We start from the raw sequence: 112,122 nt of genomic DNA, 5'->3' as shown, positions 1-112,122 counted from the left end.
CGAGCGTGTCGAGCGCCGCGTTCGCACCGTTGACGTAGCCCTGGTGGTGTTTGTCGTGGTGCAGTTCCATGATGCGCGCATCGATACTCGGTTCGAGCGCGTCGTAGCTATACGGTAGTTCCGGTAGTTCGTACGTTGCCATTGGTAACCCCCGGACAGTGGTCAACGGTCGTGATGTTAAGTGTTGAGGCGACGGTCCGAGGTCGCTCAGAAAATAGGCTTCAAAGTCCCGGTCGCGTCGATGACCGAGGTTTAGTCGTCCTGGTTCTGCCAGTTGCTGTTCTGGGCGTTCGACCAGGCGAACTGCGAGTTGTCGTTGCTCTGGGCGCTCGCTTGGACCGCGACGGCGTTGCCGGACGACGCACCACTCTCTCCGTCATCCAGGCCCACGTTGAGCGCACCCGAGACCGCGTAGTTGTCCTCCTGCGAGTTGTAGTTACCCTGTGCGACGGCCTGGCCTTGGTCCACGTTAGACGATGCGGCTTGACCGCTGACCTGTACTTGGTTATCGTTCGCGACGGCGGCAGCGTTGCCTGCGAAGCCGATTGCGAACACACTGCCGACCATAGCTGCGACGAGTAGTATCTTGATCGTTTTCTTCATGGTTGCCTCTTGGGCGCGAGTCCCACCTCCTTCCTCCGTGAGATGGGTGCGACCCTGTCGTCGCTCGTCGGGAGAGTCGTATTTCAATCCCGACCACTGTTGACCGTCGTATGCCGCCCGCTAACTCACGTTTTCGTGGTTAAATCGACCGTAGTATCGGTTACCGATCCGCTCCAAGAGCGAGTCACTCGACGGTCAACACGGCTTACTGTCAAACAACATCTAGTTACCCGAACGAGAGACGACGCTTCATCACCGTTCGATCCTTTGGGGTTCGTGAACGGTACCACCACGATTCTCGATTCCCCGACTACCCCCTCGCGTTTTCGAACATCGTGATGGCCATCTCCCGGCGCTCCCCGTGGTCCACGATTGGGCCGGGGTAGTCGGGCGCGAGCGCCTCCCGTTCGTCGGGGTCGAGTTCGTTCCATTCGTGAATCTTCTTCGGAGGAACGTCCTCCAATTCGGGGACGAACCGCTTGATGTACGTCGCGTCGGAATCGAAGCGCTCGCCCTGCGTCATCGGGTTGAAGATGCGGAAGTAAGGCTGTGCGTCGGTACCGGTCGAGGCGGCCCACTGCCACCCGCCGTTGTCGTTCGCGGTGTCGTGATCCACGAGTTTCTGGCGATACCAGTCGTAGCCCTCGCGCCAATCCACCAGCAGGTCCTTCGTCAAGAACGAAGCGACGATCATGCGAACGCGGTTGTGCACCCACGCCTCCTCGCGCAGTTGGCGCATTCCGGCGTCCACGATGGGATAGCCCGTCTTCCCGTTCTTCCACGCCCGCACGCCGTCGGGGTCGTCGCGCCACGCGATGTCGTACTGGTAGTCCTTGAAGTTCTCCACGACCACGTCCGGGTTGTCGTCCAACACGTGCATGTAGAACTCCCGCCACGCGAGTTGGCCCTGAAACTCCTCGACGGAGTCGGCATCGTTCGCGCTCTCGGCGTCGTTTTTCGCCTCCACCGTCGTCTCCCACAGTTCTCGAACTCCGATGGTCCCGAACTTGAGATGCGGTGAGAGACGCGAAGTCGATTCGCGGGCGGGGTAGTCACGGGCGTCGTCGTACCGATACACGTCCCGCTCGCAGAATTTGGCCGCGAGGTCGCGGGCCGCCTCTGTTCCGGCGGGAGGGATGTTCCCCTCGGGGTCCTCGAATCCGAGGTCGGCGAGGGACGGAATCGCGCCGTCGACCTCGCCAACCACTTCCTCCGGCGAGACGATTTCGTCGGGGGCGTCGAACGGCGCGTCCTTGTCCCGGTCGCGCCACTTCTTCCAGAAGTAGGTGTAGACGGAGTAGTACTCGCCCTCGTTCGTCGTAATGGAACCCGGCGTGTGCAAGAGCGCGTCGTGAAACGCTCGATGGTCGATTTCCGCGACATCCAGCGCGTCCCGAACGTCGGCGTCGCGTGCCTTCGCCAATCCGGAGTAATCCCGGTTCCAGACGACGGCGTCGGCGTCACACGCCTCGGCGATTCGCGGCAGTTCCTCGCGCGGGTCGCCGCGAACGATCAGCAGGTCGCCGCCGCGTTCGCGGTAGGACTCACGCAGCGATTCGAGCGCCGAGCACATGAACGACACCCGAGGTGGGGCCGCGTGGGCGAGAACCTCGTCGTCGAAGACGAACACCGGGAGGACGGTGTCACCCATCGAAAGCGCCCGGTTATCCTCGACCCGGAGGTCGCGCCGATGCCAGTGAAGGTGCATGGGCGAGGGAACGAGGACGATCCTCTTAACGAGCGAACCCACTTTGTAGGGTTCCCCCTGGAGCACCACAGCAGATCAACCATTCGACACGAATTTACAATGATGTTTTATGAGGGTGCCCTTCTTACAGTTGTTCATGGTGAATCTTACCACGTCGGTGAGGGACACGGTTTCCGAACAGCCGGACGATTTGGCCATCGTCACCGACGATAGGGAGTTGACGTACGAAGATCTCTGGGCGCAGATCGGCGGGTTCGCCGCGGGACTGGCGGAACGGGACGTCGGGGTGGACGACCGGGTCGCCGTCTACCTCCCGAACACGCCCGAGTTCGTGGTCACGTTCCACGGGACGCTCGCGGCGGGCGGCGTCGTGGTGCCGATGAACCCGCAGTATCGAACGCGGGAGATCAGCCACCTGCTCGCCGACAGCGGCGCGAAAGTCGTCGTGACGCTTCCGGACCTCGTCCCGTTCGTGGAGGAGGTCCGGGACGAAACCGACGTGGAACACATCGTTTCGCTCGGTCAGGGGGACGCGACCTTCTTCGGTGACTTCCTCGCCGAGGGGGACGGCGAAGTCGAACCACGCGAGGACGACGACCTCGCCGTTCAGCCCTACACCAGCGGAACGACGGGCACGCCGAAAGGGGTGGAACTCACCCATCGAAACCTCACCTCGAACGCGCACGGGGCGGCGGCCCTCGCGCCGGGCGGCGTCGGGCCGGACGACTCGCTGTTGGGCGTCCTCCCGCTGTTCCACATCTACGGTATGACGGTCTGCATGAACGCGACGCTGTTCAGTGGCGGGATTTTCTACCCGCTGCCGACGTGGGACGCCCAGCAGGCGCTTTCGCTCATTCAGGACGCAGAACTGACGATGATGCACGGCGTTCCCGCGATGTACAACGACATCATCAACCAACCGAACGCCGCCGAGTTCGACCTCTCGTCCATCCGGATGGCCGGTGTCGGCGGCGGTGGCATCCCCATCGAAGTACTTCGGCGATTCGAGGAACTGTACGACGCGAAGATTTACGAGGGGTACGGGCTGACCGAGACGAGTCCCGTCACGCACTTCAACACGCCCGACAAGGGCCGTCGCGTGGGCAGTATCGGTCGAACCATCGACGGCGTCAGCGCTCGCATCGTGACCGACGACTTCGAGGAACGGCCGCCCGTCGAGAAAGGGCCGCTCGCCGAGGACGACGCGGAACTGGACGACGTGACCGGCGAGATCGTGATCGCGGGTCCGAACGTGATGCGGGGCTACGCTGGCCTGCCGGACGCGACAGCGGATGCGTTCACCGAAGCGGACGGAAAGCGGTGGTTCCACACTGGCGATATCGGTTACTGGGACGAGGACGGCTTCTTCTACGTCGTGGATCGGAAGAAGCACATGATCAATACGGCGGGCTACAACGTCTACCCGCGCGAAGTCGAGGAACTCCTCTTCGAACACCCCGCCGTGGCCGACGTCGCCGTCGTCGGTATCCCGGACGAACGAAGAAACGAGACCGTGAAAGCGTTCGTCGTCCTCACGCCGGATGCGGACGTGACCGAGGACGAAATCCAGCAGTACTGCCTCGACAACCTCGCGGCGTACAAACACCCCCGCGAAGTCGTCTTCGTGGACGAACTGCCGCGCACGACGACCGGGAAGGTACAGAAGTTCGAACTGCAACAACAGTAACGACTGGAGAAGATCGACGACCGGAGAAGATCGATTTTTCGTCCGCGAGCGGGAAAGAGCTATGCCACAAACTGATAAATATTCAACCGATGATCGCGTCCCGAACCCTCCGAGATTTGCGCGACGACCGGTTCCGAACCGCCGTCCTCCTCGGCGTCGCTTCCATCCCGTTTACCGTCGGTTACAACTGGCTACTGACTCCGGACCCCGTTTCGGCGACACCGCTGGCCGTCGCCTGTGTACTCTCGGGCTATCGCTACGGCACGCGGTCGATACGCGGAACTCGTGTGGGGGCCGTGACCGGCATCGTCGGTGGGGTTCCCATCGCCGTTTGGAACGCCGGAACCGGGTTGGTCGAGTGGTGGGGTGATCCGGTCCTCGTCGATGCCGTCGGGAACTCGTGGCTGATGGCCGTGATCTCGGTTGCGGCGGCGGTCGTTACTTTGCTCGTCATGCCTATCGTCCTGCTCTTCGTCGGGATGGCCTGCGGGTTCGTCGGTGGCTGGTTGCACGACCGTCTCGATACGACGCGGCAACGTCGGTCGGGTGCCTGACTGGAAATCCTCGGTACTCAAACCCATCCCAATCGCATCTGGTCCTCGTCTCACAGCCATCCCAATCGTATCTGGTCCTCGTCTCACAGCCATCCCAATCGCATCTGGTCCTCGTAATACTCGCGTGCCCGCCGAATCTTTCGGAACAGGTAGGACGCGACGAGTCCCGAGAAGACGAGCACGTAGACGAGCAACCAGGCCAACGCGTCACCGCCGAATATCGACGACAGTAGGTTCGTCACGAATCCGGCGGTCGAGTTGTAAAACCCGTGGAGGAACGCGGGGATGGCGATTCCCTTGATGATTATCGGCCCACGGTTCGAGGAGACTATCTTCGCCAACCCGAGGTAGTAGCCCGAGATGGCCGCCCAGAGCACGTGGTTCGGGCCGACGATGGCGCGCGTCACTGCGACACCCGAGACGGTGACGGCGGTACCGCCGTTGGTTCCGACCGTCCCGACGACGTAGGTCAGGTTTTCGATGGTCGCAAAGCCAAGTCCGGCCATCGCCCCGTAGACGGCACCGTCGACGGCGGTCTGAAAGTGTGGCGTGCGGTAGGCGTGGAACCGAACGGCGAGCCACTTCACCGTCTCCTCGACCGGCCCGACGACGAGGAAGAAAAAGGGGACGATGGCGAGCGTCTCGATACCCACATCGTTCAGGACGCCCATCCCGAAGGTGTTGATGACCGCGGCGAACGCGGCGAACACCACGCCGAGGAGGAAGGTGGCGACGAGCGTGGGGATCGGTTCCCGTTCCGTCGGATCGACGCGCCAGATATAGAGTGCGAGGAGGAGCGCCGGGACGATTGAGACGAACGAAAGCAAGCCGAGAATCGGGCGTTTTTCGAGCGTCGTCGCTACCAACCCGAGTTCGATGAACACGAACGTCAGCGCGAGCACGAGCGTGGCGCCGCGGACCGCCTCGGCGAGGAAGCCGTACAACCGCAACGAGAACCGATCCATCAGGGTCCGTGGCTCCCACGATTCGATGTCGTACGAGTCCTCTCCCCGCATCACGTTCCGTGTTCCCCCATAGCCCGTTCCGATACGGGAGCGACCCCCAAAGTGTTTCCTCGCCCGGAACCCGTCACCGCTCGATTTCGCGCAGGGCCGAACGGGACAGTTCGTCGAACGAGGTGTGTCCGGACAGCGCCAGCGTCAGATCGAGGTCCGCGAGGAAATTTCGCAGGACTTCCCGCACGCCGTCTTGGCCCGCGATTCCGAGTCCGTAGATGTACGGTCGGCCGAGCAGAACCGCGTCCGCGCCGAGCGCGATGGCGCGGACGGCGTCCGCACCGCGACGGATGCCGCTGTCGAAGAGGACGGGAACCTCGTCACCGACTTCGTCCACGATGGCCGGGAGCGCATCGAGCGCGCCGATAGCGCCGTCCACCTGCCGCCCGCCGTGGTTCGAGACGACTACCCCGTCCACGCCCCGATCGATCGCTTTCCGTGCGTCGTCCGGATGGAGGATCCCCTTCAACACGATTGGAAGGTCGGTGCGTTCGCGGAGGAACGCGAGGTCGTCCCACGACAGCGACGGGTCGCCGAATATCTCGGTAAACCGCCAGAGGGCGGCACTCGCGTCCTCCTCGGGTGGCGAGTCGAGCGATGCACGAAACGCGGGGTCGCTGAGGTAGTTCGCAACACCCTCGCCGTCGAGGAACGGGAGATAGGCGTGGTCCACGTCGCGCTCGCGCCAGCCCATCATCGGCGTGTCGAGCGTGACGACGATGGCCTCGTAGCCCGCGTCCTCGGCCCGCGAGAGGAAACTCGCGGCGACGTCCCTGTCGGCGCTCCAGTAGAGTTGGAACCAGCCGAGCGTATCGCCCAGTTCCTCGGAAACGTCCTCCATCGTCTCGGACGAGGCGGAGCTCAACACGAGCGGAACGTCGAGTTCGGCGGCGGCCCGCGCGGTGGCGAGTTCGCCCTCGTCGTGGATGATGGATTGAACGCCGACCGGTGCGAGCATGACGGGGACGGGGAGCCTCTGGCCGAGGATTTCGACCGAGAGGTCGCGTTCGGACACGTCGCGGAGCATCCGGGGGACGATACGCCAGCGGTCGAAGGCGCGGCGGTTCTCGTCCTTCGTGCTTTCGGACCCGGCGGACCCGGCGACGTAGGCGTGGGCCTCCGGGGAGAGGTTCTCGCGTGCGAGTTCGGCGAGCGCTTCGGGGGAAGTCGGCAAATCGGGCGTTTGATCGGCGAGCATGCCGCCAGCGTACACCTCGTTCTGTCGGTTCGGGCCGAACGGTTCCGAGGAATCGTCCATACCGGATTGAAAGACTGTGTAGAATTATACTTTGTTCCGAACGGTTCAGGAACCGAGTCAGAACGAACCGGGAGTCAGATGGACGTGAAACAACTTCTCGCAGTCCTGCTCGCCGCAGATGGGGCACGCACCGTCGTCATCGCGTGCACCACCCTCGCTCGATGCCGTCGGATTCGCGGCCGTGATGACTCGCGTTCCGGCGTGGCCCAACTCGTACCCGGACTCCGTCTGTCGGACGAAGTACTCACAGAGCTTCGTCAGATGGTAGTTGAACTTCCCGGTGTCACGAATGCCGACACGCTCGCGGAGTTCGGTAAAGGAAAGCGACTCCTCGGCGTCGGCGAGTTCCCGGAGGATGGACATGCGAATCTCGTTGCCCAGCACGGCGAGCGCGTCCATCGGGGGGTCCGTCCCGTACGTCATAGCGGTGCTTTCGACGGCGCTCGCCATCAATCCCCCGAAAAACAATAAGAATTCTTACAGAACTGGCGTTCGCCGAAGCTTGATTGTTCACTCGGCTCGACAGTGCGTATGGCTGACATCGACTCGTCGGCGAAATCGGCGGGATGGCGTGGACGGTTCATGTCATCGAAGACGGGAACCCTCCTCTCGAACACGGGATTTCGGCGGCTGTATCTCGCTCGCATCGTCAACCGCGTCGGCGACAAACTGTACTCCATCGCGTCGATGTGGTTGGTGTATCAGCTGACCGGTTCGACGTTCTATACCGGACTCGCCGGATTCCTGTCCCGGCTTCCGATAGTGTTCGGGTTTCTGTTCGGTCCCATCGTCGACCGCTCACGCCTCTCCCGACTCCTCGTTCTCGTCGGGGCGGCACAGGCCATCGTCGTCGTTTCGGTTCCCGTAGTCGCCCGCGTTCACACGGTGAGCGTCTCCCTCGTTCTCGCAGTCGTCGGACTGCTCGCGCTTCTCGGACGACTCAACGCTCCGGCCGAGAAAGCCGCCCTTCCTCGACTCGTGGACGAGGAACTTCTCCCCCGAGCGAACTCGCTCGAATCGGCGACGCATCAGACCATCGGTGCGGTGGCAGAAGCCCTGTCGGGGGCGCTCATCGCCGTGTTCAGTGCCGTCGCGCTGTTCGCCTTCGACGCGGCGACGTTCGTCGTGAGTGCCACCTTTTTCGCCCTGCTGAGCGTTCCCACGACCGAGAAGACCGGAACGTCACCGAGCGCTACGGAGTACCTCGCCGACATCCGCGAGGGGTTCGAGTTGATTCGGAACTCGGTCGTCGGGCACATGGTCGTCGCGGCGAGCTTCGTGAGCGCGTTCACTGCCGGTTCGACGGCAGTGCTCCCGGCGTTCGCCGATTCGCTCGGCGGCGCGGAGACGTACGGACTGTTCATCGCGGCCATGACCGTCGGTCTCCTCGTGGGGTCGCTCGTCGCGTCGCGGTTCGAGACGATTCGATTCGGCCGCTTCGTAATCGTCGGCTTTCTGATCACCGCGGTCGGCCAACTCGGTATCGTCACGGTCGGTTGGCTCCCGGCGGTGCTCCTCTGTTACGGAATCGCCACCATCCCCATCGGGATTTACAACGTCCTCGTCAGCGCGACGATTCAGACCGGCGTTCCGAACGACTTGCTCGCGCGTGTGAGTTCCACGACCGGAAGTCTCGTCGCGGCCGTCGGTCCGGTCGGGTATCTCATCGGTGGGTCGCTCGGAGACAGATACGGAAGCGCGACGGTCATCGGGTTCTCCGCGATAGGGTACTGTTTGCTCGTCGGCTATTGGCTGGTCGTGCCCGCACTCCGCGAGTTCCCGCCGGTCACGAGCGTCGAACCGAACTCCTTCGGGACGTGAACACTGTCTCCCGTCGGTCGAGCGCTACCCTCGAACTCTATTCCCCGATACTTGTGGGTACCCTTCGGCGAACAACTCCCGGAAACCCGTAAATCGTGAATACCGACACCGATAGGTAACTACACGAACGATTCATAGGAAATGGCTGCAACGAGGACGGTTCATCTCCCGGTCGCGGCACAACCGAGCGTCGAGACGCTCGTCGAACTGACACAGCAGGCTGAGAAACTGGGCTACGAACACGCGTGGCTTCCCGAGACGTGGGGACGCGACGCGGTGACGAGCCTGACCGCGATGGCGCTCGGCACGGAAAAAATCGGTCTCGGGCCGTCCATCGTCAACGTCTACTCGCGGTCGCCCGCGCTCATCGGGCAGACCGCCGCGACGCTACAGGAAGTGTCGGACGGACGATTTCGGCTCGGTATCGGCCCGAGCGGACCGGCCGTCATTCAGGGATGGCACGGCGAGGCGTTCGACCGCCCGCTGCGGCGCACCCGCGAAACCATCGACATCGTCCGAAAAGTGCTGTCGGGCGAGACGGTGAACTACGACGGCGACTGCTTCACGCTGGGTGGCTTCCGACTGCGGTGTGAGCCACCGGAAACGCCGCCGCCGATCGACGCTGCCGGGATGGGGCCGAAGTCGGTGGAGTTGGCGGGACGGTTCGCCGACGGGTGGCACGCGACCCTCTTCACGCCCGACGGGATGGCCGACCGACTCGACGACTTACGGCGCGGTGTGGACCTCGGAAACCGCGATGCGGACGACGTGGAAGTGACGCTCTCGTTGACCTGCTGTGCGCTTTCGGACGGCGAGCGCGCCCGAAACCTCGCGCGACAACACGCCGCCTTCTACATCGGTGGGATGGGAACCTACTACCGCGATTCGTTGGCCCGGCAGGGGTACGAGGACGTCGCCTACGACATCTCGGAAGCGTGGGCGAACGGCGACAAGGAGCGGGCGACCGAACTGGTGGCCGACGACCTGCTGGACGACCTCGCCGCCGCGGGCACGCCCGAACGTGCCCGCGAGATGTTCGAGAAGTTCGCCGATATCGACGGCGTCGATTCGGTCGCCGTGGGGTTCCCCCGCGGTGCCACGGTCGAGGACGCACGGGAGACGATGGCCGCGTTGGCCCCGTGAATCGGTGCCCGACCAAACGTGTTAGGAACCGCCGATTTATATCTAGATCGATAATGATACATCGGGGCTTTCATAGCTGCCCCGTGCCTTAGAACAGTGCAACCTTGAAGGGTAGCCTTCCGGGGCTACCCCCTGTATTGCCTTTTAGTACGCTGGCCAGTGATAGCTCCGAGCCCAGCTATTTCCGCCGTCATCGTCCCCGTTTTGCGAAAGGAGCAAACCCCCGTGTGATCTATTCACATACTGTGGGGGGACGGTGAACGGAAACCATGACGCAAGCAATCGAGACGATCATCACGGAAGTATCGGAATGGGACGGCGTGGAGGTGGGTGAACACCGGTTCGGTGGCACGGAGTTCTCCCTCGGGCCACGGGAAATCGGCCATGTCCATCAGTGGGGTATCCTCGATATCGCGTTTCCGCGTCGGGTCCGCGACGAGCTCGTCACGGAAGGGCGAACGGAGCCACATCACATCTATCCGAGATCCGGGTGGACTACGTTCCACGTCGAGGGTTCGGACGACGTGGAGCGTGCGCTCTGGTTGTTGCGACTCTCATACCTCTTTCACGCCAGCACGATGGTGAACACGACGGGCGGGGAGGACACGCTTTCGAACCTCGACGTGGATTCGGAACTCGCTTCCCTCGGACCGAGCGACGAACTGCGGGCGCTCCTCTGAGTACCCGTTTCTAACTTCCCGCCCACTCCGTCGCTTTCTCGACGGCATCCGCTCGTGAATCGGTCTCGGCGATAGTCTCCCACTCGTCGTCCTCCACGTCGTAGACGTAAACCGCGTAGCCCTCGTCTCGGTAGGTCAGATTTTCGACGTACAACTCCTTGGTATCGTCGTCGCGCAACCAGATCCGGATCTGTTTGCCACCTTCCAGATCCTCCCTCCGTCGCCAACCCTCGATCGGCACTATGGCGACCTCCTGATGGTGCTGTTGTCTCGCTCGTACTCGGGACGAATCATCGTAGAATTCGCCACGACGGGTTCGCACTTGTACGTTCGGGCGAGAAAGAGCGAATCCGATTTTATTTTCCTGTGATTGGGACCACTGCGACGATGGTTTTGAGAACCCCTTCCGTGCTCACTACGAACGGTCCTGTTTGGTTTTTCAGAGACGACCGCCGAGCCCCAACATACCGCAACCGCGCCGCCCTACTACCCGCGATAATAGACGTTTCCGGAGACGACGACGGTTTCCGAGCCTCCCTGGGGAACGCGTCGGGACGGCCGCTGGGCGGCGACGACGCCGCGTTTGAGCGTCGCCCACTTCAGCAGGACGAACCCGGCGACGATGACGAGGAAGCCCGAAACCGTCGCGTCGGTGATGGGTTCGCCGAGGAGTGCCCACCCGAACAGGGTGGCGGCCACTGGAACGGCGTAGTTCACGAGATTGACCTCGTTCGCGCCGACTCGCTCCAGCAGGTCGAAGTAAATGACGTACCCGCCGATGCTGGCGACGAACGCGAGGTACACGAGCGAAACGAGCGCCGGGCGGGTGAACGAGACGGACGGCCACCCGCGGATTGCGGCGCTCGTCGCGTGGAGGACGAGCGCGCCGACGACCATCATCCACGCCTGCTGGGTCAACGCCGGGAGCGTCGTCCGCAATCGCTGGGTCACCACCGACGCGAACGCGAAGACGAGCGCCGCGACGAGCAGCAGCGCGATGCCGACCGTCGAACCGCCGAGCGATGTGGGGTCGGCGACGACGACAACGCCGACCAGCGCGAGCAGGACGCCGACGACTTCGAGTGCGTTGAACCGTTCGTTCGGCAGGAGCGCCAATGCGAACAGCGGCGTGACGACGGGTTTCAGGCTCAGGATGACCGCACCCACGCCGCTCGTGACGTACTGCTGGCCGGTGAAGAGGAGCGCGAGATAGGCACCGAACATGAAGGTCCCGCCGACTCCGACGAGCGTCCAGTCGGTTCGTGTCGTCGGTCGCCACTGGAAGTCGTCGTTTCGCAGGCCGAGGCCGACGACGACGGTCAGCAGGGCCGCGCCAGCGACGTCGTACCGGAACGCCGCGAAGAGGACGGGTGGGAACGCGTGCAAGCCGGCCTTGATGGCGACGAACGACGAACCCCAGATCACCGCGAGCAGAGCGAACAGCATCGAATTTCGATATCGTGACGGAATCATGAGAGAGTGGACACCTGTGTTCAGTTGGTGACGCTGGTAGTGTGCGGGTATACTTGAAAATTCTCGAAGACACGATACCACGGTACACGCCCCCACGGATCAGTTTCGGACCGTTATGTTCCCCCGGAAATCCTTTGGGGGTTCACGACCAGTCATCGGCATGGCAGACACACGCACGGGCGCGGCGTTGTTCACTGACGCGCTCGAAGCCTACGGCGTTCGACACGTGTTCGGGAACCCCGGAACGACCGAACTCCCGGTCATGGAAGCGCTGGGAGAGAGCGAACTGGAGTACGTCCTCGCGCCACACGAGGACATCGCGGTGGGGATGGCCGCGGGCTATGCGAGCACGAGGAACTATCGAGGTACCGAAGACGGTAGTCCGGTCGGCGTCGTCAACCTACACGTCGCGCCGGGCGTCGCTCACGGACTGGGCAACCTCTACGGCGCGTCGGTGACGGGCGCGCCGCTCGTCGTCACGGCCGGAGCACACAGCCTCGATTTCCGCCACGAGGAACCGATCCTCTCGGGAGACGTGCTCGCCATGACCGACCAGTTCACGAAGTGGAGCGCGGAGGTAACGGACGTGGAAGCCCTCCCGACCATGCTCCGGCGGGCGTTCCGCGTGGCCCAGACGCCGCCGACGGGTCCGGTCTTCCTCTCGCTCCCGCTCGACGTGATGATGGCCGAGACCGACGCCGAACCCGAACGATTGGGCCGGATTCAGAACCCCGGTTCCGGCGACCCGGCCGCAATCGCACGAGCCGCGAGGTTGCTCGAAGACGCCGAGGACCCCGTCATCGTCGTCGGCGACCACATCCCTCGACACAACGCGTACTCCGAGGTCGACTCGCTCGACGCGGCGGTCCGGTTGGCGGAAGCGACCGGCGCGCGAGTTCACGCCGAAATATTGGCCTGTGAAGTGGACTTCCCCGGCACGCACGACCAGTGGGTGTCCCACATCCCGCCGGACGAGGGTATCGCCGCCGCGACGATGAACGCCGACACAGTCGTGTTCGCGGGGTGTTCGACCAATACTACCTTGACGCGCCACGACCGTGACCTCGTCCCCGAGGACGCGACCATCATCGACCTGAACGACGAACCGTGGCAGGTCGGCAAGAACACGCCCGCCGACGTCGCCGTGACGGGTGATCTGGGACACGTGATGGACGAACTCGCCGAGGAAGTCGAAATAGGGGACGACGAACTCACGGGACGGTTGGAACGCGTCGCGCAGTTCAAGGAGTTCGCGAAAGGGCAGATGGCGTCGATGGGCGAGGGCGACGATACCGACGACCCGCGTGCCTCGAAAGCCGAACTCGTCGATACCCTTCGGGAAACCCTTTCTTCCCCGTACATCGTGGACGAGGGCATCACGTCGAAGTACGTCATGCTCCTTCGCTGGGCGTTCGAGCGGGAAGCCTACATCTCGAACAAGGGTGGCGGTCTCGGCTACGGCCTCCCCGCCGCAATCGGGGCCGGGATGGCGGAAGCCGAGCGGGACGACCCGCGGCAGGTCGTTGGCTTCGTCGGCGACGGATCGTATCTGTACTACCCACATTCGCTCTACTCGGCGGCGCGATACGACGTGGACGTGACCGTCGTCGTCTCCGACAACCGCAACTACCGCATCCTGAAGGACAACACGCTGAAACTGCTCGGCGGCGAGGACGCCGACCACGAGTACGTCGGCATGGATTTCGAACCGCCGGTCGATATCCCGAAGAACGCGGAGAGCCACGGTGCGAGCGGTTATCTCGTCGAGTCACCCAGTGCGATAGCGGAGACGTTGGAAACGGCGTTGGCCGAGGACGGACCGAGCGTCGTGGACGTGTTGGTTCACGACTGAATGGCCGCGTCGTCCCCGCCGTCGAGGTGGAATTCCCGAAACACGTCCCGATCGGTCTGTTCGGAAAAAATCTCGGTGAATCCTCGGTCGGTGAACACCCGATTCCAGTTCCTGAAGTAGAGCGGGAACTCGTCGTGGACGTAGTTCACGGGGGTTTCAGACGACCCGTCGTCTCCTTCCCCCAGGTTCTCATCGGCTCTTCGTTCGTTTTCCACGGTGATGAGACGGTTGGCGGTGATTCGTTCCAGTTCCTCGAATACGCCCCCGTCGGGGTGGACGTGCTGGAGAGTCTCGACGGAGAACACGACGTCGAACTGATCGTCGTCGAACTCGGTGATGGTGTCCTCGATGGCGTCGATGTAGAACGTTCCGTCCGCGGCGAGTTCGGGATAGTTTTCCTCCATCACCGAAAGTGCCTCGCCGTTTATTTCGATGCCGTGAAGGTCCTCGTATCCCCCGTCGTGAAGGTGCGCGAGGTGCCGTCCCGAACTGCACCCGAGTTCGAGGATGGCCGCGTCCGATTCGATAGCAGAGTCGAGGCGAGCGCGGATCAACTCGCTCGTCTCGTTCGGCCCGTAGTAGGCGTAGTAGTCCGGCGAGTACTCTCCCGACCGTTCTTCCCACTGTTGGCGGACGCTGTTGGGATCCATTCACGGTTCTACGAACCCCATACGTAAAACGTCGGTTATACCTAAAACGCCAGTTGCCTGTCTCCCGACGATATTAATTTTCCGTGATAGTCCGATGTCGATATCGTTTTATCACCTTATATCGTTCCCATTGGCATGGATTTGCGTGGGGAATGGCAGAACGGCACACGTGCGTCCGAAGCGAACCGCCCTCCGACCGGTCCCCGTGGCACCCCGATTAGCTGGCAGCTAGGCGACCACCTTTCGAACTCCGACGACGTTTCGCGGGTGACCGAAACCACCGACGCGGGACGACGGAAGACGGTGTACGACCTCACCGAGGAGACGTACCTCGTGCGGACGCGAACGCCCGTCGGGCGTGAACGCTATCGAGAAGTGCCGAAACGCGACTTCGCCGACGATTTCTGACTCAGTTTCCGACCCGACCACCATCGACCGTCTCGGGGAACATCTTGCCCGGATTGAGCGTGTCGTTCGGATCGAGTGCGCGCTTTATCCGACGCATGGCGTCGATGCTCGCCGCACCGTGTTCGAGTTCGAGGTATTCGCGTTTTCCCCGTCCGATGCCGTGTTCGCCGGTGCAGGTTCCACCCCACTCGATGGCCGTGTGGACGATTTCGGTTTGGGCCTCCTTCGCGCGTTCGACGTGCTCGTCGTCCGATTCGTCCACCAGCACGGTGTAATGGAGGTTGCCGTCCCCGGCGTGGCCGAAGCAGGGAATCAGCAGGTCATGCTCGTCGGCGAGTTGCCGAACGAGCCGAACCATGTCGGGGTATCTGCTGATCGGGACGGTCACGTCGCCCAGATGGAGCGGCGAGAGGTCGAGGTCGTAGGATTCGACCGCGAAGGCCATCTCCCGCCGGATCTGCCAGAGCTCGTTCATCTCTTCCCCCTCGGCGATCTCGAACTGGGAGACGTCGTGTGCCTCGAACACCGACCGACAGAACTCGATCTCGTCCTCGATGCCGTGGTTCGCGTGGAACTCCACGAACACCATCGGCACGTCGGGGAGCGACGACCCGGTGTAGGCGTTCGCCATCGTCGCGCTCGTCTCGTCCACGAGTTCGATCTTCGCCACGTCCACGCCCGACCGAACCGCGTCGGAAATCGCGTCCACGGCGTCCGAGAGCGAATCGAAGACGGCACGTCCCCCGCGAATCTGCTGTGGTCGTCCCGCGAGTTCGAGGGTCGCACGGGTGACGACGGCCAACGTCCCCTCACAGCCGACGATGAGGTCCTTGAGGTTGTAACCGCTGGACGTTTTGACCGCCTTGCTCCCCGCGGTGATGACGGATCCGTCCGCGAGGACGGCTTCGAGTTCGAGCACCCAGTCGTGGACCTCGCCGTACTTCACCGTCTTCATCCCGCTCGCGTCGTTGGCGATCATCCCGCCGATCGTCGAGATGTCGCCCGACGACGGCAACGGTGGGAAGAACAGCCCATCTCCAGCAACGGTTTCATCCACCTCCTTCCCGAAAATCCCCGGTTCGACGTCGACCTGGAAGTCGTCCGGACGAACGTCGAGCACCGAATCCATCCGCGTCATGTCGAGGCTGATCCCGCCACGGGTCGGTGTCGCGTTCCCTTCCAGTCCGGTTCCGGCGGCGAAGGGCGTCACCGGAACGCCCCGCTCGTCCGCCGCCGCGAGCACCGTCGATACCTCCTCGGTCGATTCCGGCCAGACGACCGCGTCCGGTTCTACCTCCTCGGCTTCCAAGGTTCCGAAATCCCCCGCGTGCCCGGCGCGATGCGAGTCGCCGAAGGAAAATCGGTCGTCGGGAAGCGGCAGGTCGCGGAGGAACGAACAATCGTGCGCCATACGATAGCACTCGGCGTGCGATGAAATAAAGCTGTTCGGACGGCTTCCTTACCCGTCCATTTCACCATCACCATCCAGTTCCTTGACGACCGTCGCCGGGTTGCCGCCCACCACGACGGCGTCCGGAACGTCGGCGGTGACAACCGCTCCGGAGGCGATGACGGCGTCGTCGCCGATTTCGACGCCCGGGTTGATGACCGCCCTCCCGCCGACCCAGACGTTGTCCCCCATCGTCACCGGTTTTCCGTACTCCGGTCCCTCGACACGGGTTTCCGCGTCGAGGGGGTGCGTCGCCGTGTAGATGTGGACGCCCGGTCCGAGCCAACAGTCGTCCCCCATCTCGACCCGACAGACGTCCAGAATCACGCAGTCGAAGTTCGCGTAGAAGCCGTCGCCGACGTGGATGTTCGAGCCGTAATCACACCGAAACGGCGGCTCGACGTGTGGGGAATCACCGAGTGAGCCGAACAGTTCCCGGAGCAGCGACTCCCGTTCGTTCGCCTCCGTTACCTCCGTCGTGTTGACCCGTCTCGTGAGTCGTCTCGCCCGCTGTCGCCCCTCGACGAGTTCGGAATCCGATGGGTCGTATAGCTCGCCCGCCAGCATCCTTTCCTTCTCGGTGACCATCGTGTGGCGGTTTACGTCCCCGATTCAAATAGGTCGGTGTCGAAATCGATTTCCGTCCGTCGGCCATCCAAAATCGAAAACCGCTCGTCGCGCCGCCGTTCCAACCAGTACAGCAACCGCTCGGCCCAGTCGAGCTTCTTCCGTTTCATCGGGTTCACGGTAGCGTCGTCGAAATCCCAGCCGAGGAAGACGAGTTCGGCCGCGCCGAACTCGTCGGCGAGGAACGCCGCCCTGTCGCCGTCAGTGAACCCGCCGAAGTTCTCGACCGGTCCGTTCGGTTCCGCCTGCGTCGTGGCGAGGACGTTCTCCGCGTCGAACGTCGGGACGTACTCGCGTATCGCGGGAATGTTGTCTCCGTGTGCGTGCGCCGCGACCGGAATCCGCGATTCGCTCAACTCCCGCGCCGTCTCCGGATTTTTGTCGAGGTCTGTCACCATGCAGTCCACGTCGATGCCCGCATCGAGGAGCACGTCGGCGGCCGTCGAGGCCGCGACGACGCACTCCGCTCCTCGTGCCGTGTCGAGTTCGTCGGCCAGCGAGGGGGCCGCTCCCGCGATTGCGACGGTGCTCCCGGTGATCCGGTCGAGTTTCTCGCGGTCGAACGGAACCGCGAGTTCGGCGAGGACGTCGCGGGCGCGTTCGTCGTCCGTTCGGGGGAAGCCGAAATCCGCGAGGATTGCGCGGTAGACGGGGTCCCACTCGTCGAACCTCATTGCCGTTCGCGGCCGAACGCGTGGCCGATGACGGCCGCGTCACGGGTTTCGGCCACGTCGTGCGTTCGGATCACGTCGGCCCCGCGTTCGACGGCCAGCGAGGTCGCCGCGAGGCTGGCCGGGAGTCGATCCTCGGTGTCCCTGCCCACCACGTCACCCAAGAAGTTCTTCCGGTTGATGGAGACCAGGATTGGCCGCCCCAGTTCTCGTAACTCGCCGAGTCGGTGGAACGTCTCGCGGTCGTCAGCGAGCGTCTTCTCCTCGCTCCATCCGCCGAATGCGGGATCGAGGATGGTCTTGTCCGTCAGCGGTTCGGCGGCGAGCGCGTCGTAAATGTCGTCCACGCGCTCGATCGCGCCGGGACGGGTCAGGTCCGGCGGACTCGCCATCTTCACGACGGCGGCGTCGTGGCGTTCACAGACCGTCGCCATCTCCGGGTCCGCGAAGCCACAGATGTCGTTGACCATGTCGAAGCCACCCGACAGCGCCGCATCCGCCACGTCCGCATACCGGGTTTCGATGGAGAAGACGGGGTTCCCTTCCACCTGTTCGATGGCTTCCAGCGCGGTATCGAGTCGGTCGAGTTCCTCCTCCGCGGAGAGCACGTCGAACCGTTTGTTCGCCGATTCGAGACCGACGTCCACGATGTCCGCGCCTTCCGCGACGAGTTCCGCGTCCACGTACGCCGCGGCGTCGGCAGGGTCGTCGTACACGCTCGGGTCGTACGGGGATTCCTCGCTGACGTTCAACACGCCCATGATTCGCGGCGGATGTTCCGGCCCGATTCCGAGTCCCGCGGCGGAAACGTTCTGCATATCCGAAAACGAGGGCGAGCACGGTTAAAAATCGGCCCTTTCAGTGCAGGTCCGCCGCGGTGATGTCGTCGCTCCAGTACAGGTCACCGTCGTATTCGACCGGGGAGGACTCCTGTTTGAGAAGTTCGTCGAGTTCGGCGGCGGTCATCTCCTTCCGCACGGTTTCGGGAAATAAGTAGAACCGTTCGTCGTCTTCCTGTACGAGATTGTAAAACGAACCGATTTTGTGCCCTCGTAACATGTGGATCTCCAGATCTGCAGTATATACACCGTCCGTGTACGAATCGATGTGAACGCTACTGTTCGACGAATTGAAGGCTCGGCAAACAGTCGCCGAGGAATCGCCGAGGGCGACGTATTGATTCCCGCTCAACGTCGTTCTTCGTACTATAGAGAGCGCATCACAAAGAGCGAACCCCCGGCCAAGCAAACGAGCAAGCCACGAGCCGACCTCGGTCGCAGGTCCGTTCGAGACGTCCGAAAGCGTGGCGATACCGCCCCGACATCCTTTCTCCACTAGCGCCATGCTTTGGTCGTACGATCGACAGGCGTTGAGCAAGAACAACTCGACGTTCACCGCGTCCAACGTCCGCGTGTCGAGCACGCCGTCGGTGCACTCGATACCCTCGTCGTTAACGTGCCCGATGTAGTGAAGGAAGTCGATGTCGGCGGCGAACACCGAGGCGAGTTCCTCGACGGTAAGATCGTATTCGATATCGATCTCGTGATCGGTGATCTCCCGAAACATATAGAGATCCGTCACTTTTCCTTCCGCTTTCATCTGCGGGTCGTTACAGACGATTTTGACCGAGATGGTCGACGTTTTCGGCTCCATGTTCTCCGTTCGACGACGATACGAATCGAGGGTGACCTTGTTGCCGCCGATAGGAACCCCCTCACCGAGCCACTCGTCGTGGACGGCCGCCGTCTCCGGGATGCTCACGACCGTCGTTTCCGTCACCGCTCCCGAAGCCGTCGTTTGGCTTCGGCAGAAGTCAGTGACCGTTTGTGGTGGCTCGGTCCGCGACATCCGAGCGGTGGGAGACGGACACCGAACGAACGCGAGATTGGACGAAACGTACGGAAGTGCTTCGACGTTTCGTGCCGTCAGTTCGAGTGCTACCGCATCAGTCCAATTCGGAAAGTGCGAATCGACCCGGTTGAGCGGTACGTCCAAGTATGCGTCGAGTTGTTCGGATAGTGAACGGTCGTAGAGACTTTCGAAGTCGAAGGGGACCAACGGTTCGATCTCCGATCTGATACGAAGCGGTGCCGGGTAGAACCCCTCTTCACGAGTCAGACAGTCGAAAAAGAAGACGTGGCGTAGCAGTCCGTTGATCTCTCGTTCGAACGAAGTGGTGTCACCGAACACGTATTCCGAATCGGGGGTTTCGAGCCGTGGATGGTTCCCCGGAACCACCTCCGCACCCAGATAGTACGCCAACGAGACTACCGGGTAGACGTACTCACGCTCGGGAGGAACGATCAATCGAACCCCGGTATCCGGACGTTCGAGATCTGGTGGAGACGAAAATTCGTCACCACGTTCGATGAGCGGTGGATGCCCACGGAGGGTCGGGAACGAACGTTCAGGCGAGAGCGTTCCCAGTGCCGACCCGAACAGCGAGACCGCACGCATCACGTCCTCGGGGTCGTCGGTAACGGTAATCGTTCCCTCGGGGGTGCAATGCGCCGACCCGACCCCAACGGTGATACGTCGTTCTTCCCCGAATTCGATCGTCGAGGAACTGTCTCCGGATCGAACCGTTGGGAAGCAATCGACGGCGATATAGAACCGCATCGGAGTGACTTTCAGTTCGAGATAGCCGACGCGGAACGATGGTTCCCACACTCCACCGCCCATGAAAATGGTGTCCCGTATCGCGTTGGAAGTGTCCCATGCGTTGTACGACATACCTGCGGGGATATCGATCCGATCCGTCCGAAACTCGACGGCCGTCTCGACCGAGAACGGGAACCCCTCCGTCGAACCCTGCTGTGGATCGATTCGTGACGGGGTCCGTAACACGACACCGGCTTTTTCGATGGGATCCCAGATTCGAATTCCACATCCGTCCGAAACGCGTTCGACCTGTATTTCAGCCCCTTTCGGTCGATTATCGTCCCCCGTCATGATTCACTTAATCCGGACCCGGTAACGGCCCCGCCAACCAGTCCGGATTGCAACCAAACGCGTCTCCGAATCGTGGTGGAACGAACAATCATACGGCAACGATGGTACTCATCGATAAAAACCGAATCGATCACCGCAAATCCTTCGTCGTGATGTCGTCGCTCCAGTAGAGGTCGCCGTCGTACTTGACCGGCATCGGGTCTGTGTTCAGCAGTTCGTCGAGTTCGTCGGCGGTCATCTCCTTCCGCACGGTTTCGGGGGACAGATAATGGCGCTCACTTTCTTCCTCTCCGGGGTAGTAAGTCGTCCCGGCATTTTTCCTGTCGAGGTGTAATTCTTCGGTTACCGAATACACTCCGCTCTCCTTTAACGCGACCTCGACACTGAAATTCGACACGGTAAACGACCGGCAGACTGCCGTCGTCGGATCACCGAGGACGATGTACTGGTCCCCGCTCAGTGTCGTCGTTCGTGCGATAGAGAGCGCATCACGGATCGAGAAGCCCTGTCCGAGTAGGCGAGCGAGCCACGACCCGACTTCGGTCGCAGGTGTATTCGATACCTCCGAAAGCGTGGCGATACCGCCACGGCAGCCGTTTTCGATCAATGCCATACTCTGGTGGTATGATCGACAAGCGTTGAGCAGAAACGATTCCACCCCGACTTCCCCCAGTTCGTGTGTGTCGAGTGCGCCGTCAGTACATTCGATACCCTCGTCGGTGACGTGCCCGATGTAGTGAAGGAAGTCGATGTCGGTGGTGAACATCGTCGCGAGGTCGTCGACGGTTAGGTCGTATTCGATATCGATGTCGTAGTCGGTCACCTCCCGGAAATCATACATCTCAGCGACCCTTTCTTCGGATTTCATCCGCTGGTCGTTACAGACGATTTTGACGGTAATCGTCGATGTCTTCGGTTCTACCTCGGCGACCCGACGGCGATACGAATCAATCGAGAGTTTGTTCGCTCCGACCGGAACTCCCGCAGCGAGCCATTCGTCGTGGACGGTTTCCGTTTCCGGAGGGGTCACGACCATCGGTTCCGTCGTCTGTCCCGAAGCCGTTTGACTCCGACAGAAGTCGGTGACCGTTCTTGGTGGCTCTGTTCGTGGCGTGCAGGCGGTAGGGGACGGACACCGAACGAACGCGAGGTCGGATGAAACGTACGGGAGCGCTTCGACGTTTCGTGTCGTCGGTTCCAGCGCTACCGTGACGTACCAATCCGGAAAATGCGGCCCGACCCGGTCGAGCGGTACGTCCAAGTATGCGTCGAGTTGTTCGGATAGCGAGCGGTCATAGAGGCTTTCGAAGTCGAAGTTCACCAACGATTCGATCTCGGGACGTATGTGGAGTGGTGCCGAGTAGAACCACTCTTCACGAGTCACACAATCCATGAAGAAAACGTGGCGTAGTAGTTCGTTGACGTCCCGCTCAAACGATGAGGAGTCACTGAATACGTACTCCGAATCGGGGGTTTCGAGGCGCGGATGGTTCCCCGGAACCACCTCCGCACCTAGATAGTACGCCAACGAGACTATCGGATAGACGTACTCCCGATCGGGGGGAACGACTAACCGAACTCCGGTATCCGGACGTTCGAGACCCGAAGGGGTCGAAAACTCGTCACCGCGTTCGATGAGCGGCGGGTGACCCCGAAGTGTGGGAAACGAGCGCTCGGGTGAGAGGGTATCCAGCGCCGATCCGAACAGCGAGACCGCACGCATCACGTCCTCGGGGTCGTCGGTGACAGTTATCGTTCCCTCGGGGAATCGGTATTTCGACCCGACACCGACCGTGATTCGTTGATTCCCCTCAAGATCGATCCTCGAAGAATTATTCTTGGTCTCGATGGTGGTGGAACTGTCGACGCCAATGTAAAATCTCATCGGGGCGTTCGATAGCTCTAGATACTTGACGTGGAACGCTGGTTCCCACGTTCCCCTGCCTCGCTGGATGGTGCCCCGTAGCACGTCAGAACTATCCCAAGCACCGAACGACATACCTGCGGGGATATCGATTCGATCCGTCCGGAATTCGACCGCCGTCTCGACGGGAAACGGAAATCCGTCCGTCGAACCTCGTTGAACGTCGATTCGGGACGGCGTCCGTAACACGACGGTGACTTTTTCGATAGGATCCCAGATTCTAATTCCACACCCATCCGAAACGCGTTCGACCTGTATTCCAGTCCCTTTCGGCCGATCTTCGCCCCGCGTCATGATTCTCCGGTGTTCGTTCCGGAGACTGTCCGCTCGAATCGTCCGAATCGCACCGAAACGTCGGTCAGAATCGTGGTGGAACGAACAATCATATCGCAACGATGGTACTCACGGATGAAAACCGAATCGATTACTGCAAATCCTTCGTCGTGATGTCGTCGCTCCAGTACAGGTCGCCGTCGTATTTGATCGGCATCGACTCCTCTCGAAACACCTCGTCGAGCGTCTCCGCCTCCAAGTGGAAGTCGCCGATCCAGTCCGACTGGAGGTACTGTGTCATGTCGTCGTCCCACACCGATCCGAACATCGAACCGGCGCTGTCACGGGGGGGATAGAACGGTTTGATCCGAATCGTGTACCCTCCATCATCGTCCGTCTCGATGAACAGCATCGGTTTGATCCTCGAAAACGGTTGGCAGAGGGTGAGACTCCCGTCCCCGATGACTACGTACTGGTCGCCTGACAGCGTCTCCGACTGGGCGATGGAGAGCGCGCTCCAGAACGAAAGGCCCGCACCGAGCCCGCGGGCGAGCAGACACCCGATCTTCGTGGCCGGGTCGTTGGACACGTCCGACAGGGTTGCGACACCGACCCGGCACCCCTTTTCGACCAAGGTGGCGCTCTGTTCGTACGAGCGACAGGCGTTGAGCAGGAACGACTCGACGTTCACCGCGTCCAACGTCCGGGTATCGAGCACGCCGTCGGCACACTCGATACCGCTGTGATTGACGTGGCCGATGTAGTGCAGATAATCGATGTCGGCGGCGAATACGGTTCGTAGTTCCTCGACGGTCAAGTTGTAGGCGATATCGACCTCGTGACGACTCGTATCCCGGAAGCTGTACTGCTCACACACCTTCCCCTCGTCATTCATGTTCGTGTCGTTGCAGACGATCTGGACCCGAATCGTCGAGCGTTCCGACGAATCGTGATCGATGCGGCGACGATAGGAGTCCACCGTCGCCTTGTTGCCGCCGACGGGAACGCCTTCCCCGATCCAAACGTGTTCCTTCGACGTCGTCGGTTGCGGACTGACAGCAGGCGTACTCCCCTCCGATTCGGCTGGGGTCTGAGTGCTTCGACAGAAATCAGCTATTTCAGGGGCCTCTGCCGCCGGTTGCACGTGGGTGGTGGGTGTGGGGCACCGAATTAACGAGAGTTCGTCCGCGATGAACGGGAGCGCCCCGACGTTCGCTTCCGATGGCACCAGATCGGTCGTCAGGCACCATTTGGGAAGATGGGGTTCAGTAACGTCGAACGGAACGTCGAGATACGTGTCCACCTGTTCCGCCAACGACCGTTCGTAGAGGCTTGAACAGTCGAAGTCCAAGAGCGGTTCGACCGCTTCGCGTTCCTGCACGGGGATGTCGTACGAGCCTTCGTTCCGGATGATACAGTCGAGGAAGAAGAGGTGTTGAAAGACGCGGGATACTTCCGCTTCGAACCCGTCGAACCCTCCCGTTCCATCCAACGGATACCGACGAGTTGGGGTTTCAAGCCGTGGGGCATCGCCGGGAACCACGTTCGCGCCCAGATAGTACGCGAGTGACGTCGCGGCGTAGACGTACCGTCGCTCCGGTGGCAGTACCAGTCGTACTTCCGTTTCGGGACGAACGACGTTCGAGGGGACCGAAAACTCGTCACCTCGCTCGATGAGCGGTGGGTGGCCACGAAGCGTGGGAAACGAACGTTCGGGATCGAGGGTTTCAGCGAGGACCCGAGCAGCGAGACCGCACGCATCAGGTCCTCGATGTCGTCGGTGACGGTGATCGTCCCGACGGGCAATTCGCTGTGTGATCGACTGCCGATGAAGATCGTTCGTTCTTTGCCCAGATCGATGTGAACGCTCCCGTGCCGTTCCCGAATGGAGAGCGGACAGTCGACGTGGACGTATAGTTTCATCGGGGACGTCGGTATTTCGAGGTAGGCCACCTGTTCGGAGTGCCAGTCACCGTCACACGGGTTTACGAGGTCGGAAACCGATCCGTCCGAATCCCAGACGTTGAAATCGACCCGTTCCGGGACGTCGAGACGATTCGTCCGCAACCTGACCGCCGAGTCTATCGGGACGGGAAACGTGTCGGTATCGGCCCGTTCGAGGGAGACGGGAACGGGCGTATGAAACACGAAACTGCCCTTGTCGATGGGGTCCCAGATCCGAATCCCCGACGTATCCGGGTTCGATTCGAACACCGGTGAGTTCGGGTTCGTTCGTTCGTCGTGACTCATAGTTGAACCCAGTTGGTCGTTTGTTCGTACTCCGGAATGTGCCAGCGCTGTTCCGGAACGAGGCCGTTCGACTGGCGGAGTTCGACACGCGCATCGAACAACGGCGTCAACTCCTGAACGACCGGGTTGGACGTCGGAACCGGAAGATGATAATGGGCCATTCCGGAAACGCCACGGATGAGGGCCATGATGGTCCGGAGGAACCGTTCGACCGCTTCCTGCTCACACCGTTCGAGCGGTTTGATGAGCGAGTCGAACGAGAGTCGGAGTTCCGACGGCGTCAACCCGTCCGCCCACTCGTCGAAGAAGCTGACGGCGGTGACGATGTCGCTCCGTAGTTCGCGAATCGAGTCCTCGGGGGAAGTCGTCAGTTGCGGCGTCTCTGGTACGGGCATCGATCCCGATACCGACCGCTCGTCGTCACCCCAGTCGATGACCCAGACGTCCGGGTCGTCCGCGTTCGTCCCGCCGGGGAGTTTCGAGTTCGCGTACTGTGCCGTCGTATCGGTCAGGACGAGAACCCGCTTTCGTTCCTCGGTTGACGCCCCGAGAAGTTGCATCGTCGTCCGGTTCGTCGTCGTTTCAGAGACCCGCCCCGTGACGAGAATGTTACAGCCTCGTTGCTTGAAATCGGCGAGTACGTCGTGGAACTCCGGTGACCCACTACCCCCCCGGAACGAAATCCCTGAAGACGGCATTGTTAGATGTGTAATTTGATTGTACGATAATAAAAATTCGGATAGGAACAGGGGGAAATCAGTCGTCCATCCCGTTCGTCTTAGACATCGATTCACGAATCAGGGTCCTCCGCTCCTCGACAACACGCTCTTTTTGTCGGTCCGGTTGCTACGGGGGCGTAATGAGTACCGTGAACGTCGGTCTTCGCGGGTGGCGATTCGACGCGAGAGGGGAGTATCGTACATGAAACCTGCAGTCGCTATCGTCGAACCGAAGACGCCCGGAAACATCGGAACCATAGCACGCGCGATGAAAAACTTCGGCTTGGACGACCTGAAACTCGTGAACCCGCCGGAGTTCGGACGTGACAGCGAGGCCTACGGCTTTGCCGGACAGGCCCGCGAGGACGTCCTTCCGAACTACGACGACGTCACGTTCGACGAACTGGTCGAAAACTACCACACCGTCGGACTGACGGCGACGACGAACGAGGACGCGAGCCACCACGTTCGATTTCCGTTCACGACACCGCGGGAACTCGCCGAGAACCTCGAAACGGTGGAGACGGACACCGTCCTCATCTTCGGACGGGAAGCGAACGGGTTGACGAACGAGGAACTCGCACGCATCGACGAGGTGTGCTCGATTCCTGCCAGCGCGGCGTATCCCGCGTTGAACCTCGGGCAAGCCGCGACCGTCACCCTCTACGAACTCAGGACGCTGACCGTGGACGAATACCAGTTACCGGACGTGGAACGCGAGCGCGCCGACGAGGGCGAAATAGAGGGCTTCTATGGGGCCTTTGCCGACCTGCTCGACACCGTCGGCCAACCCGCCGAAAAGCACGACAAAAACATGCGAATGATCCGCAGGCTGTTCGGTCGAGCACATCCGACTGGCCGGGAAATCGCAACACTGCGCGGCATCGTCCGGCGAGCAAACGAGCGAGCGTCGTCATCGGACTCACACCGACCGAGGCGAAACGATACATAACTTCTTTATAATCTGTCGCTAGAGTAGGGTGTAGCCATGCTTCCCCCCCTCCAATTTCATTCTCTCCCACTGGGGACTCAGTTTACGCTTCTCGTCTCTGTCCCGAGTGTATTAGTCATGCTCGTGGGTAAGCAGTTGTTCTTGCCCGACGAGCGGATCAGAACCCTCTTCGTCGATTTCCTCAAAACGGACTGGAAATACCTCGGTGTCGCGTGGATCGTTACCCAAGTTGTGAACTCGGTCGCGTTGCACTTCCACGCCGGGCGGACGTTCACGGGATTCGTTTACGCCATCGAAGGGGCGTCCGTCGCGACGTTCCAGATTGTCGCGTCCAAGCCCCTCACGCTGGCGTTTACCGGCGTGTATCTCGTCGGCCTCCCGTTCGCCGTGCTGTTCACGTACTTCAAACTGAAGGCACACGACGAGGAAGAGGCACACCGCTATGCGCTGGCGTACGTCATCCTCGTCGTCCTCTCCGTTCCGTTCTTCGTCTTCTTCCCGGTGAAGGTGTCGTCGCTGTATCTGACCTCCGTCCAACCGCTGATGTACCAACTCAGTCCGGCGATTCAGTACGGCATCTTCTCCACCGACACGCTGGTGAAGTCCTTCCCCAGCCTCCACACCGGTTTGTCGGTACTCGCCGCGCTCTACGCCCGGAAGGCGGATACCACGTACGCCTACACCATCGCGCTCCTCGCGGCGGCAATCGTCATCTCGACGCTCTATCTCGGCGTCCACTGGCTGACCGACGCGGCCTTCGCGCTCGTCCTCGTCGCCTGCGCCTACACTCTCTCGCGCCAGTTCAGTGAGCCGCGTTGGTCGGTCGTCTCACGGGAGGCCCTCGCGGCGGTCCGGCGAACGACCGGACGATAAGACCGGACGCGCTGCGGTCGAAACGTCTCCGTATTCGAACGTCGAACGGTAACTACCCGAAGTCAGTGAAAAGCTGGCAGACCGTTGAAAAGCGAGCAACAGCCACAGTCGTTTGGGGAGCAGTTCACATCGCCGGGGGCGACGCGAAATCGTAACCGAGCGGGCGAACGTGGTCGAGTGGGCGAACGTAGTTCAGGCCCGCTTCTGGATTTCCTCGCGCAGGAGTTGGCTGACGAGGTCACCGTCCGCCTTTCCGCGGAGGCTTCCCATGCACTCGCCCATCAGGCCGGAGAACGCGCCCATTCCCTCTTCCTCGACCTGCTCGTCGTTCCGTTCGACCACTTCGACGACCGCTTCGCGGACTTCCTCGTCGCCCACGCCGGAGAGACCGGCTTCCTCGACCGCTTCCTCCGCCGTCAGTTCGGGGTTCTCCGCGAGGAGCGTCATCACGTCGTTGACACCCTCCTTCGCCAACTCGCCGTCGGTGACGAGCGAGATTACGGCGAGGAAGTGGTCGTCGGTGAGGTTCTCGACGGGAACATCGTCACGCCGAAGTTCCGTCACGGTGCTCTCGACCAATCCGGCGACGAACGTCGGGTCCGCTCCGGTTTCGACCGCCCGCTCGAACAGCGGCATTCGGCGGCCGTAGGCGACCTGTTCGGCGAGTCCCGCGCCGAGCGAGAACTCCGACTGGTAGCGCTCGACCTTTTCCGTCAGCAGTTCGGGCGTCTCGACCTCCTCGGGGTCGAGATCGACCGGCGGCACGTCGGTTTCGGGGTACATCCGCGCCGCGCCGGGGAGCGGGCGGAGATACTGCGAGGTACCGTCCTCGTTCGCGCCACGGGTCTCCTCCGGGACTTCCTCGATGGCGACTTCCGCACGCTTTGCGGCGGCTTCGATCGCGCCGTCGGCCACCTCCGGACTGGCGGCGACGATGGCGACCGCGTCCTCGTCACCCGCATCGACGGCGTCCCGAAGCGCTTCGACTTCGTCCTCGGTAACGCCGTACGCGGGCAGTTCGTCGGTGTGGAAGATGCCGCCCGCGCCGTGGCGCTTCGCGTGGTCGGAGAACTCGGTGCCGAGGCGACGGTCCGGCTGGATTTCCCGGCCGACGAGGCCGTCGAACCCGAACAGGGGAACGGCGGTGACCTTGCCACCGCTGTCGAGTGCGCCCTCGATGACGCCGCTTTCGGTCCCCTCGAACACGTCGGTCACGTCCTGAACTTCGCCGACCGCCGCGTCGCGCGACTGAAGTTCGTCGCGGATGGCGAGGAGTTCGACCTGCCGACCGACTTCGAACCGGACGAGGTCGTCGATGTCGTCCAGACTCTGGACGCCTTTCATCTCCACGCGTGCGCCGTCCGCGATGGAGACGTTCACGTCCTGCCGGATGGTGCCGAGACCGCGTTTGACGTGGCCGGTCGAACGGAGGAGCATTCCGATCCGTTCGGCCGCCTCGCGGGCCTGCTGGGGCGAACTGATGTCCGGGCTGGTGCCGATTTCGACCAGCGGAATGCCGAGTCGGTCGAGGCTGAAGGTGACGCCGTCCTCGCGCTCCTCGACGCGCTGGGCGCTTTCCTCTTCCAACATCAGGTCTTCGACGCCGACCGGCCCGTCGCTCGTCTCGATTTGCCCGCCGGTGGCGACGAGCGTCGAGCGCTGGAATCCCGAGGTGTTCGACCCGTCCACGACGATTTTCCGCATGACGTTGGCCTGGTCGATGACGGTCATGTCGAGCAGTTGCGCGATTTCGAGGACGACCTGTTGTGCTTCCGCGTCCAAGCGGTGTGGCGGTTCGTCGTCGGCTTCCACGAGACAGGTCGTGTCGTAGCCCAGATACTCGAACTCGCGGTCGATTTGGCTCTCTTCGAGCGCGGCTTCGTCGATTTCCCCGAGTTCGCTCCGGGTCGGATGGAGATACCGGGTGAACGTTCGGGACGACTCCTCGGGGTCGCGGAGTTCGGTCGGACAGCCACAGAACAACTTCTCCTCGGTGTCGAGTTGCTGGTGAATCTCCAGCCCCGCCACGAGACCGAGGTCCTCGTAGTCGTACTTACTCATTGATCGGACATGAGAGATGGAGGGGTAAAAAACCGACCAGTTCGGGCGAGTTCCGCCACGGAGCGCGACCGTTCGTGGTCGTCGGTCGGAACGGTGTCTCGGTGCAGGGAAACCGGATCGATAGTGCTTGGTTCCGTGAGGTTGCGAGAGACGCAAAACCGGCCTTTTCCGAACAAAAGAACGAATGAATAAAAGCACGAAGAAATGTTCCGATATGGATGATGTTGTACGGGGATTTTACGAATATATAATTGTTTGTTCGCTGGTGATTCAATACCTATAAATCCGAAGTCCAGAGTGATTCGTGTATGACCGAGTTCCTCGCGTCGAGGAATCCAACGGATCCGATACGAGTCCTCCACGTCGACGATGACCCTGCGCGATTGCGCCTTTCTCAAGCCCTCCTGTCGGAGTACATACCGAACATCGTCGTTCGTACGGAGACGAAACCGTCGAACGCTATCGAGCGACTCGACGAGTTCACGGTCGATTGTATCGTCAGCGATTTCGACATGGGATCGATGGACGGATTGGAGTTTCTGGAGGCCGTCCGGGTCCACTTGCCGGAACTACCCTTCATCCTCTTTACCGGCAAAGGGAGCGAGGAAATCGCAAGCGAGGCCATCTCCGCGGGGGTCACCGAATACCTCCAGAAAGGCGGTCCGGACAGATACGCCGTGTTGGCAAACCGTATCGAAAACGTGGTCGATCGATATCGCGCACAGCGGGAAGCACAAGCATACCAGCGACGGATGGCCGCCGTCTACGACCGGGTGACGGACGCGTTCTTCGCGCTGAACACGGACTGGCGGTTCACGTTCGTCAACGAGCGCGGCGAGGAGTTGCTGAACCGGCCGGAATCGGCACTGCTCGGTAACTCCGTCTGGGACGAGTTCCCCGAATCGCTCGATTCGATGTTCGAAGACGAGTATCGAGCAGCGATGGAAACACAGGAGCCGACGACGTTCGAAGCCTACTTCGACCCGTTGAAAACGTTGTTCGAGGTGCACGCCTACCCTTCGACGGAGGGGTTGTCGGTTTACTTCCGTGACATCACCGACGAGACGCGGATTCGAAAGGAACACCGCCGGGAGCGCGAACTGCTCGAACGGGTGTTCGAGACGAGTCCCGTCGGTATCATGATCCTCGGAACGGACGGGGAGATTCAGCGGGTCAACGAACGGTCGGTCGAGATGCTGGGTTTGTCGGAGGAAGCGATCACGGATCGCAACTACAACTCCCGCGAGTGGGAGGTCACGGACGAGAACGGCACCCCGCTTTCGGAGGAGGACCATCCGATGAGAAGCGTCTTCGAGGACGAAACGACCGTTCGGGGTGCTACGATTCGGTATCGACGTCCCGACGGGGAGTGGCGTCAATTCTCGGTCAACGGGGCACCGGTGTACTCCGAGGAAGGGGACGTCGAACGTATGGTCTCCATCATCGAGGATACGACCGAATCCGACGGGGAATGATTTCTCACGGGTCGTTTGCCGACATCGATTCCGCCCGTTTTCGCTTCCGGCGTCGTTCCCGTCGATTTCGTTTTACCTGCCGCCCGAGACGACGGGCGACGAGTTCGCGTAGTTCGTTCGCATCGGACGTCTCGATGTCCGCCGCGTGTGGATCCCTCGTTCGAAAACCGATGGAACCGGCGGTGTCGATGATCACTGTGGCAACCGCCCATCGACGCTGGAATATCGTCTCCCGTTGAACGACCGTCTGTACCCGGTAGTAGGGAACGACGTGCGTCGTCCGCCGCCAGAACCCGTCGCGCGTCACGACGTGGGCGTCCCCGGCGTGATACCCGCGATGTTTCCATCGATAGTGACCGGCGAGGGGTGTCACCACGAGAAGCACGAGCGGCACGTACCAGAACCCGAGGAGTCCCGTGACACGGTCGAAGCCGTACGTGACGCCGGTGAGCACGACGACCATGATGGCATAGCGAAGGACGTATCGCCGCCGGACTCGACGCGGTGGCCGCTCGAACGTCGGGTCCTCGAACGATTCGAGCGAGTGTGCGAGGACGAGAACGCGCTCACGGACGGCGAGTGGGATCGCCGCCTCGGAACCGCCGGACGACCCGTTTCCGGGACTGTATCCAGCCGTTTCGACCGACAGCGTGGCGTATCCCAATCGGCGCATGATCGGGTTTTCCTGCAGCGTGAGCGTCTGGATCTTGTCGAGCGGAATGCTTCCGTCGTAGCGCTGGAGCAGGCCGCGTTCGTACCGGAGTTCGTCGCCGACGCGTGTCAGCCGAAAGTCGTAGTAACGCGCGAAGGTGATCGCCCCGCTACTCACCCACAGGACGAGCGCGGAGAACACGATCTGTACGAAGCCGAACAGGAACACCACGCTCCCGAACGAATCCATCGTGTCCATCACGAACGGAATGACGAGGAAGACGAGACCGATGGCCCGCGGTTCGATCGAGACGGCCGAAAGCAACAGCAGTTCCTCGGCGCTGATCTCGTACAGGACGTCCTCCGGGTGCCGCGTCTCCGACTCGTTCGGAGACGCCGCCTCCGTATCGCCGTTCTTCCGGCGTTGAATCTCCCGCTGGAGCCGTCTCGCTTCCTCGTAGGCGATGTATTCGAGGCTCGCCTCGGTATCACCGCCACCCGCAGTCTCCAATCCGACCGACGCGATTCCGGCGACCCGTTGAATCACGTTTCGGTGGATGTCTACGTTCTGGATCCTGCGGAGGGGAATCTCCCGGCGACGGCGCGAGATGACCCCCGAATCGATGTCGAGCGAGTCGTTCGTGAGTTCGTATTCGAACCGCCGGTGATAGGCGAACTCCCACCCGAGTATGCCGAGCAAAACGACGACGACGATGAGCGCGAACAGTCCGAGTGTCAGCGCCTTCACTGCGCCGACGGCGGCGAGTCCGGCGAACAGTACGGTCGAGAGAATCTGCACACCGCGCGTGACGATTCGATAGGGGAGCGAGAGCGGGTGGAGTTTCATACCGCATCCTCGTACTCGCTCTCGACCGCGAGGTTCCGAAGACGTCCCTGTAGTTCGCTCGCCCGCTCCGGGGTGAGGCCGGGAATCGTCACGTCGGCCCCGCGCGACCCGGCGGTGTAGATGACGACGCTTCCGAGGCCGAGCAGGCGTTCGACGGGACCTCGCTGGGTATCGACGTGTTGGACCCTGACGAAGGGGACGACGGTGGTGACACGGGTGAAAACGCCGTGTTCGAGATAGAGGTCATCATCGCGGATCTCGAAGCGCCACGCCCGATAGTTGAGTACGACGTAGACGATTCCGAGAACGGCGACGACGAGAATCCCGGCGACGACGAGGGAGAGCGAGAACGCGACGACGAACCGCCGCACCCCGACGAGGAGTCCCCCAACGAGTGCTGCAGCGACGAGGACGCCCGCAAGCCAACCGAGACGAACACGGGGGTTGAGTGTCTCCATACGCACATGACCGAACGGAGACTGTATATAAGTAGGTGTGGCGTACGCGCCGGATTCGCCGAAAACCGCTTCCAAGAACCGACCTTCTATCCTGATAGAGAATGTCTTCCCTATCGTCCCGGCATAGCACCCCTACCGGTAAAGAATGGTCCTCCTACCGTTTCGTTCGGTTGGCACTGATTTCAGTCAGTCGGCGTGGAACAAAGATGCCGGGAAATCGTACCCTTCGTGGACAGCATGACCGAGAACTCGCCCACTATCAACCGCCGCCGATTCGTTCAGGCGACAGTCGCCTCGACCGCCATACTCGGTGGCATCTCGTCGGCAGATGCGCAACAGTCCGGGAATACCCCGCAGTACTCCCTCGAACAGGACGGTAAGTGTATCCCTATCACACCCCTCTCGATGCAGGGGCTGCCGATCAAGGAATTTTACGACTACCGCACGCCCGATACGGACCCGTCGTCGTACAAGTACGCCTCCTTCGGGACCCAGAACCTCCAACGAGAAGACACCAGCATCCTCTTCCTCTACAAGGGTCCACAAGGACTCAGCCTCGTCGCAATCCACGACAAGATAGATGCCGGGAAAGGGGGTGCGGTGACGTTCCGCATCACGAACCTTCCCGTGAACGGGAAGTTCGTGGTCGAGGACGACTCCTACGACGCCCAGACGAACCTCGACACGTTCGACTACTCGAAACATCGCGACTGGAACGGTAAGGAAACCGCGAGCGCGAACGTCAGTTGGACCTGGCAGGAAGGTCGCGCGGACGGGATGGCCTATCGCGGCATCGGAAACGATTTCAACATCACCATCAACCCACAGTTCAACGAGAAAGCCGTTCTCGCGGGAGAGTCGGAACAGAACGGCGTGTACCAAGGGAAAATCAAGAAGTGGGAGGTGTTGTCGGGAGACGTGAACAACCCCACCCGCACGAAGCTGAACATGAACAAGCCGGTAACCATCAGCTCGCAGTCGTGTAAGGCCGAAACGACGACCCAGACGACGACCCAGAAAACCACGGAGAAGACCACCACCGGTGGCTCGACCACGTCCTCGACGACGACCACTCCACCGTCCAGCGGAAGCAAAGGGTTCTTCGGGAAACTCTGGAGCGGATTCGCCTCGTTGATAGAATCGGTGGTGTCGTTCTTCACCAGCCTGTTCTAGGCCGCGTTTCGAGCCGATACCACGCTTTCGACTGGCTACTCGAAAAGAAGATCCGACTTATTCTTCCCGTCCGAGGATACCGGTGTGAGTCATCGCTTCGGGGTCGATGATTTCGTCCGCCTCCTCCTCGCTCAGGTAGCCCTTCTCGACGACGACCTGCCGGACGGTCTTTCCTTCCTTGAGCGCTTCCTTCGCCGCTTTCGAGGCTTTGTCGTAGCCGATGTGCGGGTTGAGCGCGGTGGCGAGGGCCATGCTTTGTTCGACTTTCTCCTCGCAGTGCTCGGCGTCGACCTCCAGCTTGTCGACGAACTTGTCCGCGAACGTTTGGCTGGCGTTGGAGACGAGTTCGGCCGATTCGAGGAAGTTGTGGGCGAGGACGGGTTTGTAGAGGTTGAGGTCGATCTGTCCCTCCGCCGCGCCGTACTCGACCGTGGTGTCGTTGCCGACGACCTGCTTGTGAACCTGATTGACCGCCTCGGCGACGACGGGGTTGATCTTGCCGGGCATGATGGAACTGCCGGGCTGGTTCTCCGGCTGATCGATCTCCCCGAGCCCGTTGCGCGGGCCGGACGCCAGCAGTCGAAGGTCGTTTGCGATCTTGTTGAGCGAGCCAGCGACGGTGCGGAGTGCGCCGTGTGCTTCGGCCATCGCGTCGTGGGCGGCCTGGGCTTCGAAGTGATTGTCCGCCTCGCGGAACTCGATGCCGGTCTCCTCGCTGATGTACTCGGCGGCGAGGCCGGGGAACTCGGGGTGGGTGTTCAACCCGGTCCCGACCGCCGTTCCGCCGAGCGCGAGTTCGCTGAGATGGTCCCGGACGTAGTCAACGCGCGAGAGTCCCTTTTCGATCTGCGAGCGGTAGCCGCCGAATTCCTGTCCGACGCGCACGGGCGTCGCGTCCTGCAGGTGCGTGCGGCCGGTCTTCACCACTCCGTCGTACTCCTCTTCCTTCTCGGCGAGGGCTTCGCGGAGGGTGTCGAGTGCCGGAAGAACGTCCTTCTCGACGGCTTCGAGCGCCGAAACGTGCATCGCTGTCGGAATCACATCGTTGCTCGACTGGCCGAAGTTGACGTGGTCGTTCGGGTGGATCACGCGGTCCCCGATTTCCGCCCCGTAGATCTCGGCGGCGCGGTTGGCGATGACCTCGTTCGCGTTCATGTTCGAGGACGTGCCGGACCCGGTCTGGAACACGTCCACCGGGAACTGGTCGTCGAGTTCGCCCGCGATGACCTCGTCCGCGGCCTCGATAATGGCTTCCGCTTCGTCGTCCTCGATCATCCCGAGGTCGCGGTTCGCCTGCGCGGCCGCCTTCTTGACGATGCCAAGCGCGCGGATGAACCGTCGCCCGAACGTGATCCCCGAAATAGGGAAGTTCTCGACCGCACGCTGGGTCTGTGCACCCCAGTAGGCGTCGGCCGGTACCTGCATCTCCCCGAGGCTGTCCTCTTCGATTCGATAATCCTCGTCGCTCATGCGTTTGGAGGGTCGATGTGGGCGGGCGTAAAACCCACCGAAACGGGACTGATTTGGTTTCGGAAGGATAAGGTGGAATTGATTCCACGAGAATTGTCACAGAAAAATTCACTCGGTGACGAAGTAATCCAAAAATGATTAAGTACCCCGTGACAAATGGTAAAGGTAGACGTGGATGATGCGCAGATATGACAGGTAAAAAATCCAACAACCTATCGCGGCGTAGCTATATGAAAGCAACCGGATTAGCCGGAACTGCCGGTCTGGCTGGTCTCTCCGGCTGTTCGAGCTTCATGGGTGGTGGCGGCAACAAGCAGCTGCTTCTCATGCACGGCTGGAGTCCCGGGGACGGACTCAGTGCTATCAAGAACATGTACCAGGGGTTCGAGAAGGAGTACCCCGATGTCGATTCGAAACTCAAGGGCATCAGCGGCGGCGGAAACACGACCCTGAACACCGTCATCAACAACCGACTGAAGAAACAGAACCCGCCGGGAAGCTGGGCCGATTGGCCGGGCAAGAACCTGCTCCAGTTCCAGTCGAAGGACGGTAACATCCTCGGAGACATCGGTGACTCCGTCTGGAGCAAGAACAACATGAAGAAGGCCTACGCGAAAGGGCCGCGTAACGCCGGAAAGCCGGACGGGACGTACATCTGTGTTCCGACGAACATTCACCGGATGAACAACGTCTTCTACAACAAGAAGGTCCTCAAGCAGGCGGGTGTCAGTCCGGGAGACCTCAAGAGTCCGAAGGACCTGACCGACGCGATGAAGAAGGTCGACAAGAACACGGACGCCGTCGGGATGGCTCAATCGACCAAGAGCCCGTGGACGACGCTTCAACTCTGGGGCGCGGTGTTCCTCGGCCAGCAGGGCTGGGACGGCTACCAGAAGTTCATGGACGGCTCCATCGGCAAGGAACCCATCGCCAACGCGTTCAAGACGCTCGCTGACTACAGCAAGTACTTCTCGGACGACGCGGGCACCATCGGCTTCAAAGAAGGCAACAAGAAAGTGATGAACGGAAACGCGGCGTTCATCCAGCAGGGTGACTGGGTGGCTGGCATGTACGCCGCCGACGACAGTTTCGAGTACAAGAAGGACTGGGACTACGTCGCATTCCCCGGTACCGAGGGCTACTACGCGATGAACATGGACTCGTGGGTGTACCCGAAGAACACGCCCGCACCTGATGCCGCCAAGAAGTGGCTCCGATACGCCGGAACCAAGGACGCACAGGTCCGGTTCAACTCGAAGAAAGGCTCGATTCCGCCACGAACCGACGTGTCGATGAAGAAGTTCCCCGAGTTCCAGTCCGACCAATACGCGGCCTTCAAGAAATCGAAGGCACAGCCGCCGTCGGTCGCACACGGCCTCGCGGTCATCCCGACCGTTCAGGCGAAGCTCGAAAGCGCCGTCTCACAGAACTTCTCGTCGTACAAGGCTTCGTCGGCGGACAAAGTCGCGCAGCAGTGGAAGGACGCGATTTCGTCCTCGTCGAACTGAACGACAGCTTTCCACATCTTACGTTGTTATTATGATAGAACAATTGAGAGACACATACCGAAAACTGACCGGGAATACCGACGACCTCCGGACGGACGGCGGAACCGCGACGGAGCGCACGTCCAGTCGGTTCGACATGGGTCCGGATTTCCTCAGGTCGCTCCCGTTTTGGCTACCGCCGTTTCTGGTGATGGGCTTTTTCGTTTACGGAGCGATCGCCTGGAATTTCCTCGTCTCGTTGACCGACTACAACAGTTTCGTCCCGCCGACCTACTCGCATCTCGACTTCGAGATGTACACGCGTGCGTTCAGCGACCCAACGTTCCTCGCAGCCACGAAGAACACGTTCGTGTTACTCGTCGTGTTCACCGTCTTCTGCCTGCTCGTCGGGCTCGGGCTGGCGATACTCATCGACCAGAAGATACGGTTCGAGAACACGTTCCGAACCATCTATCTGCTCCCGATGAGCCTCTCGTTCGTCGTCACCGCACAGTTCTGGCTCTGGATGTACAACTACAGCGACGGACCGATCAACGTCATCATACGCGGGATCGGAATCCAGAACCCACCGCACTGGATCAGCGATCCGAGCATCGTCCTCGGTTCGGTGGTTTTGGCGCTCGTCTGGCAGTTCAGCGGCTACGCGATGGTCGTCTACCTCGCCGGACTGCGCGCGATTCCGAACGACCACTTCGAGGCCGCACGGGTCGACGGCGCGTCGACGTATCGGCTGTATCGACGGGTCGTGATCCCACAACTGAAAGGCGCAACGATCAGCGCCTCGGTCGTTCTGATGGTGTTCGGGCTGAAGGCGTTCGACTTCCTCTACTCGCTGACCGGGTCGTACTACCCGCCGAAGGGGTCGGACATTCTGGCGACGATGATGGTGCGACAAGCGTTCGGTTCGCCGAACAACACGGCGTACGCGGCGGCTATCGGCATCATGCTGTTCCTGCTCGCACTCGTCGTCATCGCGCCGTATCTCACGTACCAGTACAAACGAGGTGAGCTATAACCATGGCAACTGATTCGAGCGACACGTCCGTATTCGATGTAAGCAATCTATCGAGGATGGGATACTCCCGTATCCTCCTCTACGCGACAGTGGTCGCGCTGGTGTTACTGTATCTCCTCCCGATAGAGACGGGCCTCATGACGTCGCTCAAATCCGACGCTCTCGGTTCGCTCCCGTACTTCCCGCCGGGACCGTCGGGATTCACGTTCGTTCACTGGAGCGACGCGTTCTCCCAACTCGCCTCCGGACTCATCAACAGCTTCATCCTCGCGATTCCCGCGACGGTGCTATCGGCGTTCATCGGAAGCATCACGGCATACGGGTTGACGAACCTCACGTGGCGGTACAAAGCGGCGTTTCTGACGCTGTTCATCGCCGGGATTTTCATCCCGTATCAGGCGGTGTTGATTCCGCTCTCGCAGTTCTGGGCGATCTACTTCCCGATTCACAACCTGTTCGGGACGTACGGTCAACTGATCGAACTGATAATCTCACACGTCGCCTACGGGATACCCATCACACTGCTCCTGTTCCGGACGTACTACAAGGACATCCCGACGGAAATGTTGGAGGCGGCGGAACTCGACGGTGCGAGCGCGTTCGGCATCTATCGTCGAATCATCCTGCCGCTGTCCGGCCCGATGTTCGCGGTGACGCTCATCTACCAGTTCACGCAGGTCTGGAACGACCTCCTGTTCGCGCTGGTGATAATGGGTCCGGGACCGGCATCCCCGGTGACGATTCCGCTGGCACAGCTCGGCGCGAGCCTCACGAACGTCGGGTTCGGTATCCGAATGGCTGGCGCGTTCATCGCCGCCTTCCCGACGTTGCTGGTGTACATCATGTTCGGCGACCAGTTCGCGGAGGGGGTCGCAACATGAACGTACTTGTGAAGCGAGTACTGAACGTTCGAGTAACAGATAGCAGTTCGCACAACAGGGTGATTACACAATGACGAATCTCGAAATGGACGGTGTGACGAAGGTGTTCCGTGAGGGCGGTGGCGGCGAAATCGTCGCGGTCTCCGATTTCACGGTGGATATCGACGACGGCGAGTTTCTCGTACTCGTCGGCCCATCCGGCTGTGGGAAATCGACCACGCTCCGCATGGTTGCGGGCCTGGAGACGATAACCAGCGGCGAGATGCGCCTCGGTGGCGAGCGAATGAACGAGAAGAAGCCGGGCGAACGGGACATCGCGATGGTGTTCCAGTCCTACGCGCTGTACCCGCACATGACTGTGCGGGAGAACATGCGGTTCGGACTCGAAGAGTCCACCGACATGGGGAAAGCCGAGATGAACTCGCTCGTCGAGGAGACGGCCGAAATGCTCGGCATGCCGGAGTTGCTCGACCGGAAACCGGGCGAACTCTCCGGCGGGCAACAACAGCGCGTCGCACTCGGCCGCGCCATCGTCCGTGACCCGGAAGTGTTCCTGATGGACGAGCCGTTGTCGAATCTGGACGCCAAACTCCGCTCGCAGATGCGGACCGAACTCCAGCGGCTTCAGGAGGACCTCGGCGTGACGACGGTGTACGTCACCCACGACCAGACGGAAGCGATGACGATGGGCGACCGGATCGCCATCCTGAACGACGGGAAACTCCAACAGGTCGCCACGCCCATCGAGGCGTACCACCAACCGGCGAACCTCTTCGTCGCGGGATTCATCGGCGAGCCGTCGATGAATTTCTTCGAGATGGAGCGGAACGGGTCGAAACTCGTCGGCGAGCAGTTCGATTACGCGCTGTCGGCCGAGACGGCGAACGAACTCGGCGATTCGACGAACGTGACGCTCGGCGTTCGACCGGAAGACGTGGAACTCGTCTCCAACGGCAGCGACGAACACGATTTCGAAACGGTCGTGGACGTCGTGGAACCGATGGGGAACGAGAACAACGTCTACCTCCGATTTGCCGATGCCGACGAATCGAAAACGATGGAGGAACGCCAGACGTTCGTCGCCACGCTAAGCGGCATGCGAAGCATCGAGGAGGGTCAGGAAGTCGTGGCCCGAATCCCGGAGGACGCGATACACCTGTTCGACACCGAAACCGGTACGGCGCTTCGTAACCGCCGCCTCGATCAAGAAGCGACGCTCCCGAACCGCTAACACCGTTTTTCGTTTCTGTTGTTTCAGTCGATTCTTTCCCTTCGAGCGTCGAGAATCGAGAACGACTCCCCGGGAAACCGCTTTCATCGTTTCGCGTTCGAACAGCGGCGAGGACGGTCGCTACTCGTCCGATCCGTTAGTTGCGTCGTTCGAACGCCGCGACCGGTCGAGGGTACCGATTCACTCGTCGTACTCTTCGGGCGTGTACGTCTTCAGTTCGAGCGCGTGGATGTCCGTCGTCATGTGCTCCCCGAGCGTGTCGTACACCATCTGGTGCTGTTCGACCAGCGTTTTCCCGTCGAATGCCGGCGAGATAACCGTCGCAGCGAGGTGATCCTCGTCGTGCACACCGCGTGGATGGGTGACCGTGACGTCCGCATCTTCCAGTCCTGCTTCGATGAGTTCCGCGACATCGTCTGCGTTCATGGGGTCTCCTTTTCGGCCGACCACCAAAAGACGACGGGTTCGGTACGAATCGCCCCGCCTCCCCAACGGTTTTCCCGGCGTAGGTTGACGACCTTCCAATGCCAGTCCAACCCGATTACGTCAAAAAAGTAGCGACCGTTCTCCTGGAACGATACCCCGAGGCGTTCACGGACGACTTCGACCGGAACAAGGAGAGCGTGACGGCGCTGACGAACGTGGACTCGAAGAGCGTTCGAAACAAGATCGCGGGGTACATCACGAGGCGGGAGGGGAAGCCACCGCGCACCGTCGAGTGAACTACGACGAACTGGGCGTTTCGGCATCGCTCTCGACGGGTGACTCCTAGAGATAGATCGACGTGAGTCCGACGAGGACGACGCCGACGGCCGCGACCCGCGCAACATCGTGTCCGAATTCGAGTACGAAAGGGTGTGGATAAAGGGTTTCCTGAAGCAGAATCAAGTAGGATCACATACTATTTAGGGGTAGATTCAGGCGGTTCGGACCCGTCGTTCAAGTATGCGACTATATGCCGCGATGCGAAACGGACTGTTCGTCACGGACGGGACCGAAACGTCGGCGGTGCGGTTGACTGACCACGACCTGGAGTGCGTCGTCGCGACCGGAGAGCGGGTCTTCTGTGGCACGTTCGACGCCGGTCTCTTCCGGAGCGAGGACGGCGGCGAGTCGTTCCACTCGGTCGGCGACGGGACGATCCGTGAGTCGGTGATGTCGCTCGCCATCGATCCGACGGACCCGGACACCGTGTGGGTAGGCACGGAACCGAGCGCCGTCTACCGAAGCACGGACGGCGGTGATTCGTGGGAGAAGCGGGAGGGATTGACCGACCTCCCGTCCGAACCGAACTGGTCGTTCCCGCCGCGTCCCCACACACACCACGTCCGCTGGATCGAACCGGATCCGTACGACCCAGACCACCTCTACGTCGGAATCGAGGCCGGAGCGCTCGTTCAGACGTACGACGCGGGCGAGACGTGGGAGGACAAAGTACCGACCGCCCGCGTGGACAACCACTCGCTCACGACACATCCGGAGGCTCCGGGACGAGTTTGGTCGGCCGCCGGGGACGGCTACGCCGAATCCGAAAACGGCGGTGATACGTGGGAGTACCCGCAGGAAGGTCTCGACCATCGTTACTGCTGGAGCGTCGCACTCGCGCCCGACGACCCGAGCATCGTCCTGCTCTCCAGTGCGACCGGCCCGCGCAGTGCACATAACGTCGACTCCGCGGATTCGGCCGTCTATCGCAAGCGGGACGACGAGCGGTGGGAGCGACTGGATGGCCTCCCGACGGGTGAGGGAGTTACACGAACCGTGTTCGCGCGGGGGACGTCCGGCGGCGAAGTGTTCGCCGTCAACAACCGCGGCCTCTTCAAAACGGAGAACGCGGGAACGACGTGGCAAGGAATCGTCGTGGAGTGGCCGACCGAATTCGAACGGATGACGGCACGCGGGTTGGCGCTCGTGGGCGAACGGTGATGGCGATACTTAGTTCGCCGCAACTCGCCGGTCGAGGAAGTCGGCCACGAGTTCCATCGAGCGGATCTTCTGTTCGATGTCGGTGCTTCCGTGTCCCTCCTCACCCAGTTCGACGTACTCGAAGTCTTCGTCCTCGCCTTTCACGAAGCCATCCTCCTCCAGCGCGTCCCGGAACAGTCTCGCCTGCGAGACCGGGACGCGGCGGTCGTTCACGCCGTGGACCATGAGTAACGGGGAACTGAGGTTTTCCGTGTACTCGACCGGACTTCGTTCCCGATAGAGGTCGTGGTTCTCATCCGGGTCGCCCATGTACTTCTCCATCAGGCCGGTCTGGAAGTGGGGCATCGTGTTCTCGTGCATGTCGTGGAGGTCGGTGACGCCGACCCACGCGATGCCCGCCGCGTACAGTTCGGGATACCGAACCATCTGCCAGTACGCGCTGTACCCGCCGTAGGACCCTCCGTACACGATGACTTCGTCCTCGTCGATCCAATCCTTGTTACGGAGCCATCGTGCCCCTTCGGCGACGTCGTCCTGTTCGGCACCGCCCCAGTCGCCGATGAGGCTGTTTTTGAACTCGCGGCCGCGTCCGGTGGAACCACGATAGTTGACCTCCAGTACCGTGTAGCCCCGATCGAGGAAGAACTGCGTTCGCCGTTTGAAGCTCCGTAGGTCCTGTGACGCCGGACCGCCGTGAACCTTCACGACCGCCTTGGACGGGCGCTCGCCGGAATCGTACAGCAGTCCGCCGATTTCGGTTCCGTCGTGCGACTCGAACGTCACGTATTCGGCGTCGGTGAACGTCTCGGGGTCGATGTCGCCGTAGACGGGTTCGATGAGCGTCTCCGTCTCTCCCGATTCGAGGTCGTGGACGAGCAGCGCGGGTCGCTGCGTCGGCGTCGTTTCTTGGACCAACACACGACTGTCGCCGACGAGAGCGGCGTCCCCGTAACTGGTGAACGAGGCGACACCCGTCGGCATGTCGAGTTCCGTCGCGGTTCCGTCGAAGTCGTACACCAGTGGAACGACGGCGGCACGTCGTCTTCGAAGCGCGAGGAAGCCGTTTTCGTCCGGGAGGAACGCGATGGCGTCTTCGACGTACTCGCCGTCGCCGAACCATTCGACCGATTTCGTTTCGAGGTCGTAGACGCCACAGTGCGTCTTGTCCGGTGCATTGTCGGCGACGAGGAGTTTCGTCCCATCGGGGGACCAGTCCACCGCATAACTCTCGCTGCCGTCGACGCCGATTTCGAGAGTACGGGGATTCGATCCGTCCGCGTCGGCGATGTACACGTCTATGTTGGCCATATCGTCCGATTCGTTCGTCATATAGACGATTCGGTCGCCATCGGGGGCGGACAACCCGGAGTACGCCCCGAAGTCGTACTCCGTGAGTCGTTCGCTCGTTCCCGTCTCGCGGTCGTAACGATAGAGGTTCATCTGCCCGCCAGCACTGCTCGTGTAGAGCAGTGTTCCGTCGTGAACATCGGTGAGTCGACACTGCCCGGAGTCCTCGACGACGGGTGCGGCGTTGCCGTCGAGGTCCATCTCCCAGATGTCGTTCTGTTCGTCGCCCGCGTCGTCCAAGTGGAAGTAAATCCGGTCGCTGTCAGGTCCCCATTCGAGCGGATGCCGGGCGTTTCGGGGAACCTCGCCGTCGCTCACCTGCCGGGTTTCACCCGTCGAAACGTCGACGAGGTGGAGTTCGTTTCTGCCGGTGCCGTCGTAGTAGACGGCAACGTGTTCGCCGTCGGGTGAGGCCACTGGACTGTTGAACTCGGGAAGGCGTGCGAGGGCTTCGAGCGAGAAATTTCCTGTCATCGAAGTAAACTGTGTCGTGTCGGGGCATCAATGTTTCCCGAACTCCGTTTCTGTTTTTAATATTACAATTTTGGAAAGTATCGTGGGTACTCGAAGTAATGTCCGATTCCACGAAAAAGAAAACCGTCCGTCGATGCGTAACTTCTCGATAGCGCCGCGATTACTCGAGGTCGAAGCGGTCGAGCTTCATCACTTTGCTCCACGTGTCGGCGAAGTCACGCACGAACTTCTCCTCGCCGTCGTCGGCACCGTAGACTTCCGAGACTGCGCGGAGTCGGGAGTTCGATCCGAAGATGAGGTCGAAGCGGGTCGCCTCCCACTCGACGTCACCCGTCTCGCGGTTGCGGAGCTCGAAGACCTGTTCGTCGTCCGAGACCGGTTCCCACTCGTGGTCCATGCCGAGCAGGTTCACGAAGAAGTCGTTGGTCAGTGTTTCCTGCTCGTCGGTGAAGACGCCGAGGTCGCTGTCTTCGTAGTTCGCGCCGAGCGTTCGCATGCCGCCGACAAGAACCGTCATCTCGGGAGCGGTCAGGCTCAGCAGTTCGGCCTCGTCGATCAGGATTTCTTCGAGTTTGCGCTCGTTCTCGCTGCCGAGGTAGTTGCGGAACCCGTCGGCGTCCGGTTCGAGGACTTCGAAGGATTCGACGTCGGTCTGCTCCTGCGTAGCGTCCGTCCGTCCCGGTTCGAACGGGATATCCACGTCGTATCCGGCGTCGGCCGCCGCCTGTTCGACGGCCGCCGTGCCGCCGAGAACGATCAGGTCGGCGAGCGACACCTTCGTTCCGTCGGGCTGCGAGCCGTTGAACTCCTCTTGGATGCCTTCGAGGGTGTCCAGCACGTTCTCCAACTGTTCCGGTTCATTGACCTCCCAGCTCTTCTGCGGTTCGAGGCGGATACGCGCTCCGTTCGCGCCGCCGCGCTTGTCGCTGTGGCGGAACGTCGATGCGGACGCCCAAGCAGTTTTGACTAGTTCGGAGACGGATAGGTTCGAGTCGAGGGTTTCCTGTTTGAGAGCGGTGATATCGTCCTCGCCGATCAGGTCGTAGTCGGCGTCGGGGATGGGGTCCTGCCAGAGCATCGTCTCGTCCGGGACCTCGGGACCGAGGAAACGGGTCGGCGGGCCCATGTCGCGGTGGATGAGCTTGTACCACGCCTTCGCGAAGGATTCCTGGAACAGGGATGGGTCGTCTTGGAAGCGCTCCAAGACCTCGCGGTAGTCCGGGTCCTTTTTGAGCGCGATGTCGGTCGTGAGCATCATCGGGTCGACCGAATCGTCGGAGTTGTGAGCGTCCGGGACGGTTTCCTTCGCCTCGTCATCGACCGGTCGCCACTGCCACGCGCCGCCGGGACCCTTGTGGGCTTCCCACTCGTAGTCGAGCAGGTTGTTGATGTAGCCCATGTCCCACTGGACCGGTGCGCTGGTCCACGGCCCTTCGATGCCGCTGGTAATCGCGTCGGTCCCTACGCCTTCGCCGTAGCCGTTCTCCCATCCGAGGCCCTGTTCGTCGATGGGGGCCGCTTCGGGCTCGGGGCCGATGTATTCCTCGGGATCGGCCGCGCCGTGGACCTTCCCGAACGTGTGCCCGCCGGCGATGAGTGCGACGGTCTCCTCGTCGTTCATCGCCATGTGGTCGAACGTCTCTCGGATGTTGTGCGCCGATCCCTCGGTGTCCGGCTCGCCGTACGGGCCTTCCGGGTTCACGTAGATAAGACCCATCACGGTGTTACCGAGCGGATTCTCCAAGTCGCCTCCCTCGTCGAACCGGTCGGGGGACGTCGTCTCCCACTCGTTCTCCGGTCCCCAGTCGACGGCCTCGTCCGGCTCGAACGAATCCTCCCGTCCGCCCGCGAAGCCGAACGTCTCGAATCCCATCGACTCCAGCGCGACGTTCCCGGTCAGGACGATCAGGTCACCCCACGAGAGCGCGCGGCCGTACTTCTGCTTGACCGGCCAGAGCAGCCGACGTGCTTTGTCGAGGTTCACGTTGTCAGGCCAGCTGTTGATCGGCGGGAGACGCTGGCGTCCGCCGGACGCACCGCCGCGGCCGTCCTTGGTACGGTACGTCCCTGCGCTGTGCCACGCCATCCGGATGAACAGCGGTCCATAGTGGCTGTAGTCCGCTGGCCACCAGTCTTGAGACGACGTCATCACGTCCTCGATATCCGACTTCACTTCCTCGAAGTCGAGCGACTCGAACGCCTCGCCGTAGTCGAACTCCTCGTCCATCGGGCTGACGTCCCGAGCGTTCTGATCGAGGAGTTCCACGTTCAATTGGTTCGGCCACCAATCGCGGTCGGTCTGACGCGTCATCGGGGGATTCCCCCGTTCGTGGTCAGCGTCGGCTTCTCGACGCCGTTCGTCTCGTAATCAGGTTTTCCGTTGCCGTATTTGGCTGTATCCTCGGACATTAACTGGCTCTCCTGTACGTGGGATATGAGAGGTATTGTTTATAAATTTGCCGCTTATGTTGTCTATTCTCTTTCTTCACTTCCACTACTACCGTCTCAAATTCACTCCTATGAAAATAATTTTTCTCTATTGCAAATTCCAGGCCCCTATATGACATATAATTTTCTATTCATATATCCCCTGTGTCCGAGGGAATCCGCTTCCTCCCCCTCGTTCTACGCTTTCCAGTCCGGGATCGTGGTAGACACCACGTAATACATCATTGAACGTATAGACGGAGTATGAGCGTACCGGCCAACGAACGTGGACGGAGTGCACGTTCGCACCGGTAGTCAGGAGATCCCGTTCCGGATCATCGGGAACCGATCGGAATTTCGGTCATCCTGACACCACCGTCGAGCGTGTCGAGCAGTTCCCGGAGGTCGGCGTCCGGTCCGTCTCGCCGGAGCACGTCGATAGCGCGGTCGACTCGCTCGATGCGGCGTTTGGCTCGGTCGTAGCGGGCGTGAAGGTCGACTCTGGCCTCCTCGATGGCGATTCGACCGTCGTGAATCGCCTCGCGCGATTCGCGAAGCGTCGAGACCGTCTCGCGTATCGACTCCAGTGACATACCTCCCCCAACGCCGTCGACGAAAGTAGTACTGCTGGCTGTTGGCCTGCAATCCCTTCGGTGCGACCTTGGCCGGGACAGTTTTGCCGACGGGCGTCGTCCAGAGTTCGATGTCAGAGTACGCAACCGACGTTCTCGTCTCGGCGGATTGGGTGGAGGACAACATCGAGGCGTTCGAAAGCGACGATCCCGAGTACCGACTCGTGGAGGTGAACAGCCCTGAGATTCCCGATACCGACTTCCCGTCGCGGTACGACGACGGGCACATCCCCGGGGCAATCGGCATGCATTGGGACGAGGACCTCTCGGACGAAACCGAGCGGGATATCCTCAAAAAGGAGGACTTCGAGGAGGTGGTCGGCGAGTACGGAATCAGCGAGGACTCGACCGTCGTGTTCTACGGCGACGGTTGGATTCCGAACTGGTTCGCCACGTACGCCTACTGGGAGTTCAAATATTACGGTCACGAGGACGCCCGCGTGCTGAACGGCGGGAAGGACTACTGGGTCGAAAACGACTATCCGATGACCACGGATTCGCCGAACCATCCATCGGTAAACTACACCGCCAAAGGACCGTTCGAGAGCATTCGGGCCTACCGGGACGACGTGGAGAAGGCGATGGAATCCGGTCTTCCGCTGGTGGACGTCCGTTCCCCCGAAGAGTTCACCGGTGAAATTCTCGCACCGGAAGGGCAAAAGGAAACCGCACAACGGGGCGGCCACGTCCCCGGTGCGAGTAACATCCCGGTCGCCGAAGTGTTCGAGGACGATGGTCGGTTCAAGCCCGCCGACGAACTGCGCGAGTTGTACGCCGACCACGACGTGGACGGCGAGGAGTCGGTCATCGCGTACTGCCGAGTCGGGGAACGATCCGCCATCGAGTGGTTCGCGCTCCACGACTTGCTCGGCTTCGACGACGTACGCAACTACGACGGGTCGTGGACCGAGTGGGGGAACTTGGTTCGCGCGCCCATCGAGACCGGCGAGGAATAGCTTCTTTTTGCGGCGGTGACGAAGGCAGACCATCACCGACCTTCACGACCTCGTCGCGGACCTGTACCATCATCTGGAAGCGACGGCATCTCTGCCGGTCGCCACGCGCCCGAGTCAGTACCTCGGCGAAGCACAAGCGGTCGTCGGAGACGCCAGAGGTGCACCCGAACCGGTCGTGGAAAAGCGCGTCTCACAAGCCGCTTTACTGCTCTCACACGTCGATGAAACCGGGTGCGAGGAAGCGGACGAACACGTCGAACGGGCGCGGGAGGTGGTGGATGAGGTCCTATCGGAAGTGCGGTAAACGATCCGTCATCAGTATCGACAGTCATCGGTTCCTTCGCGTGATGATGATGGAGCAACTGCCGACGTCGCTGTTCCGTCCACCAATCGCGTGGCGCGTGCTCAAACCGACCGGATCGTCGGTCTCCCGCACTCAGCGTCGGGCGTGAACCCCGTCGAATCCCCCTCGCGGATTCGACAGCAAGGTCTGTCGATTCGGGAGGCTTTAACACACCTCGTTACCCATACTCACAGCCATGGAAAACAGCATGGAGAAAGACGAGTCGTTACGAAGCCGAGAAGTCACCGAAGGGCCGGAACGCGCCCCGCACCGGGCGATGTTTCGTGCGATGGGGTTCGACGACGAGGACCTCTCCTCGCCAATGGTTGGCGTTGCGAACCCGGCGGCCGACGTGACGCCCTGTAACGTCCACCTGAACGACGTCGCGGGGTCGGCCATCGACGGCGTGAACGCGGCGGGCGGCATGCCGATCGAGTTCGGAACCATCACCGTCTCGGACGCGATTTCGATGGGGACCGAGGGGATGAAGGCAAGCCTCATCTCGCGCGAGGTCATCGCCGACAGCGTGGAACTCGTCGCCTTCGGCGAGCGGATGGACGCCCTCGTCACGGTCGCGGGTTGTGACAAGAACCTCCCCGGCATGATGCTGGCGGCCATCCGCACCGACCTTCCGAGCGTGTTTCTGTACGGCGGTTCCATCATGCCCGGCGAACACGAGGGGCGGGAAGTCACCGTCCAGAACGTCTTCGAGGGCGTCGGCGCGGTCTCCCACGGCGATATGAGCGAAGAAGAACTGATCGAACTCGAACACGACGCCTGCCCCGGCGCGGGGTCTTGCGGCGGGATGTTCACCGCGAACACGATGGCGACCATGAGCGAGGTCCTCGGCTTCGCCCCGCTCGGTTCCGCCAGCCCACCGGCCGAATCACCGGAGCGGTACACGGTCGCCGAACAGGCCGGGGAAATCGCGCTGGACGCGGTGAAGAACGACCGCAAGCCCTCCGACATCCTCACCCGGGAGTCCTTCGAGAACGCCATCGCGGTGCAGGTGGCGATGGGTGGGTCGACCAACGCCGTCCTCCACCTGCTCGCACTCGCGGCGGAGGCCGGTATCGAACTCGACATCGACGACTTCGACGAGATTTCGCGCCGGACGCCCAAAATTGCCAACCTCCAACCCGGCGGCACGCGGGTGATGAAGGACCTCCACGACATCGGCGGCATCCCCGTCATCCTTCGCCGTCTGCTCGACGCCGACCTGATTCACGGGGACACGATGACCGTGACGGGCCGCACCATCGAGGAGGAACTCGACCATCTGGGAGTCTCCGGGGAGGCGGACGTCGACTTCCTCCGTCCGGTGGACGACCCGTTCCACGAGGAGGGAGCCATCAAAATCCTCAAAGGGAATCTCTCGCCTGACGGGTCTGTGCTGAAGGTGACGGGGGAGGACAAGTTCCACCACACCGGCCCGGCCCGCGTCTTCGAGAACGAGGAGGACGCGATGGAGTACGTGCAGGAAGGTGGCATCGAATCCGGCGACGTGATCGTCATCAGGAACGAAGGGCCGCGCGGCGGTCCCGGCATGCGCGAAATGCTCGGCGTGACGGCGGCCGTCGTCGGACAGGGGCACGAGGACGACGTGGCGCTCCTGACGGACGGCCGCTTTTCGGGTGCGACCCGCGGCCCGATGGTCGGTCACGTCGCTCCGGAGGCGCGCGCTGGCGGTCCAATCGCAATCGTGGAGGACGGCGACGAAATCACCGTCGACATCCCCAACCGCGAACTCTCCGTGAACCTTTCGGACGACGAATTCGACGCGCGATTGGACGATTGGGAACCCAAAGAACCGCAGTACACCACCGGGGTGCTGGCGAAATACGGCTCCGCATTCGGTTCGGCGGCGAACGGTGCCGTGACGAACCCCGGCGTGAAACGGGAGTAAGGCAGATATATTTCACAAAATTTTGTAGCCACAAAAGATCATCCAGTGCTGACTTTCCCAGAGAATGAACACGGTACACTCGCGGAAGAAAGCGAGAGAAACGAGGGGATGAGTAGGGCAATGATGGACAATAGCGGACATCGATAACCGTCTATTCTCATCTCCATGAAAAATACATGATCTCAATATAATCGTTATTATTAGAATTCAATTCCATAATTTGCCCCAAATCGAAGTATTTTTGCATTGTTTTTGAGCACTATTGAATACGTATGGCAAACAATGTCCAACAGGCATGGGGCCGCTATCGATCTGTCCCCCTCATCTATCGTATTGCTGCAGCGTTCGTCCTCGGGTCCATCGTCGGTCTCGTGTTCGGGGAACCGGCGACGAACCTTCAACCGCTCGGCGACCTCTTCGTCCGACTGTTGAAGATGGTCATCGTCCCCATCGTCGTCTTCACCCTCGTGATGGCGGCGCGGCACCTCTCGCCGAAAAACCTCGGGAAGATCGGGGGCGAGGTGGTCGCACTGTATCTCCTGACGACGATGATCGCCATCGCCGTCGGCCTCGGCGTGGCCAACCTCATCAACCCCGGCGTCGGAATCCATCTCCCGCAAAACGCACACGTCGATCCCGGACAGGCACCGCCGCTCATGGACGTTCTCCTCAACATCGTCCCGGAAAACCCGATCAACGCGATGGCCGAGGGGAAGATGCTCGGCATCATCTTCTTCGCCCTCGTCTTCGGCGTCGGATTGACCGTCGTTCGTGACGAGGCCGAACCGGGTTCGACCTTGGAAAGCGGCGTCGAGGACATCTTCGACTCCGTCGAGGTGTGTACCGAGGTGATGTTCAAGGTCGTCTGGGGCGTGATGGAGTACGGTGTCATCGGCGTGTTCGCGCTGATGGCCGCCCTCTTCGGCGAGATCGGTATCGACGCCATCGCCTCGCTGTTCAAGCTCTGTGCCGCGCTCGCCATCGCCATCGCCATCCAGATGTCGGTGGTGTACTTCCTCATCATCCTCATGGGACTCGTTCGGAAGTCCCCGTTCGACTTCGTGGAGGGGAGTCGGGACGCCATGATGACGGCGCTCAGCATTCGTTCTTCGAGCGGGACGCTCCCGGTTACGATGTCGAACGCGGACGAGAACCTCGGCATCGAGGACGACGTGTACAGCTTCTCGCTGCCGCTCGGCGCGACCATCAACATGGACGGAACGGCCATGTATCTCGGCATCGCCGCCATCTTCGCGGCCAACGTGGTCGGCAAATCGCTGACCTTCACGGAACAACTGAGCGTCCTCCTCACGGCGCTGCTCGCCAGCATCGGTACCGCTGGCGTTCCGGGTGCGAGCCTCATCATGATGACCGTCGTGTTCCAACAGGTCGGTCTGCCGCTGGCACCCATCGCGATGGTCGCGGGGGTCGATCCGCTCCTCGACCGTCTGCGGACGATGAACAACGTCACCGGCGACCTCGCGGTGACGACGCTCGTCGCCAAGTGGAACGACGCTATCGACTTCAGCACCGGTGTCTGGACCGACGGTGACGCCGGAATGGGAGACGTCCCAACGGCGGCGAAAACCGACGACTGACACTACTAACGCGAGCGACACGACAGACACGATCCACATTTTATGAACTCCGAAACGACGAACGAGACGACTGAAAGCGAACGAATCGTCGAGCGTGCCCGCGATGTGATTCCGGGCGGCGCACAGACCGGACTTCGGGCGCAAGCGTACGACACCGGGGAAGTGGCCTTCGAACGTTCGAAGGGCGCGACGCTCACCACGGTCGACGGCGACGAGTACACCGATTATCACCTCGGATTCGGTCCCATCATTCTCGGACACGGCTACGAAGCGGTGGACGAGGCGGCGCGGAACGCCATCGACGACGGCGTGCTCTACGGAACCGGAACGGCCCCGCTCGAAGTCGAAGTGGCCGAGCGACTGGTCGACCTCCTGCCGAGCATCGAGCAGGTGAACTTCTGTAACAGCGGAAGCGAGGCGACCTACCACGCGATTCGTCTCGCCAGGGCGTACACGGGGAACGACAAGATCCTGAAATTCGAGGGCTGCTATCACGGGTGGCACGACTACGTGGACGTGAGCGTCTACCCGCCGGAGGACGGACTCGGCGAGGGGCATCCCGAATCCGAGGGGATGCTCCCGGCCGCCGTGGAGAACACGCTCGTCGCCCCATTCAACGACGGCGAGGCCGTCGAGGAGATATTCCGCGAACACGGCGACGACCTCGCGGCCGTCATCCTCGAACCCGTGCCGCACTCGGTCGGGTGTCTCCTCCCCCGGCAGGAGTTCCTCGAAACGGTCCGAGACGTCACCGCGGACGCGGACGTGCCGCTCATCTTCGACGAGGTCATCACCGGGTTCCGTCACTCGCCCCACGGTGCACAGGGCGAGTTCGGCGTCACGCCCGACCTGACGTGCGTGGCCAAAGCGCTCGGGAACGGTTATCCGGTCGCGGCGGTCGGCGGCCGCGAGGATCTGCTCTCACAGGCGGGCGGCGACAACAAATCCGGCGTCGTCATCAGCGGGACGTACTCGGGCAACCTCCCCGGACTCGCCGCGGCGCGCGAGACCATCGACACCATCGTGGCGGAGGACGTCCAGGGCCACGTCTCGGACCTCGGCGACGAGTACAGGGCCGGACTCCGTGATCTGTTGGCGGATCACGGAATCGACGGCAGGGTCATCGGTCACCGGAGCATCTTCAGCGTCCAGTTCGGCGTGACGGGCGAACCCGAGAACTACGAGGACATCCTCGGACTGCACGAGGAGCGGTTCCACGAGTTCGCCGCGGGCATGCGGAATCGGGGCCACTTCTTCACGCCGAACCCGTACAAGCGCCATCACCTCTCGTTCGCCCACGACGAGGAGAACCTCGCCGCATATCTCGACGCCGCGGACGACGTGTTTGGGAACCTTTGACCGGGTTCAGCACCCTTAACCGTGCCCGACTGTTACGGGTCGTCCGATGGATTCTGCGATACGCATACGTGATTTGGAGAAAGAATACGGGGAGGTACGAGCGCTCAAGGGAATCGACCTCGACGTTCCGAAGGGCTCGTTTTTCGGCCTGCTCGGGCCGAACGGGGCGGGAAAGACGACGTTCATCAACATCCTCGTCGGACTGGTGAAGAACTCGGGCGGCACGGCGGAGGTGTTCGGCGCGGACGTGGAGGACGACTACCGCGAGGCGCGCGACCGAATCGGGCTCGCGCCACAGGAGTTCAACGTGGACCGCTTCTTCCCGATTCGAGAGGTGCTGGAGCACAAGGCGGGCTACCACGGCATCCCGCGGTCGGAGGCGGGCGAGCGCGCCGACGAGGTACTTCGGCGCGTGGGAATTTACGACAAGCGCGACACGCGCTTCGACTGGCTCTCGGGCGGGATGAAACGCCGGTTCGTCCTCGCGCGGGCGCTCATCACGAAACCCGATCTGCTCATTCTCGACGAACCGACGGCCGGGGTGGACGTGCAGTTGCGCCACGACCTGTGGGACCTCATCACCGAACTCAACGAGTCGGGGACCACGATTCTGCTCACGACCCACTACATCGAGGAGGCCGAACGCCTCTGTGACGAGGTCGCCATCCTCGATTCGGGCCGTATCGTCGAGGTGGCGAGCCCGGAGGAGCTAATGGGTCGCGGCCCGGACAAGATCACCATCTCGCTCCGCAACCCGCCCGAATCCGCGCCGCAGCTCTCCGCCGGTCGGGACAAAATCGAGGAGGTGGAGCTGTCGGGCGACGAACTCGTCATTACCGCTCCGGAGGCCGGGCTGCTCGCGCCGGAACTCGTGCGCGAACTCGACCGGAAAGGGTTCGAGATCATCCATTTCGACATCTCGCGCACCTCGCTCGAAGAGGTGTTCGTGGAGATGACGCGGGCGAACGAGAGCACGAGCGATGGAAACGAGGGGGCGGGCGATGGAGACGGGAAGACGGACGACTTCGACCGCGACGATTCCGAACTCGCCGCCATCGTCGGAGGTGACGACGCGTGAGCAACGCGAACGAGGGATTGACCGGGTTCATCACGCTGACGCGCCGCGAAATCCTGCGGTTCCTGCGGCGGCCGCGGAACACGTTCGTCCCGCCGTTCGTCACGAACGTGTTGTACTTCTCCGTGTTCGGGGTCATCCTCGGCAGTCGCGTCGGGAAGATGCAGTTCGACGGCCACGCGGTCCCGTATATCGTCTTCATCCTGCCCGGACTGGTCGTGCTGGGAGCCATCTCGAACGCCTTCGAGAACTCCTGTTTCTCCATCTTCCACGGGAGATGGAACCGCTACATCGAGGAAACGCTCACCTCGCCGATGTCCTACTCGCGGATGGTCGCCTCCTACATCGTCTCCGGGGCGACGCGCGGGTTGCTCGTCGGCGCGCTCATCGCCGTCCTCGGCGCGTTCTTCACGTCCGTCGGAGTCGCCAGACCGCTCTATCTGCTCGCCTTCGCGGTCGTCATCACGCTGCTGTTTTCGAGCTTCGGCGTGGTCGGCGGCCTCTGGGCCGACGACTGGGACAACCTGACGATGATGAACCAGTTCATCGTCCGCCCGCTCGTCTTCTTCGGTGGCGTGTTCTACACGCTGGACAGCCTCAATTCGGAACTCCTCCGGACCCTCACCATGCTCAACCCGATGGTGTACATGGTGGACGGCGTCCGCTACGGCTTCCTCGGCGCGTCCGAACTCGACCCCAACCTCTCGCTGGGCGTGCTGACGGGGCTCACGATCATCGTGGTGGCGATCGACGTGTTCCTGTTCCGCCGCGGCTACGGCCTGACGGAATAGCTGCGAATTTCGAGCGAGGTTGATTTTTATTGTGATCGTAAATTCCAGTCCGTGTGAGCGACTTTTCGAGGGAAGTTCCATTTTCCGAGACTACAGTAGCCGAGCCGCTTGTTGCGCCATCAGACTGAAAGAACTGAGCGATACGAACCGACTTTCGACGGGAGAACGTCCCCATTCAAATCATTCAAATTCGTCCATCCCCAACCCACAGCAGAAGCCCGAATGAAACATCTCCCGAAGCACATCAGGCCGCACTGGCGTTATCTCGCGGTCGGCCTCGAAGGGTGGCCCGACGCGGACATCGACCGTCGTTCGTTCCAGCGGAGCATCTGGTTCGCCGCGCAGAACTTCCTCGGGGACGCCGGGAGCGCCGACGCCGACCTGACCGTCTACGGCTTCGAGTTCGAGGACGGCGAGGGTGAGGCGCTGGTGCGTGCTCGGCGCGGACACACCGACGAGGCGCGGGCGGTGTTGGCCTGTATCGAGGAGATACAGGGCGATTCCGTCGGCGTGTTCGTCCGTGGTATAAGCGGGACGGTCCGAGGTTGTGAAGAAAAGTATTTAGGTCGCCGCAGGGAACTTTCGGGCGAGAGAAGCGTCGTGTTTGCGGACGAGCAACGACCCGCCGTCGTTCGGGACGGCGTCTTCGACATTCAGGTCGATGACTCGTTCGTAGGCGCGACCGAACTCGATTTCGAGTGATACTATGCAGGGACAAGCCCAACAGCAGGCGTACGACCGAGGGATTACGATCTTCTCCCCGGACGGCCGTCTCTATCAAGTCGAATATGCACGAGAGGCCGTTAAACGAGGAAGCGCCAGCATCGGTGTCCGGACCGAAGGTGGCGTCGTCCTCGCGGTAGACAAACACACCCGGTCGCCGCTCATGGAGCAGACGAGCGTCGAAAAGCTCCACAAGTCGGACGACCACATCGGCATCGCCAGCGCGGGCCACGTCGCCGACGCCCGACAACTCATCGACTTCGCCCGCCGTCAGTCGCAGGTCAACCGCCTGCGCTACGGCGAGCCAATCGGCGTCGAGACGCTGACGAAGGAAGTCACCGACCACATCCAGCAGTACACGCAGGTCGGCGGCGCACGACCGTTCGGTGTCGCGCTCATCATCGGCGGCATCGAGAACGGCGAACCGCGTCTCTACGAGACCGACCCGTCCGGAACGCCGTACGAATGGAAGGCGCTCGCCGTCGGTTCCGACCGCGGCGAGATTCAGGACTACCTCGAATCGAACTACAGCGAAGGAATGGATCTGGACAGCGGTATCGACCTCGCCCTGAGCGGCCTCGGCACCGTCAACGACGACGCACTCTCGCCGACGGGTGTCGGCCTCGCCACCGTCGACGTCGAGACCGAGCGCTTCCGCATGCTCGACGACGACGAAGTCGAGGGCTACCTCGACGAACTCGACCTCCTCGAAACCGAGGACGACGAAGAGCCGGAAGAGTAATTTCGACGTTTTTTGCGGGAAACATCTTTTAGGTGGGCGCGTTTACCTTCGGGTATGATATCACTCGAAGAGGCGGTGACGGCGCGTCTCGAATCGCACGGTGCGCGCTTCGAAGTCCTCGTGGATCCGGACGCGGCGCTGGCGATGAAACGCGGCGAGTTCGATGGGGACATCGAGGACATCATCGCCGCCGAGGACGTGTTCGAAAACGCGAGTCGAGGGGACCGACCGGCCGAAGAGGATTTGGAGACGGTTTTCGAGACGACGGATCCGCTCGAAATCATCCCCCAAGTCATCGAGCGCGGGGAGATCCAGATCACGGCCGAACAGCGAAAGGAGATGCAGGAACAGAAGCACAAGCAATTGGTCACCCAGATCGCGCGCAACGCGGTCAACCCGCAGATGGACAACGCGCCGCACCCGCCGGACCGCATCGAGAGCGCGCTGGAGCAGGCCGGATTCTCGGTGGACCCGATGGAGCCCGCTGACCAGCAGGTCGACGACGCGCTCGACGCGCTGCGCCCCGTCATCCCGATCAGGTTCGACGAGGTGACCATCGCGGTGCAGGTACCCGCCAACTACGCAGGGAGCGCACAGGCCCGAATTCGACAGTTCGGCGAACTGGAGCGTGAGGAGTGGCAGAACGACGGGTCGTGGGTCGGCGTGATGACCTTCCCCGCGGGGATGCAGAACGAGTTTTACGACCTCGTGAACGAGAACACGAGCGGCGAGGCCGAGACGCGAATCATCAAGGACGAGGACGACCTCCAGACGCGATAATCGTTCGAACGACTCGTTCTGACACGGTAATTCGGCAGACAGACCCTTCCGTGCGGCCGTCGTGTGTGGGTGACGATGGAGTTCTCCGAAGAGCGTTCGCGCATCGGGTGGTGGGCGCTCGCCATCGTACTGGCGGCCGCGCTCGCCTTCGTGGCCTACGCGTTCGTCGGCACGCTCGTCCTCGGGTTGTTCATCTACTACGGATCACGCCCGATCTATCGCCGGGTGACGAGATACGTCGAATCGAAGACGCTCGCGGCCGCGGGGACCCTCTTTTTGCTCTCGCTTCCGGCGCTGGCACTCGTCGGCTACACCGTCGCCGTCGGCGTGCGCGAACTCAGCGCGTACACAGGGGCCGCCATCGGGACGTATTACTCCCACCTGTTTCCCGGAGCGACGTCAGTCCCCGACCTCCTCGCCCATCCACAACGACTGCTCACGTCCGATTTCCGGAGTCTGTGGGGCGATTTCACGACCGCCACCGAATCGCTCGGCATCGTTTCTCGTGGGCTGCTCACGCTGTTTCTCTCCATCTCCTTCGCCTTCTTCGCGCTCCGGGACGGGAACCGACTGGCGGATTGGTTCCGCGGCGAGATGGGCGAGGACAGCGCCGTCGTGGCATACGTCTCGGCGGTCGATAGCGACCTCGCAATCGTGTACTTCGGGAACGTCCTCACCGTCCTCCTCGTCGGCGTCGCGGCGACGCTCCTCTACAACTGGTTCGCCGCGGTTGCCCCCGACGGGGTCGCATTTCCCCTGCCGACCGTCTTCGCCCTGTTGACCGGCCTCGCCACGTTCGTTCCCATCGTCGTCGGGAAACTGGTGTACGTCCCGCTCACGCTGTACTTCGGATGGGAGGCGTTCGAAGTCGATTCCAAACTGCTCTGGTTTCCGCTCGTGTTCTTCCTCGTCTCGCTGGTACTGCTCGACCTTCTCCCACAGACGGTCATCCGGCCGTACATCTCCGGGCGGACGACGCACACGGGGCTCGTGATGTTCGCCTACATTCTGGGCGGAGTCCTGTTCGGCTGGTACGGCATCTTTCTGGGGCCGCTGGTGCTGGTACTCGTCGTGCAGTTCGCCGACATCGTTTTCGGTGACCTGGTCCACGGTCGACGCGTGACGCCAACCTCGTCGCTCTCCATCGGGTCGAATCCCCCGGACGAAGCGCGGTCGGAGAAAAAAGACGAACGAAAATGAACGAGGATGTCCGAACGGAATTCGTCTACGCCTGGAGTCGGATTTCGTCGTCGGTGACCGACGAAACCATCTCATCCTGGAGCGGATAGGTGTCCTCGTCCCGGTCGCCCCACCCGAGTTTCGACTTCACCTTGTCGGTGATGCCGGGGTCGGGGTCCACGTGGGCGGTACCGTGCTGTACGTCGGAGACGATACCGACTTGGTCGCCGGAGTTGTCCACGACTTTCTTCCCCTCGTCGTCGTCAGTGATTTGCGTTGTCATCGCGTTCGTAACTCGTCCGTTCGCCGGGAACCGTCGCTGGTTGCGAGTTCAAGGGCCTTATCCGCATCCACGATTTCGGGGGCGTCACCCGTCGTCGGGAAGCAACGGATGGTCGTCCGGTGCACGTGCGAGTTCCCGCTGGACGGCATCCCACTCCTCGAAATAGCCGTAGTCGGTCATCGTTGACATGCCCGCGAGGGCCGCCCGAAGACTCAGGCCGACGAGCGGGATGTCCGCCACTGTGATGACCACGTCTGCTTGTAGAATGACGCCGTCCCGCAGGATCACGTCGAGCAAGTCCACGACGGCGTGGTCGTCCTTCGTCGGTTTCATGCGTCCAACTCCGGTGCGAACGAGTACGGCGGCCACGGCCCGGTAAACCTGATCTCGATACCCGGGTCCGCCGCCACGTCGTCCAATAACTCGCCGATTTCCTCCTCGTGGTCCTCGTGAGCCAAGAACGCAACCTGCACGACTTCGTCCGAGGAATCCGACCCGAGAACCCCGCTGCTCGAATCCAATACCTCGAACTCGCGCACGAGGGGGTCGAGTCCGTCGCGGAGTCGCGCGGTCAGATCCTTCTGCCGCGCCCGTCGGAGGTCACGGAGTCGATTGTCGTACTGCTTTTCGAGCAAAAACGCGGTCCCCTCGTTCGCCTCGTCGACCTTCCCACGCAGTTCGGCCAGCTTTTCGTCGTCGGCTTCGAGTTCGTCCTGCACGCGGTCCTCGTCCCACGCGACGCCGACGCGGTACTCCCAGTGTCCCGCGAAGTCGTCGAGATGGGTTTCGAGGGTCTCGGACTGGTCAGCCAGCCACTCCATCACCGCGTCGTCGTCGCCCTTGAGAATCGTATCGAAGCGGAACGGAAGCGGGGTTCCGAACCGTTCCCCGGCGGCGTCCACCACGGACTGATGGGTGAGCAACCACTCCCGAACCCGCCCGAGGTCGTCCGAATCGAACGGCGAATCACAGGACTGGACGACCGCACCCAGCCCATCGTGAACGAGCACCGAGACGGAACCGCCGTCGATACCTGCCTCCGAAAAATCGGTCGTGTCTTCGTCCGCTCCTGCATCCACGACACAGTAGAGGTATCGCCCCTCCTCGAACTCGGAATCAGCCACCGTACTCCTCCATGCCGGGTTCGCGGTCCGCGAGGTCGATCAGTGCGTCCGAAATCAGGTCGTCCAGATCGCCACGGAGGGTATCCACGCCTTCCTCGATCCCCTCGGACTCTTTCAGTCGCTCCAATTCGTCCTCGATGGCCGCCAACTGCGTCCCGAGTCGCTCGATCTCCTCGGGCGTTAGGTCGTCGTACTCCATCCGTCGAACCGCCTCGCGCTCCATCGCCTCGACGAGCAGTTCGACCACCGTGATGACGAGCGCGACGAGTCCTTTTCCGGCGTCGTCACCATCCACTTCAATCGCCGTCATGCTCCGCCTCCGCTTCGGCTTTCGCCTCCGTTTCTTCCTCCTCTCCATCCTCGTCACTGTCGTCCGCGTCGGCGTCCTCGTCATCGGTCTCCGCTTCGTCGTCCCCTTCCTCGTCGGGGGAGACGCCGACAGTCACGGTTTCGGATTCGGGCAGTTCCTCGACGCCTGCGGCTTCCTCGACGCGCTTCATGTCGGTTCCTTCCGGAAATTCGAGGCCGTACTGTGCCGCCGTCTCGAACGACGCGATGGCGGCTCGGAGTTTCACGCCGAGCAGTTCCGTCTCGCCGACCGTCACCACGATATCGGCGTTGATGACGACGCCCTTGTCGAGCAGCAGTTCCAGCATCTCGGCGAGGTCGGACTGGCTCCGGGTGGGTCCGGTCTCACCCATCCTCTTCCTCCTCGAATCGACGACCGTAGATTCGCTTGTTCTTCGACCCGGACGAGTGCCAGCCACTCTTCGGAACCGTCGAATAGCGTGCGACGCTGGCCTCGGTGGAGCCGGATGCGGCCATCGTGGAATACGCTGACGGGTTACCGGACGACGGCTGTCCGGTGGACCCCATCGACTCGTTTTCCTCCCTGGCTTCCTTCAGGTCGTTCCGTGTGTCGATGAGCCCGTCCCGGAACTCTTCCACGCTTTCCTGGAGCTGTGACTGGAGTTTCGACTCGTACAGTTCGGACTGCATCTCGGTTTCGAGGTCCTCGTCCATTTCGATCATGTCGTCGTCGTCCGACTCGTCGTCTCCGACGCCGATTTCTTCGAGGGCGTCGGTGAACTCGTCGCTCTCCTCCCACAGGCTTCGAACGTCCGTGGACGACCATAGCTCCCGGAACTTGATGGCGCTGATGAGGCTCCGAACGTCGATGACCTCCCCGGCGTCACCTTCGTCGATGGCGTCGTCCGTGTCCTCCAACTCGACCACGTCCCGGAGTTCGGACAGTTCGAGTACGTCCGGAAGGTCGGTCAGGTCGAGTTCGTCTAGCACGTCCTCGCCCTCGTCCAACACGTTCCAGAGGTTCTCGGCTTCCGTCGCAACCGAGTCGAACGAGTCCGACGACCCGAGCGCCGACACCAGTCCGTCGAGTCCCGACTGTACCTCGTCGAGGAACGGTTCGATTTCTTCGTTAGCCATCGGGTAACTCCCGTCCGATTCGCAGTTCGAGGATGTAGTTGTTGTACGATGCGTTCCTGATCGCCGCATCGTCCCATTCGATGCCGAATCGCTTGATCGGCCGCTCGTCGTCCCGGATCTCGATCACGTTCGTCTCGCCGTCGAACGTGACCCCGAGGTCGTCCTTCGGAACGCCGGGGACGTCCATGGTGACGACGAGTTCGCCGTCCTCCTCCCGCGTGTTCGTTAGATATCGTTGCCGCGGTTGTGTCCGGGGCTGACTCCGCTGCTTTCGGGGGTGACCCGACGCGACGGAGTCAAGCGAAATCCCGTAGTTGATTCGTCCCCCCGAGCTACCGTGTTCGCCAGCGTACGTTCGTTTCTCGTCGTCCGAGAGTTCGTTCGCCAATCTGACCAACCGTTCGATGATTCCCATTATCGTTTCACCTCGACTTTCCCGTTTCGCAGCCGTTCGTGGGCCGTTTCCGCAGCGTCGAGTCGCGCTTCGAGGTCGGCTTTTCGTTGCGCGTACTCCTCGTCGGACAACTCGCCCAGATCGTACAGCATGTGCGTCTCCTTGAGTTCGTCCTGTATGCCCGCGATGTCGTACATCTCGTCGACCGCCAGCGAGTGGAGAACGTCCACCATCGACACCAGCGGCCTGAACAACAGGTCGTCGACGACGATCATCCCTGTGCTCCGATGTGGATGTCCACGAAGTTGTACGGTGCCCACGGCCCCGTGTACTGGACGGTCAACTCGTCGTACTCCTCGCGTAGCTCGCCGACTTCCTCGGCGAACGCCTCGCGGTCGTCCGTCGCCACGAGATACGAGCGGTTGAGGGCGAGCCTGTCGCTGAACAGGTCGTCCTCGGTCTCGCTCTCGGCGATGTCGGACAGTCGTCCGCCGACGTCCTCCCGGATCGCCTCGTGGTCCACCTCGTCGTCCTCCCCGACCACGATTTTGACGCCGAGTTCGACGTGCCCATCGACCTCGTTGAGCGCCTTCGTGAACGCTCTCCGTGCACCACGGAGGACGGACTTCAGCGTACGGTTATCCTTGAACGCCATGCCGAACTGCATCGGCACGACGGCGTCCACGTCGTCACGTTCGAGGACCTCGCGGAGTACCTCGTCGTGGCGTTTGCTATCCTCGTCGGTTCGTTCGGGTTCGGTCGTGTCGATGTCCGAGACGACGGCCGAGAGCGTCCGGTACGTTACCGTGTACACTCGGTCACCACCAGCGACAGCGTCAGTGTCGAACTCGAAATCGTTCTTCTCGACGACCCCGTAGACGTATCGGTTCGAACTCATCGTTTCATGGAGACGGTGCTCCTACGACTGGAAAGCGACGAGACGTGCCTTAATAAGTCGTGTGGCGGAGAGTGCAAGCACGCACCGCATTGTGGCGTCTCACCCATTTTTCACCCGCTCGCCGACCGCTGGAGGTAACGAACGTCGATGCCTCACTGGGCGGCCTTCCGACGGTCGAGTTCCTCCATCAGGTCGTTCGCCAACACCTGAAGGTCGTCGTTCGAGAGTTGGTCGAGTTCGACCGTCGGCTCACCTTCTGCATCGGAGTCGTCTTCGGCTTCGCTTTCGTCGCCGGAGTCGTCCGTCACCTCTTGCTCGCCCGATTCGTCTTTCGACTGGCTCTCCTTCGATCCGTCTTCCTCGGATTTATCGGCTCCGGCCTCATCGTCGGCCGTCTCCGCCGGTTGCTCGTCTTCCTCCGAGGACTCGCTTTCACCGTCCGCACTCTCCATGCCGATGCTGCTCGCGGTGGCGAGTATATCCTGGGCATCCTCCTTGCTCACCTCCAGGACCTCCTGGACTCGCTGGAGGACGAGCTGTTCCCGTGTGGGCTCCGCTTCCGATTCCTCCTCGGACGCCTCCGGGGCCTCCAGTCGATGTTCGAGACGGTCGCCGAGCGACGCCCCGACTCTCCGCCCGACGAGCATCCCCAGACCACAGCCGACGACCCGTCCGAGGTCCCGACCGATAGCTTGGCCGTTCTCGCCCTCCATCTCGGTGAGCGCGTTCACGACTCGTTCCGCGTTCAGTTCCTTCCCCATATCCCCTTCGACTAGCTTTCGTACCGTGTTTTCTTCAGTCATGATGTCCCTCATTCGGCGTCGGCGTTAGCGTTCCTCGGCTTCGAAGATTTCCGTCTGCGTGCCGGTATCGCCGCGACGATACCGTCCCGCCCGTCCGTACCCTTGGACGGTGCCGCTCGGTCCGAGACCGATGACGTACCGTCCGAGAACGTCTTGCGTATCCGGAATCGAGTTTCGTTCGACCACCTCCGCGACGACTCGCCAGCCGTCTTCGTCCCGTTCCCCCACTTCGATGATACCGTCGAGCGGCGACCCGATGAGGTCGCTCGCGATGGCACGACCCACGTTCCGCGCTTCGTAAAGGCCGATTTCGTCGTCGCTTTCGACGATTTCCTCGATGTCGGACTCGTTCGCTTCGGTGCGCTCCGACGAACCGTCCCGGTCCTCGACGGCCTCGGACAGTTGGTCGAGTACATCGTCGAACTCGCCACTTTCGGAGTCGCTTGTTTGTTCGGTCATCGTTCCCTCCCCAAACGTGTCGTCATCGAGTTGCATAACTTATGCGCCCGTAACGAGTGCATACGACTTCGTAACCGGAATCGGGTGCCGAAACGAATCCACTTAAAAGTAACTTGCAGGCTCGGCCCGAATCCTGAAATAGCGTTCGCCTGGATTTCCCAACGTAGGGATTCGGTTCCCGTGATCAACTATGGTAGAAGCAAACCCGAACTCTTCGAGTCTCGCGGACGTTCTCGACCGCATTCTCGACAAAGGCGTCGTTATCGACGTGTGGGCGCGTATCTCCGTGGTCGGTATCGAAGTACTGACCGTCGAGGCGCGTGTCGTCGTCGCATCGGTCGACACGTTCCTCCACTACGCAAAGGAGATGGCGAAGTTAGAACGAGCATCCTCGGAGGACGAGGTGGACTTCGAACAGGTCGAAGTCGCGTCCCCCGAGGCCAGTTCGTCGTAAGCACAGTGTGACGAACGATGTCCGAAGCAGATCAGTGTCGGGCGCTCACCGACGACGGCGAGCGGTGCACCCGTCCGGCACAGGACGACGGTTTTTGTTATCAGCACGATTCGGACGACGAGACGATAGACGGCCAAAACGAGGAAGAAGCCGGGTCCGAAAACGGAGACGAGGAAGAAGACGTGAGCGATAATTCCCCGGACGAGGAGGAAGCGGAGGATAGCTCGGAGAGCGACGAATCGGACGAAAGCGGGGACGGCGAGTTCGACGTGATGGCCGTCCGCGAGACGGTCGAGGACGTCGCCAACGATTTGGTCGGGCATCCGCTCGACGGCATCATCGAGATAACCGAGGACGAAGACGGCTGGCAAGTCGTCGTCGAAATGGTAGAACGGAGCGCGGTTCCGGATACCCAGGACATCCTCGGACAGTACGCTATCGCGCTGTCGGAGTCGGGAGACGTAACCGGCTATCGATTGCGGGAGCGATACAGGCGCGGCGACAGTCAGGAGTGGTAGGGATTACCCTTTGCGGAACCCGACCATGAACCCGCCGACGAACCCGGCGCTAACCGAGAGCGTCGAGAGGAGGGTCGTTACCCACGAGGGAGGCTGACTACTTCCGGCGGCCTGACCGGTTTTCACTACTCCTGCGGAGAGTTTGTTCCAGTCGACAGAGAGTATACCGCGCGATTCGAGGAATTTGAACAGGGCGAGTTCGAGGCCGATGATGACCGCGATGAGCTTTGCGACTTTCTTCGCGGCGAATCCGATGACGCCACCGATGACGGCACCACTTCCCAGTTGGAGTCCGAGTTGTTGAGGGTCTATCCCGACTTGCATCGTCCCACTCAGAACACTGATAGGTTAAGTTTCTTGTGGTTTTGGTCGATGTTGAACGTTCTCTAGCGGTGTAAAATCGATACCATACGTGGTTTTCAATTCATCGCAACAACGAGTATACATATCTTTTGATCTGTGAATTACGCTTGAACGGCCGAACATTCGGGTTCCACTTTCAGCCGTCGAGATGATGATGTCAACGCAACCCCGCAACCCTCTCCCGATGGTTTTAAACAGATGAACAACCCGGTATAACGTATCAATGGCTTTCGAGGACTTACTGAGCGACCCGGTGATTCAGAAATATCTTCACGAACTGGTCGGACCGAAAGGAATGCCCGTCGCGGCCGCGCCGCCGGACGGTGAGGTGACCGACGAGGAACTCGCGGAGGAACTCGACCTCGAACTCAACGACGTTCGACGCGCGCTGTTCATCCTCTACGAGAACGACTTGGCGACCTACCGACGCCTCCGCGACGAGGATTCGGGATGGCTCACCTATCTCTGGACGTTCGAGTACGACAAGATTCCGGAGAATCTCGAAGAGGAGATGTACCGCCTGCTCGACGCGCTGAAACAGCGCCAAGAGTACGAGCGCAACCACGAGTTCTATCTCTGTGAGATCTGCTCGCTCCGCTTCGAATTCGGCGAGGCGATGGACTTCGGTTTCGAATGTCCCGAATGCGGGTCACCGCTCGAATCCATGGAGAACTCGATGCTCGTCGACTCGATGGAGGAGCGAATCCACAACCTAGAAGACGTACTCAACGTCGAAACACTCGGTGCATAATGGTCGTTCTCGCAACAAAAGTGTACGTTACCGGCGACGCAAAGCACCGCGCGCTGGACGGTCTCGAATCGCTGGTCGGAAACGCACTCGGAGACCTCGACGTGGAGTTCGACATCGGCGTCAGGCACGACGATTTCGTCTCGGTTACCGTGGAGGGCGAGGACGAAGTCGTCGCCCGGAACATCCTCGGCGAGGAGTGGGGCGAAATCACGCCCAACCTGCGCGACGGCGAAACGTACGTCGGCACGCTCGAATCGTGGGACGACGACGGCTTCGTCCTCGACGCCGGACAGGACGTTCGGATCCCGGCGTCCGAACTCGGACTCGGCCCGGGCAAACCCGAGCAGGTGATCGAACGGTTCGGCCTCGTTCAGCACATGCCGATGGGATTCGTCTACGCGGAGGACGGCACATCGCGCCTCTCAGACGCCGAGCGTGACCGCCTGTTCGACTGGTCGCGTGGCACCGGACGGGTGAACGTCAACAGCGCGACACGCGGCGAAGTTCGAGCGACGGTCAACCGTGCGGGCCATGCCCACGACATCGTCACCGTCGAACGACTCGGCGTGTTGGAACAGAGCATTATCTGTACGGAAAACACCGACCCGCCGGGACTGCTCGCCAGCATCGGCGGCTACATCCCGGCCGAAATCCGCTGTGTAATTCCATGAGAAAACGGTTCGTCCTCGCGTTCGCCCTGCTCGCCCTCCTCGCGGCCAGTGCCGGGTGTTCCTCCGTGTTCGGCCCGGGGGACATCAGCCAGCAGCAACTCAACAAGAACGCGACGTACGACTGGAAAACATCCGAGGACGTGACCTACAACGTCACGAGCGGGCAGTATCAAGCGGTCTACAACCTCGACAAGAAGGACACGCTCGAAATTCACCAGGAGGAATCCTTCGGCGAGGAGGCCCCCGTCGAAATTTCGGGCGTGCAGTTCCAGTATCCGAACGGGACCGTCGTCGGTGCCGATCAGATTTCGGTGCACAAGACGAAATCCTCGACCATCATCCGACCGCCCAAGGGACCCGGAAAACTCGCGTACACGGTATCGAGACAGGGGAAGACGTTCTACGTCCCGACCTACCTCGAAGACCGAACGTACGAAGTGACCATCCCTCGCGGCATGCGCGTCGATACGTTCCTGCTGAGTGACGTGCGCCCCGGTAGCTACGAGACGAGCATGCAGGACGGACGCGAGCATATCGTCTGGTCCCAACCCGTGAAATCCGACAGCATCTCGGTGCGGTACTACCTGGTCCGGGACAAGTGGATATTCGCCGGAATCGTCGCGCTGGCGTTGCTCGTCGGGTTCGGCGGTCTGGCCTACTACCGCTACCAGATTCGGCAACTCGAACGACAGCGCGAGGAGATGGGTCTCAACATGGACATCTCCGACGACGATATGGGCGACGGGCCGCCGCCCGGAATGTAAGAGCACTTTTCTTCACTGCCGCCTACGATTCGGGTATGCGAGTTGCGTTGGTAACCGTCGGAGATGAAATCCTCTCCGGAGACACTGTCAACACGAACGCCGCCTGGATCGGTGAGCAACTGACCGAGCGCGGCGTGACCGTCGAACGGGTGTTCGTCATCCCCGACCGCGTGGCCGACATCGCCCGCGTCGTGAACGAGGCCCGCGCCGAGTACGACGCCGTGATCGTCACCGGCGGTCTGGGGCCGACCCACGACGACCTGACGATGGAGGGCATCGCGGCGGCCGTCGGCGTCCCCGTCGAGGAACACGAGGAAGCCGTCCAGTGGATCGAAGAGCACTCGGATTACTCACACGCCGATCTGACGACCGGAACGGCCCACCTTCCAAAGGGGGCACGCATGCTCCCGAACGAGGTCGGCGTCGCTCCCGGCGCGGAGATAGAGGACATCTACGTCCTGCCCGGCGTGCCGGACGAGATGCACGCCATGTTCGAGCGAATCGCCGACGAGTTCGACGGAGACCCCTATTTCACCGGCACCGTCGCGGCGGGCGAACCCGAGAGCGCGCTCATCGACCGATTCGAGGAACTCCGCGAGCGATTCGACGTGAAAGTCGGGAGCTATCCGGGCGACTACGTGCGCGTCAAGATCGAGGGGACGGACGAAGCGACCGTCCAAAACGCAGTCGAGTGGTTACGCGAGCGAGTCCAAGCGCCGGACGAGACGGACGCCTAACGGTAGAAGTAGGCGATCCACGCAATCGTGATTGCCAGTCCGACGACGAGAACGACGATGCCTGCCGAGTTTGCGGGAACCGCTTCGAGTGGAATCATACCCGCCGGTTGTCGTCCCTGTCTCTTAAGATTTGAGAATTACCCCTCGCGCCCGCGGCGAGTCGTTTCCGTTCGGACTTTCTCGATGAGCGAGAGTTTTCGATCGACGTTCGACCACGACCTCTATTTTATGGAGAAAACGACCGGGATCTCACGATCGCTGCTGGCTCTAATTCGCTATTCTACGGACAAGAACATATCCTCGTTATCGGAGTAACCCGAGACGGAAAAATTGGAAACAAAAATCCGCAACCTAGAAAACTCCCTGTTTACAGGAAGTCTTCGATGTTGTCAGCGACTTCTTCCGGCGTGTCGCCGACGGGGACGCCCGCGTCGTTGAGCGCGTTGATCTTGGATTCCGCGGTACCGGTTCCGCTGCCGGAGACGATTGCGCCCGCGTGGCCCATGCGCTTTCCTGGCGGGGCCGTGCGGCCTGCGATGAAGCCAGCGACCGGCGTGTCCATGTTCTCCGCGATGAACGCGGCGGCCTCTTCCTCGTCCTCGCCACCGATTTCACCGCACATGACGACGGCGTCCGTGTCGTCGTCGTCCTCGAACAGCGAGAGGGCGTCGATGAAGTCCGTGCCGATGATCGGGTCGCCGCCGATGCCGATGGCGGTGGTCTGCCCGATGCCGCGCTGGGTGAGGCTGTCCACGACTTGGTAGGTCAGCGTCCCCGAGCGGGAGACGAGACCGACGTTACCCGACTCGAAGATGTTGCCGGGGAGGATACCGAGTTTCGATTCGCCCGGCGTGATGATGCCGGGGCAGTTCGGACCGAGCAGTCGCGTGTCGGTCTCCGAGAGGCGCTTGTACACCTTCGACATGTCCTGTGTGGGGACGCCTTCCGTGATGGCGACCGCGAGGTCGAGGTCCGTGTCGAGCGCCTCGAAGATGGCGTCGGCCGCGAACGCCGGTGGGACGAAGATGACGGACGCGTCGGCGTCCTCTTCCTCGACCGCTTCGTGCACAGTGTCGTAAACGGGCACGCCGTGTGCTTCCTGCCCGCCTTTGCCGGGGACCGCACCGGCAACGACGTTCGTTCCGTACTCCATCATCTGTTCGGCGTGGAAACTACCCTCGCCGCCAGTGATACCTTGGACGACCACTCGGGTGTCGTCGTCTACGAGAATGCTCATTGTTTGTCCTCCGCGTTTTCGACAGCACGCTGAACCGCGTCTTCGAGCGTCGCTTCGACCTGAACGAGGTCGGTGTTCAGAATTTCCATTCCTTCCTCCGCGTTGGTCCCGGCGAGTCGAACGACGACGGGTTTCGGAATCTCGTCGAGCGATTCGAGCGCCTCGTTGATACCTTTGGCAACCTCGTCACCGCGGGTGATGCCGCCGAAGATGTTGAAGACGACCGAATCGACGTTCTCATCCGAGAACACCATGTCCAGCGCGTTGGTCACGCGCTCGGCCTTCGCGCCGCCACCGATGTCGAGGAAGTTGGCGGGCGTGCCGCCGTAGTAGTCCACGAGGTCGAGCGTGGTCATGACCAGTCCGGCACCGTTGCCGATGATACCGACGTTGCCGTCGAGTCGGACGTAGTCGAAGCCGTACTCGCCCGCCTTGCGTTCGAGGTCGTCCTCGTAGGCGTCCTCCTCCATCTCGGAGAGGTCGGGGTGACGGAACAGCGCGTCGTTGTCGATGTTCATCACGGCGTCGGCCGCGATGACCTCGTCGTCCGAGGTGACCATCAGCGGGTTGATTTCCGCGTCACTCGCGTCCTTGTCCGACCAGAGGTCGTACAGCGTCGTGAGGACGCTGGCGACGTCCATCGCGATTTCCTTGTCGACGCCTGCGTCGAACACTGCCTTGCGGGCCTGGTACGGGTGCATCCCGAACGCCGGGTCGATGTGCTCCCGTGCGATGGCCTCCGGCGTCTCCTCGGCGACGGACTCGATGTCCACGCCACCTTTGGTGGAGACCATGGCGACCGGTTTGCCCTCGCCGCGGTCCATCGTCACGCCGACGTAGAGTTCGTTGACGAAATCGACGGCCCCTTCGACCAACACCTGTTCAACTGTGTACCCTTTGAGGTCCATTCCGAGAATGTCCTCTGCGGCCTCTTCGGCCTCCTCGCGGTCCTCGGCGAGTTTGATGCCGCCGGCCTTTCCGCGACCGCCGACGTGTACTTGCGCCTTTACCGCGACAGGGTAGCCGATGTCCTCCGCCGCTTCGACGACTTCGTCAACGCTCTCCGCAAGCGCTGAATCCGGCGTCGGGATTCCCGCGTCGGAGAACACCTCCTTCGCCTGGTACTCGTGTAGCCTCATGCACTCGAAAGGGAGTTGCCACGCCGCTTAAATCCCGACGGTTCACACCCAAGGTTACGTCCGAAACCACATTTTTAATCGCATTCAGAACTGCAGACAATTCTATGTGACGTACACCATGTGACATTGTCACATTCGAGGGGGCCGTTTCCCGTGATAGCTATCGGAAGACGCTCCGCGTGTCGGAAACGATACCGTCCACATCTGCCTCGGCGAGCGCGGTCGCCTCCGATTCCTCCCGCACCGTCCACGAGTTCACCGCCAGTCCGGCGTCGTGTGCTCGGTCCACGAATTCCGAATCACAGATGTCCAGTTTGGGATGGACGCAAGCACAGTCCAGATCGACGGCCGTGTCGATGCAGTTCGGGCCGCGCTGGTTGATGTAGGCCAACTGAACCTCGGGGTCGAAGGTTCGGAGATTCCGAAGCACCTGCGAATCGAACGACGACAGGAGAACGTCGTTGTCCACGCTCGCAACGGCGTCCAACACTCGCTCCGCCATCCCGCCGTGTTTCAGCTCCAGATTGATCCCCGTCCCGTCCGGAACCGCGTCGAGCGCTGTTTCGAGTCGCGGAACGGTCTCGTCGGAATCGAGTATCGTCAGTTCCCGAAGCTCGGACCACGGGGTGTCCTGCACCGTCCCATGGCTGTCCGTCAGCCGCCCGAGTTTCGCGTCGTGAAAAACCACGAGTTCGCCCGATCCACAACGCTGAACGTCCATCTCGATCACGTCCGCGTGCGCTGCCGCGTTCTCGAACGCGAGGGGCGTGTTCTCCGGGTAGTCGTCGGCGAAACCACGATGGGCGATGTGCTGTGGTGAATCCGATGTAGACATACCCACAACTCACCCCTGCGGACTTATTTTCCTTCCCTTCGTTGCCCTTCACATGCGAGCAGTACGCTATCACGAACACGGCGGCCCGGACGTGCTACAGGTGGAAGAGATCGACCGACCGGAACCCGAGGATGACGAACTCCTCGTTGCGGTTCGCGCCGCGACGGTCAACCCCGTCGACACGTACTTCCGCGAGGGATCGTATCGACCCGGCGACCTGCCGTGGATTCCGGGGTCGGATTTCGCGGGCGAGGTCGAGGCCGTCGGCGACGAAGTCGAGGCGTTCGACGTCGGCGACCGCGTCTTCGGAACCGGTCTCGGAAATAGCCGACAGGGAACCTGTGCCGAGTACGTCACGACGCCGACCGACACGGTCGCCCGTCTCCCCGATGGCGTCGGGTTCGACGAAGGGGCGGCGGTCGCCCTCGTCGGCGTCACGGCGTGGCGGGCGCTCATCGACCACGGAAACCTCGAACCTGCCGAAACCTGCCTCGTCCACGGTGGCAGCGGCGGCGTCGGACACGTTGCCGTGCAACTCGCGGCCGCCACCGGGGCGCGCGTCGTCACCACCGCGAGCGAGGAGTACCACGAACGCCTCGAAGCCGTCGGCGCGGATACGGTCCTCGATTACCACCGGGACGACCTCGCGGAAGCAGTCGAGGAGGCGGGCAACCCTGACGTGATTCTCGACCATCGACTGGACGACTACCTCCAGTTCGACGCGGACGTGGCGGCGCTGGGCGCGCGCATCGTCGGCATCGGCAACACCGACGCCGAGGCCGGATTCGAGAACGTCTCCGCCGCGCGCTCGAAGGAGTTGACGATAACGCTGATGAGCATGTTCAACACGCCGGACATCTCGGCGGTGCTCGAACGACTGGCCCGCCTCGTCGCGGACGGCGAGGTCGTCCCCGAAATCGCCGGAACGTACTCGCTCTCCGAGGTGGACGAGGCACAGTGCGACGTGCTCGAAAAGAGCTTCCTCGGAAAATTGGTCGTCGAAGTATAGAAATCGACGAAAATCCGGGAATAGAACGGGGCGGGCAACGCGCTTAATTCGCTTCGCTCCCTAACCGAAATACGATGCAGGACAGGCGGGCCGTGGGTTCTGCGGCCTTCGCGCGACTCGGCGACGAGGTGCGGGCGGCGCTCTCGGTGAGAGGTTTCTCCACGCCGACCGAACCCCAGAAGCGCGCGATTCCGCCCCTCGCCGAGGGGAAGCACGGACTCGTCATCGCGCCGACCGGGACCGGGAAGACCGAGACAGCGATGTTGCCGGTGTTCGATGCGGTAGTGGAGGCGGAGCCACGCTTTGGGATTTCGGTACTGTACATCACGCCGCTTCGGGCGCTGAACCGCGACATGCGCGAGCGACTGGAGTGGTGGGGTGACACGCTCGACATCGACATCGACGTGCGCCATGGCGACACGACCGATTACCAGCGCCAGAAGCAGGCGAACGACCCGCCGGACGTACTGGTGACGACACCCGAAACCCTGCAGGCGATGCTGACGGGGTCGAAGTTGCGGACGGCACTGGAGGACGTCCATCACGTCGTCGTGGACGAGGTGCACGAACTCGCCAGCGCGAAGCGCGGCGCACAGTTGACCATCGGACTGGAGCGTCTGCACGAACTGTCGGGCGACTTTCAGCGAATCGGCCTCTCGGCGACTGTCGGCGACCCGGAAGAGGTCGGCAGGTTCCTCACCGGAAATCGGGGCTGTGAAATCATCGAGGTGGACGCCGGGAGCAAGGTGGATTTCCGGGTGCACGAACCCGAGATCAGCGAGGAAGACGAGCGACTGGCGGGCGAGTTGATGACGAACCCGGACATCGCCAGTCACGTCCGAGCGATTCGTGACATCGTCGAGACCCACGACTCGACGCTCGTCTTCGTCAACACGCGCCAGACCGCCGAGGCGCTCGGGTCGCGGTTCAAGGAACTCGGGACGAATATCGGCGTCCACCACGGTAGCCTCTCGAAGGAGGCCAGAATCGACGTGGAGGACCGCTTCAAGGACGGAAAACTCGACGCCCTGCTCTGTACCTCCTCGATGGAACTGGGCATCGACGTTGGTCGGATCGACCACGTCGTCCAGTATCAAAGCCCGCGTGAAGTCGCTCGCTTGCTTCAGCGGGTGGGTCGCGCGGGCCACCGCATGGACGAGGTGTCGAACGGCACCATCGTCACCTCGAACGAGGACGACGCGCTGGAGGCGATGGCCATCGCACGGCGGGCGACCGACGGCGACGTGGAACCGGCCCACATCCACCACGCGAGTCTGGATACGGTGGCCAACCAAATCGTCGGCCTCGTCATGGACTTCGGGGAAATCGACGCCCGGAGAGCGTACGATATCGTCACGCGGGCCTACCCCTTCAGAGATCTGGACGAGGAGACGTTCAAGGGCGTCGTGCGGGAGGTCCAGAGCAACCGGTTGGTCTGGCTGAACGAGGAGGACGACCAAATCGAGAAGTCGGGCAAGACGTGGCAGTACTTCTACGCCAACCTGTCGATGATTCCCGACGAAGAGACGTACACCGTTCACGACATCGCCAGCGGGTCGCAAATCGGAACCCTCGATGAACGGTTCGTCGTCAACTTCGCGGAACCCGGCGAGGTGTTCATCCAACGCGGCGAGATGTGGCGCATCGCCGAAATCGACGACGACGAGAGCAGGGTGAACGTCTCGCCCATCGAGGACCCCGGCGGCGAGGTTCCGTCGTGGGTCGGCGAAGAGATTCCCGTGCCGTTCGAGGTGGCCCAAGAGGTCGGCGAGATGCGCGCCGTTGCCGGTCCGCAGTTCGAACGCGGCGCACCGATGGAGGGGGTCGCCCGCGAGTTCACGAACCGCTATTCGACCGACCAGCATACCGCCGAATCCGCGCTGTCGCAACTCGATCGGCAGGCCGAGACGGAATCCCCGATTCCGACGGCCGACCGAATCGTCGTGGAGTTCGCCGCCGGGAAGATAGTCGTCAACGCCTGTTACGGCCACAAGGTGAACGAGACGCTCGGACGGATGCTCTCGTCGCTGGTCGGCCAGCGAACCGGGTCCTCGGTCGGAATGGAGATCGACCCGTATCGGATCGAGTTGGACGTGCCCGGAAAGGTCGATGGTCACGAAGTCGTGGAAGTCCTCAACGAGACGGACCCCGAGCACGTCGGCCCGCTCATCGAACTCTCGCTGAAGCACTCGGACACGCTGAAGTTCACGCTCGCGCAGGTCGCGGCGAAGTTCGGGTCGCTGAACCGCTGGGAGGGGCGCGGACCGGTGTCGATGGGTCGCCTGCTCGGTGCGCTGGAGGACACGCCCATGTACGACGAGGCGGTCCGGGAGGTGTTCCACGACGACCTCGCCGTCGATGCGACCGAGGAAATCCTGCGCGGAATTCACGCGGGCGACATCGATGTCGTCACGACCGGCGGGCGAACTCCCGTCGGAAGCGGCGGGCGCTCCTCGGGTAGGGAACTGCTCGCGCCCGAAAATGCCGACGCGAGCGTCATCAAGACCGTCAAGGAACGGATTCGAAACGACCGCGTCCTCCTGTTCTGCCTGCACTGTCAGGACTGGCAACGCAAGACGACCGTCGAGAAAATCAACGACCAGCCCAAATGCGTGCAGTGCGGTTCGACCCGCGTCGCCGCGCTCAACCCGTGGGCCGACGAGGTGGTCACGGCGGTTCGAGCCGAAGAGAAGGACGACGAACAGGAGAAGATGACGCGGCGGGCGTACAACGCGGCGAATCTGGTTCAGAGTCACGGCAAGCAGGCCGTCATCGCGCTGGCCGCCCGCGGCGTCGGCCCACAGAACGCGGCGCGCATCATCGCCAAACTGCGTGAGGACGAGGACGACTTCTACCGCGATATTCTGGCCCGGGAACGGCAGTACGCCCGGACGCAGGCGTTTTGGGACTGACCGGGCTTTTCTGCAGGTCACGCCGGAAACCCCCGACACCGAACGCTCGTTCGTGAATCGTCTCCCCGCGGTGGTAAATCTCTCCTCAGGGGAGGGAGTTATTTTGTCATCTTTCCCACCAGAAACGTGAGAAAATCGTTTAGACGATACGGGAAGTAGACTCTAGCGGTGGGGACCATTAGCAGGGATGCCATTTCTGACCGGCTTGCCGGACAGTCCAGAGTCGTACTGTCGTTGAAAGTGCTCGCAGCGGTCGCACTGTTCCTGTTCGCCGTTCGATTGTTGGGTGCGACAACCGACGCGTTGGCACCGTTTTTACGGCAGAATCTGGGTCGAGTCGTCGTCGGAGACGTTCCGGCTCTCGGAGCCAGTTGGTTCGCCTCGTACGTCCTCGCGAACGGTTCGATCGTCGCCGCGCTCGCCCTTACCCTGTTCAATTCGCACGTCATCGTTTCCTCGCAGCTGTACCTGATGATAATCGGGTCAAGACTCGGTGCGGCCGCCATCGTCATCTTCATCGGGGCCTTCGATTACCTCAATACGGAAAGCGACTCGCTCCGGGAATCCGTGCGGATGGGGTTGCTCACCTTCCTGCTCACGTACACCATCTACCTCCCGGTGATGGTTCTCGGCTATCTCTCGATGCCGCTCGTTAGCACCACGGCTCCGGTAAGCAGGGACGTTTCCGCGACGCAGCTATCGAACCCCTCCTTTTTCTCGATCGTAACCGAGGGACTCATCGAGGTTCTGGGGGCGGGAATCGCCTTCCTCGTGGCGATCGCCTGTATCCTCCTGAGCCTGCGGCTGTTCGACCGGATACTGAAGGATTTCGACAAGCAGCGACTCCGGAGACGATACCTCTCCCGTTTGGGGAACAAGTGGGTCTCGTTCGGAATCGGACTCATCATCACCGGATTGACGACGAGCATCGCATTCTCACTGGGCGTGATCGTCCCGCTTTACAACCGTGGACACATCAAACGCGACGAGATCATCCCGTACATCCTCGGGGCGAACATCGGTACCCTGCTCGATACCCTCATCGTCGCGTTCGCCCTCCAAACCTCAACCGGTGTGATGACCGTCGTTCTGCTGTTGAGCATCGGGCTCGTCGTAACGCTCCTCTCGCTCGTGACGTACCCGATTTACACCTCGTTCATCGACACGATGCAGGACGAACTCATCGGGACGGTCGCCTACTTCATCGGCTTTCTCGTCTCCCTCCTCCTCGTTCCGTTGTTGCTCATCCTCCTTGGATGACGGCACCCCTTCCGGGGTCAGAAATCGCGGGGGAAATGGACGATTCTGACGTAGAGGTAGACGAAATAGAGGAAGATCAACAGCAGGGCACCGACGCGTCCCAGATGGCGCTCCTCGACCGATTCGAACGGAATCGCCGCTCGGTCCATGCCGAGTTTTCTGGCGACGGCTCCCAACCGTTTCCCGAGGTCGTCCTTCAGCAGTAGATACGTGAGCAGGATACCCGCCGTCAAGGTCTCCATGGGGAGGTCCCAGTATATCAGTGGTTTCGGAACGTGATACGTCGAGATGAGCGCGCCGAGACCGATGCCCAACAACGGATTCGTGATGTTGCTTCCGATCAGCGTTCCCAGCGAGATTCCCTCCGCGCCTTCTCGCAACCCCGTTATGGCAGTCGTCATCTCGGGGGACGCCGCACCGATACCGAGCACGAGCACGCCGATGAGCGACCCCGCGAGCGCGGTTCGGCTGACGAAAAACTCGACGCTTCGGAACAGGAAGTGTGCCGAGGTGACGAGGGCCAACAGCCCGACGAAGGCGACGAACAGGTCCCGGTACGGATTTTCGGACGGCGGACCGGTACCCTGCTCTTGTATGATCTCGTTCCGCGTCGTGTACAGGAAGTACATGTAGAGGACGAACAACCCGACCAACAGCGCGCCGTCCACTCGCGTGAACATGCCGTCCCACGCGAGCGCCAACGTGATCAGCGTCGTCCCGATCATCGGGACGTAATCCCGAAGCAGGAACGTACGCGAAAATCGAAGTCCGCCGACCGTTAGGACGACCAGTCCCAGCACCAACGTCTGTTGGACGACGTCCGACCCGATGTTACCGCCGAGGACTGCCGCGGAGACCGGTTTCGGTTGCCCGACCCCGGAGACGATCCGATACGACGCAACGAGGTGTGACGCGATTTCCGGAAGGCTCGTCCCGATCGACACGACCGTCATTCCGATGACGACCTCCGATATCTGGTAGTACTTCGCCACCCGTACCAGCTTTCGAACGACGACCTGCGCCGAAAGTATCAGGGAAACGATAGCGATGAAACCGACGACCGCATACCCGGTCATCTCACCGAACGGCATCTGACGGGATGAGTGTCGACCCAGCGTCGTATAAACGCTGTGTGCCGGACGGTCGGAGCGGCAAACGGACGGGATGCCTCCGTTTCCGCGAAGTGACCAACTAAGCCGCTCCCGCGAAAACCAACCACTCATGACACTCCTCCTGACGGGCTACGAACCGTTCGGCGGCGACGACGAGAACCCGAGCGAGATGGTCGCGAACGAACTCGACGGCGAGGAAATCGCGGGCCACGAAGTCGTCGGGAAAGTCCTCCCGGTCGAGTTCGGATCCGCCGCCGAGGAAATGCAGGCACACATCAAGGACCACGACCCGGACGCAATCGTCGCCACCGGCCTCGCGGCAGGACGGCCGGGAATCACCGTCGAACGCGTGGGAATCAACGTCAACGACAGCGGGAGCACGCCGGACAACGCGGGCGTGGAGCCACGAAACGAACGGATCGACGGCGACGACCGCGCGGCCTACTTCGCCACGCTCCCCGTCGTTCCCGCCGTCGAATCCCTGCTCGACGCTGGGATTCCGGCGGCCGTCTCGAACACGGCTGGAACGCACCTCTGTAACAACGCGCTGTACTCGACGCGGGCGTATCTGGAGCGGGAGGGTCGGGACGTTCCGATGGGATTCGTCCACTTGCCCTGCACGCCGGAGCAGGCGGCCACGCACGCACGGGACGGGGACGGAACCAGCGGCGCGTCGGTACAACCGAGTTTGCCGCTGTCGATCCAGGTCGATGCCATTCGGCGAGTTTTCGACGTGACGCTTTCGAGGTGAGTGGGTCGAACGCTTTTGACGACATACTGAGACTCCGTTCTCACACGAATGGACGGCAACCGACCCATTAAATGAAATATAGAAGACTTATACGTATTCGATAAAATTCCCGGCCATGGATATATCTGCGGTCGAGGGGGTTCGTACTCGTGGGCGTGCTGCGCTCGCCCGTCGAATCGGAATCGACACACGGGCGCTCGCTCTCTTTCGGATTTCCTTGGGTGTACTGTTGCTCGCGGATTTACTCCTCCGATCGCAGAATCTCGTCGCGTTCTATACCGATTCCGGCGTGTTACCGGGTTCGCTGCTCAGAGCGCGATTTTCCGGCCTTTCCCGGCTCTCGATTCACGCCCTTTCGGGAGCGACGTGGTTCCAAGGAACGTTGTTCGTCGTCGCTGGAATCTTCGCCGTCGCCCTGCTCCTCGGCTACCGGACGAGACTGGCGACGGCGATTTCGTTCGTGTTGCTCGTCTCGCTGCACGCCCGGAACCCCGTCCTGCTGAACGCAGGGGATTCCATCCTTCGACGGCTCCTGTTGTGGAGCATCTTCCTACCGCTCGGGGAGCGCTTCTCGGTCGATTCGCTTCACGGTGAGGGGCACCGACGACGCGTCGTCAGTCTCGCGTCCGCGGGGATACTGCTCCAAGTCGTGACCGTCTACACCGTCAACGCGCTGTTCAAGCTCCGTGGCGACCTATGGATGCGCGGCGTTGCGGTCCGGTACGTGTTCAGCCTCCACAACGTCCTGACGCGGTTCGGGGAGTTTCTCTCGAGCTATCCGACGGCCCTCGACGCCTTCGACAGACTGTGGCTCGTAATCGTCGTGGCGTCGGTGCTGTTGATTCTCCTCACCGGTTGGTCACGCGCGGTGTTCGCATCGATGTTCATCGTGATGCACTTCGGGATGTTTCTGACGATGCGTCTCGGCCTGTTCCCGTTGATTTCTATCACGGCCCTGCTCCTTTTCCTTCCGAGCGTCGTCTGGGATACGGCCGCGGAGTTCACCGAACCGATGGTAAACTCACGCCGAATGGCTCGCCTCGAAAATCGGTGTCGGCAGTTGTTCCCCGAATTTTCGCTCGTTCGAGTCCCGTCCGCGATTTCGAAATCGGGACGCCGAATCGTCCCGCTCGTCGTGGCCGGTCTCCTGCTGTTCGTGCTCGTCTGGAACGCCGCGACGCTCGGCTACGTCCAGACGCCGGACCAAGTGAACGACGTCGTGAATCCGGCCGAACACCGATGGAGTATGTTCGCTCCCGAACCGCGGCAAACGGACGGTTGGTACGTGGTTCCCGGAACGCTCGAATCCGGAACCCACGTCGATGCGTTCCACCGGTCAGCCGTCCGCTGGAGTCGCCCCTCGGGCAGGAGTATGGGTTTTCCCAGCCATCGATGGCTGGTGTATCTCCTCGACCTCCAACTGCCCGGCTACGAATCGCTCCGTCCCGCATTCGCCGATTACGTCTGCCAGCGCTGGAACCGAAACCACAAGGATAACCTCGTCAACGTCTCGGTGTACTACGTCCGCCAACCGACCAACCTCGACGGCCCGGAACCGACCGAGCGGGTCAAGTTGACGAATCGGTCGTGTGACGCGTGATGTGCTCATGCTGGTGTGACGTGCTCGTGGTTCGACTTCACGCGGGCGCGTCGGTCAGTTTGTCGATGTTCGCGAGCGTCTCCCGCATGAACGCCGGGAGGTCGCCGGGGTTTCGCGAGCAGACGAGATTGCCGTCCACGACGACTTCCTCGTCCACGAACGCCGCGCCCGCGTTTTCGATGTCGTCACGGATCGACCAGTAGCCGGTCGCTTCGCGGCCGCCGAGGACGTCGGCGGTGATGAGCAGTTGTGCACCGTGGCAGATTGACGCGATGGGTTTGCTCTCGTCGTCGAACCCGCGGATGATGTCTCCCACCCCCGACGCTTCGAGTCGGATGTTCTCGGGTGCGCGCCCGCCGGGGAGGACGAGCAGGTCGTAGCGGTCGGACCGGACATCGTTGATGGAGATGTCCGCGGCTTCGAACTCCTGCCCGTGCTTGCTCTCGAAGGACCCACCGTCCGGGGTCGCCACGTCCACGTTCATCCCCTCCTCCTGCAATCGGTAGTACGGATAGCTGAACTCGCTGTCCTCGACGCCGTTTCCGGTGATGATGAGTGCGCGCATGGCACACGGTCCTCCGTCACGGTGTCGGGTAAGGGTGATGGCTACACAGGCAGGGACACATCCAGCATCGACCGTCCGAACGGGCAGCGTTTCGGACGGCGGATACGGGGCGAATTTACAACGGCACTGGAGAGGGAACCCCGAAAATTCCTCGTTACAGCCGTAACTGTGGCGGTTGTAGTTTTCGGTCGTTCACAAATCCCTGGCGAACGATCGGTCCACCCGAAAACCCCCGTCAGAACTGCTACTTGAGCGTCGGTTGAACGAACTCGCGGGCCATGTCGAAGTGTTTCCGTTCGATGACGATTTCGTCCGCCCGTTCGTTCGCCTCTTCGGGCGTCCACTCGTCCGCAGCCTCGCGGATGGCCCGCATCGAGGCACCCCGGACGAGCGCTTCGATGTCCGCACCGGTGAACCCGTCCAACTCCGTCGCGAGTGCATCGAGGTCGATGTCGTCCGCGAGCGGTTTGTCCCCCGCGTGCACCGATAGGATTTTGCGCCGGGCCTCCTCGTCCGGCCCCGGAATCTCGATGTGGGATTCGAGTCGCCCGGGACGCAACAGCGCGGGGTCGATGGCCTCGCGGCGGTTCGTCGCCGCGAGGACGACGAGGTTCGGGTTTTCGGTCAACCCGTCCAGTTCGGTCAGGAGTTGGGAGACGACGCGTTCGGTGACCTCGTGTGAGTCGTCGCGCTGGCTCGCGAGCGCGTCGATCTCGTCGAAGAACACGATCGCCGGGGATGCCTGTCTCGCCCTGTCGAACACCTCGCGAACCGATTTCTCGCTCTCGCCGACGTACCTGTCGAGCAGTTCCGGCCCGGCGACGGAGACGAAGTTCACGTCGCTCTCGCCCGCGAGTGCACGGGCGAGAAGCGTCTTCCCGGTTCCCGGCGGCCCGTAGAGCAGGACGCCGCTCGGCGGTTCCGTCCTCGTCGCCTCGAACAGGTTGGAGTACGAGAGCGGCCACTCGACGGCCTCGATGAGCGTCCGCTTGGCCTCGTTCAGTCCGCCAACGTCCTCGAACGAGATTTCGGGTGCTTCGGCGACGAACTCGCGCATCGCCGACGGTTCGACGCTCGCGAGCGCGGTGTTGAAGTCGCCGCGGGTCACCTCGACCGAGAGCAGTGCGTCGTCGTCCGCACCGTCGTCACGTGCCCGGCGAAGCGCCGCCATGGCCGCTTCCGTAACGAGCGTGTGGAGGTCGGCACCGACGAACCCGTGTGTCGTCGCGGCGAGTCGTTCGACGGCCACGTCGTCGGCCAACGGCATGCCGCGGGTGTGGACTTCAAGGATTTCCCGTCGGCCGCCTTCGTCCGGCGCGCCGATCTCGATCTCGCGGTCGAAGCGGCCGCCACGGCGGAGCGCGGGGTCGATGGCGTCCACGCGGTTCGTCGCGCCGATGACGACGACTTCGCCGCGGGATTCCAACCCGTCCATCAGCGAGAGCATCTGGGCGACCAACCGATTTTCCATATCGCTCTCCTCGTCGCGTTTCCCGCCGAGGCTGTCCACCTCGTCGAAGAAGATTATCGAGGGTGCGTTCTCGCTGGCTTCGGTGAATATCTCGCGGAGTCGCTCCTCGCTCTCACCCTTGTACTTGCTCATCACTTCCGGCCCGGAGATGGAGACGAAGTGGGCGTTGACCTCGTTGGCGACGGCCTTGGCGATGAGCGTCTTTCCGGTTCCCGGCGGCCCGTAGAGTAAGACGCCTTTCGGCGGGTCGATGCCCAACCGGCGGAACAGTTCCGGGTTCGACAACGGCAGTTCGACCATCTCGCGGACGCGACGGAGTTCCTCGTCCAGTCCGCCGATGTCCTCGTAAGCCGCACCGGTCACGTCCGTCGAATCGTTGGAATTAGACGGGGGAGTCGAGACGGATTCGGTCAGTTTCGAGAGTGAGACCTTCACGTCCGTGTCGTTCGTCACGCGGACGGTTCCGCCGGGGTTCGTCCGCGATACGACGAACAGTCCGGCGTCGCCGAGTCGTTCGATTCGCGCCTGCTCACCGGACTGAACGGGGCGGTCGAGCAGTTCCTGTTTCACCGCTCGCTCCAGCGTGTCCACGTCGTCCATCGAGAAGTTGGCCTTCGGAACGACGGTGATGGAATCCGCGTCCGAGACCGAAATCGGAGACACCGACACTTCGTCACCGATTCTGACCCCCGCGTTCGTCCGCGTCTCGGCGTCGATCTGGATGGTGTTCTCCGGCACCGTACTCGAAGCGGGCCAGACCTTCACCACGGTCGCCCCGTCGCCTTCGACCGTGACCGTATCGCCGCTCAGCACGCCGAGTTTCTGTCGCGCCGCGTCGGCGATTCGGGCGATACCCCGTCCGCCGTCGCGCTTTTCCGCGCCCCTGACGGTGAGCGCAACCGTCGGTTTTTTCGTCATATTCCCTACTCGTCACCGGACCGTCTTCAGGGTTTCCCGCAGAAACCCCTTTGTCCGATGCTACCGAGTGTACAATTATGGTTGCTCGAACCGAGCGAGACGACACGACATGGTACCAGTGCGAGCAGTGCGGACTGATGTTCGACGACCAGAGCGACGCCGAACAACACGAGGAGAACTGCGATGCGGAAGACCCCACTTATATCCAGTGAAAGGAAGAGGGGTTCGTCCGGCCTGATTTTCTCACTGCCGATAGCTTGAAACGATTCGTGACCGTGTAGCTTCTATGGGATACAACACTACCATCGGTTGGTCGCTGTTCACCTCCGGCGTCGTCACGCTCCTGTTGAAGGTCCTCCCCTTCGACTCGCTCTACTGGGGAATCGCCCTCATCGTCCTCGGTATCGTGGTGATGGCACGTCGACTGTAGTGGGGGTTCGACGTCCATGTCTCGTGTGGGCATGTGATTTAGACTCAATCTAAAACAGTTATTTGTCAGCCCTAATCCATATATTCTTAACCTCGCGACCCCCACGGAAGAACGAATGGGTGACCACCGGAAGGAGTTTCTCAAAGCGTCGTGGGCCAACGTCCTGACGAACGTCCTCAAAATCGTGGTGGAAGGTGGCGTCGGACTCACCTTCGGGAGTCTCGCGCTCGTCGCCGACGCCGCCCACTCGGTGGCCGATTTGCTGGCCAGCGCGGTGGTGCTCGTTTGGGGTCGCCTCTCGTTCGAGGGTCCGGACACGAACCATCCCCATGGCCACGACCGGGTCGAACCGCTGACCGCCCTGTTCGTCGGCGGCACGCTCGTCCTCCTCGGATTGAAACTGCTCTACGACGCCGGTCAAACCATCCTTTCGGCACCTGAATCTACCTACAGCATCGCCCTCGTTGCCGGTCTCGCCTTCGCCTTTTGTGACCGCGCGTTCTGTTACTGGTACACGAAACGGGTCAATCGCAACGTCGAGTCCGCCGGTCTCGCCGCGCTCGCCGCCGACAGCAAGAACGACCTCTACACCACGGGTGCGGCAGTCATCGGCGTGGCGGGAATGGCTGGTGGGTTTCCCGTCCTCGACCCGCTGGCCGGGGGACTGGTGAGCCTGCTCGTCATCCACCAAGGCGTCGAAATCTCGCGGGAGAACGTCAATTACCTCGTGGACACCGCCGCACCGAAGCCGGTTCGCGACGACATCCGGGACGAAATCCTCTCCCACGACGACGTTCACGGTCTTCACGATTTCACCGCGTACCACGCCGGAACCGTCTACGAGGTCGAATTCCACGCCGAAGTCGCGGCCGACCACACGTTCATCGAAGCCCACGACATCGAAACCGAACTCAGAAACGACCTCGTCTCGCGCGACGACGTCGGCGACGTTCACATCCACTTGGACCCGGAGGGACTGGGCGAGTGGAAGGACGCCGAGGAACAACACAGCTCTTCACCCATCAACTGACCGGAAAAACCGCTCCGCTTCGGCAAACCGCCGAATCAGTCTAATTCCGCTCGTTCCCGATGTTCGGCGGCCAACTCCTCGGCTTGCGCCCGCGACTGGCACGTCTCCCAACGAACCTGTGTCGCGTCGCTGTAGGTCAACGCCGTCTTCAGTTCGTCGCGCAGGACGCCGACGCCGATCTCCACGATTTCACCGTCGTTCCCCAGTTCGTACATCGCCCAGCGTTCCGGCGTGCCCGCGACCGTTCCCCTGTCGAGTGCTTGCCAGCGCTTCGCGAGCGGCATCAGTCGTCCTCTTCCACGAACTCGAACGACCGTTCGCCCATCGCATCTTCCTCGAAGAGGAACACGCGGCCTCGCGCGATCTCCGGGCTGGCCTCGACTTCGACGGCGTAGCCGTCCGAGTGGACCGCCACCCCGGGGAACAGTTCCGCCTCCTCTCCGGGTTCCAGGATGACTCGGCCGACGCCGGTCTCTTCGAGGATGTCATCGTGCGTATCCCGATCGTTGACGTAGGTCATGACGCCCTCCGTCTCCGTCGGATCGGTGACGAGCACCTGCACCAGCTTACCCGGTTGGGTTCGGAGCGTTCCGTCCACCTTCCTCGGAACGCCGTGGTAGAAGGTCTCACGCCCGTCCTTGTATTCGACGACGATACCGTCCTCGGTGAGTTCGATACCGAGCGTGTCGGGGGAAACGTCGTTGCGGACACTCATGTCCAACGGTTGGTCGGAGAGGGGGAAAAGACCCGCGTTCCGGATCAATCAAAACGTTGCCCCCACCGCCACCCTGAAGACGGCCACCTGCGAAAGCCGACCATGCACGGCCGCGCGAAAGCACCCGCCGCCGGGACGATACTCAACGCCCTCGCCACCGGAGTCGGGTCGGCGTTCGCCATCGACACCGAAACCACCGCCACCGTCGAACTGGACGACTCCGGCGAGATTCGCGGGGAGATAGCGGAGGATCCGGACGCGGACGCTCGACTCATCGAACGCTGTGTCGAACTCGTCCTCGAAACGGAAGATTCGGAATTCGGCGCGACGGTGCGAACCGAGAGCGACGTCCCGATGGCCTCCGGCCTGAAGAGTTCGAGCGCCGCGGCGAACGCGACGGTGTTGGCGACCCTGTCCGCACTCGACGTCGAGATGCGACGGGAGGACGCCTGCCGAATCGGCGTGCAAGCGGCCCGTGACGTCGGCGTCACCGTGACCGGCGCGTTCGACGACGCCAGCGCGAGCATGCTCGGCGGCGTCACCGTCACGGACAACACCGAAGACGAACTGCTCGCCCGCGACGAGGTGGACTGGGACGTGTTGGTGTGGACGCCGCCGGAGCAGTCCTTTTCCGCCGATGCCGACGTCTCCCGCTGTCGGCAGGTCGCGCCGATGGCCGACCTCGTCGCCGACCTCGCCCTCGACGGCGAGTACGGCCGGGCGATGACGGTGAACGGCTTCGCCTTCTGTGGCGCACTCGGTTTCTCCGCGGACCCCATGGTGGACGCCATGCCGGACGTGGACGGCGTCTCGCTTTCGGGGACGGGACCGAGTTTCGTCGCCGTCGGCGGGCGGGAGGTTTTAGAGGACGTGCGGGAAAGGTGGAATTCATTGGAGGGAACGACATGGCTAACGACAACACAGACGGGCGGAACCCGAACGATATGAGCCTGGACGAACTGCGCGAAGAGATCGAATCCATCGACCGCGAACTGGTGGAACTCATCGCCCGACGAACCTACGTCGCCGATACGGTCGCGGAGGTGAAGTCCGTCGAGGACATCCCGACGACCGACGAGGCACAGGAACAGCGCGTGATGGACCGAGCGGGCGAGAACGCCGAGAAGTTCGAAGTGGATTCGAATCTGGTGAAGGCGATTTTCCGGTTACTCATCGAACTGAACAAGGTCGAACAGCGGGAGAATCGGTAGTAGCTAACACAGCGGACAGTTCGGAACTCGCTACGAAGAGCTATTACTGATTGCGTGCATCCCTGCCATGGACGAAAGTACATGGCCACAAAACAAAGCCGCAGAGTGCTGTTCCCCGGGAGTTGGTGGGTTCCAATATTGGCAATACCCATCTCGTTCCTCCTTTGGCTCTCGGTAACGCTCCTGAACACTGCCTTCGCACAGCACGTCGGACTACAGGTTTCAGGGTATCTCGGTGAGACGGCATCTGTGTTACTCGTCGTGAGTTACGCGCTCTCCCTGTTCGCCCCGTTCGCACTCTATTACGACCGAGCGTACGTGAGCGAGCAGTCGGAGTGGACGCCAACCCTCCTCTACTTGTTCGTCTTGGTTCCGCTGCTGAACGTGCCGATTGCGAGCCTCTATTTGGCCCGTCGACATCGGTTCGTTGGAGCTCCGTAGTTCGTCCCGTCTCAAAAGTGTGGCACTGTAAACGATACCCGTAACACCAATCCGAAACCTGAACGTGGGCGAGTATGTCGATAGTTATCATGAGTCACAGACTCACAAGGTACATCTACGACTGCTACGTTTGAACTGACGAGAGGTGATCTCTATTAACGACAGCCACAATCGAGGTGCTGGTTCGCGGTATCGTTCTCGGGTTTTCGATCGCGGCCCCCGTCGGCCCGATCGGAGTGTTGTGCATCCAGCGAACGCTTTCTAAGGGCCGACGTTCGGGCTTCGTGAGCGGCCTCGGAGCGGCGTCGGCGGACGCCGTGTACGGGGCGATTGCGGGGTTCGGGATTACGGCCGTGTCGTCGCTCCTGCTCGACTACCGGGTGGGTATCCGCATCGGCGGCGGTATCCTCCTCCTGTATCTCGGCGTCCAGTCGTTTCGGGCCGAGCCAGCGGAGACGGCGGTATCAACCACGGATGTGCATGGCCTCGCCGGGGATTACGGTTCGACGTTCCTGTTGACGATCACCAATCCTGTGACGATCATCGCCTTCGTCGGCATCTTCACGGGATTGGGTGTCGGAATGTCCGGAAACTACACCCACGCCGCAGTATTGGTCGGCGGCGTCTTCCTCGGGTCGGCACTCTGGTGGTTCGTCCTCAGTACCGGCGTGAGCGTATTCCGCGCACGATTCACCCGCTCGATCATGCGTCGGGTGAACCGATTGGCAGGGGTCATCATCGTCGGGTTCGGCGTGCTCGCTCTCTGGAGCGTCCTGTGACGAACGCGCGTTTTCACGATGAACGTGGCTCGCCGCGGCCCTGACGTTACAACCGGCAGAGCCGATCACGGTCGGGATAAGGGCAGTTTGAGATCGATCCCGATGGGCCGCGGGATCGAACGGGAAAACGTGAAGCGAGGATACCGTCTCGTAATTTTATCGTAACCGCCCACGACGATTGGTTCATGGTCGCAGTACAGACTATCCTCGCCTTCATCCCCGCCGCGCTCGTTCTCATCGTCGCCCCCGGCCCGGACAGCCTCTACACGCTGACCCGGAGCGTCAGCGACGGACGGACGACCGGTGTCACCGCCGCACTCGGCTCTTCGACTGGAAGCATCGTCCACACGACGGCGGCCGTCCTCGGTCTGTCGGCAATCCTGCGAACGTCCGCGGTGGCGTTCACCGCCGTCAAACTCGTCGGCGCGGTGTACCTCGTCTACCTCGGCGTGCAGACGTTCCGCGGCGAAGAGGAGTTCGAAATCACGCCGGAGGGAACGGGATACACGCCGGGCGAATCCTTCCGAAACGCGCTGTTCATCAACGTCTCGAACCCGAAAGTGGCGCTGTTCTTCCTCGCGTTCCTCCCGCAGTTCGTTCGGACGGGGAGTTCCGCCGCTCCCCAGATTTTCCTCTTCGGGGTGCTGTTCGCCACGCTCGGCTTCTGCTATCAGGCACTGCTTGCGGTGTTCTCCGCGCGAGCGCGCCGGGTCGTTACCGAGCGCGACCTCCTCCGACGAATACTTCGCACGGCGAGCGGGAGCGTGCTCGTCGGTTTCGGGGCCAAACTGGCGCTCGCCCGGCGCGTTTCTTCGTAGGCGATTTCGACCGTTACCACGGCTCAAAAAGCGTCACGCGTGAATATCACCGAACGATTCGAATCGTCGATAGCTCCGCTTCCGTGACGTTCTCGCGCCACTGTTCCTGTGAGATGCTGTAGGTCTGGAGGTCCACTGGTTCGCCGGAGTCGTCTGGAGGGTACCAGTTCCGAAGGACCGCATCGTACTGCCCGCCGTAGGAATCGACGTACTTCTCGATGGCGCGTTTCGACTGCTCGTTTTCGGGGTCGTGGCCGACACTCACGAGTTCGAGGTCGAGTCGGTCGAACGCGACGTACGACATCGCACCGGCCCGCTCGCCCGAGTAGCCACGTCCCCAAAACGGCTCACGAACCCACATCCCGAACGAGGTCGAACGCTTCTCCCATTCGAGCCACAGTTCGGCGACGCCGACGAATTCGTCGTCGGATTTCGTCGTGATGGCGTAGGTCGCTCGCTCGCCGGACTCCCACGCTTCCGCCGCTTCGGTTACTTCGTCCATCGTCTCCTTGGGCGTCGCGTGCGGTCGCTCGCCGAGGGGGCGCATCACGGCGTCCATCTCGCCGGAACGGTGATACTCGTAGATGTCGAGGGGTTCGGTCGACTCGTGTAACGGTTCGTATCGCAACCGTTCGCTCTCGATGAGGGTCGGAAACAGGGTTGTGGACATGGTTTGGATCGGTTTGAGGGGTGTTTCGCGTGGAGAGCGAAGTCAGTACGGATTCCATCGTGTGACGACCGGTCGAACCGAAACGTCGCGGAGGTCACCCGACGTGCGAAGAAATGTAGTACGTCGTCTTCCGGCGGTCCCGCCCATTCGACCAGCCTCCCGACGGCTTCTGAATGTAATGGTGGCACGGGTCGGGACACGGCGAACATCGAAATAAAGCGAGCAGAAACGGTCATAGCTGTTCTTTTGTCGTTTCCCGGCGTCAGCGTGGTATGGTTACAGATAACGACGGTCACCGAATCGTCAACGTGAACGGACTCGATTGGACGGGGACCGACGGGGACGGCGGTGGCTGGAAACGCATCGCCGAGGAAGCGGGTGGAACGCGGCTTGGCTGTACGTACGAGGAGATTCCGCCCGGTGGCCAACCGGCCCAGTATCACTACCACACGGCGAACGAGGAGGCGCTGTTCGTGATGGATGGGACCGGAACGCTCCGAACGCCTGCCGGGGAGACCGGGATCGAATCGGGGGACTACGTTTCCTTTCCGGTCGGGGAGTTCGGATGCCACGCCGTCGAGAACACGTCGAGCGAACCCCTCAAATGCCTCTTCTTCTCGACGATGGACGAACCGGACATCGTCGTCTATCCGGATTCGGGAAAACTACACGTCGTAGGAGGTCCGGCATCGGGACTTCCCCGTGACGGCCTCACGTTCGACGCGACGACGCCATTCGACATCGACGACTCGGAAAGTGGATAGCGCCGAAAGCTCCCTTTACATCGAACCCGTATCTCAGTTAATGGGGACCGCGAACGACATCGGTGGGGACGAAATCCTCGGGGTTTTCGAGAGACTAGACGATCCGTCCGAACCGCTTGCGACGAGCGAGGTTGCCGAGGCGGTGGGCTGTGCCCGGCGCACGGCGTACGATAAACTTCGCCGTCTCGCCGACGAGGGGGAACTCGAGACGAAGACGATCGGCGCACAAGCCCGTGCGTGGTGGCGACCCGCCATACGACCGACGGCCAGCGATGTGCCACCACCGGAGACGGATCGCTCCGTGGACGATTCGGAGGATGAATTCCCTCCCGAGTTGACCGCCGACGAAGTTCTCGAACTCGAATTCGTTTCCGAGCAGTTGGCTCGCCCGTTTCTCGAACTCGGCCACGAGGACATGGACCTCCGAATCGACGGGTTCGTACGGCTTCCCGACGGCTCGCACGTCCAGTACTGGACGGTCACTGGAATCTCCGGCGAGACGGTGATGACTCTCCCGGAACTCTTTCCCACGAACGAGGACGTTCGCCTCCTCAAGAAGGAGGGCGATAGCTATCGCGTCGAGGTTCGTGGTGCCGCATCGTCGCTGGTTTCGACCTACGACGAGTTCGATGGTGAGTCGGTAACGACCGCGCTCGAAGACGGTAAAATCAGGAACTTGGTACAGTTCCCGGCGACGGTCGATGTGGCGGCCGTCCTGGACGCGATTCGTGATGTCGCCGCTCGGGATTTCGAATTGGCGTCACAAAAGCTGGTGTACACGCCTCGGCTGTTCAAGACGCTCGTGAAGGATGACCTCACCGAACGCCAATGGACGGCCCTCCAAATCGCGTACTACGCGGGGTATTTCAAGGTCCCTCGGCAGAGCGAAGGAGATGAGATCGCGGAACGGATGGACATCACCCGCCAGACCTTCAACTACCACCTCCGCCACGCACAGGACACGGTATTGTATCACCTGTTCGAGGCTCACGACGACGGCATAGGGGAGTCGAACTAGTAAGAGCCGAGTCTTATCACCGAATCGCTCTCAGTTTACATGGATGGACACCTTCGATACGACAACCGAGGAATTAGGTCGGCAAGCATTCGAGCATGGCGACATAAAAGAGTACGACGGGTACGACCCAATCACCGGAACGCTCCGCGTTCGCTACGCTACTGACGATGAGGAATCGATACTCCTCAGTATCGTGGGGATAGTCGCTGCGGTGAGTGGGCAGGAACCGTACTCGATAACTCCGCTCTACGACGTTATCGACGCGGAATCGCTGCTCACGGTACTGACGACCGCACGAGGGAACGATATCGAGGTCTCGTTTACCTACGAAGGGTATCCGATAACCGTCTCCAGTAGCGGGGAAATCATCGTTCGACTGACCACGTGAAGGATGGACGAGTCGGTATCGCTATCCGAATGTGCGTACTGTGGAACCCCGATTCGAGCCAACGTGCGCTACCCGACGCACACAGTGCCGACAGAAGATGGTGTCCATCTCTACATCTTCTGCGATGAGATCTGCAAATCCGCGTGGCTCGCCGATGAGGCGAACGGGACAGAGTAAGCGGCGCGAAACCGACCGCGTTGAACTCGCTCGGCTACTCAGTACTCCCAGAGCCGTTCGATCCGTGCGTCAATGTCAGGGTGATCGTCTTTCAGCGTCTCGACGCTCGTCTCACCGTTCACGTTGATGACGTGGACTTGGCCGCGCCGCTCCGAGTACACGTCCTGGAAGTCGTACACGACGCCGATGATATCGACATCCTCGTCGATGTCGTCGCTCTCGATGAGGGATTCGACCTGCCGGTCGACGTTGTACTCCACGAGTCGGTTGATCGCCCCCGCTCGACTCACGTCGTCCGGGAGCGACTCGACGCCCGCCTCCAACTTCGGTTTCAGCAACGAGAGACAGTGTTCGATGCCAGCGGGCTCGGACACCTCGCCCGTCAGCGCGTCGTACGTCGCCGTGACGGCCCCACAACCGGTGTGCCCCATGACGACGACGGTGTCGGTTCCCGTGTGTTCGACGGGGTAGAGCACGTCGCCCGAGACGACTTCGCCCGAGTCCGTTCGCTGAATGACGCGGTTGCCGATGTTGCCGCAGGTGAAGATCCGTCCCGGTTCGTCGTTGCCCCAGATGTGGTCCTGTAGGACGCGAGAATCCGAACAGCAGACGGTGACGACGTCGGGATGCTGTGAATCCTGTACGTCGTCGAAACGGGAGTCGAACTCTTCGGCGTGTTCCGCGTTCTGTTCCAACAACTCGATGAACGTCCGGTGCATGATCGTGCTGTTCGTATTCGAACCACGAACGATTTTCCCTTTTGCCGCGGCCAAACGAAACGACTCTTGTCGGGACTTCCCGTACTCGAAACCATGAACGAGACACGTCGGGTCGTCTTGGACGCGCTCGCTGACGGCCCGGTCTCCGGGCCGGAACTCGCCGACGCCCTCGACATCTCGCGGAACGCGGTGTGGAAACACGTCGAGGCGCTTCGTACCGACGGATTCGAGGTCGAGAGCACTGCGGATGGCTATCTGCTCGGGGAGGTCCCTGAATTCGGACCGGCGGTCGAGTACGGACTGGAGGCACCGTTTTCCGTCGAATATCACGACTCCATCGGGAGCACGAACGACCGGGCACGGGAACTGGCCGGGGACGGGGCGGAGGACGTGGTCGTGCTGGCCGACGAGCAGGTGGGCGGCCGCGGCCGCTTGAAACGGACATGGGTCGGCCCCTCGGGCGGCGTCTGGATGAGTCTCGTCCTCCGTCCCACGATGCCGCCAGCGCACGCCCCGCTGTTGACGCTCGCGGCTGCCGTGGCCGTGACGCGGGCGGCACGGGAGGCGGGCGTCCCGGCGGAAATCAAGTGGCCGAACGACGTGCTCGTGAGCGAGGAACGAGTGAACGAGCGCCAGTCAGAACGAAGTTCTGACGATGTCCTCGTGAGTGACGAAGGAGTTCCCGTGAGCGTAGCGAACGGGAGCAAGCAAGAGCGAAGCTCTTGCCGTGCGAACGAGTACAACAAACTCTCGGGTATCCTCACCGAGATGGAGGGCGAGGCGAACCGCGTCTCGTGGGTCATCGCCGGTATCGGCATCAACGTCAACGTCGCGGCGGACGACCTACCGGACGGTGCGACGAGCGTCCAAGCGGAGGTCGGCGCGGTGAATCGACGGTTGTTCGTCCAGCGACTGCTGGAGGAGTTCGACGCGCTTCGGAGCGACACCGACTCCATCCTTCCGGCGTGGCGCGAACTGTCGGCGACGCTCGGACAGCGAGTACGGGTCGAAACGCCTGACGGCGACGTGGTCGGTACTGCGGTCGATATCGTCATGCCGGGGGCGCTGGTGGTCGAGACCGAGGAGGGAACGGTGCGGATTCACGCGGGCGACTGTGAACACCTTCGGCCGGTGAACTGAGGAGATCAGTCGGTCGTCGAACGGTGTCGATATCAATCGAGTTCCGTGATGACCTTCGATTCGATTTTCCGGAGGTGTTCACCGACCGTCCCCGCCGAGATACCCGCTCGTTCCGCAAGGTCGTCGAGGGTCGCACGCCGCGGTATTTCGTAATACCCCGCGTCGATAGCTAGCTTCAACAGTTCTCGCTGGCGGTCCGTCAGCAGCGACGCGAGTCGGCGCATATCAGGTCGATACTCGCCGATCCCTTCGAGCGAGATCGAAATCCCGTCGGGGATTTCCGCGACCGCCTCTCGGATCTTCTCGTCCGTCCCGAGCATGGTTATTCGAAGCCCGCCTTGCTCGTTGTACTCCATCGGCCAGTCCACGACGATCTCGTGTCGGCGGAATATACCGAGGAGGTCGGTCATGAGGGTATTCGCTCGAAAATGGAGGTAGACGTGCCCCTCCGACGCCGCGGACCGCTCGACCGATAGCACGTCCGAGTCGGCCTCTAGTATCTCGGTTCCCCGTTCGAGGTCCCCACCGAGTTGGTACAGTCCGACGCCGGTTCCGTCATCCAAGAGGTTGATGTAGTGAATCGCGTCACCGTTCACCGTTAGGTCGGCGTACTCGCCGCTCGAACAGCGTTCATCGTCGATTCGAGGAATGACGAACGTAATATATTTCATCTGTCAACCGGCCGTCGTGTTCGTAGTGTCCGGAACGACCGGTCTCGGCCGCACAGTACAGAGACGGGGCCGGCTATGTCGGTCACGGACGATGGCGCGTCGGAGTATGCCGCATGCGTATTTAAACGTGCCTCAGATGTGTGGCGCTATTCGCATGCACCGGTGGAACCTCCATACCACCAGCGTATGCCGAGCATGACTGTTGAAACAGCCGAAACGCACGGTCCGGACGGGAGTAGTACCAAACCATGAACGCGAAATCGACCGTATTGATTGTCCTCGGCGGCATCGTGGCGCTTCTCGGGTTGTTGTGGATCGTTCAAGGCCTCGGAATCGTCCAAATCGATCCCATTCTGTGCGTGGCAGACTGTGAGCCGATCACCGGCGGATCAGTGCAGTGGACGGTCGTCGGCGTCATCGCCCTGTTCGTGGGTGTCGCCATCGTCCGATGGGGACGAAACGTGTGAGCTGATGCTGATATCTGGTAAGACGTTCTACCGACAGACCGAGTAAAACCCGTTTTCGTCGCGCTATTCCGCCGAGTCGAGAACTCAGCCGCTGGTGTGGACTTTCCCTGTCGCACTCACGTCCGGTGAGTCGACCTCCTGTCCGACGCGAACCGTGAGCACGGGCACGGTCGAAGCACGGACGACTCGCTCGGCGACGCTTCCGAGGAGGAGGCGGTCGATGCCACCACGACCGTGGGTTCCCATCACGATGAGATCGAAATCGTCCAGTTCGGCGTAGCGGACGATTTCCTTGTTCGGTGGCCCTTCGAGCAGATGTGTCGTGAGCGAGACGTCGTACTCCCCCACGATACGGCGGGCGTCTTCGAGTGCCGACTCGCCCTCTTCCTCCAGCATTCCCGAGACGCCTTCCCAGGACGTTTCCATCGGCAGGCTGGCGTACGTCGAGGAGTTGACGACGTACACCGCGTGGAGTTCCGCACCATGCGCCTCGGCTAGTTCAGCGGCGTGCGCGAGGACGCATCGCATTTCCTCCGAACCATCGGTCGGCACGAGAATTCGGTCGTACATGGATGTGTTACCGAGTGTCACGGCCCGTGTTGTCTTAACTCATTTGGTGGCGATCACCTTCGAATCGAAAGGGATTCCGGGGAATCACAACAGAACGTCGATCACGTCGCTCGCCCCCGCCCGTCGGACGACCGATCGAACTACGTCCTTGTTTCCACAGAGGTTGTCTGAGTCGCCGTCGAGAACCAGTAGCTTCGCATCCCTCCCCGGTTCGAGGAGACCACAGTTCAGGCCCGCGATTCGTGCCCCGTTTTGGGTGGCCATCCGGAGCACTTCACGGGGAGAGATGTCCGTCAGTTTCACCGTGAACTCCATCTCGCGGAACATCGACGGGCTATTCAACATCACGTTGTCCGTCCCGAGTGCGACCGTCGTCCGGTCGAGCAGTTCCTTCATCGGCGGCAAGCCGACGCCCGTGACGAGGTTCGAACGCGGGCAGACGGCGATTGGAACCTCGCTGTGTTCGATTCGGTCGAGATGGATCGGTTCGGGGTGGACGACGTGAACGAGGAAGTCCGGCGAGAGGTCGAGCGCTGGATTGAGGTCGCTCGAATCGGCCTCGCCCGCGTGAATGCCGAAGGTCTTCCCCGCCCGGTCGGTCGCGGTGCGCTCACGGCCGAAATCGGCGTCGTTCGCGCCGCTCGCTCCGAACCCGTCCGCGGCTTCCATCGCATCGACCGTCTCCCGGCCGAGAATGAACGGGTCGATGTCGAGGCCCTCGGCCGCTTCGCGGAGGGCGAACACGCCCTCGACGCCGCCCTCGCGGAATTCGAGGAACGACGCGGTCCCCGTCGATTGCATGAACTGGAGCGACCGCCGCATCGCATCGACCTTTTCGGCGCGGGACGTTTCCCGAAGGAGCCGGTGTTTGAGCCCGTCCGGCGGCGCGACGAGTTCTTCCAACGAGAGTCCGGCCCCGGCCTCCTTGGCGATGGAATCGCCGATGTGGGTGTGTGCGTTGACGAACGCCGGACAGACGACTTTCGACGACGAGACGGACTCCTCTTCGATAGCGGTAATCGTCCCATCCTCGACGACCACGCGACCCTCGATGGGGTCGAAGTTCGGACCGGAAAGGATGGTTCCCTCCACGAGCATACGTGGCGGTTGTCAGTAGCCGACCTTAAACGCCCCGTCGTCGGAATTATTTCCCTTACTCCATCTACCCTTCCTCACCTTCCTACTTTCCCTATTCCACCGCTACCTATTTCTCCTCGAAGTCCGTCAGCGTCGTCCGAACGCCGGTTCTAACGTCGCTGACGAGCGCACCGTCGGTTTCCAAGCCGAGGATTCGCTCCGCCGCGTGTCCGGCAGCCTCCGTCTCGTCCGCCGGCGTGTACACGCCGAGGCGCCACTGGTCGCGCTGGACCTGCTGCAGCGCCCGAACCAGCGTGGATTGCCGAGCGAGCGGCCGGACTTCGTTGTTGACGACGACGCGCGACGACGATTCGGTCATCGCCGGTCGACTCGGCACGTCGAGGGTAACGTGCTCGGAATCGACGCCCGCACTCTCGGCGATTTCGTTCTCGTACCGACGAATCGTCTCGTGGTCGGTATCGATGATTTCGTCGGGAACGTCCCCCATCTCCGCCCAGACGGCACGTTTGTAGAGGTCACGGTCAGTGAGACGTCGAGCGAGTTCGACGGTTTCCGGGTTCATTCGAAGCGCGACGATCAGATCATGGTCGTCCATGCGTCGTAGTTGCTCGGCGTCGATGTCCGGCGAATCGAGCAGGCGCTCGCTCGCCCGCTGGAGCATCGACTTGCTGATTCGCGTGACGTGGTGGTTGTACACCGTCGGGTTCATCAGCGCACGGGCGACGAGCAGGCTCTCCGCCGTTTGGACGTTCCCCTCGGCGAGCACGAGCCTCCCATCCGCGAACGTCAACTCGTGTGTCAGTCGCTCGTGGTCGATGGTGCCGTAGGGGACGCCGGTGTGATGGGCGTCCCGGACGAGGTAGTCCATCCGGTCCACGTCGAGTTCGCCGGAGACGAGTTGCCCTAGTTCCCCTTCGCCCGCGATGAGTCCCGCGATGGTGGTCGGATCCAAGTCGTGGTCGCGGAGGATGTCGCCGACCGTCGAGTCCGTGAGCAGGTCGAGAACGTCGTCGTGATATTTCCCCGTGCGACGGTGGATTAGCTCCTCGATGGTGTGGCTGAAGGGGGAGTGCCCAACGTCGTGGAGGAGCGCGGCCGCGCGAACGCGCTCCGCTTGTCTCCCCTCGATGCCGAGGTTTTCGAGCGCTTCGCAGGCCAGATGATAGACGCCGAGGCTGTGTTCGAATCGGGTGTGATTCGCGGAGGGGTAGACGAGACGGGCGGTTCCGAGTTGCGTGATGTGTCGAAGTCGCTGGACAGCATGCGTGTCGAGCAACTCGTTCGCAACGCCGACGACTTGGATATGGTCGTGGACGCTGTCCTTGATGGTCTTCATTGTCGGAACGTTGTCCCGTCACGGTATAAAAACTGAAGGACGAGGCTTTATGTCCTCTCTCGCAGGAAACGAACCATGGTCACGTTTCTCTCAGGGGGGACGGGCACCCCCAAACTGTTGGAGGGCGCGGAAGGGGTCTTTTCGCCCGCCGAGACGACGGTTATCGGTAACACCGGTGACGACGTCGAACTCGGTGGCCTCCTCGTCTGTCCCGACATCGACACGGTGTTGTTCCAGCAAGGGGGCGTGCTGAACCGCGAGACGTGGTGGGGAATCGCCGACGACACGACCGAGACACACGACGAACTCCATCGTCTCGCCGAATCGGCCGACCTCTCCACCGGCCCGCGGTACCTCCCCAACGAACGCCAGACAGACGGGCGGAAAATCGCCCGCTGGCGGCGCTTTTCCGGCGTCGCAGAGTTCATGCTCCTCGGCGATCACGATAGGGCAGTGCACGTCACTCGGACGGGACTGCTGGACGAAGGCAACACGCTCACCGAGACGACGCGAACTTTGGCGGACGCGTTCGACTCCCCGCTCGACGTCGTCCCGATGAGCGACGACCCGGTCGCGAGCATCATTCACACGCCCGAGGGCGAGATGCACTTTCAGGAGTTCTGGGTCGCACATGGCGGCGAACCCGACGTCACGGATGTCGAGTTCAGGGGTGCGGAAGACGCGGAGCCATCGCCCGCCGCCCTCTCCGCGATGACCGACGGACCGGTCGTCATCGGCCCGTCGAACCCCGTGACGAGCATCGGACCGATGCTCGCGATGGACGCGTTCCGCGAGGCGCTCGAATCGACCACCGTGGTCGCGGTGTCGCCGTTCGTGGAGGACCGGGTTTTCTCCGGGCCAGCGGGGAAACTGATGGACGCGGTCGGCTATCAACCGAGCACGGCGGGCGTGGCGGAGGCGTATCCCTTCGCCGACGCGTTCGTGCTGGACGACGAGGACCGAACGGAACTCGGCCGTCCGACGATCCGAACCGACACGAAGATGGACGACGAATCGGACGCGCACCGCGTCGTTCGTGCCGTGCAGGACGCGTTGGAGGTGGCGTGATGGTCGAACCGTTCGAACCGCGGGTCGCGCTCGCCAGCCTCAGCGGGGAAGCAGACGCCGAATGGGCGCGAAACGCCGCCGATCACGCAGGGGCGGCATTTTTGGGTGGAATCGCGCTGGACGAGGAAACGCGAGCGGCCGCCCGGAAATTGGTCGCGCGCGAACGAACCGAATTCCTGCCGGACGACCCCGTCGCGTTCGTGGACGGGCAACTCGCCGCGCTTTCCGATTCCCCGATTCGCCCCGGAATCAACGTCCGTTCCGCGACGCTCCCTCCGATTCGAGCGATGGGTGACGTCTGCCACCGCCACGGCGCGATACTGGAGCTCAACGCACACTGCCGACAGGAGGAGATGTGTGCGGCCGGTGCCGGACAATCGCTCCTTCGGGACCCGGACCGCCTCGCCGAGCAGGTTCGCGTCGCGGCCGAAACGGGTGCCGCGGTGAGCGTCAAAGTCAGAGCCGAGGTGCCCGGCGTGAACCTTCCCGAGGTCGCTCGCAAAGTGGTGGACGCGGGCGCGGACATCGTCCACCTGGACGCGATGGACTCCGAGCGGATGGTGCAGGTGGTGGCCGAGGCCACGGACTGTTTCCTCGTGGCGAACAACGGCGTCCGCGACGAGGCGACGGTCGCGGAGTATCTGGAGTACGGCGCGGACGCGGTCAGCGTCGGACGGCCGAGTGACCGCCCCGAAGTGCTCTCCCGCGTTCGCCGTGCGACGGATGCGTGGTTCACGGAGGTGGTGGCATGACGCCAGCGGAACACGCGCAACTCGCGCTGTTGCTGGAAGTCGCCGGAACGCCGAAACCCGGCAACGTGGACAGGGAGCGCGATTTCCCCGATCTACGGTTCGAGCATTTCCTCGCCGGAGCGGTCGGTTCCGGCGCGGGACTCCGAGCGGCCGAGGCGGATGCACCGGTCGGTGAAGCCTTCGAAGAAGCCGTCGCCGGGATGAGCCAGCAGGAGGGTGGCAACACCCAGTTCGGTGCGCTGTTGTTGCTGGTTCCGTTGGTGAAGGCCGACGACCGCTCGCCGGAGGGCGTCACGGAGGTCGTCGAAGCGACGACCGTTGAGGATGCGGCGGGGTTCTACCGCGCGTTCGAACACGTCGATGTGGCGGTTTCGGACCCGCCGGAAGGGACCGACGAGTTCGACGTTCGACGGGGAAGCGACGCGATTCCCGCACTGGAAGAAGCCGGACTCACGCTGTACGACGTGATGGAACTCGGCGCGGACGAGGACGGAATCGCCCACGAGTGGACACACGGCTTCGAGCGAACCTTCACCGTGGCCGAACGCATCGAGGAACTCGACGGCGGGATTTCGGCCCGCGCGGCGCAGGTGTATCTCGAACAACTGGCCCACGAACCGGACACCTTCGTGGCGAAACGACACGGCAAGAAAACGGCCGAAAGCGTGCTCGTTCGGGCACAGGAGGCCCTACAAGAAGCGCGCGAGGGCAACCCGGAACTCGTGACGGCGTTCGCCGAATCACTGGTGGACGACGGGATCAACCCCGGAACGACCGCGGATATCGTCGCTGGCGGCCTGTTCGTCGCGCTGGAGCGGGGCGTTTCGCCGTGACCGGGACGAGGACGAGTTGGCCGGTCGAACTTCGCGGCGTGACCGAGTCCGTCGTCACGACGCTCGGGCCGAACGACCTGTGGAACGTGGCGGTTCTCGGCCTTCATTCCACCAACCCTGTAACCGCTCGCACGTGGGGTAACACCAGAACCCGGCGGAACTTCCACCGACAGGGCGGCGGCGTCATCCAGTTCACCCGCGACCCCGTGGACTTCGTGGAGGCCGCGCTGTCGATCCGGGAGGAAGCGGAACCGGTGCTCGACTCCGCGGATGCGTGGGTCGAAATCGAGGTGGAACAGGTCGATTCCGGGGAGACCGACGGAACCCACTGGGAGGAGTGGGAACTGATGCCCGTCGAATCTGAAATTCGGGAACGGCGGGTTCCGGTGACGAGTCGGGGTTTCGCGGCCGTCGTGGAGGCGACCGTGGCGGCCTCCAGGTTGGACGTGGACGGCTACGATACAGCGGAACTCCGGGGTCGGTTGGAGTATTTCGAGGAGGTCACGCGGACCTGTGGCGGCGAGCGCGAGCGTGCCGCGTTCGACCGAATTCGGGAATTGGTCGAGTGGTAAGCGCGGTTCGTCATTTATTTTCGACCGTTCTATCGTTCGACAGTCCGGGGTGATTTCAAAAGAGGTATCACTCACGCTCGCACTACCCGCCGAGTATGAAGCCTCGGTTCGTGGGTCGTCTTTCGCTCGCCGACGCGGTGACGGTTTCGAACGCCGCGCTCGGCTTTCTGGCGATTTCGCTCGCGGCCACGAACCCGCGACTGGCGGCGCGCCTCGTCCTACTGGGGGCGGTGGCGGACGGGTTGGACGGCGTGCTCGCCCGCCGCTATGGGAGTTCGGCGGCCGGGCCGTATCTGGATTCGTTGGCCGACGTCGCGTCGTTCTCGGTCGCCCCTGCAGTGTTGGTCGTCGCCGTCGTGCGCGAGACGTGGGGATTCGACACGTTTCGCGTGGGAGTCGCGATGCTCGCCGGGGCGCTGTTCGTCGCCATGGCGATCGTCAGACTCGGGTTGTACACGGCCTACGACACCGACGACGACGTGACGGAGGGGATTCCGACGACGCTCGCGTCCGTCATCCTCGTGGCTGGCGTCCTCGCAGGGTTCACCGACCCCACAATCCTCGTCGCGCTCACCTTCGTCCTCTCCGGGTTGATGGTCTCGACGATCACGTATCCCGACCTACTGGCGCGTGATGCGCTCATCATGGGCGTCGTCCACTCGCTCGCGGTCCTCATTCCCAACTTCAAAGGCCGGACCTTCCCGTATGCGCTGCTGTCGCTTGCACTGGCGTATCTCATTCTCTCACCGGGGTTCTACTGGCGGGAGACGGAAGGAAAACCGACGCCTGCGAAGACGACAGAAGGGAAACGCTCTTGATGGCTACGGGCCGAATTTTTCGCATATGAGTAAAACGGCACAGCCGGGGGTGGACGCATGAGCGACGATGGTGCCGAGGAAACGCAGGATGCGGAATCCGAGGACGAAATTCAAGCCGAGGAGCAACGGGAGTCCGAAGCCGTAGAGGAATCTGAGGCCGAAGAGGAAGACGAGGAGACCGTAGAGGAATCCGAAGCCGAAGAGGAATCCGAAGCCGAGGAAACGCCAGAGGAGACGGCGGAATCCATCGAAAACCGGCTCGAAAGCGCGGAAGCGGATCTGGAGGACGCCGAGACGGAAGCCGACCTCGACGTTGTCGAAGACGAACTGGACGACATCGAGGAGGAACTCGAAGCGGCGGACCTCCCCGAACCGGACGAAGAGGAAGACGAAGACGAGGACGTGGAGGACCCGCGCGAGGAACTGGAGATGTTCCTCTCGGACCTTCGTGACGAACTCGAAGACCAACGCGGTCCGTACGCCGAGGACGTCATCAGCGACATCGAGGACGCTATCTCGACCGTCGAGGACACCCGCTGGACGGTCGACGGGAGCGCGGAACTCGTGGAGGTCGTCGAGTCGTTCGTCGATACGGTACAGGAGGCGATCGGAACGGATTTCAGCGTCACCCTCACCCGTAATTCGGACGACCTCGCGGAAGTGCTCGGAGACACGGCGAGCGCCGTCGAGGAGGTGGAACTCGATCCGGACGAGGACGCGGAAACCATCGATACGCTTCTCGATGCGACCGACGAACTGCAGTCGGGCATCGACGACGCCGAGGAATGGAGCGACCTGAGCACCCGGGAGCAACTCAGGCGTGAAGGCTACTACGACGTTCTCAACTACCGCAAGGACTACCCGCCGGAGTGGCACGCGCTCAAAATCTGGGAGAAACGCGACCGCGTCGACATGGTGCTCCTCGCGCTCGATTCCTTGCAGTCGAACTACATGGAACGACACTGCCTCGAAGCGCTCGAACGGATGGGCAACGAGGAAGCCGTCGATCCCATGCTCCAGCGTGCCGGTCGTCGTGACAAGGACGCCATCCGTATTCTCGGGAAGATCGGCAGCGAGGAAGCCATCGATTCGATCATCGACTACGTCGATGCCGACCCCGGAATGGCGAAGACCGTCATCAAGGCGCTCGGCGAAATCGGCAGCGACGAAGTCACACAGGACGTCGCGGACCAACTCGTGGTCGAGGACGAGGAAGTTCGAAGCTACGCCGCTCGTTCACTTGGTCTCATCGGCGATACACGTGCGATCAAACCGCTCTCGGAGACGCTGGCGGACGACGAGTCCGATTCGGTTCGTGCCAGTGCCGCGTGGGCGCTGAACCAAATCGGCACGGAAACGGCGCTCGACGCGGTCCGGGAGTACTCAGACGATCGGGCGTACATCGTCCAGAGCGAAGCCGAGAAGGCGCTGTAGTCTGCCGGTAAGCACTGCTTACTCCCGAGTAATCGGTCAATAACAAAGACCATCGATGTCCCTTCTCTTCCCGAGAGGTCAAAATGGCGACCGAATCCGCGCCACTCGGGATGTGTCCGAACTGCGGAAGCGACATCACTAGAGGTTATCTTCTCATCGAATACGACACCGAAGAGGGCTCGGAGCGCTTCGCCGAATGCCCAGACTGCCGCGAAATCGTTCACCCAGTTCACTGAGCGAGGAACGTCGCAAAGAATTCGAGCGCGAACGCGAGTGCGATACAGAACGCGCCGACGCGGCCGACCCACGTGTACTGTCTCACTTCCATCGGCGACATGTCGATGGTGTAATCGTTGTAATCCGGGTCGTACTCTATGTAGTCCGGAATCTGGAAGAACTCGAAGAAGACGAGAACGGCACCTAGAGCACCGAGAGCATAGCCCGCCAATTCGAGTATAATCGGAACGTCCATCATATAGACAAGGCGAAGGTGGTGGACAAAAATCCACCGTTCCGAGCGTTTATATCAGAGGACGAAACCACTCCTCCCCGTGTTCGCCAGAGTCGCGCTCGCCGTCCTCCTGGTGCTTGCTCTCCTGCCAGCTTCAGCAACGGGTGTCGCGACGACCACCACGGCAACCGGCACGAGCGCAACGGCAACCGGCACGAGCGCAACGGCAACCGGTACGACGACTCCATCCGGAACAAGAACCTCCTCCGGAGCTTCGACCCCATCCGGAACGACGACCCACTCATCAGCCTCGCCGCACATCGTCGCCGTGTACCCAAACCCGGTGGCGATGGACGACGCCGGGGAGTTCGTCGTCGTTACCTTCCCACGAAAGACGACCCTCTCGACGTGGACGCTGTCGGACGAGCAATCGACGTCCACCTTATCGAACCGAACCGTTTCGGGAACGGTCGCGTTCTCCACCGCGCCGAATCGCACCGAGAATCTCACGTCTTTTCGCATCCTCCCGCTCGAAAACCTCTCCCTCGCGAATTCGGGCGAGACGGTGACGCTCGGGCGAACGACCGGCGGCGGTTCGGAAACGGACGTCGATTCGGTCACCTACGTCGATGCGCCGGAGTCGGAGTGCTGGCGGCCGACCACGCAGTCGTGGCGACCGTTGGGCGCGACGAACTTCACGGTTACCCGCTCCGACGCCACGACCGCTCGCGTGTTCGTGCTTCCGGACGACCCGAACGTTCCCGTCGAAACGCTCCGTTCGGCCAAACGACGGCTCCTCCTCGCGGGTTACTCGTTCACTTCACCACGAATCACGGACCTCCTCATTGCGGCAGCGAATCGAGGCGTGAATGTTCACGTTCTCGTGGACGATGCCCCCGTGGGCGGCATTTCCACTCGGGAAGCGGCGGTGCTCGATAGACTCACCAACCACGGCGTCACCGTCGATGTCATCGGCGGAGAACGGGGGCGCTATGACTTCCACCACGCGAAGTACGCCATCGCCGACGACGAGGCAATCGTGATGACCGAGAACTGGAAACCCGCCGGTGTCGGCGGGCACTCCAGCCGTGGGTGGGGAGCGATCGTCGGTGGGGAGGCCGTCGAAAATCTCGAAGCGATATTCGACGCCGATACGTCGTGGTACGACACGACACCGTGGCAGTCGTTCAGGGAGGGGCGGTCGTTCAATCCGACGACGGCGGCGAACGAGAGCTACCCGACGAAATTTCCGGCGAAGCGTGTCCCCATCGACGCCGTGAGCGTGCTCGCCGCGCCGGACGACGCGGAAAGCGGTGTTCTCTCGTTGCTTCGCTCCGCGAACGATTCCATCGATGTCCAACAGATGACCATCGGGAGTATCCATCAGCCGTTCATCCGGGCAACGCTCGCCGCGGCGCGACGGGGTGTGACGGTCCGAGTGCTCCTCAGCAACGCGTGGTACGTCCACGACGACAACCAGCGGGTCGTACGCTGGTTGAACGAGCGGGCCGACGCCGAAGGACTGCCGCTCGAAGCCGAACTCGCGTCGCCACACGGCTACGAGAAGATTCACGCGAAGGGCGTCATCGTCGACCGGCGACACGTCGTCGTCGGGAGTCTCAACTGGAACAATCACTCGGCACGTGAAAACCGGGAAGTCGCGGTTGTGCTTCACGGAAGTGCCGCTGGGAGATATTACAGCCGCGCCTTCGAAGCCGATTGGGGAGCAAAGAAAAATCGATTCCCGGTCGGTCTCGCCGCGTTCGTGGCGATAGCCATCGCTGGCGCGGTTTGGATCGCAAAACGGGAGATTCGGTTCGAGTCGTAGAACCGAGGTGGTCTCAGTTCGGTTTCAGTCGTCCTGCTGGTGTCCGACCGTCGTGCTCTGGAGTTCCTCGTCGAGTTCCGCGTCGGCCATCTTCTCGACGAGCGCGTCGAGCACCTGCTCTCGCATTCCCTTGACGAACTTGATGCTCCCGACGACGAGGTGGCCGCCACCGCTGACGCCACCGCCGACGACTTCCTCGTTAAGTTCCGTCACCATCTCGGGGATGTCGAGTCGGACGCCGTCACTGCGGAGGACGGCGAAATCCGGTCCGTAGCCGATGGTGATGACGGGTTCGCCCGTCTCCTTCACCTTGCGGTCGTGGATTTCGCCGGTCGTCTTCCCCGGTGGCGGGTAGGTGAATCGGTACGCGTGGTTTTCGACGTCCACGCGGTACAGGTGTGCCTCGCTCGCCAACCGTTCGTGTTTGACGTGGGGCATCGCGGCGTCGAGTTGTTTTTCGGTGTCGGCCTCGGCGCGCTCGGAGAGGAACGTGACGAGTTCGCGGTGGCGCTCCTCGTCGTCACAATCGACGTTCAGAACGTCGTTGATGAGGTTGCGTCCGGGGTCGTACTTCAGCCAGAACGCGCCGTAATCGAGCGCCTCGCCCATGTCGGTAAGGAACTCCTCGGAGTAGCCCTCCGATTCGGCCAGTTCGACGTAGTCCGTCATCGCGTCCGCCTTGGAGCGGTCCGAGATTCCGGCGACGGCGGGAACGTGACGGAGTTCGTCCGTAATGTCCGGCGAAATCATCCGCGCGAGTTCGACGCACATCATTCCCGTCGTGATGCGGTAATCCTCGTCGTAGAGGTACGGGTTGACGTGGCCGTCGATGTAGGGGTCCACCGCTTCCGGGTCGGGGTGGTGGTGGTCGACCACGAGAATCGGGATGTCGTAGTGGGCGAGGTTCGCGTAGGCTGGAACGTCCTCCTCGGTACTCCCGTTGTCGAGCATGAGCAAGAGGGGGAGTTTCTGGCCGTGTCGTGCTTGGTCTTCGAGCGCGAAGTTCAGGTCACGGGTCACGTCCTCCATCTCGTAGAACGGTGCCTTGCTCGGCAGGCGCTTGAAGAGGTGGCGCTTGGCCTCGGGCGCTTGGTGGGTCTCCTCGATGAACCGCTTCAGCGCGAGTTCGACCGGGAGGCTGGCACACATGCCGTCGCCGTCGGCGTGGTGACGGACTCGAATCGGGCGGCTTTCGAGCACCGTGCGGCGGAGCTGTTTTGCGATCTCCCGGAGGTCGGGGAACAACTGTTCGAGGGCGGGCCACTCGATGAGGGGTTCGGTCTCGTGGGGTTCCGCGCGCTCGTCCAGGGCCGTCTCGATCCGGTCGCTGACGACGGCCTCTTCGTCGCCTTCCAATGCGGTGAGCGACGTGACTTCGACTTGGAGGGAGCCTTCGCGTTCTTCGACGACGCCGACGAGGTGAACGATGTCCTCGATTTCGATTTCGGGATGTGCGCGGACGCCCGCTTCCTCGAAGGCGGCACACGGGACGACGCCCGTGGGGTCGCTGACGTGGAAGATGGTCGGACCGCCGGTCTGTTTGATCTGGACGACTTCGCCTTCGAGGTGAACGGTATCGCCGACTTGGTCGGCGAGGGTCCCCGTTTCGGCGACTTCGTATTCGTGAGCGACGGCGACGGTTTCGGCGTCGTCGATGTCGACGTCGACCGGCGTGAAACTCAAGTCGCCGTTCTCACGTACTTCGAGGAGTTCGACGACGAGACTGTCATCGACATCGTAGTCGGTAGAGAGGTTCGATTCGTGAACGAGACCCGAGACAGAGTCCGAAAGGTCGACGAACACACCATAATCGACGACGCCGTTGACGACGGCGTGGTATCGTTCGCCCTCGGAAATATCAGAGAGGGTGCAATCCGCCGCGAGTTCGTAAACGACGGGATTACCCGGTCCATCACCGGGGTCAGTATCAGCGGGATTCATCTTGTGCGTCTCTTCGGCCGCACTATTTTTAACGCTTTGCAACTGGCTTCCCTTCGGAAGATCGCCCGTGACCGTCCGGCCTCCGGTCCTTCGTAACGCTTAGAACGCGGGCGCTCGGAGTGTAGCGTATGCGGCTGTTCCGGTCGAACGAAATTCTCGGTATCGCGGAGGGCGCGCTGACGTTCGCACTCGAAGCGTCCCGCGATGCCTATCCGAACGAGTACATGGGCTATCTCCGTGGCGAGGAGGCGAGAAACCTCGGTCTCGATCGCGACGGACTGGTCATCACTGACGTACTCGTCATGCCCGGCACCGAATCGAACAGCGTCAGCGCGACGGTGAAGACGAGCACCATCCCGAACGACATCAGGGCGGTCGGATCGGTACACTCACACCCGAACGGCGTGCTCCGCCCGAGCGATACCGATCTGGGGACGTTTCAGAAAGGTACCGTTCACATCATCATCGGCGCACCGTACGAGCGAAACGACTGGCAAGCGTTCGACCGGGAGGGGAACCCCCAGAAACTCGACGTGCTCGACGTCGAACTTCCGGAGGCGGAATCGTTCTTCGACTTTACGCAGGCGGACATCGACGAGGAGTTGAGAGACCAGTGACACACGTACTCGCACAAGGAACCTTCGACATTCTACACCCCGGCCACGTTCACTACCTCCGCGACGCCGCAGGGATGGGCGACAGACTATCGGTCATCATCGCACGCCGGGAGAACGTAACACACAAACAACGACCGATCCTGTCCAACCGACAGCGGCGGGACATGATCGACGCGCTCGGCGTCGTGGACGATGCGCTCGTCGGTCACCCCGAGGACATCTTCGCCCCCATCGAGGAACTCGACCCCGACATCATCGTGTTGGGATACGACCAGCATCACGACGATGCGGCCATCGAGGCGGAACTCGATCGGCGAGGAATCGACTGCGTGGTTCGGCGTGCGTCGCCGCTCGAACCCGGCGACGACGACGATGAACTGCTCTCCACCGGACGAATCATCGACCGGATTTGCGAAGAACGCTGCTGAAAGGCTGATTCGGGCGGAATGTTCCTCGATTGATAGTACGACGACGATGAGCGACGTTTCGAGAGACATATACGCCGGGCAATCCGAACCCACTGTATGAACCGCCGAGCGTTTTTAGCCGGGGTCGTCGGCGCGACATCAGTCACCTTGGCAGGGTGTTCGAGCGTCCTGAACATGGGTTCCGAATCGCGGTCGATGGGCGGTGACTTCGACATCGGAACGAGTTCGATGGACTTCCATCCGGAGAAGTTCACGGCGACGGTCGGGGACACCGTCGTCTGGAAGAACACGGGGATGCGCCAGCACACCGTCACCGCCTACGAAAACCTCATTCCGGACGATGCCGAGTACTTCGCCTCCGGCGGGTTCGATTCCGAGCAGGCCGCCCGCGACGGGTGGAACAACGGCAAAGGCGGAATTCTTCAAGGACGGACGTACGAACACACGTTCGAGGTTCCCGGAAAGTATCCCTACCTCTGTATCCCCCACGAGTCGAGGGGGATGGTCGGCACTATCGTCGTGAAAGAGAAGTAACTCCGTCCCGTCTCGCCGTATTCTCAAAAAACGAAAATCGAACCGTCGTCCTTAGACTTCGGCTTCTTCTTCGTCCACGTCCACGGAGGTTTCCTCTTCCTCGGCAACCTCCTCGGGGTGGGCTTCCAGCGTCGCCTTCTGGATTTCGACGCGGCGGAGCGGGTAAATCGTCTTCGCCTCGCCGTAAATCGCGCTGGACAGACGACCTTCGACGACGCCGTCGAGGAGGTCCTGGAAGGTGTGCTCCTGTGCGGTCTCCTGCACGATGTCGATCATCGTGCGGCGGATGGCCTTCTCCTGGCTGTGGTCCGCCTTCTTCGTCGTGAACGCGACTGGCTGGATCTGGACGCGGTAGTCGTCCGAGGTCAGCACCGTGATGTATGCCTCGACCTTCGAGGCACCGCGTCGCACGAGGCTACGCAGGTAGTCGCGGGTGAGTTCGTGTCGGACGAACTCCGTGTACGCGGAGTCGCTACCCACGTCGTTGATCTTGAAGGTCAACTTCGTGTTGTTTTCGCTGGCGTTGTTCGTCAGTTCGCCAAGCGTCGTTTCGATGGTGCGGCCGAGCACCTTGTCCGGTTCGTCTGCGGGGGTCGTTCCAAGCTCCTCTCGGTCGAACTGCTCGGGAGCGAGAACGGTGTACCACCGCTTTTCCTGTGATTTCTTCGAGACTGATCGTTCACTCATAGTTGGTGTTAGTGTGTTGGTTTGCCGTTTGTACTACCTGTGCTGCCACCGAGAGGTTCACGACGTAATCGTCGATGGTCGTCTGGAGACCGCCGGTCGTCTCGCGTTCGATGGTCGTCGTAATCGTTCCGTCCTCCACGCTCGTTTCGATTTCGGGCGTGTTGTCGGGGACGACCGCCGCCGCGATGTGCTCGGCGTCCTCCAGTTCCGTGTGGATCGTCGCTCGTCTCATACTACCTCCCGGAACGCCGAAAGGAACTCCTTCGCGTCCGCGTCGAACCGCGCATAGCCGCGCCGTCTGCTTCCCGTTCCGTCGCCGTCGAGCCGGGAGCCAACCGTTCGCATGGCGTTCCCGAGGTCGACGAGGTCCGGATTCGAATCCGAACCCCCAGCCGAATTCGATTGGGGACCCGAATCCGAATCGTCGATACCGCGGTCACCGACTGCAACCGCGGCGGCTTCATCGTCAGTGACGACCAGCGCGATCGGTTCCGGCGATCTGAAATCGCCGAGCAGTCGCGCCGCCGTCACGACCGGTGCGTCGTCCGTTCGGGCGACGAACAGGCCGTCGTACCGACCCGTCGTCGCGTTCCGGACCACCGCGTGGGCCGCCTTCGAGTGCGTGCGCCACGCGTCGAGCGCGGGCGCACGGGCGTCGTGGCCCAATGCCAGCGCGATGCCGGTTCCGGGCTGCTCCTGGGCAACCGCGTCGAGAACGTCGGCGTAGCCGCCGAGCGTCGCGAACGGGTGGTCGTCGCCGAGTTCGTACGGGCGAAGCGCCCGCTGGACGGTCTCGCCCACTCGCGGCGTCGCGCCCTCCGGTCCGGCGACCGAGAGCGCGACGAGCGAGGCGATTTTTCGATTGGCGTCGTCGTCCAGTTCGACTGGGAGGTCGAGTTCGGCGAGTTCGGCTTGCACCGCCCCGGCGTCGCCGGAAAATCCGGCGTGCAGGAGCGTCGAATGGGCCACCCCGTCCGCGATGTCTTCGGTCGGCGTCGAAACGCCGGGCCGTCGCGTGAGGTCCGCCGTTTCGAGCAACCGTGCGGTGTCTCCCGCGCCGGGCGAGGCGCCAGCGGCCACGGCACCGGCGAGTGCCAGCACCGGGTCGGGCGACCCGCCGAGTTCGGTCGCGACGTCGAACGCGACGACGCTCGTCGGTCGTGTGTGTTCGGGGAGTGTGACGTCCCCGCCCGGTGCGCCGACCGTCACGACGAGTTCGTCGTCACCGGCGTCGGCGCGATGGGAGGGGAACGAGGTTGCACTCACCTGGAACGGGATACCGGCAGTCGCGCAGGCACGTGCGAGGAGACCGCCTGCCGCGAGCGCGTCACCGTCCGCGTGCGCGACGATCCGAACGAAGTCGGCGTCGCGGAGTGTCGCGGCGATGTCGCTCGCGGAGAGGGCGTCCTCGCCTGCGGTTCGGCCGGACGTGGACATCTATTCGAGGAGTTCCACTGCGTAGTCGTAGGTGTACGTGAAGTCCTCGTCGAGCTTGTCGCCGCGGTAGTAGTTGACGAGGCGGCGAACCTTCGACTCGGTGTTCTGCAGTGCGCGCTTGTTCTGTTTGTCCTGTGGGTTCTCGTCGACGTGCTCGCGCAGTCGCACGGCGCGCTCCATCAGGTTTTCGAGGTCTTCCGGCAGGTCGCTACCTGCGTCGTTCTCTTCGAGAATCTCGGTCACTTTCTTGCCCGTGACGAGCTTCACGTTCGGGACGGGCGTGCCGGTCACACCCTCGTCGCGGAGTTTCCCCCCGATCTGACTCGGGCTGAAACCGTCTTCCGCGAGTTCGACGACGCGGTCTTCCACGTCGTCGGCATCTACGTCGCTCCACTCCGGTGGTTCGTCTGCCACAGGTCGGTCCGAACCGGACGACCCACGGCGTCGCGTGTGCATTCGTGCCATAGTTGAGGATAGGAACTGCACGAGCCGCGAGAGTGCTGGCGATGGGTACCGCCAGTCGTGACTTCCGCCGTAGTCGGCGAAAGCACGTTGCACGTCCGCAATCCCAAGCCGTGAAATCTCACGACGCGTCGGATTTGCGGCTGTGCCGTTCCCTACGGGTCGTTTTCGTTTTTATGGGTTAAAGGGTTTCTATTCGAGTACTGTGTTTGGTGTGACGAGTGAAGTGTGAATTTGGGGGTGCTGCGAGAGCAGCTACTGAGACGAAGGCCCAGAACGCCCTCGCCCGCTCGCTACGAGTTGTTTCTGACTTCATCGAGAGAGCAGCTACTGAGAAGATCACCTCGAAAGCCCCCGCCCGCTCGCGGTCGCTCCACGAGATATTCTGGCCTCTCCGCGCTGGAAGAGCGAACTCTTCCAAGTCCCCGTTCGCTCCTTCGTCGCTCACGGGGACACCATTCGGCCAGAATAGTTGCTCATGGAGACGACCACGCGGTGCGCGAGCGGGCGGCCCCTTTCAATCCACCCATACACCACGCCACAACCCTCCCCAGCCTCCTCGCTCCCGTTGGTCGCTCGTCCCTCGCGCGGGCGCACTACCGTGCGCCAATCGCGCGCCGTGCGGTTGGTTCGTATTGCCCAGCCTGTCCTTCCGGGTGGCGCGCGCTGTCACAGCCCTGAGGCCAGCGAGGTTTCGGAGAAACCTCGGGGTGAACGGTGTAATTGCCGAGCAACGCTCGGCAGTCAGCCGGACGAAGTCCGGCGAAATTGC

At 61.9% G+C, this 112,122-nt stretch carries 118 protein-coding genes and 1 pseudogene (1 of these 119 only partly in view); 62 read left to right on the top strand and 57 right to left on the bottom strand.

The genetic code is table 11. The features are described from left to right. From NKF26_RS22215 to NKF26_RS22205, 3 genes are all read right to left on the bottom strand, one after another. A protein-coding gene (locus NKF26_RS22215) for a superoxide dismutase (protein WP_253234889.1) crosses the window boundary here: on the bottom strand, positions 1-142 show its 5' end (the start). 458 nt of this gene lie to the left of the window's left edge; 142 of the gene's 600 nt are visible here — the first part of the coding sequence; it begins with the start codon at positions 140-142; its stop codon lies off the left edge, out of view. A gap of 110 nt (positions 143-252) precedes the next feature. Next, complete coding sequence (locus tag NKF26_RS22210) at positions 253-690, bottom strand: hypothetical protein (protein ID WP_253234888.1); 438 nt, start codon at positions 688-690, stop codon at positions 253-255. 223 nt (positions 691-913) lie between these two features. After that, a complete protein-coding gene (locus tag NKF26_RS22205; RefSeq protein WP_253234891.1) occupies positions 914-2,311 on the bottom strand; it encodes a deoxyribodipyrimidine photo-lyase in 1,398 nt (465 codons plus the stop codon). Between the two features lie 136 nt (positions 2,312-2,447). Between NKF26_RS22205 and NKF26_RS22200 the strand changes: the two genes are divergently transcribed. Beyond that, positions 2,448-3,998: a long-chain fatty acid--CoA ligase gene (locus NKF26_RS22200; protein ID WP_253226170.1), complete on the top strand. Its 1,551-nt coding sequence runs from the start codon at positions 2,448-2,450 to the stop codon at positions 3,996-3,998. A gap of 89 nt (positions 3,999-4,087) precedes the next feature. Beyond that, positions 4,088-4,552, top strand: a complete 465-nt coding sequence (locus NKF26_RS22195) for a DUF5518 domain-containing protein (protein ID WP_253226169.1) — start codon at positions 4,088-4,090, stop codon at positions 4,550-4,552. 83 nt (positions 4,553-4,635) lie between these two features. On the opposite strand, the gene NKF26_RS22190 is transcribed toward NKF26_RS22195, so the two are convergent. The 3 genes from NKF26_RS22190 to NKF26_RS22180 all read right to left on the bottom strand — a co-directional run bounded on the left by NKF26_RS22190 (position 4,636) and on the right by NKF26_RS22180 (position 7,276). Continuing rightward, entirely contained in the window at positions 4,636-5,568 is a 933-nt protein-coding gene (locus NKF26_RS22190; RefSeq protein ID WP_253234887.1) for a PrsW family intramembrane metalloprotease, read from the bottom strand. Positions 5,569-5,641: 73 nt separating this feature from the next. After that, positions 5,642-6,826: a lactate 2-monooxygenase gene (locus NKF26_RS22185; protein ID WP_253226167.1), complete on the bottom strand. Its 1,185-nt coding sequence runs from the start codon at positions 6,824-6,826 to the stop codon at positions 5,642-5,644. 57 nt (positions 6,827-6,883) lie between these two features. Then, positions 6,884-7,276 (bottom strand): helix-turn-helix domain-containing protein, encoded by a 393-nt coding sequence (locus NKF26_RS22180; protein ID WP_253226166.1) that lies wholly within the window; start codon positions 7,274-7,276, stop codon positions 6,884-6,886. A gap of 81 nt (positions 7,277-7,357) precedes the next feature. Here NKF26_RS22180 and NKF26_RS22175 point away from each other — a divergent pair, with 81 nt between their 5' ends. From NKF26_RS22175 to NKF26_RS22165, 3 genes are all read left to right on the top strand, one after another. Beyond that, positions 7,358-8,647: an MFS transporter gene (locus NKF26_RS22175; protein ID WP_253226165.1), complete on the top strand. Its 1,290-nt coding sequence runs from the start codon at positions 7,358-7,360 to the stop codon at positions 8,645-8,647. Positions 8,648-8,788: 141 nt separating this feature from the next. Continuing rightward, on the top strand, positions 8,789-9,790 hold the full coding sequence (locus NKF26_RS22170) for a TIGR04024 family LLM class F420-dependent oxidoreductase (protein ID WP_253226164.1): 1,002 nt from the start codon (positions 8,789-8,791) through the stop codon (positions 9,788-9,790). Positions 9,791-10,059: 269 nt separating this feature from the next. Continuing rightward, complete coding sequence (locus NKF26_RS22165; protein WP_253226163.1) at positions 10,060-10,470, top strand: luciferase family protein; 411 nt, start codon at positions 10,060-10,062, stop codon at positions 10,468-10,470. Positions 10,471-10,480: 10 nt separating this feature from the next. On the opposite strand, the gene NKF26_RS22160 is transcribed toward NKF26_RS22165, so the two are convergent. Further along, positions 10,481-10,711, bottom strand: a complete 231-nt coding sequence (locus NKF26_RS22160; protein WP_253226162.1) for a hypothetical protein — start codon at positions 10,709-10,711, stop codon at positions 10,481-10,483. Between the two features lie 245 nt (positions 10,712-10,956). Next, positions 10,957-11,943: a DMT family transporter gene (locus tag NKF26_RS22155; RefSeq protein ID WP_253226161.1), complete on the bottom strand. Its 987-nt coding sequence runs from the start codon at positions 11,941-11,943 to the stop codon at positions 10,957-10,959. 160 nt (positions 11,944-12,103) lie between these two features. Between NKF26_RS22155 and NKF26_RS22150 the strand changes: the two genes are divergently transcribed. Next, positions 12,104-13,795 carry a thiamine pyrophosphate-binding protein gene (locus NKF26_RS22150; RefSeq protein ID WP_253226160.1) on the top strand — a complete coding sequence of 564 codons (1,692 nt, stop codon included), beginning with the start codon at positions 12,104-12,106 and terminating at the stop codon, positions 13,793-13,795. Here the strand turns inward: NKF26_RS22150 and NKF26_RS22145 are convergent. Continuing rightward, complete coding sequence (locus NKF26_RS22145) at positions 13,786-14,445, bottom strand: bifunctional 2-polyprenyl-6-hydroxyphenol methylase/3-demethylubiquinol 3-O-methyltransferase UbiG (protein WP_253226159.1); 660 nt, start codon at positions 14,443-14,445, stop codon at positions 13,786-13,788. The two genes, NKF26_RS22150 and NKF26_RS22145, sit on opposite strands and share 10 nt — an antisense overlap. A 135-nt stretch (positions 14,446-14,580) precedes the next feature. Here NKF26_RS22145 and NKF26_RS22140 point away from each other — a divergent pair, with 135 nt between their 5' ends. Next, on the top strand, positions 14,581-14,853 hold the full coding sequence (locus NKF26_RS22140) for a hypothetical protein (protein ID WP_253226158.1): 273 nt from the start codon (positions 14,581-14,583) through the stop codon (positions 14,851-14,853). A gap of 1 nt (position 14,854) precedes the next feature. On the opposite strand, the gene NKF26_RS22135 is transcribed toward NKF26_RS22140, so the two are convergent. The 8 genes and pseudogenes from NKF26_RS22135 to NKF26_RS22100 all read right to left on the bottom strand — a co-directional run bounded on the left by NKF26_RS22135 (position 14,855) and on the right by NKF26_RS22100 (position 25,698). Further along, entirely contained in the window at positions 14,855-16,264 is a 1,410-nt protein-coding gene (locus tag NKF26_RS22135; protein ID WP_253226157.1) for an FAD-binding oxidoreductase, read from the bottom strand. A gap of 48 nt (positions 16,265-16,312) precedes the next feature. Next, on the bottom strand, positions 16,313-16,891 hold the full coding sequence (locus tag NKF26_RS22130; protein ID WP_253226156.1) for a maltose acetyltransferase domain-containing protein: 579 nt from the start codon (positions 16,889-16,891) through the stop codon (positions 16,313-16,315). A gap of 11 nt (positions 16,892-16,902) precedes the next feature. Beyond that, positions 16,903-17,604, bottom strand: coding sequence for a 6-hydroxymethylpterin diphosphokinase MptE-like protein (locus NKF26_RS22125; protein ID WP_253234886.1), 702 nt, complete (start codon positions 17,602-17,604; stop codon positions 16,903-16,905). A 2-nt stretch (positions 17,605-17,606) separates the two neighbouring features. Beyond that, a pseudogene (gene folP / locus NKF26_RS22120) lies at positions 17,607-18,419 on the bottom strand (dihydropteroate synthase); the annotation flags it as partial. 40 nt (positions 18,420-18,459) lie between these two features. After that, on the bottom strand, positions 18,460-20,553 hold the full coding sequence (locus tag NKF26_RS22115) for a hypothetical protein (RefSeq protein WP_253226153.1): 2,094 nt from the start codon (positions 20,551-20,553) through the stop codon (positions 18,460-18,462). 130 nt (positions 20,554-20,683) lie between these two features. Further along, positions 20,684-22,771, bottom strand: a complete 2,088-nt coding sequence (locus NKF26_RS22110; protein WP_253226152.1) for a hypothetical protein — start codon at positions 22,769-22,771, stop codon at positions 20,684-20,686. Positions 22,772-22,901: 130 nt separating this feature from the next. Further along, complete coding sequence (locus NKF26_RS22105; RefSeq protein ID WP_253226151.1) at positions 22,902-24,131, bottom strand: hypothetical protein; 1,230 nt, start codon at positions 24,129-24,131, stop codon at positions 22,902-22,904. A gap of 865 nt (positions 24,132-24,996) precedes the next feature. Further along, the gene (locus NKF26_RS22100; protein WP_253226150.1) at positions 24,997-25,698 is read right to left on the bottom strand and encodes a hypothetical protein; all 702 of its coding nucleotides are present in this window, start codon (positions 25,696-25,698) and stop codon (positions 24,997-24,999) included. Positions 25,699-25,921: 223 nt separating this feature from the next. Here NKF26_RS22100 and NKF26_RS22095 point away from each other — a divergent pair, with 223 nt between their 5' ends. Next, the gene (locus NKF26_RS22095; protein WP_253226149.1) at positions 25,922-26,671 is read left to right on the top strand and encodes an RNA methyltransferase; all 750 of its coding nucleotides are present in this window, start codon (positions 25,922-25,924) and stop codon (positions 26,669-26,671) included. Positions 26,672-26,788: 117 nt separating this feature from the next. After that, positions 26,789-27,544: a phosphatase PAP2 family protein gene (locus NKF26_RS22090; protein WP_253226148.1), complete on the top strand. Its 756-nt coding sequence runs from the start codon at positions 26,789-26,791 to the stop codon at positions 27,542-27,544. A gap of 192 nt (positions 27,545-27,736) precedes the next feature. On the opposite strand, the gene gatE is transcribed toward NKF26_RS22090, so the two are convergent. Continuing rightward, positions 27,737-29,605: a Glu-tRNA(Gln) amidotransferase subunit GatE gene (gene gatE, locus NKF26_RS22085; RefSeq protein ID WP_253226147.1), complete on the bottom strand. Its 1,869-nt coding sequence runs from the start codon at positions 29,603-29,605 to the stop codon at positions 27,737-27,739. A gap of 308 nt (positions 29,606-29,913) precedes the next feature. On the opposite strand from gatE, the gene NKF26_RS22080 reads away from it, so the two are divergent. Then, positions 29,914-31,080 carry a PAS domain-containing protein gene (locus NKF26_RS22080; RefSeq protein ID WP_253234885.1) on the top strand — a complete coding sequence of 389 codons (1,167 nt, stop codon included), beginning with the start codon at positions 29,914-29,916 and terminating at the stop codon, positions 31,078-31,080. Between the two features lie 4 nt (positions 31,081-31,084). On the opposite strand, the gene NKF26_RS22075 is transcribed toward NKF26_RS22080, so the two are convergent. After that, on the bottom strand, positions 31,085-32,578 hold the full coding sequence (locus NKF26_RS22075) for a PH domain-containing protein (protein ID WP_253226145.1): 1,494 nt from the start codon (positions 32,576-32,578) through the stop codon (positions 31,085-31,087). Next, positions 32,575-33,036 (bottom strand): PH domain-containing protein, encoded by a 462-nt coding sequence (locus tag NKF26_RS22070; protein ID WP_253226144.1) that lies wholly within the window; start codon positions 33,034-33,036, stop codon positions 32,575-32,577. The genes NKF26_RS22075 and NKF26_RS22070 overlap by 4 nt, the downstream gene beginning before the upstream one ends. Positions 33,037-33,273: 237 nt before the next feature. On the opposite strand from NKF26_RS22070, the gene NKF26_RS22065 reads away from it, so the two are divergent. Further along, positions 33,274-34,209 (top strand): hypothetical protein, encoded by a 936-nt coding sequence (locus NKF26_RS22065; RefSeq protein WP_253226143.1) that lies wholly within the window; start codon positions 33,274-33,276, stop codon positions 34,207-34,209. A gap of 57 nt (positions 34,210-34,266) precedes the next feature. On the opposite strand, the gene NKF26_RS22060 is transcribed toward NKF26_RS22065, so the two are convergent. After that, the gene (locus tag NKF26_RS22060) at positions 34,267-35,679 is read right to left on the bottom strand and encodes an aspartate ammonia-lyase (protein WP_253226142.1); all 1,413 of its coding nucleotides are present in this window, start codon (positions 35,677-35,679) and stop codon (positions 34,267-34,269) included. A 230-nt stretch (positions 35,680-35,909) separates the two neighbouring features. On the opposite strand from NKF26_RS22060, the gene NKF26_RS22055 reads away from it, so the two are divergent. The 4 genes from NKF26_RS22055 to NKF26_RS22040 all read left to right on the top strand — a co-directional run bounded on the left by NKF26_RS22055 (position 35,910) and on the right by NKF26_RS22040 (position 40,314). Beyond that, entirely contained in the window at positions 35,910-37,187 is a 1,278-nt protein-coding gene (locus NKF26_RS22055; protein WP_253226141.1) for an ABC transporter substrate-binding protein, read from the top strand. Between the two features lie 31 nt (positions 37,188-37,218). Further along, complete coding sequence (locus NKF26_RS22050; RefSeq protein ID WP_369682178.1) at positions 37,219-38,202, top strand: carbohydrate ABC transporter permease; 984 nt, start codon at positions 37,219-37,221, stop codon at positions 38,200-38,202. Between the two features lie 56 nt (positions 38,203-38,258). Further along, positions 38,259-39,083 carry a carbohydrate ABC transporter permease gene (locus tag NKF26_RS22045; protein WP_223301964.1) on the top strand — a complete coding sequence of 275 codons (825 nt, stop codon included), beginning with the start codon at positions 38,259-38,261 and terminating at the stop codon, positions 39,081-39,083. A gap of 70 nt (positions 39,084-39,153) precedes the next feature. Beyond that, positions 39,154-40,314 (top strand): ABC transporter ATP-binding protein, encoded by a 1,161-nt coding sequence (locus NKF26_RS22040; protein ID WP_253226139.1) that lies wholly within the window; start codon positions 39,154-39,156, stop codon positions 40,312-40,314. Between the two features lie 180 nt (positions 40,315-40,494). Here NKF26_RS22040 and NKF26_RS22035 read toward each other — a convergent pair whose 3' ends face one another. Then, a complete protein-coding gene (locus NKF26_RS22035; RefSeq protein ID WP_066146712.1) occupies positions 40,495-40,740 on the bottom strand; it encodes a BolA family protein in 246 nt (81 codons plus the stop codon). 98 nt (positions 40,741-40,838) lie between these two features. Between NKF26_RS22035 and NKF26_RS22030 the strand changes: the two genes are divergently transcribed. Beyond that, complete coding sequence (locus NKF26_RS22030; protein WP_253226138.1) at positions 40,839-41,036, top strand: 30S ribosomal protein S17e; 198 nt, start codon at positions 40,839-40,841, stop codon at positions 41,034-41,036. 223 nt (positions 41,037-41,259) lie between these two features. After that, a complete protein-coding gene (locus tag NKF26_RS22025; RefSeq protein ID WP_253226137.1) occupies positions 41,260-42,240 on the top strand; it encodes a hypothetical protein in 981 nt (326 codons plus the stop codon). Positions 42,241-42,249: 9 nt separating this feature from the next. On the opposite strand, the gene NKF26_RS22020 is transcribed toward NKF26_RS22025, so the two are convergent. The 3 genes from NKF26_RS22020 to NKF26_RS22010 form a co-directional block, all read right to left on the bottom strand. After that, the gene (locus NKF26_RS22020) at positions 42,250-44,061 is read right to left on the bottom strand and encodes a prolyl oligopeptidase family serine peptidase (protein WP_253234883.1); all 1,812 of its coding nucleotides are present in this window, start codon (positions 44,059-44,061) and stop codon (positions 42,250-42,252) included. Positions 44,062-44,221: 160 nt separating this feature from the next. Continuing rightward, positions 44,222-46,372 (bottom strand): catalase/peroxidase HPI, encoded by a 2,151-nt coding sequence (gene katG, locus NKF26_RS22015; protein ID WP_253226135.1) that lies wholly within the window; start codon positions 46,370-46,372, stop codon positions 44,222-44,224. A gap of 451 nt (positions 46,373-46,823) precedes the next feature. Continuing rightward, the gene (locus NKF26_RS22010) at positions 46,824-47,081 is read right to left on the bottom strand and encodes a hypothetical protein (protein WP_253234882.1); all 258 of its coding nucleotides are present in this window, start codon (positions 47,079-47,081) and stop codon (positions 46,824-46,826) included. Positions 47,082-47,191: 110 nt separating this feature from the next. Between NKF26_RS22010 and NKF26_RS22005 the strand changes: the two genes are divergently transcribed. The 11 genes from NKF26_RS22005 to NKF26_RS21955 all read left to right on the top strand — a co-directional run bounded on the left by NKF26_RS22005 (position 47,192) and on the right by NKF26_RS21955 (position 58,593). After that, positions 47,192-48,076 (top strand): sulfurtransferase, encoded by an 885-nt coding sequence (locus NKF26_RS22005; protein ID WP_253226133.1) that lies wholly within the window; start codon positions 47,192-47,194, stop codon positions 48,074-48,076. A gap of 278 nt (positions 48,077-48,354) precedes the next feature. Beyond that, on the top strand, positions 48,355-48,528 hold the full coding sequence (locus NKF26_RS22000) for a hypothetical protein (RefSeq protein ID WP_253234881.1): 174 nt from the start codon (positions 48,355-48,357) through the stop codon (positions 48,526-48,528). An 87-nt stretch (positions 48,529-48,615) separates the two neighbouring features. Beyond that, entirely contained in the window at positions 48,616-50,325 is a 1,710-nt protein-coding gene (ilvD, locus tag NKF26_RS21995) for a dihydroxy-acid dehydratase (RefSeq protein WP_253226131.1), read from the top strand. 272 nt (positions 50,326-50,597) lie between these two features. Next, entirely contained in the window at positions 50,598-51,923 is a 1,326-nt protein-coding gene (locus tag NKF26_RS21990; protein WP_253226130.1) for a dicarboxylate/amino acid:cation symporter, read from the top strand. Positions 51,924-51,965: 42 nt separating this feature from the next. Further along, positions 51,966-53,282: an aspartate aminotransferase family protein gene (locus tag NKF26_RS21985; RefSeq protein WP_253234880.1), complete on the top strand. Its 1,317-nt coding sequence runs from the start codon at positions 51,966-51,968 to the stop codon at positions 53,280-53,282. A gap of 46 nt (positions 53,283-53,328) precedes the next feature. Beyond that, positions 53,329-54,360: an ABC transporter ATP-binding protein gene (locus tag NKF26_RS21980; protein ID WP_253226128.1), complete on the top strand. Its 1,032-nt coding sequence runs from the start codon at positions 53,329-53,331 to the stop codon at positions 54,358-54,360. After that, positions 54,357-55,148: an ABC transporter permease gene (locus tag NKF26_RS21975; protein WP_253234879.1), complete on the top strand. Its 792-nt coding sequence runs from the start codon at positions 54,357-54,359 to the stop codon at positions 55,146-55,148. Before NKF26_RS21980 ends, NKF26_RS21975 begins: the two co-directional genes overlap by 4 nt. A gap of 222 nt (positions 55,149-55,370) precedes the next feature. Further along, positions 55,371-55,850, top strand: a complete 480-nt coding sequence (locus NKF26_RS21970; RefSeq protein ID WP_253226126.1) for an Rpp14/Pop5 family protein — start codon at positions 55,371-55,373, stop codon at positions 55,848-55,850. 4 nt (positions 55,851-55,854) lie between these two features. Further along, positions 55,855-56,613, top strand: a complete 759-nt coding sequence (gene psmA / locus NKF26_RS21965) for an archaeal proteasome endopeptidase complex subunit alpha (protein WP_253226125.1) — start codon at positions 55,855-55,857, stop codon at positions 56,611-56,613. Between the two features lie 54 nt (positions 56,614-56,667). Further along, positions 56,668-57,393, top strand: coding sequence for a ribosome assembly factor SBDS (locus tag NKF26_RS21960; protein ID WP_253226124.1), 726 nt, complete (start codon positions 56,668-56,670; stop codon positions 57,391-57,393). Positions 57,394-57,468: 75 nt separating this feature from the next. Then, on the top strand, positions 57,469-58,593 hold the full coding sequence (locus NKF26_RS21955; protein WP_253226123.1) for an AI-2E family transporter: 1,125 nt from the start codon (positions 57,469-57,471) through the stop codon (positions 58,591-58,593). 25 nt (positions 58,594-58,618) lie between these two features. Here NKF26_RS21955 and NKF26_RS21950 read toward each other — a convergent pair whose 3' ends face one another. From NKF26_RS21950 to gvpO (NKF26_RS21900), 11 genes are all read right to left on the bottom strand, one after another. Then, entirely contained in the window at positions 58,619-58,855 is a 237-nt protein-coding gene (locus NKF26_RS21950) for a PRC-barrel domain containing protein (RefSeq protein ID WP_253226122.1), read from the bottom strand. 84 nt (positions 58,856-58,939) lie between these two features. Beyond that, positions 58,940-59,188 (bottom strand): gas vesicle protein GvpM, encoded by a 249-nt coding sequence (gene gvpM / locus NKF26_RS21945; protein ID WP_066146128.1) that lies wholly within the window; start codon positions 59,186-59,188, stop codon positions 58,940-58,942. After that, the gene (gvpL, locus tag NKF26_RS21940) at positions 59,185-59,979 is read right to left on the bottom strand and encodes a gas vesicle protein GvpL (RefSeq protein WP_253226121.1); all 795 of its coding nucleotides are present in this window, start codon (positions 59,977-59,979) and stop codon (positions 59,185-59,187) included. Before gvpL ends, gvpM begins: the two co-directional genes overlap by 4 nt. Then, positions 59,972-60,289 carry a gas vesicle protein K gene (locus NKF26_RS21935; protein WP_253226120.1) on the bottom strand — a complete coding sequence of 106 codons (318 nt, stop codon included), beginning with the start codon at positions 60,287-60,289 and terminating at the stop codon, positions 59,972-59,974. Before NKF26_RS21935 ends, gvpL begins: the two co-directional genes overlap by 8 nt. Continuing rightward, positions 60,276-60,680, bottom strand: a complete 405-nt coding sequence (gene gvpJ / locus NKF26_RS21930) for a gas vesicle protein GvpJ (protein ID WP_253226119.1) — start codon at positions 60,678-60,680, stop codon at positions 60,276-60,278. The genes NKF26_RS21935 and gvpJ overlap by 14 nt, the downstream gene beginning before the upstream one ends. Further along, positions 60,673-61,425, bottom strand: a complete 753-nt coding sequence (locus tag NKF26_RS21925; RefSeq protein ID WP_253226118.1) for a hypothetical protein — start codon at positions 61,423-61,425, stop codon at positions 60,673-60,675. Before NKF26_RS21925 ends, gvpJ begins: the two co-directional genes overlap by 8 nt. After that, positions 61,418-61,840 (bottom strand): gas vesicle protein GvpH, encoded by a 423-nt coding sequence (gene gvpH / locus NKF26_RS21920; RefSeq protein WP_253226117.1) that lies wholly within the window; start codon positions 61,838-61,840, stop codon positions 61,418-61,420. Before gvpH ends, NKF26_RS21925 begins: the two co-directional genes overlap by 8 nt. Beyond that, positions 61,840-62,094, bottom strand: a complete 255-nt coding sequence (gene gvpG, locus NKF26_RS21915) for a gas vesicle protein GvpG (RefSeq protein ID WP_066146109.1) — start codon at positions 62,092-62,094, stop codon at positions 61,840-61,842. Before gvpG ends, gvpH begins: the two co-directional genes overlap by 1 nt. Beyond that, positions 62,091-62,717: a GvpL/GvpF family gas vesicle protein gene (locus NKF26_RS21910; RefSeq protein ID WP_253226116.1), complete on the bottom strand. Its 627-nt coding sequence runs from the start codon at positions 62,715-62,717 to the stop codon at positions 62,091-62,093. The genes gvpG and NKF26_RS21910 overlap by 4 nt, the downstream gene beginning before the upstream one ends. A 152-nt stretch (positions 62,718-62,869) precedes the next feature. After that, positions 62,870-63,520 carry a DNA polymerase V family protein gene (locus NKF26_RS21905; protein ID WP_253226115.1) on the bottom strand — a complete coding sequence of 217 codons (651 nt, stop codon included), beginning with the start codon at positions 63,518-63,520 and terminating at the stop codon, positions 62,870-62,872. Between the two features lie 24 nt (positions 63,521-63,544). Then, the gene (gene gvpO / locus NKF26_RS21900; RefSeq protein ID WP_253226114.1) at positions 63,545-63,979 is read right to left on the bottom strand and encodes a gas vesicle protein GvpO; all 435 of its coding nucleotides are present in this window, start codon (positions 63,977-63,979) and stop codon (positions 63,545-63,547) included. Between the two features lie 190 nt (positions 63,980-64,169). On the opposite strand from gvpO (NKF26_RS21900), the gene gvpA reads away from it, so the two are divergent. Next, positions 64,170-64,433: a gas vesicle protein GvpA gene (gene gvpA, locus NKF26_RS21895; protein WP_066146101.1), complete on the top strand. Its 264-nt coding sequence runs from the start codon at positions 64,170-64,172 to the stop codon at positions 64,431-64,433. 17 nt (positions 64,434-64,450) lie between these two features. Beyond that, the gene (gene gvpO / locus NKF26_RS21890; protein ID WP_253226113.1) at positions 64,451-64,951 is read left to right on the top strand and encodes a gas vesicle protein GvpO, halophile-type; all 501 of its coding nucleotides are present in this window, start codon (positions 64,451-64,453) and stop codon (positions 64,949-64,951) included. Between the two features lie 3 nt (positions 64,952-64,954). Here the strand turns inward: gvpO (NKF26_RS21890) and NKF26_RS21885 are convergent, their stop codons facing one another. Beyond that, positions 64,955-65,275 (bottom strand): FUN14 domain-containing protein, encoded by a 321-nt coding sequence (locus NKF26_RS21885; protein WP_253226112.1) that lies wholly within the window; start codon positions 65,273-65,275, stop codon positions 64,955-64,957. A gap of 262 nt (positions 65,276-65,537) precedes the next feature. Here NKF26_RS21885 and tfe point away from each other — a divergent pair, with 262 nt between their 5' ends. The 4 genes from tfe to NKF26_RS21865 are packed head-to-tail and all read left to right on the top strand — an operon-like array spanning position 65,538 to position 68,237. Further along, entirely contained in the window at positions 65,538-66,065 is a 528-nt protein-coding gene (gene tfe / locus NKF26_RS21880; RefSeq protein WP_253226111.1) for a transcription factor E, read from the top strand. Beyond that, positions 66,065-66,736, top strand: a complete 672-nt coding sequence (locus NKF26_RS21875; RefSeq protein ID WP_066146089.1) for a DUF2110 family protein — start codon at positions 66,065-66,067, stop codon at positions 66,734-66,736. Before tfe ends, NKF26_RS21875 begins: the two co-directional genes overlap by 1 nt. Then, positions 66,733-67,500, top strand: coding sequence for a DUF5803 family protein (locus tag NKF26_RS21870; protein ID WP_253226110.1), 768 nt, complete (start codon positions 66,733-66,735; stop codon positions 67,498-67,500). Before NKF26_RS21875 ends, NKF26_RS21870 begins: the two co-directional genes overlap by 4 nt. Positions 67,501-67,535: 35 nt before the next feature. Next, positions 67,536-68,237, top strand: coding sequence for a molybdopterin-binding protein (locus NKF26_RS21865; RefSeq protein WP_253226109.1), 702 nt, complete (start codon positions 67,536-67,538; stop codon positions 68,235-68,237). A 367-nt stretch (positions 68,238-68,604) separates the two neighbouring features. Here the strand turns inward: NKF26_RS21865 and sucD are convergent, their stop codons facing one another. From sucD to NKF26_RS21850, 3 genes are all read right to left on the bottom strand, one after another. Continuing rightward, a complete protein-coding gene (gene sucD, locus NKF26_RS21860) occupies positions 68,605-69,474 on the bottom strand; it encodes a succinate--CoA ligase subunit alpha (RefSeq protein ID WP_066146076.1) in 870 nt (289 codons plus the stop codon). Then, entirely contained in the window at positions 69,471-70,613 is a 1,143-nt protein-coding gene (gene sucC / locus NKF26_RS21855) for an ADP-forming succinate--CoA ligase subunit beta (RefSeq protein WP_253226108.1), read from the bottom strand. The genes sucD and sucC overlap by 4 nt, the downstream gene beginning before the upstream one ends. Positions 70,614-70,773: 160 nt before the next feature. Next, complete coding sequence (locus tag NKF26_RS21850) at positions 70,774-71,448, bottom strand: glycerophosphodiester phosphodiesterase (RefSeq protein ID WP_253226107.1); 675 nt, start codon at positions 71,446-71,448, stop codon at positions 70,774-70,776. A gap of 52 nt (positions 71,449-71,500) precedes the next feature. On the opposite strand from NKF26_RS21850, the gene NKF26_RS21845 reads away from it, so the two are divergent. The 3 genes from NKF26_RS21845 (at position 71,501) to NKF26_RS21835 (ending at position 76,629) form a co-directional block, all read left to right on the top strand. Then, the gene (locus NKF26_RS21845; RefSeq protein ID WP_253234878.1) at positions 71,501-72,457 is read left to right on the top strand and encodes an NADPH:quinone reductase; all 957 of its coding nucleotides are present in this window, start codon (positions 71,501-71,503) and stop codon (positions 72,455-72,457) included. 74 nt (positions 72,458-72,531) lie between these two features. Beyond that, positions 72,532-75,369 (top strand): DEAD/DEAH box helicase, encoded by a 2,838-nt coding sequence (locus tag NKF26_RS21840; protein ID WP_253234877.1) that lies wholly within the window; start codon positions 72,532-72,534, stop codon positions 75,367-75,369. Positions 75,370-75,537: 168 nt separating this feature from the next. Further along, positions 75,538-76,629: a sodium:phosphate symporter gene (locus NKF26_RS21835; protein WP_253226104.1), complete on the top strand. Its 1,092-nt coding sequence runs from the start codon at positions 75,538-75,540 to the stop codon at positions 76,627-76,629. Positions 76,630-76,646: 17 nt separating this feature from the next. Here NKF26_RS21835 and NKF26_RS21830 read toward each other — a convergent pair whose 3' ends face one another. Continuing rightward, a complete protein-coding gene (locus NKF26_RS21830; RefSeq protein ID WP_253226103.1) occupies positions 76,647-77,720 on the bottom strand; it encodes a sodium:calcium antiporter in 1,074 nt (357 codons plus the stop codon). A 130-nt stretch (positions 77,721-77,850) separates the two neighbouring features. On the opposite strand from NKF26_RS21830, the gene NKF26_RS21825 reads away from it, so the two are divergent. Beyond that, positions 77,851-78,492: a peptidase gene (locus NKF26_RS21825; RefSeq protein ID WP_253226102.1), complete on the top strand. Its 642-nt coding sequence runs from the start codon at positions 77,851-77,853 to the stop codon at positions 78,490-78,492. A 115-nt stretch (positions 78,493-78,607) separates the two neighbouring features. Beyond that, positions 78,608-80,092 carry an HTTM domain-containing protein gene (locus tag NKF26_RS21820; protein ID WP_253226101.1) on the top strand — a complete coding sequence of 495 codons (1,485 nt, stop codon included), beginning with the start codon at positions 78,608-78,610 and terminating at the stop codon, positions 80,090-80,092. A gap of 37 nt (positions 80,093-80,129) precedes the next feature. Here the strand turns inward: NKF26_RS21820 and NKF26_RS21815 are convergent, their stop codons facing one another. Together NKF26_RS21815 and NKF26_RS21810 are read right to left on the bottom strand one after the other, a co-directional pair. Then, positions 80,130-80,657, bottom strand: coding sequence for a type 1 glutamine amidotransferase domain-containing protein (locus NKF26_RS21815; RefSeq protein WP_253226100.1), 528 nt, complete (start codon positions 80,655-80,657; stop codon positions 80,130-80,132). A gap of 244 nt (positions 80,658-80,901) precedes the next feature. Next, on the bottom strand, positions 80,902-83,046 hold the full coding sequence (locus tag NKF26_RS21810; protein ID WP_253226099.1) for a CDC48 family AAA ATPase: 2,145 nt from the start codon (positions 83,044-83,046) through the stop codon (positions 80,902-80,904). A gap of 77 nt (positions 83,047-83,123) precedes the next feature. Here NKF26_RS21810 and NKF26_RS24245 point away from each other — a divergent pair, with 77 nt between their 5' ends. The 3 genes from NKF26_RS24245 (at position 83,124) to NKF26_RS21800 (ending at position 84,506) form a co-directional block, all read left to right on the top strand. Further along, the gene (locus NKF26_RS24245) at positions 83,124-83,258 is read left to right on the top strand and encodes a hypothetical protein (RefSeq protein ID WP_256487797.1); all 135 of its coding nucleotides are present in this window, start codon (positions 83,124-83,126) and stop codon (positions 83,256-83,258) included. Positions 83,259-83,332: 74 nt separating this feature from the next. Continuing rightward, positions 83,333-83,476, top strand: a complete 144-nt coding sequence (locus NKF26_RS21805; RefSeq protein ID WP_190303790.1) for a hypothetical protein — start codon at positions 83,333-83,335, stop codon at positions 83,474-83,476. Between the two features lie 115 nt (positions 83,477-83,591). Beyond that, positions 83,592-84,506 carry a cation diffusion facilitator family transporter gene (locus NKF26_RS21800; protein WP_253226098.1) on the top strand — a complete coding sequence of 305 codons (915 nt, stop codon included), beginning with the start codon at positions 83,592-83,594 and terminating at the stop codon, positions 84,504-84,506. A gap of 35 nt (positions 84,507-84,541) precedes the next feature. Here the strand turns inward: NKF26_RS21800 and NKF26_RS21795 are convergent, their stop codons facing one another. Next, entirely contained in the window at positions 84,542-84,790 is a 249-nt protein-coding gene (locus NKF26_RS21795) for a hypothetical protein (protein WP_253226097.1), read from the bottom strand. Beyond that, positions 84,790-85,221 carry a DUF5796 family protein gene (locus tag NKF26_RS21790; protein WP_253226096.1) on the bottom strand — a complete coding sequence of 144 codons (432 nt, stop codon included), beginning with the start codon at positions 85,219-85,221 and terminating at the stop codon, positions 84,790-84,792. The genes NKF26_RS21795 and NKF26_RS21790 overlap by 1 nt, the downstream gene beginning before the upstream one ends. A 102-nt stretch (positions 85,222-85,323) precedes the next feature. Here NKF26_RS21790 and NKF26_RS21785 point away from each other — a divergent pair, with 102 nt between their 5' ends. From NKF26_RS21785 to NKF26_RS21765, 5 genes are all read left to right on the top strand, one after another. Then, on the top strand, positions 85,324-86,169 hold the full coding sequence (locus NKF26_RS21785; RefSeq protein WP_253226095.1) for a shikimate kinase: 846 nt from the start codon (positions 85,324-85,326) through the stop codon (positions 86,167-86,169). Further along, positions 86,166-86,432, top strand: coding sequence for a chorismate mutase (locus NKF26_RS21780; protein WP_066146042.1), 267 nt, complete (start codon positions 86,166-86,168; stop codon positions 86,430-86,432). Before NKF26_RS21785 ends, NKF26_RS21780 begins: the two co-directional genes overlap by 4 nt. Before the next feature lie 138 nt (positions 86,433-86,570). Further along, entirely contained in the window at positions 86,571-86,873 is a 303-nt protein-coding gene (locus NKF26_RS21775) for a hypothetical protein (RefSeq protein WP_253226094.1), read from the top strand. A 176-nt stretch (positions 86,874-87,049) separates the two neighbouring features. Further along, entirely contained in the window at positions 87,050-87,652 is a 603-nt protein-coding gene (locus tag NKF26_RS21770; RefSeq protein ID WP_342766317.1) for a LysE family transporter, read from the top strand. A gap of 185 nt (positions 87,653-87,837) precedes the next feature. Beyond that, positions 87,838-88,470: a LysE family translocator gene (locus NKF26_RS21765; RefSeq protein WP_253226093.1), complete on the top strand. Its 633-nt coding sequence runs from the start codon at positions 87,838-87,840 to the stop codon at positions 88,468-88,470. A 46-nt stretch (positions 88,471-88,516) separates the two neighbouring features. Here the strand turns inward: NKF26_RS21765 and NKF26_RS21760 are convergent, their stop codons facing one another. Continuing rightward, complete coding sequence (locus tag NKF26_RS21760; protein ID WP_253226092.1) at positions 88,517-89,140, bottom strand: GNAT family N-acetyltransferase; 624 nt, start codon at positions 89,138-89,140, stop codon at positions 88,517-88,519. Positions 89,141-89,412: 272 nt separating this feature from the next. Here NKF26_RS21760 and NKF26_RS21755 point away from each other — a divergent pair, with 272 nt between their 5' ends. Genes NKF26_RS21755 through NKF26_RS21745 form a run of 3 tightly spaced genes read left to right on the top strand, consistent with a single transcriptional unit; the run spans position 89,413 to position 91,310 of the window. Continuing rightward, positions 89,413-89,904 (top strand): cupin domain-containing protein, encoded by a 492-nt coding sequence (locus NKF26_RS21755; RefSeq protein WP_253226091.1) that lies wholly within the window; start codon positions 89,413-89,415, stop codon positions 89,902-89,904. A gap of 40 nt (positions 89,905-89,944) precedes the next feature. Next, complete coding sequence (locus tag NKF26_RS21750; protein ID WP_253226090.1) at positions 89,945-90,922, top strand: bacterio-opsin activator domain-containing protein; 978 nt, start codon at positions 89,945-89,947, stop codon at positions 90,920-90,922. 43 nt (positions 90,923-90,965) lie between these two features. Beyond that, a complete protein-coding gene (locus NKF26_RS21745) occupies positions 90,966-91,310 on the top strand; it encodes a HalOD1 output domain-containing protein (RefSeq protein ID WP_253226089.1) in 345 nt (114 codons plus the stop codon). A 215-nt stretch (positions 91,311-91,525) separates the two neighbouring features. Here the strand turns inward: NKF26_RS21745 and NKF26_RS21740 are convergent, their stop codons facing one another. Then, entirely contained in the window at positions 91,526-92,206 is a 681-nt protein-coding gene (locus NKF26_RS21740; protein WP_253226088.1) for a carbonic anhydrase, read from the bottom strand. 93 nt (positions 92,207-92,299) lie between these two features. Here NKF26_RS21740 and NKF26_RS21735 point away from each other — a divergent pair, with 93 nt between their 5' ends. Next, positions 92,300-93,346: a biotin--[acetyl-CoA-carboxylase] ligase gene (locus NKF26_RS21735; protein ID WP_253226087.1), complete on the top strand. Its 1,047-nt coding sequence runs from the start codon at positions 92,300-92,302 to the stop codon at positions 93,344-93,346. A gap of 32 nt (positions 93,347-93,378) precedes the next feature. On the opposite strand, the gene NKF26_RS21730 is transcribed toward NKF26_RS21735, so the two are convergent. Further along, positions 93,379-94,017, bottom strand: a complete 639-nt coding sequence (locus tag NKF26_RS21730) for a helix-turn-helix domain-containing protein (RefSeq protein ID WP_253226086.1) — start codon at positions 94,015-94,017, stop codon at positions 93,379-93,381. A 248-nt stretch (positions 94,018-94,265) separates the two neighbouring features. On the opposite strand from NKF26_RS21730, the gene NKF26_RS21725 reads away from it, so the two are divergent. Continuing rightward, the gene (locus tag NKF26_RS21725; RefSeq protein ID WP_253226085.1) at positions 94,266-94,484 is read left to right on the top strand and encodes a hypothetical protein; all 219 of its coding nucleotides are present in this window, start codon (positions 94,266-94,268) and stop codon (positions 94,482-94,484) included. Between the two features lie 84 nt (positions 94,485-94,568). Here NKF26_RS21725 and NKF26_RS21720 read toward each other — a convergent pair whose 3' ends face one another. The 3 genes from NKF26_RS21720 to NKF26_RS21710 form a co-directional block, all read right to left on the bottom strand. After that, positions 94,569-95,054, bottom strand: coding sequence for a universal stress protein (locus NKF26_RS21720; protein ID WP_253226084.1), 486 nt, complete (start codon positions 95,052-95,054; stop codon positions 94,569-94,571). 84 nt (positions 95,055-95,138) lie between these two features. Then, positions 95,139-96,152 (bottom strand): amidohydrolase family protein, encoded by a 1,014-nt coding sequence (locus NKF26_RS21715; RefSeq protein WP_253226083.1) that lies wholly within the window; start codon positions 96,150-96,152, stop codon positions 95,139-95,141. Between the two features lie 106 nt (positions 96,153-96,258). After that, on the bottom strand, positions 96,259-97,488 hold the full coding sequence (locus NKF26_RS21710; protein ID WP_253234876.1) for an HD domain-containing protein: 1,230 nt from the start codon (positions 97,486-97,488) through the stop codon (positions 96,259-96,261). A 75-nt stretch (positions 97,489-97,563) separates the two neighbouring features. On the opposite strand from NKF26_RS21710, the gene cofD reads away from it, so the two are divergent. From cofD to NKF26_RS21680, 6 genes are all read left to right on the top strand, one after another. Beyond that, positions 97,564-98,556 (top strand): 2-phospho-L-lactate transferase, encoded by a 993-nt coding sequence (cofD, locus tag NKF26_RS21705; RefSeq protein WP_253226081.1) that lies wholly within the window; start codon positions 97,564-97,566, stop codon positions 98,554-98,556. After that, complete coding sequence (locus NKF26_RS21700; RefSeq protein ID WP_253234875.1) at positions 98,556-99,308, top strand: tRNA-dihydrouridine synthase; 753 nt, start codon at positions 98,556-98,558, stop codon at positions 99,306-99,308. Before cofD ends, NKF26_RS21700 begins: the two co-directional genes overlap by 1 nt. Beyond that, entirely contained in the window at positions 99,305-100,141 is an 837-nt protein-coding gene (locus tag NKF26_RS21695) for a triphosphoribosyl-dephospho-CoA synthase (RefSeq protein ID WP_253234874.1), read from the top strand. The genes NKF26_RS21700 and NKF26_RS21695 overlap by 4 nt, the downstream gene beginning before the upstream one ends. Next, positions 100,138-100,713 (top strand): DUF447 domain-containing protein, encoded by a 576-nt coding sequence (locus NKF26_RS21690; RefSeq protein WP_253234873.1) that lies wholly within the window; start codon positions 100,138-100,140, stop codon positions 100,711-100,713. The genes NKF26_RS21695 and NKF26_RS21690 overlap by 4 nt, the downstream gene beginning before the upstream one ends. Positions 100,714-100,808: 95 nt before the next feature. Further along, positions 100,809-101,531: a protein sorting system archaetidylserine synthase gene (locus NKF26_RS21685; RefSeq protein WP_253226077.1), complete on the top strand. Its 723-nt coding sequence runs from the start codon at positions 100,809-100,811 to the stop codon at positions 101,529-101,531. A 57-nt stretch (positions 101,532-101,588) separates the two neighbouring features. Further along, the gene (locus NKF26_RS21680; protein WP_253234872.1) at positions 101,589-102,965 is read left to right on the top strand and encodes a HEAT repeat domain-containing protein; all 1,377 of its coding nucleotides are present in this window, start codon (positions 101,589-101,591) and stop codon (positions 102,963-102,965) included. 229 nt (positions 102,966-103,194) lie between these two features. Here the strand turns inward: NKF26_RS21680 and NKF26_RS21675 are convergent, their stop codons facing one another. Beyond that, positions 103,195-103,440, bottom strand: coding sequence for a hypothetical protein (locus NKF26_RS21675; RefSeq protein ID WP_223301930.1), 246 nt, complete (start codon positions 103,438-103,440; stop codon positions 103,195-103,197). A gap of 76 nt (positions 103,441-103,516) precedes the next feature. Between NKF26_RS21675 and NKF26_RS21670 the strand changes: the two genes are divergently transcribed. Next, a complete protein-coding gene (locus NKF26_RS21670; RefSeq protein ID WP_253234871.1) occupies positions 103,517-105,244 on the top strand; it encodes a phospholipase D-like domain-containing protein in 1,728 nt (575 codons plus the stop codon). A gap of 24 nt (positions 105,245-105,268) precedes the next feature. Here NKF26_RS21670 and NKF26_RS21665 read toward each other — a convergent pair whose 3' ends face one another. Continuing rightward, positions 105,269-107,185 (bottom strand): DHH family phosphoesterase, encoded by a 1,917-nt coding sequence (locus NKF26_RS21665; protein ID WP_253226073.1) that lies wholly within the window; start codon positions 107,183-107,185, stop codon positions 105,269-105,271. Between the two features lie 128 nt (positions 107,186-107,313). Between NKF26_RS21665 and NKF26_RS21660 the strand changes: the two genes are divergently transcribed. The 3 genes from NKF26_RS21660 to NKF26_RS21650 all read left to right on the top strand — a co-directional run bounded on the left by NKF26_RS21660 (position 107,314) and on the right by NKF26_RS21650 (position 108,764). Continuing rightward, a complete protein-coding gene (locus tag NKF26_RS21660) occupies positions 107,314-107,802 on the top strand; it encodes a Mov34/MPN/PAD-1 family protein (RefSeq protein WP_066145980.1) in 489 nt (162 codons plus the stop codon). Continuing rightward, positions 107,799-108,230: an FAD synthase gene (locus NKF26_RS21655; RefSeq protein ID WP_253226072.1), complete on the top strand. Its 432-nt coding sequence runs from the start codon at positions 107,799-107,801 to the stop codon at positions 108,228-108,230. Before NKF26_RS21660 ends, NKF26_RS21655 begins: the two co-directional genes overlap by 4 nt. A gap of 96 nt (positions 108,231-108,326) precedes the next feature. Beyond that, positions 108,327-108,764, top strand: a complete 438-nt coding sequence (locus NKF26_RS21650; RefSeq protein ID WP_253226071.1) for a plastocyanin/azurin family copper-binding protein — start codon at positions 108,327-108,329, stop codon at positions 108,762-108,764. A 51-nt stretch (positions 108,765-108,815) separates the two neighbouring features. Here NKF26_RS21650 and NKF26_RS21645 read toward each other — a convergent pair whose 3' ends face one another. The 4 genes from NKF26_RS21645 to NKF26_RS21630 are packed head-to-tail and all read right to left on the bottom strand — an operon-like array spanning position 108,816 to position 111,353. Then, complete coding sequence (locus tag NKF26_RS21645; RefSeq protein ID WP_253226070.1) at positions 108,816-109,451, bottom strand: 30S ribosomal protein S3ae; 636 nt, start codon at positions 109,449-109,451, stop codon at positions 108,816-108,818. After that, a complete protein-coding gene (locus tag NKF26_RS21640) occupies positions 109,444-109,683 on the bottom strand; it encodes a KEOPS complex subunit Pcc1 (protein ID WP_253226069.1) in 240 nt (79 codons plus the stop codon). Before NKF26_RS21640 ends, NKF26_RS21645 begins: the two co-directional genes overlap by 8 nt. After that, on the bottom strand, positions 109,680-110,888 hold the full coding sequence (locus tag NKF26_RS21635; RefSeq protein ID WP_253226068.1) for an exonuclease RecJ: 1,209 nt from the start codon (positions 110,886-110,888) through the stop codon (positions 109,680-109,682). Before NKF26_RS21635 ends, NKF26_RS21640 begins: the two co-directional genes overlap by 4 nt. Further along, on the bottom strand, positions 110,889-111,353 hold the full coding sequence (locus tag NKF26_RS21630) for a 30S ribosomal protein S15 (RefSeq protein WP_253226067.1): 465 nt from the start codon (positions 111,351-111,353) through the stop codon (positions 110,889-110,891). Positions 111,354-112,122: the final 769 nt, after the last annotated feature.

It is taken from the genome of Haladaptatus sp. AB618 (assembly GCF_024136965.1).
GTDB lineage: Archaea > Halobacteriota > Halobacteria > Halobacteriales > Haladaptataceae > Haladaptatus.
Note: the sequence above shows the minus strand (reverse complement) of the source record. Positions and strands in the feature narration are given on the sequence as shown.

Bases quoted from the DNA above. Each gene is read 5' to 3' on its own strand.
- NKF26_RS22035 (WP_066146712.1), bottom strand. From the start codon at position 40,740: ATGAACGCAGACGATGTCGCGGAACTCATCGAAGCAGGACTGGAAGAT.
- NKF26_RS22165 (WP_253226163.1), top strand. From the start codon at position 10,060: ATGACGCAAGCAATCGAGACGATCATCACGGAAGTATCGGAATGGGAC.
- gvpG (WP_066146109.1), bottom strand. From the start codon at position 62,094: ATGATCGTCGTCGACGACCTGTTGTTCAGGCCGCTGGTGTCGATGGTG.
- NKF26_RS21970 (WP_253226126.1), top strand. From the start codon at position 55,371: ATGAAACATCTCCCGAAGCACATCAGGCCGCACTGGCGTTATCTCGCG.
- katG (WP_253226135.1), bottom strand. From the start codon at position 46,372: ATGACGCGTCAGACCGACCGCGATTGGTGGCCGAACCAATTGAACGTG.
- NKF26_RS21910 (WP_253226116.1), bottom strand. From the start codon at position 62,717: ATGAGTTCGAACCGATACGTCTACGGGGTCGTCGAGAAGAACGATTTC.
- NKF26_RS22135 (WP_253226157.1), bottom strand. From the start codon at position 16,264: ATGGCGCACGATTGTTCGTTCCTCCGCGACCTGCCGCTTCCCGACGAC.
- NKF26_RS21865 (WP_253226109.1), top strand. From the start codon at position 67,536: ATGCGAGTTGCGTTGGTAACCGTCGGAGATGAAATCCTCTCCGGAGAC.
- NKF26_RS22190 (WP_253234887.1), bottom strand. From the start codon at position 5,568: ATGCGGGGAGAGGACTCGTACGACATCGAATCGTGGGAGCCACGGACC.
- NKF26_RS21840 (WP_253234877.1), top strand. From the start codon at position 72,532: ATGCAGGACAGGCGGGCCGTGGGTTCTGCGGCCTTCGCGCGACTCGGC.
- NKF26_RS21630 (WP_253226067.1), bottom strand. From the start codon at position 111,353: ATGGCACGAATGCACACGCGACGCCGTGGGTCGTCCGGTTCGGACCGA.
- NKF26_RS22055 (WP_253226141.1), top strand. From the start codon at position 35,910: ATGAAAGCAACCGGATTAGCCGGAACTGCCGGTCTGGCTGGTCTCTCC.
- NKF26_RS22000 (WP_253234881.1), top strand. From the start codon at position 48,355: ATGAGGTCCTATCGGAAGTGCGGTAAACGATCCGTCATCAGTATCGAC.
- NKF26_RS21825 (WP_253226102.1), top strand. From the start codon at position 77,851: ATGACACTCCTCCTGACGGGCTACGAACCGTTCGGCGGCGACGACGAG.
- NKF26_RS21810 (WP_253226099.1), bottom strand. From the start codon at position 83,046: ATGACGAAAAAACCGACGGTTGCGCTCACCGTCAGGGGCGCGGAAAAG.
- NKF26_RS22205 (WP_253234891.1), bottom strand. From the start codon at position 2,311: ATGCACCTTCACTGGCATCGGCGCGACCTCCGGGTCGAGGATAACCGG.
- gatE (WP_253226147.1), bottom strand. From the start codon at position 29,605: ATGAGTAAGTACGACTACGAGGACCTCGGTCTCGTGGCGGGGCTGGAG.
- NKF26_RS21850 (WP_253226107.1), bottom strand. From the start codon at position 71,448: ATGTCTACATCGGATTCACCACAGCACATCGCCCATCGTGGTTTCGCC.
- NKF26_RS21830 (WP_253226103.1), bottom strand. From the start codon at position 77,720: ATGCCGTTCGGTGAGATGACCGGGTATGCGGTCGTCGGTTTCATCGCT.
- NKF26_RS21710 (WP_253234876.1), bottom strand. From the start codon at position 97,488: ATGAAGACCATCAAGGACAGCGTCCACGACCATATCCAAGTCGTCGGC.
- NKF26_RS21730 (WP_253226086.1), bottom strand. From the start codon at position 94,017: ATGAAATATATTACGTTCGTCATTCCTCGAATCGACGATGAACGCTGT.
- NKF26_RS21640 (WP_253226069.1), bottom strand. From the start codon at position 109,683: ATGAGACGAGCGACGATCCACACGGAACTGGAGGACGCCGAGCACATC.
- NKF26_RS21985 (WP_253234880.1), top strand. From the start codon at position 51,966: ATGAACTCCGAAACGACGAACGAGACGACTGAAAGCGAACGAATCGTC.
- NKF26_RS22170 (WP_253226164.1), top strand. From the start codon at position 8,789: ATGGCTGCAACGAGGACGGTTCATCTCCCGGTCGCGGCACAACCGAGC.
- NKF26_RS21765 (WP_253226093.1), top strand. From the start codon at position 87,838: ATGGTCGCAGTACAGACTATCCTCGCCTTCATCCCCGCCGCGCTCGTT.
- NKF26_RS22065 (WP_253226143.1), top strand. From the start codon at position 33,274: ATGACCGAGAACTCGCCCACTATCAACCGCCGCCGATTCGTTCAGGCG.
- NKF26_RS21720 (WP_253226084.1), bottom strand. From the start codon at position 95,054: ATGTACGACCGAATTCTCGTGCCGACCGATGGTTCGGAGGAAATGCGA.
- NKF26_RS21750 (WP_253226090.1), top strand. From the start codon at position 89,945: ATGGGGACCGCGAACGACATCGGTGGGGACGAAATCCTCGGGGTTTTC.
- NKF26_RS22110 (WP_253226152.1), bottom strand. From the start codon at position 22,771: ATGACGCGGGGCGAAGATCGGCCGAAAGGGACTGGAATACAGGTCGAA.
- gvpJ (WP_253226119.1), bottom strand. From the start codon at position 60,680: ATGGGTGAGACCGGACCCACCCGGAGCCAGTCCGACCTCGCCGAGATG.
- NKF26_RS22005 (WP_253226133.1), top strand. From the start codon at position 47,192: ATGTCAGAGTACGCAACCGACGTTCTCGTCTCGGCGGATTGGGTGGAG.
- NKF26_RS22140 (WP_253226158.1), top strand. From the start codon at position 14,581: ATGGATTTGCGTGGGGAATGGCAGAACGGCACACGTGCGTCCGAAGCG.
- NKF26_RS21955 (WP_253226123.1), top strand. From the start codon at position 57,469: ATGGAGTTCTCCGAAGAGCGTTCGCGCATCGGGTGGTGGGCGCTCGCC.
- NKF26_RS21950 (WP_253226122.1), bottom strand. From the start codon at position 58,855: ATGACAACGCAAATCACTGACGACGACGAGGGGAAGAAAGTCGTGGAC.
- NKF26_RS22075 (WP_253226145.1), bottom strand. From the start codon at position 32,578: ATGAAACTCCACCCGCTCTCGCTCCCCTATCGAATCGTCACGCGCGGT.
- NKF26_RS21760 (WP_253226092.1), bottom strand. From the start codon at position 89,140: ATGTCCACAACCCTGTTTCCGACCCTCATCGAGAGCGAACGGTTGCGA.
- NKF26_RS21740 (WP_253226088.1), bottom strand. From the start codon at position 92,206: ATGCACCGGACGTTCATCGAGTTGTTGGAACAGAACGCGGAACACGCC.
- NKF26_RS21935 (WP_253226120.1), bottom strand. From the start codon at position 60,289: ATGACGGCGATTGAAGTGGATGGTGACGACGCCGGAAAAGGACTCGTC.
- gvpO (WP_253226114.1), bottom strand. From the start codon at position 63,979: ATGACCGAACAAACAAGCGACTCCGAAAGTGGCGAGTTCGACGATGTA.
- gvpM (WP_066146128.1), bottom strand. From the start codon at position 59,188: ATGAAACCGACGAAGGACGACCACGCCGTCGTGGACTTGCTCGACGTG.
- NKF26_RS21885 (WP_253226112.1), bottom strand. From the start codon at position 65,275: ATGCAAGTCGGGATAGACCCTCAACAACTCGGACTCCAACTGGGAAGT.
- NKF26_RS21735 (WP_253226087.1), top strand. From the start codon at position 92,300: ATGAACGAGACACGTCGGGTCGTCTTGGACGCGCTCGCTGACGGCCCG.
- NKF26_RS22145 (WP_253226159.1), bottom strand. From the start codon at position 14,445: ATGGATCCCAACAGCGTCCGCCAACAGTGGGAAGAACGGTCGGGAGAG.
- NKF26_RS21685 (WP_253226077.1), top strand. From the start codon at position 100,809: ATGAAGCCTCGGTTCGTGGGTCGTCTTTCGCTCGCCGACGCGGTGACG.
- NKF26_RS21820 (WP_253226101.1), top strand. From the start codon at position 78,608: ATGGATATATCTGCGGTCGAGGGGGTTCGTACTCGTGGGCGTGCTGCG.
- NKF26_RS22115 (WP_253226153.1), bottom strand. From the start codon at position 20,553: ATGACGGGGGACGATAATCGACCGAAAGGGGCTGAAATACAGGTCGAA.
- psmA (WP_253226125.1), top strand. From the start codon at position 55,855: ATGCAGGGACAAGCCCAACAGCAGGCGTACGACCGAGGGATTACGATC.
- NKF26_RS21635 (WP_253226068.1), bottom strand. From the start codon at position 110,888: ATGTCCACGTCCGGCCGAACCGCAGGCGAGGACGCCCTCTCCGCGAGC.
- gvpA (WP_066146101.1), top strand. From the start codon at position 64,170: ATGGTAGAAGCAAACCCGAACTCTTCGAGTCTCGCGGACGTTCTCGAC.
- NKF26_RS21755 (WP_253226091.1), top strand. From the start codon at position 89,413: ATGGTTACAGATAACGACGGTCACCGAATCGTCAACGTGAACGGACTC.
- ilvD (WP_253226131.1), top strand. From the start codon at position 48,616: ATGGAAAACAGCATGGAGAAAGACGAGTCGTTACGAAGCCGAGAAGTC.
- NKF26_RS21925 (WP_253226118.1), bottom strand. From the start codon at position 61,425: ATGGCTAACGAAGAAATCGAACCGTTCCTCGACGAGGTACAGTCGGGA.
- NKF26_RS21960 (WP_253226124.1), top strand. From the start codon at position 56,668: ATGATATCACTCGAAGAGGCGGTGACGGCGCGTCTCGAATCGCACGGT.
- cofD (WP_253226081.1), top strand. From the start codon at position 97,564: ATGGTCACGTTTCTCTCAGGGGGGACGGGCACCCCCAAACTGTTGGAG.
- NKF26_RS21905 (WP_253226115.1), bottom strand. From the start codon at position 63,520: ATGACTGAAGAAAACACGGTACGAAAGCTAGTCGAAGGGGATATGGGG.
- NKF26_RS22100 (WP_253226150.1), bottom strand. From the start codon at position 25,698: ATGCCGTCTTCAGGGATTTCGTTCCGGGGGGGTAGTGGGTCACCGGAG.
- NKF26_RS22025 (WP_253226137.1), top strand. From the start codon at position 41,260: ATGCGACTATATGCCGCGATGCGAAACGGACTGTTCGTCACGGACGGG.
- NKF26_RS21715 (WP_253226083.1), bottom strand. From the start codon at position 96,152: ATGCTCGTGGAGGGAACCATCCTTTCCGGTCCGAACTTCGACCCCATC.
- NKF26_RS22080 (WP_253234885.1), top strand. From the start codon at position 29,914: ATGACCGAGTTCCTCGCGTCGAGGAATCCAACGGATCCGATACGAGTC.
- NKF26_RS21875 (WP_066146089.1), top strand. From the start codon at position 66,065: ATGGTCGTTCTCGCAACAAAAGTGTACGTTACCGGCGACGCAAAGCAC.
- NKF26_RS22010 (WP_253234882.1), bottom strand. From the start codon at position 47,081: ATGTCACTGGAGTCGATACGCGAGACGGTCTCGACGCTTCGCGAATCG.
- NKF26_RS21795 (WP_253226097.1), bottom strand. From the start codon at position 84,790: ATGCCGCTCGCGAAGCGCTGGCAAGCACTCGACAGGGGAACGGTCGCG.
- NKF26_RS22195 (WP_253226169.1), top strand. From the start codon at position 4,088: ATGATCGCGTCCCGAACCCTCCGAGATTTGCGCGACGACCGGTTCCGA.
- tfe (WP_253226111.1), top strand. From the start codon at position 65,538: ATGGCTTTCGAGGACTTACTGAGCGACCCGGTGATTCAGAAATATCTT.
- NKF26_RS22030 (WP_253226138.1), top strand. From the start codon at position 40,839: ATGCCAGTCCAACCCGATTACGTCAAAAAAGTAGCGACCGTTCTCCTG.
- NKF26_RS21780 (WP_066146042.1), top strand. From the start codon at position 86,166: ATGAGCCTGGACGAACTGCGCGAAGAGATCGAATCCATCGACCGCGAA.
- NKF26_RS21845 (WP_253234878.1), top strand. From the start codon at position 71,501: ATGCGAGCAGTACGCTATCACGAACACGGCGGCCCGGACGTGCTACAG.
- NKF26_RS21695 (WP_253234874.1), top strand. From the start codon at position 99,305: ATGACGCCAGCGGAACACGCGCAACTCGCGCTGTTGCTGGAAGTCGCC.
- NKF26_RS21675 (WP_223301930.1), bottom strand. From the start codon at position 103,440: ATGATGGACGTTCCGATTATACTCGAATTGGCGGGCTATGCTCTCGGT.
- NKF26_RS22185 (WP_253226167.1), bottom strand. From the start codon at position 6,826: ATGGACGATTCCTCGGAACCGTTCGGCCCGAACCGACAGAACGAGGTG.
- NKF26_RS22045 (WP_223301964.1), top strand. From the start codon at position 38,259: ATGGGATACTCCCGTATCCTCCTCTACGCGACAGTGGTCGCGCTGGTG.
- NKF26_RS21790 (WP_253226096.1), bottom strand. From the start codon at position 85,221: ATGAGTGTCCGCAACGACGTTTCCCCCGACACGCTCGGTATCGAACTC.
- NKF26_RS22175 (WP_253226165.1), top strand. From the start codon at position 7,358: ATGGCTGACATCGACTCGTCGGCGAAATCGGCGGGATGGCGTGGACGG.
- NKF26_RS21980 (WP_253226128.1), top strand. From the start codon at position 53,329: ATGGATTCTGCGATACGCATACGTGATTTGGAGAAAGAATACGGGGAG.
- NKF26_RS21665 (WP_253226073.1), bottom strand. From the start codon at position 107,185: ATGAATCCCGCTGATACTGACCCCGGTGATGGACCGGGTAATCCCGTC.
- NKF26_RS22095 (WP_253226149.1), top strand. From the start codon at position 25,922: ATGAAACCTGCAGTCGCTATCGTCGAACCGAAGACGCCCGGAAACATC.
- NKF26_RS24245 (WP_256487797.1), top strand. From the start codon at position 83,124: ATGGTTGCTCGAACCGAGCGAGACGACACGACATGGTACCAGTGCGAG.
- NKF26_RS21660 (WP_066145980.1), top strand. From the start codon at position 107,314: ATGCGGCTGTTCCGGTCGAACGAAATTCTCGGTATCGCGGAGGGCGCG.
- NKF26_RS22155 (WP_253226161.1), bottom strand. From the start codon at position 11,943: ATGATTCCGTCACGATATCGAAATTCGATGCTGTTCGCTCTGCTCGCG.
- NKF26_RS21800 (WP_253226098.1), top strand. From the start codon at position 83,592: ATGGGTGACCACCGGAAGGAGTTTCTCAAAGCGTCGTGGGCCAACGTC.
- NKF26_RS21990 (WP_253226130.1), top strand. From the start codon at position 50,598: ATGGCAAACAATGTCCAACAGGCATGGGGCCGCTATCGATCTGTCCCC.
- NKF26_RS21745 (WP_253226089.1), top strand. From the start codon at position 90,966: ATGGACACCTTCGATACGACAACCGAGGAATTAGGTCGGCAAGCATTC.
- NKF26_RS21680 (WP_253234872.1), top strand. From the start codon at position 101,589: ATGAGCGACGATGGTGCCGAGGAAACGCAGGATGCGGAATCCGAGGAC.
- NKF26_RS22060 (WP_253226142.1), bottom strand. From the start codon at position 35,679: ATGAGCGACGAGGATTATCGAATCGAAGAGGACAGCCTCGGGGAGATG.
- NKF26_RS22180 (WP_253226166.1), bottom strand. From the start codon at position 7,276: ATGGCGAGCGCCGTCGAAAGCACCGCTATGACGTACGGGACGGACCCC.
- NKF26_RS21700 (WP_253234875.1), top strand. From the start codon at position 98,556: ATGGTCGAACCGTTCGAACCGCGGGTCGCGCTCGCCAGCCTCAGCGGG.
- NKF26_RS21785 (WP_253226095.1), top strand. From the start codon at position 85,324: ATGCACGGCCGCGCGAAAGCACCCGCCGCCGGGACGATACTCAACGCC.
- NKF26_RS22090 (WP_253226148.1), top strand. From the start codon at position 26,789: ATGCTCGTGGGTAAGCAGTTGTTCTTGCCCGACGAGCGGATCAGAACC.
- gvpH (WP_253226117.1), bottom strand. From the start codon at position 61,840: ATGGGAATCATCGAACGGTTGGTCAGATTGGCGAACGAACTCTCGGAC.
- NKF26_RS22200 (WP_253226170.1), top strand. From the start codon at position 2,448: ATGGTGAATCTTACCACGTCGGTGAGGGACACGGTTTCCGAACAGCCG.
- NKF26_RS21815 (WP_253226100.1), bottom strand. From the start codon at position 80,657: ATGCGCGCACTCATCATCACCGGAAACGGCGTCGAGGACAGCGAGTTC.
- NKF26_RS21805 (WP_190303790.1), top strand. From the start codon at position 83,333: ATGGGATACAACACTACCATCGGTTGGTCGCTGTTCACCTCCGGCGTC.
- NKF26_RS22125 (WP_253234886.1), bottom strand. From the start codon at position 17,604: ATGAGGTTCGACGAGTGGGACCCCGTCTACCGCGCAATCCTCGCGGAT.
- NKF26_RS22130 (WP_253226156.1), bottom strand. From the start codon at position 16,891: ATGGTCACCGAGAAGGAAAGGATGCTGGCGGGCGAGCTATACGACCCA.
- NKF26_RS21645 (WP_253226070.1), bottom strand. From the start codon at position 109,451: ATGAGTGAACGATCAGTCTCGAAGAAATCACAGGAAAAGCGGTGGTAC.
- NKF26_RS21870 (WP_253226110.1), top strand. From the start codon at position 66,733: ATGAGAAAACGGTTCGTCCTCGCGTTCGCCCTGCTCGCCCTCCTCGCG.
- NKF26_RS22150 (WP_253226160.1), top strand. From the start codon at position 12,104: ATGGCAGACACACGCACGGGCGCGGCGTTGTTCACTGACGCGCTCGAA.
- NKF26_RS21725 (WP_253226085.1), top strand. From the start codon at position 94,266: ATGAACGCGAAATCGACCGTATTGATTGTCCTCGGCGGCATCGTGGCG.
- gvpO (WP_253226113.1), top strand. From the start codon at position 64,451: ATGTCCGAAGCAGATCAGTGTCGGGCGCTCACCGACGACGGCGAGCGG.
- NKF26_RS22050 (WP_369682178.1), top strand. From the start codon at position 37,219: ATGATAGAACAATTGAGAGACACATACCGAAAACTGACCGGGAATACC.
- sucD (WP_066146076.1), bottom strand. From the start codon at position 69,474: ATGAGCATTCTCGTAGACGACGACACCCGAGTGGTCGTCCAAGGTATC.
- NKF26_RS22070 (WP_253226144.1), bottom strand. From the start codon at position 33,036: ATGGAGACACTCAACCCCCGTGTTCGTCTCGGTTGGCTTGCGGGCGTC.
- sucC (WP_253226108.1), bottom strand. From the start codon at position 70,613: ATGAGGCTACACGAGTACCAGGCGAAGGAGGTGTTCTCCGACGCGGGA.
- NKF26_RS22040 (WP_253226139.1), top strand. From the start codon at position 39,154: ATGACGAATCTCGAAATGGACGGTGTGACGAAGGTGTTCCGTGAGGGC.
- NKF26_RS21650 (WP_253226071.1), top strand. From the start codon at position 108,327: ATGAACCGCCGAGCGTTTTTAGCCGGGGTCGTCGGCGCGACATCAGTC.
- NKF26_RS22020 (WP_253234883.1), bottom strand. From the start codon at position 44,061: ATGACAGGAAATTTCTCGCTCGAAGCCCTCGCACGCCTTCCCGAGTTC.